The following is an 85,396-nucleotide window of genomic DNA, read 5'->3' as shown; positions in this document are numbered from 1 at the left end:
TCTTGCTGCTCTACCGATTTAACGGGTACAAAGTGAATGTCTGGGCGAGAAAACGCCTCACATATTGCCCTCGCATCGTTGGCATCATTCTTTTGCCTTCCAACGAATGGTTTAACATGTTGTGCGGGGATAAGGGCAATCTTAAACCCCATTCCTCGGAAGATCCTAGCCCAGTGATGTGATGTTGCACACGACTCCATGGCAATAGTCGTCTTTTCAGGCAATTGACGGATGGTATCAAGTAAAGAGCCTCGGTTTACTTTCCGATTGGATAAAATCGAATCAGAGGAACTCAATACGCATACTTGAAAAGAATTTTTGGCTAAATCAATCCCAACGACCTTGATAGACATGTTCATTACTCCTGTTCTGACTGTACCTAAAGTTTGGTACAGCGACGCTAGAAAGGAGGTGCGTCCATCACATCAAAGCCGACGTAATCTCATATCCATCTACACATATTCCATTTTTGTAGAGTTCCGACTGTATTAGCTTCTCGTGATCGGCTTCTAAATCGTATACCTTTACAGCGAAATTATCTCCCTCTACCTTGGTGAATGCAGACATTTGGCAGCCACCAAGCAATACAAGAACAATACTCCAGAAAATTCCCCTCAAAGCTTCGACCTCGTGAATTTATAACGCCGTCAACAGCGGCCGAGCGTAGCGAGGTCCAGCCCCGAAGGGGCGATGCTGCTTGGCTTTGTTAGCAGCTTTTCAATGCTGCATGACTTGATGAACGATTTCATGCACGCGCTCCATAGTGATGCCATTCTGCTGTTCATTTGACAGCGGATGATCTGATGGCTGAATTTGAATAAGCGGAACAACACCCACCGGTTGAATTTGAACATTAGTTTTGAGGTGAAGTGTGTCCGGATAGCTAGGTAGCTTTGTCATAAGCCACCCGAAATATGGCTCTGCCTTTTCTCTACCTTCCAATTCCCAGCATTCACACATTTGATCAAAACTCTGTTCGCTAAGCGAAACCCAAACAGACCAAATAAATACCTCGCCTGTATCAGTGACTGGTAGCTCGATATGCCCTCTCACGAAGAAATGTTTGCCATCAACAATACATTGGTCTGCGTTTTCTTCGACGCGCCTATCATATTCATTCTCAGGGACCATGAGTAAGGCTGGGGAGTTGCCACCAAAACACATTGGCACTTCTCCAAGATCACAATTACATACTTTGCATTTGCTCATATCTATAGACTGCTAACGCCCCAAAAAGGGGCGATAATACGTGGGCTAAAATACGGAACGAAGTGACGGGAGCCCACGTGTTATTGTCCCGTTTACTTGGTTTGTTAGGTATGCATTACTGCGCATTATCCAGTGCTAATTTCACTGCTTCAAAAGAGTCTTTGCCTACTTCCCGTTTTGGAATCACAAACGCTGTTGCGGGAGTGTTATAAATGAAAATATAGTCCTCATTACTTTCTATTTTCTCCAGCGCGTCCCAAGTAAACTAGCTGCTACTATTAGCCGTTGACTCACCTACACCAATATCAGAAATAACAACCTTATGTTCGCAAAAAACTTCCTTTTGAAATACCTCAGAACACTTCCTAGCGTATCGTTTGTATGCAAACAGCGGAAAACGCAAGCGAAGCGAGTGGTTTTCCGCTGCTTTAACTTGTTAAATGCCATTTTGCTCACGTTTAGCATGTTGTTTAATCTTTGGCATTTGTATTTGCAGCCAAATAAATAGTGGTACTAGTGGAACGAATGCTAACCAAGATTGCATTTGAAAAGCCCAAAAGTACACAAACCAACCTTGAGCAACAATCAAACCCAATAGCTTTAACCAACGCGAAAAAAGCATTAAATCGCCCATTGCTGCTAATGGTAACCCAAAACAAAGCGCCCCCAAGCCATACAGCCAAAGGTTGAAGTTTACAGATGATTCAATCAGGCCAACATCAATGGCAATGCCAAAAAATAAAGGGAATAAAACCAGCATCATGACAGTTGTAAGAAAGTGCTCATTACGTCTGTGCTTTGCTTGAGCTTTATTTTTCTCTGCAAGTTTCTCTAATGTATCCATGGCATTTAACAGTGTTTAGACGACAAAATGTCGGAATATATCACGACATTTTGTCGTTCTTTTATGATTAATTATTACCCACTTTATGCGCTTATCTGCATGAAAGCAATCAATAATATTGCAGTTTTCTCGGAAGAATTATTGCGTGAAAAACGACAGATTTATACGGCTTATGAGCAAAAAACGACATCCGGCAGATACTGCAAATTTAACCAGTAATTTTAGGCATAAATGACGATGGCGGACGGTAAAAACACTGGCGGTTCTGGTAGATAGTTTGCGCAAAAATCCTCTGAATAACGCTCGAAATAATAACGATTGGACTGACCTGCAGGAAACGCAGCCACCAATGAGCCTAGGCGAATTTTTCAGTGTAAGTTTAATGAGGGCCTGCGTAAGTTCCCAAGTATCGATAAACCAAGGCGAGCCGCCCCGCTGGTTTATTGAGTGAAAACCCAAGCACGCAACATAGCAAACTCGCTTGGAGCGTATAGGCCGCTAACCGCCCACATCAACCTCTGGCTAGCTCAGACCACGGTCTGCTGTGGTATTAAGCGTGACAAGGGTCTTTCCACCTCGCTGTAATGACACAGCTCCAACCGTCCATCACGATGTTCCAGCACCGCCGTACAATTCTCCACCCAGTCGCCAGTATTGATATACAGCTGCCCTTGCAGATATTGCAGTTCTGGATGATGTATATGACCACACACCACCCCGGCCACCTGTGCGTTTGTTGCCCGTTGCAATGCCGCTGTACGAAAACGCTGCATGGCTGACTCCGCTTTGCTAGAACACTGCTTTAAGGTACGCGCCACTGACTGGTAAGGTAGCCCGAATAATCGACGTCCAGCATTCCACACGCGATTCAGCAATAGCACCAAGTCGTAAGCATTATCACCTAGCCATGCATCAAAGCGGCTGGCACACAGCTGGCGATCAAATTCATCACCGTGGATCAGCAGTAATTTACCGTGGGAGGGACTGTCGTAAATGTATTCACGGTGGACTTCTATTTTGTCTACCAAGCCGCCATCAAATCGCCGCATTGTGGCATCGTGATTACCAGGCACATAAATCACGCGTGTCCCGCTGTGGGCTTTATCCACCAGCAATTGAAACACCTGTTGATGGGCAGCAGGCCAGTACCAGCGACGATTAAGTGCCTGCATATCAATGACATCACCCACAAGAAACAGAAAGTCGCTGTGATGTTGTTTGAGAAAGCTCAAGAGATAATCGGCGCGGCAGTGTTTCTCGCCAAGATGAAGATCCGATAGCCAGATCGCCCGGCAATAGCGGTTGGTTGAAGTTGTGGCTGAGGTCATGGTGGGGTCCTGTACCTGACTTAATTTCAACAGGCGCAGATTAGCCCCTAGGTTTGACGCGCTTGTTACCGAGGCTTGATGGTTTTATGACAATATCAACCTAGCCGTTGCCAACCACTCGAGCTTCAGAAAAGCCATAGCCATAGTGGGACGATAAGGCAACCGAGGGTGAAACGATAATGAGTAAACTACTGAGATAACAGCCACTTTGTGAATGACCGTGTTGGCAGGTTCCGGCTGGCAACCCTGCGACATATTGTGCCGCAAGCGTCCGGTGGACGAGCCCATATTGCGAAGTGGTTGAATGTGGATGCACCGCGCTATCAATCGTTGGCACAATCAACAACACCAAGTGTACCTCTAGCGGATTGCAAGGATAGCGTGGCGATTGGCATTAAAGGCCATCCGGTATCCAAACAGGCCGTTGTCATTATTGTCAGCCGGAATGCAGTAGTGAAAACCGCCATCAGCGCCAGAGACCGCCAAGTTGCGGCCAAAATCATCGATAAACTGCCGCAACTGCGCTTTGCTGTCGGATTCAAAATACCCAAGGCATAGGTCGTCATTGCAAGCTAATTGGTAGTGGTTAAGGTACTGACTTTGGGGGCGTTGCTGCACTAACGCATTAAGCTGTACTTCTAACGCAGTGGCGGCCATCGATTTATTCATCTCAGCAAGATGTGTTACCAACTCACTGTAACTTGACGAATGCAGCACCCGCTCCAGCAGACGGCTATCAACTCGCTGCCCTCGATGTACCAGTTTGGCAAAGTTAAAACGTCGCGGATTGATCTCCCGAGTACGATCTGCGGCCGGTATCAGCGGTAAATCATCAACGTCCGCTGTCTGAGCAACCGTTGCCGCAAGGGACGCTGGTTCACGGTGCTGTAACCATTGAGGAACGGCATTGCTGTTCTTTATCTGGATTAACATTACGACTAACAACAATGCCAAAACGATGTAGGCAAAATCGTTCATTAGTTTCATCAACAAGTCCTTTTGTCTGAAACGACTGTGACCTTTGGGCACATTTCCAAGACACTATTCTTCCGTGAAAAGCCGTAATACACAAGTTCAGGTGTCGAGAGTAACCAGACCGCGGCACCTGAGAACATCACTTAGCCACCAAAGTCATCCAGTAAGATGTTGTCACGTTCGACCCCCAGGCTTTCCAGCATGGAGATCACTGAGCTATTCATAATCGGCGGGCCGCACATGTAGTACTCACAATCTTCCGGCGCTTTGTGGTGCTTGAGGAAATGCTCGTACACGACATTGTGAATAAAGCCGGTATAGCCCTGCCAGTTATCCTCAGGCAAAGGCTCCGACAAGGCGATATGCCATTCGAAGTTTGGATGGGTGCGCGCCAGTTCATCAAAATCTGCCTGATAGAACACTTCACGCAAGGAGCGCGCGCCATACCAGAAGGTCATCTTGCGTTGAGTTTGCCGCGATTTCAGTTGGTCAAAAATATGTGAGCGCATGGGAGCCATGCCGGCACCACCACCGATAAACACCATTTCGGCATTGGTGTCTTTGACGAAAAATTCACCGAATGGCCCCGAGATTGTCACAGTATCTCCCGGCTTCAGATTAAAGATATAGGATGACATCTGCCCTGGAGGAATCTCAGGCTTAGGCGGTGTCGCAATGCGCACATTCAGCATAATGCGACCTTTTTCTGCCGGGTAATTCGCCATCGAATAGGCACGCATCACCGGTGCGGTGACTTTCGATACCAGTTCAAACAGCCCGTGCTTTAGCCATTCATCGCGAAATTTTTCATCAATATCAAAGTCACGGTAATGTACTTCGTGGGCAGGCGCTTCAATCTGGATATAACCACCGGCTTTGAAGTTCACCTCTTCGCCCTCCGGTAATTTCAGTAGCAGCTCTTTGATATAGGTGGCGGTATTGCGGTTAGACAGCACCTGACATTGCCATTTACGGACACCGAAGATCTCTTCTTCCAGCTCCAGTTCCATATCATTTTTTACGGCCACCTGACAGGCGAGCCGACAGCCGGCCTTGGCGTCTTTTTTGGTGATGTGTTCCATCTCTGTTGGCAAAATATCGCCGCCACCAGACTTGATAACCACCCGGCACTGGCCGCAAGTACCACCGCCACCACAGGCTGAGGGCACAAAAATCTCTTTGGAGGCCAGCGCCGCTAACAGCTTACCACCGGCGGCGACGGTAACACTTTTGCTGGCATCACCATTAATGGTCAACTGCACATCGCCGCTTTGTACCAAACGGCTTTTAGCAAACAGGATCAACGCCACCAGCAAACACACCACTAAGGTAAACATGCCGATGCCAATTAACATTTCCATCTGTATGCTCCTTTGCGGTTACAGGGTGATGCCAGCAAAGGCCATAAAGCCTAGCGCCATCAGGCCGGTAGTGATAAAAGTAATGCCAATGCCTTGCAGATTCTTAGGGATAGCATTGAATTTCAGCCGTTCGCGGATGCCCGCCAGCAGCACAATCGCCAGCGCCCAGCCACTGCCAGCGCCAACCCCAAACACAATGGATTCGCCAAAGTTGTAGTCGCGGTTAGCCATAAAAATCACCCCGGCAAAAATGGCGCAGTTCACCGTCAGCAATGGCAGAAAAATCCCCAAGGTCTGATACAGCACCGGCACGTAGCGATCCAGTACCATTTCGAGGATCTGCACCAACGCAGCGATAACACCGATAAAGGTGATCAGTTGCAGATAGCTCAGGTCCAGATTGGGCAATCCGGCCCAGGCCAGTGCTCCTGGCTTCAGCACATAGCTGTAGATCAGCTGGTTCAGCGGCACCGCCAATACCATCACCACAATTACCGCTATCCCTAAGCCAAAAGCGGTCGACACTTTTTTCGACACTGCCAAAAAGGTACACATGCCGAGGAAGAATGACAGCGCCATGTTGTCGATGAAGGTCGCCTGAATAAACAGATTGAGATAGTGTTCCATAACGCCTCCTTAACGCTGCCGGTTGCGGGCGATGTTGATCAGCCAAATAAGTACACCGATCAGAAAAAACGCGCTCGGCGGTAACTTGAACATCTCGTTGGGCAGATACCAGCCACCATCGGCCACGGTTTGCAGCAACTGCTTACCAAACAGCGTACCAGCGCCCAACAGCTCGCGCACAAATGCTACCGACAACAGAATAAAACCGTAACCTGCCGAGTTGCCCAGCGCATCCAGCACCGCCAGATGCGGCGGTTCTTTCATGGCAAAGGCTTCGGCGCGCCCCATCACAATGCAGTTGGTAATAATCAAACCAACAAACACCGACAGCTGTTTTGACAGTTCGGGGGCCAAATCCTGCAACACCATATCCACCACAATCACCAGCGAGGCGATAATGGTCATCTGTGCGATAATACGTACGCTATTGGGAATAAGATGGCGGATAAGCGAAATAAACAGGTTGGAGCAGACCACCACAAAAGTCACCGCCAAGGTCATCACCAAAGCGGTCTGCATCGAATTACTGACGGCCAATGCAGAGCAAACACCTAGCACCTGCATCGCCACTGGATTATTGGCAAACACTGGCTGCCACAGCAGCTCGCGCGTGGTTAATGTTGCACTCATTTCGCCGCCTCCATTGCTGGCAGTTTGGTAAGCAGTGGCGCAAAACCCTCGTCACCGAACCAGAAGCTGATCATATTCTGTACCCCGACACCCGTGCGGGTGGCCCCACTGACGCCATCAATACCATTAAGATCGCCAGGCTTAGCGCCACCTTTGACGATCTTTAGCGCCAATTTGCCGTCAGCATCAAACAGCTGCTTACCACGCCATTTCTGACGCCAGTCTTCGTGATTGATAAAATCGCCGATCCCCGGCGTTTCGCCGTGTTCATAGAACACCACGCCTTCGATAGTATTGAGATCCGGCTTCAAGCCAATAAAACCATAGATGATTGACCACAAGCCTTTGCCATAAATTGGCAGTACCCAGCTCTGTAGCTGGCCTTGCGCATCATGCACCCGAAAAATGCGGATCTGGTTAGCGCGGGTTTTGATACGGGCGGTATCTTTGGCAATCTTGCTGGAGTGTTCTGGATTGATGGCAGCCATGCGCTCGTCATAATCCAGCAGGTCCTCCTGGGGAATCGTCTGTCCATCCGCCAGTGTCACCAGCATGGGCGTGACCCGTGCGCTAAACAGGGTTTTGAAATTACTGTTGTCGCTCGGAATATCGGCGGCCAGCAGCACATTCTGCATCAGCTCATTGCGCTGCTTTGCTAACTTGCGCTCTTTCAGCACGCCCGCCGTGCCGGTGATCATAAACGAGCACACTAGACACAGTACGATGGTGAACAAGAAGGTTCCGGCGACACTGTCTTTATTGAAGGCCATTGCGCTTGATCCTCCGTCTGATGTTAAAACGCGCCACCAACGAGTCCATTAACGGCGCCCACAAGTTAGCAAACAGGATGGACAGCATAATGCCTTCCGGCATTTTGACGTTAGCAACGCGGATCACCACGGTCATAGCGCCAACCAGCACGCCAAACAACCATTTACCGGGACGGGTGTAAGCGGTAGTAACCGGGTCAGTTGCCATAAACATCATCCCTAAGGCAAAACCGCCAGTGACCAAATGCCAGGTCCAAGGCATCGCCGTCCAGGCACTGCGACTATTGCCTAAATAGTTGAACAACAGCGTGGTCGCTATCATCCCCAGCATCACCCCGGCAACAATGCGCCAATCTGCCAGTCGCGTCAGCAGCAACAAAGCACCACCTAACAAAATCGCTAGGGTGCTGGTTTCTCCCACCGCTCCGACCTCAAAGCCGAGAAATGCCTGCCACCAATTGCTATCGCTGAACGCCTGATACCAGTGGTAATCGGTAAAATGCAGTTTATTGGCCGCTACCTGTGCCAGCGTGGTGGCACCAGAATAACCATCAACCGCCACCAACTGGGCACTGCTGGTGACTTCTGAGGGATAGGCAAAGTAGATAAACGCCAGCCCTGCCAGTGCCGGATTGAGGAAGTTGTAGCCCATGCCCCCAAACAACTCTTTGGCCACCACCACGCCAAAACTGACGCCCAGCACCACCAGCCATAAGGCAATGTGCGCAGGCATACACAGGCTGAACAGCAACGCGGTGACAAAAAAGCCCTCATGCAATTCTTGGTGACGCACCTTGGCAAACACCATTTCCCACAGCAAGGTGGTGAGCAAGGCACTGAAGTAAATCGGTAGGAAAAAACTCAAACCATAGGTAAAGGTGCTAAAAAAACCAGACTCTACGCTCAGAGGGCCAAACACTGATGTAAACAGCGACGCTTGCCACCCACTGGCGGCCGTAGCTCCGGCTATTAACGCCAGTTTGGCCTGTAATCCAGTGTTATAAATACCGAACAAAATAGCGGGTAATAGACACAAGCCTACCAGTGTCATAGTACGTTTAACGTCGATGGCATCGCGCACATGCACGGCATCCTGAGTGCTGCCGCCATGACCGATAAACAAGGAGCGGAAGAAGTCGCGGATAGTTGAACCCGGTGCGTAGTAGGCGTCCTGAATTTCCGACTTGGACTTTTTCATCAGCCTTCCCTCTCAATAATGGTCAGGCAGGCCCGTAATTCCTGACCGTAATCATACTTACTGGGACACACAAAGGTGCACAGTGCCAGATCTTCTTCATCCAGTTCCAGCGCACCTAACAACTGGGCTTCGTCGGTATCGCGCACCACCAAGTCCCGCACCAGCAGTGTCGGCAAAATATCCAGCGGCATCACCCGATCCAGTTGTCCAAATGCCAACATGGCACGTTTGGCACCACCGCTATGGGTGGTCATGGCAAACAGCTTACGTGGCAAAAAACGCGACAACACCGCACCGGTCACCGAAAACAGATCTTTCCCAGGACGTACCCACGGCAATACGCTGGCACGGTGATCTTCTTTAAGCACTGAGACTTGAGGCCGAAAACGGCTGAGATAATCCAGTTCAGCCACCGCCTTGAAACCGCCCAATACGGAGCCAGAAACTACCCGGCAGAGTTCCGGCTGCTGCAGTTCTCCGGCAAGCAACTCACTGACACAAGCGCCGCTAATGGTGCGCAACAACCGCGGATTGCGCACCTGCGGCCCCGCCAGTGAGATTACTCGACTGTTATCCAACTCCCCGGTGGTGAACAACTGTCCGATAGCGATAACATCCTGATAGCCGATATGCCAAACCTGTCGCTCCAGCGTGACCGGCAGCAGATGATGGATGTGAGTGCCCACCAACCCGGCGGGATGCACCCCGGCAAAACGCCAGCTTTCCACTTTAGGTAAATCAGCCCCCGGTAAGGCCTCAGGCTTGCCGTCTTGGCATAAAAACAATTTACCGTCAGTTAGATGCGCCAATACCTGTAGGCCAGCCACAAAATCATCAGCGGCGGCGTTAATAATCGGCCGGGGATCAGCGGCTAACGGATTGGTATCGGTTGCAGTAATAAAAATGGCGGCGGGAACACTGCCGGGTTTAGGGGCGCGCGAGAAAGGTCGGGTGCGCAGCGCCACCCACAGCCCACTTTCCAGCAACTTCTGCTGCACCGCGTCACGGCTCAGTGCTGTCAAATCGGCTTCAGCACCAAAATTGATATAGTCATCGCCCTCCAGCGTAATCACCACCGACAGCAGGACGCGCCGATCTCCACGATTAATAGCGCTAACCACGCCGCTGGCCGGTGCGGTAAAACGCACCCCAGGGTTACTCTTATCTTCAAACAGTGGCTGTCCTTTGCGAACGCGCTCGCCTTCTTCCACCAGCATGGTCGGTTTCAGGCCCACATATTCGTGTCCCAACAAAGCCACCCGCGACACCGGCTTGGCCACATCCACTATTTGCTTGGGGGCACCCGCGATGGGCAAATCCAGCCCTTTGCTAATCGTGATAACACGCTCGGTTAAACTCGACATAGCGTTTGCTCTCATGATTTTTAATTCATCCAATGCTATAGAATCGCTGACTAAATTACCGCCAACTGCATCACACTAGAACGATACATGTAATATAAATACGTAAATTTTTAAATTTATGCGGCAACAACAACTTAAATTAACCTTAAAAGGTAATAAATTTACGTTTTAAATTTCCAGAAATGCTGAACAGAAAGGTACAAACAGAGATGGGCGCCTCCCTGGCATCATTGCTGTCTTTTCCATAACTCATCGGCTAAAACTCAACAGCTAGTAAGATAAGCCGGGTTTATGACGCTTTAATGCAACCATAACGGCATTAACATCCGATTGCCGCCATCACAACCCTCAATACCCGATAATTTGAAAAATTGCGAACAGGATCACTATGAAAATTATGATCTCGATCGCCTATCCCCCGGATTACCTCTTGCGGGGTATATCTCTCTAACTTTGCTAAGTTCTAGACTTTTCGCACATACCGCTTCTAGGCCAATCGCCAACCTTTGGCAAGCCACGGAACTCCGCGAAGGTAGTTGAATATGTATCAACCGTTAACTCAGGAATACCACATAACCAGTCTGGTGATCCATGCTGATCCCGGTCATATCGGTCAGGTTAGTGCTGATATTTCGCGGCTATCCGGCACCGAAATCCATGCCAGCACCCAAGAAGGCAAGTTAGTAGTCACTATCGAAGCGGATAACCAGCAATCCGTCCTTGAGCAAGTGGAAACCATCAACCGACTGCCGGGCGTGTTGTCCAGCAGCCTTGTCTATCACCAGGTTGAAACCTTCAGCCATTCATAACGATCATAAAAAACGAGGAAACACTATGAGCATAAGTCGCCGCGAGTTTCTAAAAGCCAATGCCGCTGTTGCCGCGGCCTCGGCCATTGGCGCCACGCTGCCAGTGAAAATTGTTGAAGCTGCTGAACACAGTGACAATATCAAATGGGATAAAGCCCCATGTCGCTTCTGTGGTACCGGTTGTTCGGTACTGGTAGGCACCCGTGATGGCAAAGTTGTCGCCACCAAAGGGGACCCGGAAAGTCCAGTAAACCGTGGGCTGAACTGCATCAAAGGCTACTTCCTGTCAAAAATTATGTATGGAAAAGATCGTCTGACCACGCCACTGCTGCGAATGAAGGACGGCAAGTATGACAAAGAAGGGGAATTCACCCCGGTCAGTTGGAATACTGCTTTTGATGTGATGGCAGAAAAGTGGAAACACGCCCTTAAAACTAAGGGCCCCACCAGTATTGGTATGTTCGGCTCTGGTCAGTGGACCGTATGGGAAGGTTATGCGGCGGTCAAACTGCATAAAGCCGGTTTTCTCACCAACAACATCGACCCTAACGCCCGTCATTGCATGGCCTCGGCCGTGGTTGGTTTTATGCGTACCTTCGGTATTGATGAACCGATGGGCTGTTATGATGACCTAGAAGCCGCCGACCACTTTGTGCTGTGGGGGGCCAACATGGCGGAGATGCATCCGGTACTGTGGGCGCGCTTATCTGACCGGCGTTTAAGTAATCCCAACAGCAAGGTACATGTGCTGTCCACCTTCCAGAATCGTTCCTTCGACCTGGCGGATAACCCGATTGTGTTCAAACCACAATCCGATTTGGTCATCCTCAATTTTATCGCTAACTACATTATTCAGAATGGCGCAGTTAACCAAGATTTTGTCAGCAAACACACTCACTTTGCCAAAGGCGTAACCGACATAGGTTATGGACTGCGGCCAAATCATCCGCTGGAACAAAAAGCGAAAAATCCAGGCAACGGTAAATCCAGCCCGATAACTTTTGAAGAATACGCCCAGTTTGTCAGCAGCTACACGCTGGAATATGCCGCCAAGATGAGTGGCGTTGAGCCAGAAAAACTGCTCGAGCTGGCAAAAGCCTATGCCGATCCCAACATCAAGGTGATCAGCCTGTGGACCATGGGCATCAACCAGCATGTGCGTGGTGTATGGGCAAACAATATGCTGTACAACCTGCATCTGCTGACTGGCAAAATCTCCACTCCTGGTAACAGCCCCTATTCATTAACCGGTCAACCCTCAGCCTGTGGCACTGCACGCGAAGTGGGTACCTTTGCCCATCGTCTGCCCGCCGATATGGTGGTGACCAATGACAAACACCGCGCCATTGCTGAAAAAATCTGGCAGTTACCAGAAGGCTCGATCCCGGCTAAACCGGGTTACCATGCGGTACTGCAAAGCCGCATGCTAAAAGATGGCAAGCTCAACTGTTATTGGAGCATGTGTACCAACAACATGCAGGCTGGCCCCAACATTAACGAAGAGATTTATCCCGGCTTCCGCCATCCAGAAAACTTTATCGTGGTGTCCGATCCCTATCCAACGGTGACGGCCATGACCGCCGATCTGATCCTGCCAACCGCTATGTGGGTGGAAAAAGAAGGCGCCTACGGTAATGCCGAACGCCGCACGCACATGTGGCATCAGCAGGTAAAAGCCCCACAAGGCGCCCAGTCTGACCTGTGGCAACTGATGGAATTTGCCAAACGTTTCAAAGTGGCCGAAGTGTGGCCTGCCGAACTCGTAGCGAAGAAACCGCAATACGCCGACAAAACCCTGTTCGATGTGCTGTTTGCTAACGGGGTGGTCAATAAATTCCCGGTCAGTGACTGCCAAGCCGCGCTCAATGATGAATCACAGCACTTTGGTTTTTACGTGCAAAAGGGCCTGTTTGAAGAGTATGCCAGTTTCGGTCGCGGTCATGGTCATGATCTCGCCGACTTTGATGCTTACCACGCCAGCCGCGGTTTGCGTTGGCCCGTTGTAAACGGTAAGGAAACACTACGCCGCTTTGTTGAAGGTGCAGATCCTTATGTAAAAGCTGGCAGCGGTTATCAGTTCTACGGCAAACCGGACGGCAAAGCGGTGATCTTCGCCCTGCCCTATGAACCGGCGGCAGAAGAACCGAACGCAGAATACGATCTGTGGATGAGTACTGGCCGCGTGTTGGAACACTGGCACACCGCGACCATGACCGCCCGAGTACCAGAGCTGTACCGCGCTTACCCGGATGCACAGATATTTATGCACCCGGAAGATGCCAGCGCGCGTGGGCTGAAACGCGGCGATGAAGTGGTAGTCGCCTCATCTCGCGGTCAACTGAAAACCCGTGTTGAAACGAAAGGCCGTAATAAACCGCCTCGTGGCGTGGTGTTTATGCCGTTCTTTGACGCACGGCAGTTGGTGAATAAGTTGATGCTGGATGCCACCGATCCGCTGTCAAAAGAAACCGACTTCAAGAAATGCCCAGTGAAAGTCATGAAAGCGTGAATGACAGCGCAGCAAACCGCAGGAGACAGATGATGACCACGCAGTCGCCACCGCTTAAAGGGATCAATCGCCGCCAGTTTCTGGCGACGACGGCCCGTTATGCCTGTGCCGCTGGCTTGGTCGGCAGTGGTCTGGTGGCCATCGCTCGCGCGCAGCAATTGGGGCCGCAAGCCTTGCGGCCCCCCGCGGCCTTGGCCGAAGCGGAGTTTCTATCCGCCTGTGTGCGCTGTGGCCTGTGTGTTGAAGCTTGTCCCTATGACACCTTGCAGCTGGCACGCTGGTTTGCGCCAGCGCCCATGGGCACGCCCTGGTTTAGTGCCAGAGACATTCCTTGTGAGATGTGCGACGACATTCCCTGTGTCAAAGCCTGTCCATCTGGCGCGCTAGATCCCTCGCTACATGATATTAGTGAGGCGAAAATGGGCGTTGCGGTACTCATTGATGAAAAAGCCTGCCTTAACTTCAAGGGGCTGCGCTGTGACGTGTGTTACCGTGTCTGCCCGTTGCTGGATCAGGCCATCAGCATTGAGATGAGCCGCAACCATCACAGCGACCATCACGCGCTGTTTATTCCGGTCGTTAATAGCGACAAGTGCACGGGCTGCGGTAAATGTGAACATGCCTGTGTGCTGGATGTGCCAGCCATCAAGGTATTGCCACCTGCGCTAGCACAGGGGAAAGCTGCCGCTCACGACACATATCAGGATACCGGTAGTGTTACGCTGGAGATGCTGAACGGAGGATTCAAACCATGAGCCATCCTTCCAGCCGTTTTGCCGCAGCGGCGATTGCCCGTCTGGGATTCTGGAAAGCGCACCGGTTCTTGCTGCTGCGCCGAGCCAGCCAAATCACAGTGCTGACGCTGTTTGCTATGGGGCCGTGGGCGGGTATCTGGCTGCTACAAGGTAATCTCTCTGCCAGTCTGCTGCTAGATACGGTGCCGCTGGCCGATCCACTCACCACCTTACAGGTGTTGTTGACAGGACACTTGCCACAATTCCAGCTGCTGTTAGGAGCCATGCTGATTGGGCTGTTCTACGGTTTGCTGGGCGGTCGGGTATTTTGCAGTTGGGTCTGCCCCGTCAACATGGTCACGGATTTTGCCGCCTGGTTGCGACGGCGCTTCAAGCTGCCGCGCACGCCAGAACTGCCGGGGAAATTCCGCTACTTTATGCTGGCGCTGGTGCTGCTGTTGCCAATGCTGACAGGTTTTACCGTGTGGGAATGGCTCAATCCGGTTCCCATACTCTACCGCGCACTGCTCTTTGGCAATGTCACCGGTATCAGCATTATCGTCGCCATATTTTTAGCCGATTTGCTGCTGGCAGAACGGTTATGGTGTTCCCATGTCTGCCCTACCGGTGCCCTGTATGGACTGCTAGGTAAACTGTCCCCGGTGAAAATAGCGGCGGTGAAGCGAGAAGCCTGTAATAACTGTATGGACTGCTTCAGTGTCTGCCCAGAGCGGCAACTACTTAAACCTGCACTCAAAGGCCAACAACGGCTGATCAGCGACGCCGATTGCACCCTGTGCGGACGTTGTATCGATGTCTGCGCTGCCGAAGTTTTTCAATACAAAAACCGACTTAACAAAGAATTCCAACGATTTGCCCACAAGGCGGAGAACGAGCAATGAAAAAAAACCTCACCTTAGCTGCACTGTTGATGGTTATCGCCGGTTGCAGCGGCCAACAAGCGACTACTGCAGCCAAACCCGTTAATGTCACCTCGCTCGGCGGTAAAGCGCCAGTGACCAGCAACGCTGCCGCTGACAGCGAAGCCCAATACCCCACCCGCGGCACGGCTATTAACCGTAATTTTTCTGAGCAGCCACCATTAATCCCCCACAAAGCGGATTATCCCATCACGCTGCAACGTAATAGCTGTCTGGGTTGCCATAGCTGGGATAAAGCCTCTAAAATGAAGGCCACGCCGGTGGCAAAATCCCATGTCATTGATGATAAAGGCACACTGAAGGGCCAGAATTACTTCTGTACTCAATGTCATGTGCCACAAGCAGACAATAAACAACCGCTGGTTGGCAACAGTTTCAGCCAGCAGTAAATGGGCAAGAAATCACCTTATCTGGTGTTCCTGGGGATAAAGTGATCAGGCAAGGCTCCCACGGATCGGGGGCCTAGTCTTTTTATGATGAGAGTACATTGCGGGATAGATTGCCGCATCAGCTGGCATTTTTCTGCAGTATGACTACCCGCCGCTCATCATGAAATAGCAACGTCATACCAAAGTGCTGGCATATCCAGCGAAAACTGTCGAGATGGAAAAAACTGCAGTGGGTGGGATCACGAGTGTAGTGCCAGTCGTAAAACTGTGCGGGCGTTTGCCAACGGTCAGTCATCACCCCGAGAATGCCACCAGGTGACAAATGCTCACTTAACCGTGCGATCTCAATCGCGGGTTGATGGAAATGTTCAAAACACTCACTTGCCAGAATGAAATCATACTGTGCTCGTAAAGTGATAGGAAAAAACGCCGGATCATAATTGTCACAGGCAATTCCCTGTCGCGCCAACAACTGCGACATCGTCGGTCCTGGGCCACAGCCAAAATCCAGCCCCTGCATTGACGCTGACAACCAAGGTAGAACTGGCTGCAACAGGCGCATTAAAAACGCCACATAGCCCGCATCATCGATACTGTTGTTATGGGTGGCGTAATACGCGCGCTCGTCAGCCAGCGATAGGCGATCTGCGGCGGTCAGAAAGATCAATTGGCAGTGACGACACACCAGATAACGCCGCGCCACTCGTGCGGCTACCGCTTGTTTCTGACCACTATCACCGCAAAGCGGGCAAATCTGCGCTGACAAACATCACTCCATTGTTCCTGAAAAAACGGCGACACTTTATCACCGTCAAGCCCTATTTAGCCGCAGATTATGGCTGTTAACGGTAAAAGGATTGCGGGTGATCCACAACTAAGGGTAAGCGGCTGACTGACGCAAGGCATCTTGGGCCCGTCAGCATAATATCAGTAGCCTAGCTCATTGCTGAGACGGCGAAATCCCTCCGCAACATCTTTGCTTTCAATCATGGCCTGCAGCACCTCGGCCGCTTTGGCACCATCTAACATCAGCCGCTTCGCTAAAAACAGCATGAATGCCATCTTCCCTTCTTCGGAGTCTTCATTTGTGGGCAGATCTTGCATCATCAGGATCTGGCAAAATGCCTGGGGATATCCCCACAAGGTCAGGATATAAGCACTCAGCAGTGTGGCGTCCTCAAAGTCACTGCGGCTTTCGGGCAACTCCTCGGCCGACGTCAGTTTCAGCGTCTCCAGCAGCAGTTGACCAATGGCACTAAGCAATGCCGCCGAAAATAGCATATCCCGCTGTGCCACCGGCATACCAGCATACTGCGCTAGACGGCGGCAGTAATTGGCATGGATAAATGCCTGATCATTAATATGGCTGTGCACTGACGCTGGCAAACGGTGCCGGATATCTTCACCAATCAGCAACGTGGTGATAATTGCCTCGGTCAGCTTGGCCCCCAAACGCGTAATCGCTTCTTGTAACGACGAAGTCTGGCGACTGTAGCCCAGCAGCGCCGAGTTAGCACTTTGGATCAGCTTGCCACTGACTACCGGGTCATGAACCACCAGTTCCGCACAATCACTAAGATCAGAGTCCGGATCTGCCAGCAACTGCCGTAGTTGCATGACCAACTGCGGCATTATCGGCAACTGATTAATGCGCCCAACTCGGCGCCGATCCTCCAGCGTAAACGGCAGTTTCTGCAGGCGCTCAGCACAGTTGAATAGATGTTCCAGATCCGCTTCTCGAAACGGTTTAGAGAAAACGAAGTGGCTGTATGACTCTAACTGTTGAAACACCTCAGATGAAGCATCGGCCGTCAACAACACACGAATGGCCATCGGCAATTTATGGCTGGCCTGTTGGAGGATCTGATTACCGTTAATGCCGGGCATCACATAATCACTGACCACCACATCAACGCTCAGTTCTTTGCCGTCGCCACAAAACTCCAACCAGCGGCTAGGCTGATCACACAGCACAAAATCCCACTGAGGACGCAATCTCTTGGCGACCCGCAGCAACGCATGAAGCATCAGCATATCATCATCAATAAACACGACCTTGAGTTGACTCATGTGCGGTTTCCCTCCTGCAGCGTAAGTCACCCGACTACCATAAGCGTTGTGACAAGGTTTGTCGCCTGTCATGTCATCTACTGAGGTCACATATCAGGGTCATCAGCAGCAGACTAACTTGCTAGTATTCATTTTAGATCATAAATTTAACTGGCAACGGACAAGTGTACCAGCGACCGGGAGCAAGGAACCTGCCGATGATAGAACTGGCTAATGATACCCCAGCAACCATCCTTTGTGTCGATGATGAACCTAGCATCCTGAAGGCACTGCAAAGGTTGTTTCTCGGTCATCCCTGTGTATTGCTGTTAGCGGAAAGTGGTGAAACTGCACTGACGCTAATGCAACAACACACAGTAGAAATTATCATCTGTGATATGCGGATGCCACAGATGAATGGCGCAGAATTTCTGCAGCAGGCAGCCAAGTTGCAACCCAACGCCTACCGTATTCTAATGACGGGCTACGCAGATTTGGCATCGACAATTGCGGCGGTCAATATTGGGCGTATTCAACGTTATATCCAAAAACCATGGGACAATGCCGAGCTATTGGCCGCTGTCGACGAAGGTCTGGACTACCACCGTTTACTGCAAGCCAATAGACAACTCACCGTCCAGGTAGAGCAGCAGAATGCCCAGTTGAAGCAGCTTAACCAATCGCTGGAAGAACAGGTACAACAACGCACCCGCCAGCTAAGGCAAAGTTTGCAACAGTTGAAATCTTTGGTGGCGCAAAGAGAAAGTGAAAACGATGCCATCCTGCAGCTGCTATATAACATCATCTCCATCAATCCCCGCCTCAGTGGTGATTACGCAAGGCGCGTCAGTCAGACCTGCGGGGATCTGGCGCGAGCATTAGGCTTAAGTGCCGAGCAGCAACAGCTGATCAGCAATGCCGGGCTTTACAGTGAAGTTGGCAAACTGGGGTTCACTTCCGCCTTGTTGGACAAACCGTTTCACGCGCTGGGAACCTCAGATCACCGCTTGTATCGCTTTCATCCACAGCTTGCCGAAGAGATTATGGCTCCGGCGCAGCACCTACAGCCAATGGTAGAACTGATCCTGCACCAATATGAGCACTATAATGGTACCGGAGTGCCCGATGCCTTGAGTGAGCAGAATATTCCCTTGGGATCACGCATATTGGCCGTTGCCAGGGACTTCTGGGGGCTGATGTTCAAACGCCTCAGTGAGAATGTGCATACACATGAAGAAGCCATTGCCTGGCTGAAACGGCAACAAGGATCGGTATACGATCCTAAGCTTATCGGCATTATGGAAAAACTGTTGCAACAGCATCAACTGGATAAGCCCTCGGTAGACGATGTGCAGGGCGTTACCTTAGATCTGCTACAACCGGGAATGCAGCTAAGCCACAATTTATACAATCGGAATCAGATGCTGTTATTGCCTAAAGGCCATGTGCTCACCCAACAGTCTCTGGATAAACTGCGGGAATACCAGACCAAGCATAAAACCGTACTGCGACTGCAACTGGAATCCGCGGCAAAAGCCAAATCAGCCAACGCCTGAACCAGTTAGCAACGGTAGCAAGTAGGAGTTACTATGAACAACCATTCGCTGGCGTCACTGCTGGACAAACTGCCATTAGGGATTTGCATCGTCGACCGGAAGTATCGCATTCTCTACATCAATTCGCGTTTCAGCACGGCGTTGCAACTCCCAGCAGAAGTCCGCTTGGGAAGCTCACTACTGCATGAGTGTTCGCATCAAGCGCCGTTGTTGCAACAACATCTGGATAATGTCGCCAGCAGAACCGGAGACTCCTTTCCCTCCGATATTCATCCTCCTGAAGCCTTCGAATTTATCCCAGAAACGGATACAACAACCGACAACGTCAACGCTGTATTGCATATGGAGATAGTGCCGCTAGCCATCAACGATGGGGAGGTCAAAACCTTATGTCTGCTGCTGGATGCTGGAAGCTGCTATGCGCAAGTCAAACAACAGATGGCGCAAGAGCTCGCTGCTGGGCACGAACAGCAACAGCAACTGATGGATAAATTGGAAGCCGCTCGCGGCCAACTGGTGCAAGCAGAAAAAATGGCATCAATCGGGCAACTGGCTGCGGGTATCGCCCACGAGATTAATAATCCTATCGGTTTCATCGGCTCGAACCTACAAAGTCTGCAAGACTATGTGGAGCGTCTGCTGAATATTATCCATCACACTGAAAGTCTGCTCAATGAGCAGCAGCGGCAGCAATTGCAGCAGTTGATGGTGCAACAGCAGTTCAGTTTTATCCGCGATGATATTAAACAGTTGCTGGAAGAATCACTCGATGGCATCAATCGGGTGGCGGCAATTGTTAATAGTCTTAAGTCATTCTCCCATGTGGACAACAGTGACTGGCAATATGCCGATCTGATTGACGGGATGGAAAATACGCTAAAAATCATCAATAACCAGCTGAAATACCGGATTCAGTTACATAAGGATTATCAGCAAGGCTTACCGCTAGTGTATTGCCAGCCAATGCAGTTGAACCAGGTATTTATGAACCTGCTGATGAATGCCGCCCAAGCGATTGAAGGCAATGGCGACATCTGGATCTCTATCCATACCATGCCGCAGGATCAGGGTGTTGAAATTAGCATCAGGGACAGTGGCTGTGGTATCGAACCACAAAACCTCAATAAGATATTTGAACCCTTTTACACCACCAAACCCGTTGGCAGCGGTACAGGGCTGGGATTATCTCTGTCTTACAGCATTATCCAGAAACAGCACGGCAAAATCAGCGTCAACAGCAAAGTCGGTGAAGGCACTGAATTTGTGGTGAGAATACCACTACAAGGCGAGCGTCGTCTGCGGCAATAGTGCAAGTTTTAACACAAAAAATGGCGCTGTTTAGCGCCATTTTTTATTACCGCTTATGCGACAAGCCGGTTCAGTACATAGGTCAGCACCCCACCTGCACGGTAATAAGCAATCTCCATTTCAGTATCGAGGCGGCATAGCAAACTAATGTGCTTGCTGCTGCCATCGGCATAATGGATCACCGCGCTGATATCCTGATTGGGTTTGAGTGATGACCCCAGCCCGAGGATATCAAAGTGTTCATCGCCACTGAGTTTCAAGGTCTGACGATTTTCACCATCTTTAAACTGCAGCGGCAGCACTCCCATGCCCACCAGATTGGAACGGTGGATACGCTCAAAGCTCTCCACGATCACCGCTTTTACCCCTAAGAGCAAGGTGCCTTTGGCCGCCCAGTCACGGCTGGAGCCAGTGCCATACTCTTTGCCGGCCACCACCACGGTGGGGATCTGCGCCTGCTGGTATGCCATCGCCGCATCGTAAATGAAGCGGACCTGTTGCTCGCCACTCAGGCGGGTTACGCCGCCGGTGTGTCCAGGTACCATTTCATTACGGATACGGATATTGCCAAAGGTGCCGCGCATCATCACTTGATGATTACCACGGCGTGAACCATAAGAGTTAAAGTCCTGCTCCGCCACCCCGTGGCTGCGCAAGTACTGCGCTGCCGGGCTGTCCTTAGGGATCACCCCGGCTGGCGAAATATGATCCGTCGTCACTGAATCCCCCAGCAACGCCAATATTGCAGCACCTTTAATATCGGCCTGATTACCAGCATAAGCGGGTTCGAAGAACGGTGGCTGCTGGATATAGGTGGAGTTCGTATCAAATTGATAGGTACTACCAGTACCAGTATCAATGGCACGCCAGTTATCGTCACCACGGAACACATCGGCGTATTGTTCGCGGAACTGTTGCTGAGTGATATCCGCCAGCAATGCGGCAATCTCGGCATTCGACGGCCAGATATCTTTCAGATACACCGGATTACCCGCGGGATCCTGGCCGATAGCATCTTGCGACAGATCAATACGGGTGGTTCCCGCCAGCGCAAACGCCACCACTAGCGGCGGCGAGCACAGCCAGTTAGATTCCACCAGTGGATGAATACGGCCTTCAAAGTTGCGATTGCCCGATAGCACGGAAGACACATGAATTTTCTGTTCACTGACCGCCTGCGTTACATTGTCCGGCAATGGCCCAGAGTTGCCGATACAGGTGGTACAACCATACCCCACCAGATTAAACCCTAAGGCATCCAGTGCCGGTTGCAGCCCCGCCTTTGCCAGATACTGAGTTACCACTTTGGAACCAGGTGCTAACGACGATTTCACCCAAGGTTTACGCGCCAGCCCTTTGGCAAGGGCTTTTTGCGCCAGCAGCCCGGCCGCCAGCATTACCGCCGGGTTAGAGGTATTGGTACAGGAGGTGATGGCCGCAATCACCACATCACCGTGGTGCATTGGCATATCAGTTCCCGTCAGGGTGAAGGATTGCGACAGATCATCGCGGCCAGAAAGTTTGATGGCATCTTCGGCTGCCTGCTTCATGGCGGATAACGGCACCCGATCCTGTGGCCGCTTCGGCCCCGCCAAACTAGGTTCAACGGATGACAAATCCAGACTCAGTGTTGCCGAAAATTGCGGTGTAGGCGCACCGCTTTCACGCCACAATCCCTGCGCCTTGGTATAAGCCTCAACCAAGGCGATGGTGGTTTCATCACGACCACTCAGACGCAGATATTCTAGGGTCTTGGCATCGACCGGGAAGAAACCGCAGGTAGCGCCATATTCCGGTGCCATGTTGGCAATGGTCGCGCGATCTGCCAGCGGCAATAGATCTAGGCCGTCACCATAAAATTCGACAAACTTACCTACGACACCGTGTTGTCGCAATATTTGCACCACGCGCAACACTAGGTCTGTCGCGGTAATGCCTTCATTCAGTTTGCCTTTAAGTTCAAAGCCCACCACATCCGGTAGTTGCATTGAGATTGGCTGCCCCAGCATTGCCGCTTCGGCCTCGATACCACCAACGCCCCAGCCTAAAACCCCGAGCGCATTGATCATAGTGGTGTGACTGTCGGTGCCGACCAAGGTGTCGGGATACACCACAGTGCCAGCCTCGGTCACCTGACTCCAGACGCCTTTCGCTAGGTACTCTAGGTTAACCTGATGGCAAATACCGGTGCCCGGCGGTACCACAGAGAAATTATCAAATGCGCCTTGGCCCCATTTCAGAAACTGATAACGCTCCTGATTCCGTTGCATCTCTATCGCCACGTTTTCTTGATACGCGCTGTCAGTGGCAAATTTTTCAATGCTGACGGAATGGTCAATTACCAAGTCGACCTTGGACAATGGATTGATTTTTTGTGGGTCACCACCGCGTGCCACCAAGGCCGCTCGCATCGCCGCCAGATCGACAATCGCTGGCACCCCGGTGAAATCCTGCATCAGCACCCGCGCCGGATGGTAAGCAATCTCCTGTGAGCTGCCTTTACCATGACTATTGGCCACGGCTTCCAGTGCCGACAGTTCACAATGCTCGGTATGCAGATGCCGCAGGATGTTTTCCAGCAGAATTTTACTGCTGACGGGCAGCCTCGCCACATCGTGATAATGCGTTAACGGGCCATCAGTAAGTGAATAATAAAGGTAGGTGTTTTCGCCGACTTTTAGCTGGCGTTGGGCTTGAGCCTGAAACTTGAGCTTGGACATCACTACTCTCCCTGAGTTGAGTTTGTCTAAATCCTCGTCGTGTTTCCAGCATATGGGATCTACAGAGCTATCTCAAGGCGAAATAAAATTTTAATGATTAAAAATATATAATGTAAAAGAATTTATAGATTAGAACAGTGAAAAAAACGCCCGCTTATTCGCGGGCGATTCTGGGCTTTTGTAACTGGATGGATTAAGCTGCTTTAGCTTTTTTGTGGAAATGGAAACTGCCTTTCCACGAACCCTGATTGTTAACCTTAGCTGGTTTAGCCTTAGTTTCAGGGACTGCGGCAGTCGCAGCTTCGTAAAGGGCGCTTACCCAACCACACTGTGCGGATTTCATGGCAAATTCCTCTGTTCTTTGTCTGTATACGACTTTAGTATTAGAACGGCTATAGGTAAAATGAATTAATTCCATAGGTAGGATTCCATAATAGAATGAATATCCCAATCAAGACATTGCATTGCTTTTTACGACTGGTGGAGATCGGCAACTTTACCCGGGCAGCCGAACAGTTGTATCTGACCCAGCCGACATTAAGCAAAATGATCCAGCGGCTGGAAGAAACTCTGGATCAGCAGTTGTTGATCCGTAGTAATCAAAAGGTGGAACTGACCCAAGCGGGACAGATTTTTCACGCCAGTGCCAGCCAAATCATCGGGCAGTGGCATCGTATGGAACAGGATCTGGCAAACCTTTCCGGCCTGAAGTCAGGCCATCTACGCTTGGGCGTGTGCCCGATGATGAGCACGCTGACGATAGATCTGCTGACCAAGTTCCGCCAGACTTATCCTGGCGTTGAATTGCACATGCAAGAATACGGCGGTTTTGGTTGTGAGCAGGCATTATTGGCCGACTCACTGGATATTGCCTTTACCGCCTTGCCAGTGACCAACTCCGAACAGTTATCGGCTTCGCCGCTACAGGGGTATCCACTCAAAGTATGTCTACCCAATGAACATCCACTGACCGTCAAAGACCGCATCAGTTGGCAGGACTTAGCGCAATATCCGTTCATTCTGTACAACGAAGATTTCTCGCTGGCAAAATTGTTTGCCCGCCTCACCAAAGAAGCAGGGGTGACCCTGAACATTGCTTTTCGTAGCGGTCAGTGGGATTTTCTCGGTGCCATGGTGGAAGAAGGCATGGGCGTCGCTATTTTGCCAGAACCCATCTGCAACAAACTCGATAAAAGCCGACTGGTATTCCGGCCAATGGAGAAAGATCTGTTCTGGCAGATTGGACTTATCTGGCGTAATAACCTGCCATTAACGCCTGCGGCTGAGGCGCTGCTGACACTGAGTCGTCATCGCTCTTAGGTAGCAATCAACTGGAGCTTGGAATGACCAACACATCACTGCGGCTGCGTAGCAGGATCTGTTCAGCGGTATTACCAAGCATCCAGCCCATCAACCCTTTACGTTGGCGGACGCCCATCACCAGGTAGTCGCTCTTGAGCCGACAAGCCAATTGATACAGGCACAAGTCTGGTTCGCCGCCGATGATATGGATCTGTTCTTTCGGCAGCCCTATTTCGGCCAGTGTTAACTGATGACGCCGATAAGCATCCTTCACCAACTGCTGCACATTCAGCACTTCCAGATCGCGGATCAATCTGGGAATTCGCAAAATATAGGCTAAATGCAGTTGGCCGCCGGTAGCCTCCGCCAGCGTTCTGGCGTGTTGCAGCACTTGCTGATTAAGTTGCTGTTTTTGTGGATTTTCAGTGTCCAGATCCAGCGCCATCAACACACTGTTACCACGCTGCAACGGATTTTGTGTCAACAACATCACCGGCACTTTGGTGGTACGCAAGAGTTGCCAATCGGTCGGTAACATATGTTCACTCGCGTGGATACCTTTGACGATCAGATCAAAGCCTTCATTGGCGGCATATTCGCAAGCGTGTTCATAAAGGTACTTACACCACACCACGTGTAATGGCACATCGCCTGCGTCTAGTTGCTGTAAACGCTCTAGCAGTTGCTGCTGTTTATGCTGCTGCAATTGCTGTTTGGCTTCTTCATAAATAATTGGATCACCATAAAAGTACTCATAGCAGTAGGCAAAAATCTCTGGCGACTTTTGCAACATTTTCGCCAGTTGCAAGCCCTTGGTGATGACATCGGTGTGCGCGGATTCGTGCGGTTCGATAATAAATAGTTTACCCATCTGATTTCTCCCGTATTTCTACTGGTGTTTAAGCAGAAATTGGACTCTACTCAATAGGTGGGGGATTGATGCAAACCCTCTGATTAAGTGTATCAAAGCGGGGGCAAAACGTGCCGATAGATGACCTGCTAATCGCGTTGTTTTTGATCTTGCTACTGTCTCGGTTACTGGGAGAAACCTGTCAGCGCTTTGGTTGGCCGGTAGTGGTGGGGGAAATTGCCGCTGGAGTACTGCTTGGGCCATCAGCGTTAGGCTGGCTGACCCCGAATCCGTTACTCGCCAATATTGCCGAGCTGGGGATTATCCTGCTGCTGTTCAGTATTGGCAGCGAAACCTCCATCAAACGCCTGTATCACGCCGGTTCACAGGTATTGCTGGTCGCCTTAATTGGTATTGTGCTACCGCTGCTATTCACCGGACTGGCGGCGTTTTATTGGTTATCACTGCCCCCGTTTGCCGCGCTGTTTTACGGCTGTGCCCTCACCGCCACTAGCATCGGTATTTCATTACGGGTGTTGAAAGATGCCGGGCAACAACAGCAACACAGCAGCCAGATTATTCTCGGCGCGGCGGTGGCGGATGATATCGCCGGGGTGATTCTGCTGAGTTTGCTGTTTAGCTTTGCCTCCGGTACCGGAGTCGCACCACTGCCCCTGTTCAAACTGGTGCTGACCTTGTTGGTATTTCTGGTATTTGCCCCGCCGCTGGGCCGACTGTTGATCTATCTGCTGCGGTTTGCCAGCGGTCATGCTCACAATGAAGGTTATGAAGCGGTGGTGATGCTGGCGCTGATCTGCCTGTTTGCCTGGCTGGCCCATCATGCGGGCGCGCCAGCGCTGCTTGGTGGTTTTTCTGCGGGGTTAGCATTATCGCGGCAGTTTGTCTGGCCCTGGCAGCGTTATCTGCAAAATCCTTTTGCCTTTACCAATAAGCTGGAACATGCCATGCAACCACTCACCGAGGTGTTTGCGCCAGTATTTTTTGTTTATGTTGGCATCAGTATTGATGTTAGCCACCTGCAACTCAGCGGCACCGACTTACTGTGGTTAGCTGGCATAGTATTGCTGGCGCTGGCGGGCAAACTACTGGCGGGCTTGGCGGTACAAGGCCCGTGGCGCGATAAGTGGCTGGTGGGGAGTGCCATGATCCCACGCGGCGAAGTCGGGTTAGTGTTTGCCCAATTCGGCCAGCAATTACAGATTATCTCTACCGATATTTTTACCGGACTGGTGTTGGTAATTGCCATAACCACCTTGTTGGGGCCGCTGTTACTGAAAACCCTGCTGTCCCATAACAATCATTCACAAAAAACGCCGCAGTAGCGGCGTCTCTTGATTATCAGTTAGTGGTTATGCAGCTTAAACTGCCGCTCTAGAAAATCGGTCAGCGATTTGTACAGATGCGTTTTGACCTGATTGCCACGCATGGAATGCTTGGCGCCTGGATAATTGATCATCTCAAACAATTTGCCGTCATCCTGCAACGCCTTGTAAACGCGGGTGCTGTTTTCAAACAGCACGTTGTCATCGGCCATGCCGTGATACATCAATAAACCGCTTTGATAACTGCCGATATAAGGCAGCACACTGCTTAAGCGATAGCCTTCGGCATTATCATGGGGATTGCCCAGATACCGTTCGGTGTAGTGCGTGTCGTACAGCGACCAGTCGGTGACCGGTGCGCCGCTGATCGCTACCTTGAAGTCATCCGGCGCCTTCAACTTACACATCAGCGCCATGTAGCCGCCATAGCTGTGACCATAAATGGCGATCTTGTCAGCATCCACCCACGGCAAAGTCCGCAGATATTCCACGCCTTGCTTTTGATCGGCCACTTCGGCAACCCCAAGTTGTTTATAGATCACCTGTTCAAAACGCAGCCCGCGATGACCAGAACCCCGGTTATCCAACTGGAACACCGCAAATCCTTGCTGCAACAGATATTGGGTGAAGTAATCCTGGCTGCTCCAACTGTTCACCACTAGCTGCGCATGCGGGCCACCATACACCCGCACTAACACCGGATATTGCTTGTGCGCATCAAAATTAACGGGCTTGAACAACCGATAGTGCAAGGTCTGCCCATCTTCTGCGGTTAATGTGCCAAATTCGGGTAACTGCCATAGGCCAGCATATTGATACAGCGGGTGCCCTGGTTTGACGGCATTTTCTTCCACCCACGCCAGACGCTTGCCCTCAGCGTCATGCAAACTCACCTGTGGCGGCTGTGATAACGAGTCAAAGTAATCCAAATACACCGCTTTATTATCGGCAAATACCGCTTGGTGCATCCCATGCCGGGTTGATAAACGGGTCAAATCGCTGCCATCGAAACGCACTTTATACAGTTGCTTCTCGATATCACTGTCTTTACGGCCAGTGAAATATACCCAGCCCTGTTTTTCATCCACATGGCTGATGCTATCGACCGCCCAGTCACCGTGGGTCAATTGCAGTTTTACCTTGCCATCGGCGGCAAACAGATAGATATGCTTAAAACCACTGCGTTCTGAGGTCCACAAGAAGCCGCCCTGCTTGAGGAAATGCAGATCGTCATTGAGATTAATCCAGATGTTATTGCGTTCCGCGACCAGCGTTTGCGGCGTTTTGCTTGAGTGCACATCCACAACGCGCAGGTCTAATTGCTGCTGGTTGCGGCTTTGCCATTGGAATGACAGATGACGGCTGTCCGGCAGCCATTTTACCCGCGGCAGATAAAAATCCGTGTCTTGGCCCAAATCAATCCATGTCACCTTTTGCTGCGGCAGTGCAATTACCCCGAGCTTTATCTGCACATTCGCAGTGCCCGCAGCCGGGTAACGTTGCTGGGTCAGCTTGATACCGTCGGCATAAATTTCATTACGGGTGACTTCTTCTACCGGTGATTCATCCACCCGGTTAAAGACAATCGCCGATTCATCGGGCGCCCACCAGTAGCCCGTCATACGCCCCATCTCTTCCTGCGCCACAAATTCGGCCATGGCGTTTTTAATCACGCCACCACCGTCTTTAGTCAGTTGCGTGAGTTTGTCGTTCGCCAGTGTCAGTAGCCACAGGTTCTGTCCGGCAACAAAGGTGACATAGTGCCCCTTGGGTGACAATTTGGCATCGGTGGCAAAACCATCGCCTGTCGGCAATAACCGCACTTTGCCATCGGCCAGCGTGTAATAATAGAGTTTACCGGCTGACGGGATCAGCAGCGCTTTGCCATCATCGGCCCAGGCGTACTCCATGATGCCTTCACCATAAATCCGCTGCCGTTCGCGGCGGGCTTTTTCCTCATCAGATAATTCGCCCTGCTGTAATTTAGACGCATCCAGCAACATACTGACCTTGCCGCTAGCCACATCCATTTGCCACAGATCGTAAAAATGCAGATTATCCTTGCGCCCCACCAGAAAAGTCGCCCGCGAGCCATCCGGTGACAACTTCAGTTGCCGGGGGCTACTGCCCGCCAGATCCGGCGAATCATAAAGCCGATCTACAGTGAGTGGCTCGCGGCCGCCGTTAAGGGTTTGCGCGCTGCTGGCCGCGCTGCCAAGTGAGAGTGGAATTGCCATAAGTACAGAGTAAATCCAGTGTCGGGTCATGTTATTGTTATTCCATTAGCTATGTATCAGAAAGCGCCTGATAACTTTAGCGCTCCATTCTGCCTTATTTTTTTACGGATGGACAAACCTGCCATGTAACCGCTGAAAACTGTGGATTTTTGCGCTATGATTGCCCCCCAGGATCGGCTCCCGAATTCACATAAGGAAACAGCATGCAAACCCTGGCTCAAACCTTAGCCACTCAAGCTATTCCGGCATCGCTGGCGCAACTGCTCCAGACCCTCGCCTCGACCTCTGTCGCTATCAGCAACGCCGTGCGCCGTGGGGCATTGGCTGGCGTCCTCGGCAGCACTGACCACGAAAACGTGCAGGGTGAAACCCAGAAGAAACTGGACGTGATCACCAATGAGATGCTGAAGGATGCGTTGCGTGCCGACGGTACGGTGCGGGCATTGGCGTCTGAAGAGGAAGATTTCCCAGTAGTGCTTGGCGATCACGGTGATTATCTGGTGTGTTTTGACCCGCTGGATGGTTCATCCAATATCGATATCAACTCGCTGGTCGGCACTATTTTTTCCGTGTTACCCGCGCCACAAGGTGAGGTAAGCGAGCAGAGTTTCCTGCAAAGTGGTCGCCATCAAGTGGCTGCCGGTTATGTGTTGTATGGCCCGGCCACCATGCTGGCGCTGACCACCGGCCACGGTGTGCAGCTGTTTACTCTTGACCCACAAAGTGGTGAATATCTGCTGACCAATCCGGCGGTCAGCATCCCCAAAGACACCGCCGAATTTGCCATCAATATGTCCAACCAGCAGTTCTGGGAAGCGCCGATGCAGACTTATATTGGCGACCTGCTGCTGGGTAAAATCGGCCCGCGTGAAAAGTCTTTCAATATGCGCTGGATTGCCGCCATGGTAGGCGATGTGCACCGAGTACTGAGTCGTGGCGGTATTTTTACCTACCCAACCGACCACAAGAATCCGCAGAAACCATACAAACTGCGCTTAATGTACGAAGCCAACCCCATGTCGTTACTGGTGGAACAGGCGGGCGGTAAATCCAGCACCGGTTACCAGGATATTCTGGATATTCAGCCACAAGCGATTCATCAACGGGTAGCGGTTATCCTCGGTTCAGCCAACGAAGTGGCGACCTGCCTGGAATACCACAGCCTTGACTACAGCGAAGAACCAGAACTGTAATGACTCACGACCCGGCGGCCTGCCAGCGTTGGCAAGCCGCTAAATCGCGTTATAATAGCCGCCACATGACGCTAATCGCGGCGATATCGCCAAGATTCCACTGATAGTGAAAGGACAAATAAATGAGCTTACTTGCTGTGCCTGCGGGCAAATCCCTGCCAGACGATATCTATGTCGTGATCGAAATTCCTCAGAACCACGATCCCATCAAGTATGAAGTAGACAAAGACACCGGCGCGCTGTTTGTAGACCGCATGATGACTGCGCCCATGTTTTACCCATGCAACTACGGCTACGTGAACCAGACCCTGAGCCTGGATGGTGACCCAGTTGACGTGCTGGTACCAACTCAGTACCCACTGCAACCCGGTAGCGTGATCCGTTGCCGCCCGGTTGGCGTGTTGAAGATGACCGACGAATCTGGTGAAGATGCCAAAATCGTGGCCGTACCACATGACAAAGTTTCTAAAGAATACAAACACATCCAAGATGTGAACGATCTGCCAGCACTGCTGAAAGCGCAGATCAAACAGTTCTTTGAACACTACAAAGATCTGGAAGAAGGCAAATGGGTAAAAGTTGACGGCTGGGAAGATGCCGCTGCTGCCCGTGCGGAAATTCTCACCAGTGCAGAACGTTACAATCAAGGTAAGTAATTTACCTTTGGTTGGCCGTTTGCTGGAAAAAGCCCGCCTTGCGGGCTTTTTTGTTTTTGTAGCCTGACGGCTACTGTAGGCAATAGGCTTCGCCTATGCAGCTGCGCTGCCAAAGTCGTGAGCTTTCGCGCTCACACTACGAGACAAGGGGGCTGATCAGCCTCGAATAACATCCATGTTAAACGGCCAGCTTGCCATCCATGGCTCGCGCTCATGAACACACTCATCATCGATGAGCATTCGCCCTTATAAATCCCCTTGCTGCCCCAACGTCGCGAAACGCTACGGGCTTATGGTTTGCCATTTTCGCAAATCGCGCTGATTCGTCATCCATGACTCACCATCGTTTCTCGGCATCCATGCCTCGATTGCTCAATGGCTGCCCAACGCTCCTTCGCCGCGCCGAGGGGTAATCGGAGTTGCTTGAAAGTTGGCACTTTCATCTGTTTAGCGAGCTGTTGCTTGCATAAACTTGTGTTTTAAATCGCCTGCAGCGGGCGAATGCACACGCATCCTTGTGGCACGCTGTGAATATGTCCCTATAAGCTCGACGCCAGCATCCATGCTGGCGACGACCACAAGTCCACATGTGCTGTGAATTCTCGGCATTCTTCTGTAAGCACTGCGGTGTTTTTAGCTTTCTAAAACACGTTACGTTTGCTGTTTTGGTGAATGTCTCGATTGCTTAATGGCTGTCCAACGCTTCTTCGCAGCGCCGAGGGGAATGGGTGTTGCTTGCCGTCACAGCTGCCGTCCCAGCTCAATGTCGTATTTTCTGCAGCGGTTCTATCAAACTGTCGCTTTTTCACCATTCCTAGATCGAATCTTATACATTTTTCTATTGTGTTCAGTGAGATATACGCATAAGTTGAGCAGTAAACATGCGTGAAATGCGACATGATGTCGTGATTAATTCCAACATTACAAGTTGATAATAATTCATTGCTTTGTATAAGGACTTTAATTGAAAGCCATAAGTATTTTGTCTTTAGCGCAAGCATATAATTCACTAGAAGCTGAAACCTATGCGAATTTGTTGCGCCATTACGATATCAGCATTAAGAATGACGAGGCTAATGACCTGTCGAGTTTAGTAGGGAATTTATATTCAATTTATCAAAATGCTGTTATTTTTAATGAGTTTTATGTTGGTTATAAAATTCCCCAGATTGGAAAAGAGTTTGATTTATTAAGACTTGGCGAGAACTTCATTGTTAATGTGGAATTAAAACGAATTAGTTCGATAGAGAAAATTCAGACACAGCTACTTAGGAACAAATATTACTTATCTACTTTCGGCAAGCCTCTATGTAACTTCACTTTTGTTTCAAGTACAAACGAATTGTATTTTTTAAACGACAGCAATGTTGTTCAGTTGGTTGAGATTTCTTACCTTATCCAAGTCTTGGGTGCTCAAGTGGTCGACTATGTCGACGATATAGATAAGCTATTTAACCCCTCAGTCTACCTTGTGTCACCGTTTAATTCGACAGACAAATTTATAAATGATGAATATTTTCTCACTCTTCAACAAGAAGAAATAAAAAGAAGCGCCCTTGATTCATTAACGAAAAATTGGCAATCAAACTTCATCTCAATTACCGGCAGTGCGGGCACCGGTAAAACTTTGTTGGTATATGACATAGCTAAGAGTTTAATTGGAGCAAACAATAAAGTTCTGATTATACATTGTGGCAATTTGAATGATGGCCAAGTAAGACTAAAAACAGAATATAATTGGGATGTTATTCCAATAAAGCACTATCGTAGCTTCGATTTGTCGATTTATAACATGATTATCATTGATGAAGCACAACGAATTAAGCCACAGCAGCTTGAAGAAATAGTTAATACTGTAAAATCAACGAATGGTAATTGTGTGTTTTCTTATGACAAAATTCAAACACTATCCACTACAGAAGAATATCGAAACATAGATGCTCACATCAACAATATTGACCAAATTATTTCATATAAATTAACAGAAAAAATACGAACAAATAAGGAAATTGCATCCTTCATAAAGGCGCTTTTTAATAAAAACAAGAAAACATCTAGCAATAATAGAGGGAATGTAGAATTAAACTATTTTAGCACCACCGAAGACGCTAAATACTTTCTTGACTCAATAAGTAATCAAGGTTGGGAGGTTCTAAGGTTCACTCCTTCCCAATACAACAAAGAGCACCACAAAAGTTATTTTTCCGTTTATAACAAAGCATCCCATGGCATTATTGGGCAAGAATTCGACAATGTGGCCGTTGTTATTGATCAGTTCTTTTCTTACTCAAATACTGGTGAATTAATGTATAGAGGTGGCTCATATTACCACCCTGTAAAAATGCTATTCCAAAACATTACTCGTACTAGGAATAAATTAAGTATAGTTATAATAAACAATAGTGAGCTATTGAACAGATGTATTGCTATTGTCTAATAATAAGTTATATCGTGTATTTTAATATTACACCTAACAAGGCAAATTCACGCGGACAGTCAAAAGCGTCGCTTCGCTCCGTTTTTCCTGCCGGTGATTTGCGACGTTAAGTGGAATGAAAAATTCCCCCATTTTGCCGCGTTTGAAACTCTGAATTATCAAGCAACACCAATTCCCCTTCGGCGCGGTGGAGGTGCGTTGGGCAGCCATTGAGCAATCGAGGCATGGATGCCGAAGAAGCCGCGCCGAGGAATGGATTCCGAGTTGGCGGCGATTTGCGAAAATGGCAAACCAGAAGCACCGCAGCGTTTTGCGCCGTGGGGCGGCAAGGGGATCGATAAGGGGGCGAAGCCGTCTAGCCCCCTTATCTCGCAGTGTGAGCGCGACAGCTCACGACTTTCGCAACCACAGGTTGCAATCACGCAGTGATAAATCTTAGGCGCACCAGTTGGCAGGGAGCAGCCTACACATCCAACCTTCGACTGAAATCCCAAATTTCAGGCAAAAAAAACCGGTGGGGGGAACCACCGGCGTAAACGCAACATGAAGACCTGAGAGACTCAGGATCAATTTGCCTGATTGGGGTTTCAGGCGATGATTACCAAATCCCAAAGGACGGTAATCAAACTGTGAGCCACCACCATAGGCAGTGACCGCAAAACTTTACGAAAAAATCCACGCAAACACTGGCGCGCCAATCACCATGGTGATACCAGCAAAAATCATAGTCAGGCTGGCAACCACGCCTTCCTGCTGACCGATTTCCGTGGCCTTGGCGGTGCCAGAACCGTGAGCCGAGGCGCCCAAGGCCACCCCTTTACCCAACGAGGTATGAATATGTGCCAGACGAAACAGCGGCTCACCAATCACCATACCGATAATCCCGGTCAGCATTACTAGCATCGCGGTCAATTCTGGCACCCCACCAAAAGACGTGGTTGCCTGCATGGCAAACGGGGTAGATACCGAACGGACCAACACGCTGTGACTCAACTCAGCCGGTAACGGTACCACCTGCACCAACAACCAAGTGGAGGTCAAGCCAAACATCACCCCCGCCAAAACACCGAGGCTGATGGTAATAGGATACCTACGCACCAACTGCCGTTCACGGTAGATAGGCAAGGCGAAAGCCACGGTGGCCGGGGCCAGCAAAGTCACCAGCCAATGGGTATATTCAAAATAGGTCGGCAATGGGATGGACAACATCACCACCATCACAATTACGACCACTGGTGCCATAATGCTAGGCAACAACCACCAAGTTTTATGACGACGATACAGAGCCTTGGCTGCATAGTAACTGGCAACAGTCACAATCAGACTTAACAACGCCAACAATGTTGACTGGCTCATAGACTGATATTACCTCTCGCTTTTTGCCGCGCCATCTGCCGTTTAAGGTTTAATTTGCGCTCGAAACGGAATACCCTATCCACCACGAAACCGGTGCTGAGCAATACGCTGGCAGAGCCAACGACCAGGGTGAACAGAATATTCAGACCGTAGTGTTCCAACAGATTTTCGTACTTCAGTACCGAAATCATCGGGGGAATAAAGAACAGCAACAGGTCGCCAATAAACCATGCGGCACCGAGTTGCAGCGCTTTTTCTGGAATAATTTTCAGTGCCAGTGCCAACAGCACTACAAATAAGCCGATAACACTGCCGGGGATCGGCGAGTGGATCGCGGCGGCAATGGCATGTGCCCCCCAAGCCAGTAGGCAGATAAAACCGATCTGCAACAACGCCACGCTGTAATGCTTGCTTTGGGCAAGCAACAAACGGTTACGGTGACCGTGGGACGAACGAAGAGAGCTTTGCATCACACCACCAAAAAATTCCTTATTGGCAGCTATTGTAGGGTGGCAATTTAGATAAAAAAAATGAATATTAATAATAGATAGGATTCCTATAGGTTATTGTATGGACCTCAAAGTTATTCGTTATTTTATTGAGATTGTCGATCACGGGGGCTTTGCCAAAGCCGCCGAAGCCATTCATCTGACTCAGCCTGCCCTATCGAAGGCGATTAATCAGCTGGAAGAGGAGTTGGACTTAGTGCTGCTGGAGAGGGGTAAGCGCGGCAGCCAACTGAAGCCGACGGCCTCTGGTGAAGTGGTGTACCGTTATGGCATGCAACTGCTGAAGGTCAGGCAGGAGATGCACCGTGAGTTAGAGGCACAACGTAGCCTCAATGCCGGAGAGTTGCATCTAGGGTTGGCCCCCTTAGGCAGTGCTGAGATCTTTGCGCCGGTAATCGCCCGCTATCGCAGTCTGTATCCCAAAATTGCCATGCAGTTGTTTGTCCGTGGCGGCATAGAACAAACGATTGCCCTGAAGAAACGCGAAGTAGAATTAGCCACCGGTATCATTTCATTTGACGAAGAGTTCGAGGGGTTCTGCATCCGCCGCAACCCTATGGTCGTGGTGGTCCCCAAACAACATGCGCTCGCCAACCAACCGCAGTTAACACTCAAACAGCTGGAAGAAACCCCGCAAATTCTGTTTGATGAGGAATATGCCTTACATGAACTGGTGTTCAAGGGCTGCGTTAACGCTGGGTTTATTCCCAAAGTAGCGACAAAGGTCAGCCACCCAGATTTTGGGATTACGCTGGTGGCGGCCGGTACTGGCGTGATGATTATGCCGGAGTTTATTGCAGCACGACATGCCGTTGCCGGAGTGAACCGGGTGCCACTCTCCACGGATGACCTGATATGGGAGCTGTCGCTGTTCTGGCGTAAAGGACATCCGTTATCCTTTGCAGCACAAGCGATGGTCACGTTGATCCATGAACAGTTAGCCGCAGAGCCTGTATGACAACCAGCACGGCGTTGCGTATCGGCATGGCGATGTGGTCTCACCACCACTGGCAAGACAGTGTTTATGGCGGTAATGCGGCCACCACTGAGCGCCTAGCGCGTTATGCCCAAGTGTTTAACAGTGTTGAAGGCAACACCAGCTTTTATGCGACGCCGTTGCAGACCGTGGCCGCAGATTGGGCGGCGGCAGTGCCAGCATCATTTCGCTTCACCTTCAAGTTGCCACAGACCATTACCCATCAATTGCAGCTACGCCATTGCCGTGATGAATTGCGCGCCTTTTTCGGCGCCATGGCGCCATTAATGCCGCTTACCGGCATGTGGCAAATCCAGTTACCTGCCGCATTTGGCCCAGCAGCATTGCCACAACTGCAAGCCTTCCTGCCTTGGCTACCGCAAGGCTTAACACTGGGCGTGGAAGTACGCCACCCAGCATTTTTTGCCAAAAGGCAGGCGGAAACCCAGTTAAACCGTTGGTTAGTCAACGAAGGCGTCAACCGCATTATCATGGACAGCCGTCCGGTATTTGCCGCCGACGCCGATAATCCGGTGATACGGGAAGCACAGCGCAAGAAGCCGCGAGTGCCAGTACATGCCATTGCCACCGCCCAGCAACCTGTGGTGCGCTTTATTGGACAACTGGATCTGGATAACAGTGAACAACTATTCACGCCCTGGCTGGCAAAACTCAGTCAGTGGCTGGATGAAGGCCGCACGCCCTATCTGTTTGTGCATACCCCGGACAATATTGCAGCGCCGCAACTCGCCGCACGCCTATGGCAATCCCTGAGCGATTATCGCTTGAACCACGGACTATCGCCGCTCAGAGCGCTGACGCTCCCTCGCACTGAGCGGCCACAACTGCATCTGTTCAGCTGATACCCGAGGCTGGGGAGTTAAAGGTATCAACCCATCGAGCAGCCTTCTTTCACTATGACCATTGTGGCATCTGTTGCTCAAGCTAGCAGTGTTAGTTACCTGTTAAGGCGCACATTTTCTGTAGCAACTATACGCCGGTGAATTACACTGGTAATGACGGACAACTGTAGGGAGATGCAATGTTTTCGTTGAAGCAAACGCAAGCAATTTTGACAGCACTGCCCGATCCCGTATTCATTCTCACCCGCAGCGGTAAATATGCGCATATTCTGGGAGGCACCGATACCCGCTACTACCACAATGGTTCCGCGTTAATTGGTCGTTTTTTCTCAGAAGTATTAGTTGCTGAAAAGGCCAACTGGTTTATGCAACAGATAGCGCTGGCGCTGCAATCCGGACAAATGCTGGTTGTCGAATACCAACTGGCGGGATCGGATGTGCTGGGCTTGGAAGACGGTCCCGACGAACCCATCTGGTTTGAAGGCCGCATACAACCGTTAGCATTTCAGATAGACGGTGAAGACGCGGTGCTATGGGTCGCCAGCAATATTACCGCCCGCCACCAGTTACAGCAGCGACTGCTGCATCTTAGTGAAGTTGATGAGCTGTCCCACTTATATAACCGCCGTAAGCTGCGCAGCCAACTAGACAGTCAGTTCAGCCTGTTCCACCGCCACCAAACGCCTTGCAGTCTGCTGGTTTTTGACCTGGATTTTTTCAAACAACTCAACGATGCCTGCGGTCACCCCACTGGGGACTGTGTGATTGAAGCGGTAGGTCGCGTTTGTTTGCAAACGGTGCGCGAAGAAGATCTGGCAGCTCGTTACGGCGGTGACGAATTTGCGGTACTGATGCCACACACCAACACTCAGCAAGCGTGGAGTCTGGCAGATCGCTTGCGACGCAAAATCCAGCATGTGTTGTTGCAGATGGACCTGCCGCAAATCTGCACCAGCATCAGTGGCGGCATCAGTGAATTTTTACCATCGGACGAAAAGGTGGAAGCCATTATCCAGCGGGCAGATCGTGGGCTATATATGGCAAAGAATCTGGGGCGCAACCGTATCTGTTGCGAGCATCCAGACTAATTCAGACACAAAAAAGCCGGCGTATTGCCGGCTTCTGCTGCCCTTAAAATCAGGCTTCTGGGCGCATGGCCGGGAACAGGATCACATCGCGGATGGTGTGGCTGTTGGTGAACAGCATCACCAGACGGTCGATACCAATCCCCTGACCCGCAGTTGGTGGCAAGCCGTGTTCCAGTGCCCGAATATAGTCACCATCATAGAACATGGCTTCATCGTCACCGGCATCTTTGGCTTCTACCTGCGCTTTAAAACGACTGTCCTGATCTTCAGCATCGTTCAGCTCGCTAAAGCCGTTGGCCACTTCACGACCACCGATGAAAAACTCAAAACGGTCTGTGATGAAATCATTGTCATCACTGCGGCGCGCCAGCGGTGAAATATCGGCTGGATAACCAGTAATAAAGGTTGGCTGCATCAGTTTAGGTTCAGCGGTTTCACCGAAGATCTCTTCCAGCAGTTGCCCACAGCTCCAGAAAGATTCGATTTCCACCCCTACATCTTTTGCCAACTGCCGCATAAAGGCCAAGTCTTTGACGTTTTCATACGTCATCGCTTGAATGGTGGCATTATCTGGATTGTAGTGCTGAATCGCTTCCAGCATACTCATGCGCGCATAGGGGCCACCAAAATCAATGGTATGTTCGCCATAAGCCACTTTGGTGTCACCCAGTAGCTTGCTGGCAATGGATGACAGCATTTCTTCAGTGAAATCCATCAGATCGCGGTAGTCAGCGTACGCCATATAGAATTCCATCATGGTAAATTCTGGGTTATGGCGTGGTGACAAGCCTTCGTTGCGGAAGTTACGGTTGATCTCGAACACGCGCTCAAAACCGCCCACCACCAGACGTTTCAGGTACAGTTCTGGGGCAATACGCAGATACATATCGATATCCAGCGCATTGTGATGGGTGATAAACGGCCGGGCAGATGCACCACCGGGGATCACGTGCATCATTGGCGTTTCCACTTCCATGAACTCTTTGCTTTCCATAAAGCTGCGGATAGCACCCACCACTTTAGAGCGCATTTTGAAGGTGTTACGGGATTCTTCGTTGACGATCAGATCCACATAACGCTGGCGATAGCGGGTTTCCTGATCGGTCAGGCCGTGGAACTTCTCTGGCAGCGGCCGCAGGGCTTTAGTCAGTAACTGGTACTCTTCCATATTGACGAACAAGTCGCCTTTATTGGAACGGTGCAGTTCACCTTTAACGCCGATGATATCGCCGAGATCCAATCCCTGATATTTGTCTTTCAGATCTGCCTGAACCGCTTTATCGGCGTAAACCTGGATGCGACCAGAAACGTCTTGCAGCACCATGAACGGACCACGTTTGGCCATCACCCGACCAGCAATAGCGGTATGAAAACCAAGGGCCGCGATCTCTTCCTTACTCTTATCGCCGAACTGCGCTTCCAGTTCGCCAGCCTTGTGAGTACGGCGGAAAGTGTTGGGGTGACCATTGGCCGGGCCGGTTTCACGATAGTGTTCCAGCTTGGCACGACGCTCTGCAATCAGCTTGTTTTCATCCAGTTGTTCAGTCATTTCAGTTTCTTCTCTACTTACAGCCCGGATTTAAGGCTGGCTTCAATAAATCTGTCTAAATCACCGTCAAGCACCGCTTGGGTGTTACGGGTTTCTACGCCGGTACGCAAATCCTTGATGCGGGAATCATCCAGCACATAGGAACGGATCTGGCTGCCCCAGCCGATATCGGATTTCAGCTCTTCGGCAGCCTGTTTTTCGGCATTTTTCTTTTTCAACTCCAACTCATACAGCTTGGCTTTCAGCTGTTTCATGGCCGTTTCCTTGTTCTTATGCTGGGAACGGTCATTCTGACACTGAGTCACGGTATTAGTGGGAATGTGGGTGATACGCACCGCGGATTCAGTACGGTTTACATGCTGACCACCAGCGCCAGAGGCACGGTACACGTCAATACGCAGATCGGCCGGATTAATATCAATATCAATCGAGTCGTCAATTTCTGGGTAGACAAACACCGAACAGAACGAGGTATGACGGCGGCCACCTGAGTCGAATGGTGACTTACGCACCAACCGATGCACCCCGGTCTCGGTACGCAACCAACCGTATGCATATTCACCGCTGAACTTGATAGTCGCACTCTTAATACCGGCGACTTCACCGTCCGAGACTTCAATCAGTTCTGGACTGAATTGGTGTTCTTCCCCCCAACGCAAGTACATACGCAACACCATTTCGGCCCAGTCCTGTGCTTCGGTACCACCGGAGCCAGACTGAATATCCAGGTAACAATCGGAAGCATCACTATCACCAGAAAACATCCGGCGAAACTCCAGCTCTGCCAGTTCCTTTTCCAGTTTTTCCAGCTCATGACCAGTCTCGTTGAAGGTGTCTTCATCATCTTCTTCAACCGCCAGTGCCAGCAGTTCTCCCACATCGTCAAGGCCCTGATCCAGATCATCGATAGTTTCGACCACCTTTTCGAGGGACACACGCTCTTTACCCAAGGTCTGTGCCCGTTCCGGGTCATTCCAGACATCGGCGCTTTCCAACTCGCGGACGACTTCTTCTAGACGCTCTTTCTTGGCGTCATAGTCAAAGATACCCCCTAAGGAGATCGGTGCGTTCCGCTAGTTCCTTGATTTTGTTTTTTACCGGATTGACTTCAAACATGTAGACTCTACTTTACTTAATTTGAACGTTAACACTGTATGCAAGCCGCGCATTTTAACCCAAGCGTCCGCTGAAACCTATCACGACAATCCAGATTGCCAAAAAAAATCCCACTATTTAGCTGGGACATGCTCATTAAGGTAACAAAACAGCGCCCGCAGGCGCTGTAATTTACTAAAGTATCACTCAGACACGGAACTGCCCCACTAATTTACCTAAGCGCTCACCGCTGCCAGAAACCCGTTCACTCATGAGCGCGGCTTCCTCGCTGGACTGTGTCAGCTCTGAGACGATCTCCTGGATCTTATAAATATTGTGGTTGATCTCTTCGGTCACCGAACTTTGCTCAGTGGCGGCGGTAGCAATCTGCGTGGTCATATCATTAATGGCGGTGACAGAGGACGTAACCGCCCCCAGACTTTCAGAAATTAACCGTGAAGACTCAACGCTACGTTTACAGTTCTGCTGGCTTTGCTCCATGGCTGTTACCGCCTGCCCGACCAGCGTATGCAATTCACTGAGCATTTCGTTGATTTCCAACGTGCTCGCTTGGGTACGACTGGCCAAGTTGCGCACTTCATCAGCAACCACCGCAAAGCCCCGGCCTTGTTCGCCTGCGCGCGCGGCTTCAATCGCGGCATTAAGTGCCAGCAGGTTAGTTTGCTCGGCAATACCGCCGATAACCGTCAACACGCTGTTGATTTTCTGCGATTGCTCATTCAGCGCCTGAATATGTGCCGCTGCACTATTGATCTCATTCATCAATGTTGAGACTTCGGTCAGCGAGGTATCAACACAATCCTGAGCTTTGGCGACCTCCGCAGTTGCGTCATGCGTAGCCTCGGCAACCTGATTGGTATTACTGGCGACCTCCTGTGCGGTGGAGGACATTTCGGTAATCGCTGTCACCACCTGATCAGTTTCCTGATTGTGATTAAACAACTGCTTGGCAATCGCTTTACTCTGTCCATGGATATGATGCGCCGCATCATTCAGTTCACGGGTACTGCTAGCAACGTCCTGCATAATGCTTTGCAGCTTACCAACAAACTGATTGAAAGCTTTACCCAAATGGGCAATTTCATCATTGCCAGTCACTTGGAGCCGTTTGGTAAGATCGCCCTCACCTTTGGCAATATCATCTAGATTGCGCAGCATATTAACGATAGGGTTCACCATTCGCCCCGACAGCCAGTAAACCACGATGCCGCTGACCATCACAATCACGGCAATGGCGATAAGCACGATCCAAATCCTGTTGATGATCATGGCTCGCGCGTCATCACGATAAGTGGCTACAGTCGCGTCAATGTCATCAATATACGCCCCGGTGCCAAGGATCCAGTCAGTACCAGGAACGGTGGCGGCGTAGCCAATCTTTTCGACTAAGTCACTGGTACCTGGTTTCTGATAGTAATAGGTCAGAAAACCGTCGCTACTTCTGGCCGCCTTTAACAGACCTTGCACTATTTTGATCCCTTTAGGATCCGTCATATTAATCTGTTCAGTCCCTTCCAGCTTGGGCAGCAACGCATGGAAAATATTTTTCCCCTGACCATTATAAATATAAAAATAGCCAGCCTTACCAAAGCGTACATCCCGCAGCGCAGCGTTCACATCGCCATTGTGTTGCCGCTGGTAATTCACTATTTCATTAGCCACTTCAGTTACATGCACTAATTCTTGGCGGCGCTCATGAATAAGCTTGTCGCGGAATTCCTGCACATTTTCATCCAAGGAAGCAGATTCCATCACATAAGAAAATATGGCGACTGCAATACCACCAAACAATATGGGTAACAGCGCCAACAATAAAACCTTATTGCGTACACCTAAATTCATCACTGCAACATCCACGGTAACAATTGGAGTTTTGAAAGTATAACGTATTAGAAAAACATGCCGTTACTACTTTGGTAAAAAGTTGCTGATTTTACTTAATTAATGTGATCATTATTAGCGCAGCAATGAAACCCAAAATCAGATAGATAATATGTAATTTCCATAACCGCAACAGCAGCATACCAATTAGCACCAAGGCCATTTGCCACGGCTGTTGCACCGCAGAAATAAATACCGGTTGATACAAGGCACTGAGCAGCAATCCAACAACTGCGGCGTTAACACCAGCAACAGCAGCGGCAACCGCTGGACGTTGTTGCAAGGCCTGCCAACCTCTATTAAACGTTAGTACCAGCAAAAAACCGGGGAGGAAGATAGCGATGGTTGCAACTAGCGCCCCCACCAGCGGTTGAGGCTGCCACAACTCTGCTCCGAGAAATGCCGACAAACTGAACATTGGGCCTGGAACCGCCTGCGCCATGGCATAGCCGCTGAGAAAAACATCTGGCTCCATGACACCTGCTACCCGGCTCTGCAACAGCGGCAACACCACATGACCGCCGCCGAAGACCATAGCCCCGGTCTGATAAAAGTCACTGCAGAGTCGCCACAATCCGCTGCCATTAAACGACAGCAACAAGAGTACGCCAAACAGCCATAATGACCACCAACGGATCTTGGCAGGCGAGGGAGTAGTGCTCGCCGTGTCAGCACGCAAAGCGAAGCACCCCAGTAATGCCGCCATAACCAGCACGGCCAACTGCATCAGTGCATAAGGCAACAACAACACAATAGCGGCGGTTGCCAGCGCAATTGCAGCCGTAAGCCGTTGCTGACAATATTGGCGAGCCATGCCGATAACGGCGTCAGCCACCACCACAACCGCCAGTAATTTCAGGCCAGAGATGACCGCAGTCACCAATGGTTGGGTGCTGAATAACTGACCGAAGTGCGCCAGCAGATACATGAGTATGAATGAGGGCAAAGTAAAACCGATAAATGCGGCCAACGCCCCCGACAGCCCACCACGCAGATAACCAAGCGCAAAGCCTACCTGACTAGAACCCGGCCCTGGCAAAAACTGACACAATGCCACCGTTGCAGCATACTGCTGTTCATCCAGCCAATGCAGTTCCTCAACAAAGACCCGTCTAAAATAACCAATGTGTGCCGCCGGGCCGCCAAAACTCACAAGCCCCAGCAATAAAAAACGGATGAAGATCTGCGCCATAACATAACCCCAGAGAATACTTTCCTTATCATAGCGTTGATTACGACAAATGCTGTGGCAGAAAGATGACAGTGGGGTTAGTCAATACGGTTAAGCAACGCCAGTACTTCAAAATGATCGGTATGAGGAAACATGTCAAACAGTTGCACCCGTTGCAAATGGTATCCGTCAATGGCGGCCAAATCCCGCGCTAAGCTCTGGGGATTACAACTGGAATACAAAATATGCGCGGGGGCAAAGGCGCTGAGCTGATGGCATAGCGTTGCGCCGATACCGCGCCGCGGAGGATTAACGATGACCACATCCGGCACATCCAACGCTGCATTGCCTAAGGCAAAGTCGGTAGAATCCAGCGCTTGAAAGCTGACGTTTTCCAGCCCCAAGTGCGCTGCCGATAACTGCGCGCAAGCAATCGCCTCGGCCTCAATCTCAATACCAGTGAGACGAGTACTGCTGGTAGCACAGTGCAATCCAAAACCACCCACACCACAAAACAGATCCCAGATTGCCTTGGGTGCTAATGGTTGTAGCCAATCTCTGGCACTTTGATAAAGCGCCGCAGCAACTTGCGGATTGGTCTGAAAAAAGCTCTTGGGACGCATGTACAGCGGAACATCATTAAACACTTCTCGCAGTCGCGGCTCACCAGCGAGCCAGAACTCCTGCTCGCCTTCCAACCTTGCCATATGCACAGGTTGCAGATTTACCGTCACCACTTTGACAGCCTGGAACTCCTGTAACAATGCGGGCAACTGCTGTTCGATGCGGGGAATCGCTTCCGTCGAACGCAGCACAAACCGCAGCATAAACTCACCACTAACTTGCGCTCGCGTTAGCAGAATATATTTCAGTTCACCTTTGGCCTTATCGACCCGGTAAGGTGGAACTCCGGCTTGCCTGACAAATAATTGCAAGCGCTGCAGCAGTTGCTGCATATCCGCCGGGTACAGCGGACAATCACACAGATTGACCGGTTCCCCATCAGGCCCAGGAATACCCAGCACAGGCTGCTGTGCTGTGCCTAACACCACCATTTTGGCCTTATTACGAAAACCACTATCAGCGCCACTGACAGGTGGCAGCCATTCGGTGACGGTAAAAGACGCCAACAACTGCTGCAATGACGCCTGCTTGCATGCCAGTTGCGTTGATATGGGCTGCTGTATATGGCGACAGGACTGGCAACGTCCTGCTGAAAAATGATGGCAAATCACAATAGATCCCGAAGCGTGAATAATTTTTCGCAGCCCTTGGTTGGGCTGGCAACGCGGCACACTTTAGCGGCTTTAGCGCTAAAAATCATCCCAACAGTAGATTATCCACATCGGCAATCACCCGCCTACCCCCCAGTTGTTGCTCAACCATGGCCAGTGCTTGCTTGGCAGTACTGCGGAAGGTGGTAAGCTTGCCACCGTACAGTGACAGAATATGCGGATGTGAAGGCTGACTCAGCAACTGCACTTCGCGGGTTCTGGCGAAAGCGCTGCCGCTACCGGATGGCAACACCCGCATGCCACTAAAGCTTCCTAGAATGCTGTTTTCAAGTGCACTTATCCCCCCAGCCAGCGGGAAATAATGGCAATAAATGCCGAGCAGATAGTAGGTTTCTTCTTTAGTGAGTTGTGGCTCCGGCGTATCACGGTGGGTTTCGGTGGTGCCCAGCAAGGTTTTACCTTGCCATGGCATGACAAACACCACACGTTCATCAAAACAGGACTCTAGATACAACACGCCTGGCGGTGCAGGCAAATCCAGCAGCAGATGACTCCCTTGTACCCATTCAATGGCCGGTGCAGCCACTGCCGGCTGAACCCGAGATAACAACTCATTGACCCAAGCACCGCTGGTATTGATCAGCATATGGCAATAGACTTCCTGCATAACGCCATGTTGCTGGTATTGCACCAAACACCCCTTGGCGTCATGGTTGATGGCAACGCAATCGCAATCCTGCAAAACCTCTGCCCCCAGCGCCTCAGCACTTGCCACCACCGCTTCTGTCAGGCGTTTATCATCGGTCTGCGCATCCCAATACTGAAACAGATGGGTCATTCCCGCTAATCTCAACCCTGGGAATTGTGTCCATGCTGGCGCGGGTAAGGACTGAAACCGTCCAAGCGGATCTGGCTGGCTTAACATGCCATACAGGCTTAATCCGGCGCGAATCGTCAGCGCACTGCGACGGCTATCGCGGTATACGGGAATATAAAATTTCACTGGATGTACCAGCTTGGGGGCGAGTTGCAGTAACTCTCGGCGCGCCTTGAGCGCTTCGTAAACCAACGGAATTTGTCCGGTTTCCAGATAGCGCAAGCCACCGTGGATCAATTTGCTGGACTGCGAGGAAGTGCCAGCAGCAATACTGCTCTTCTCTAGCAGCATGACAGAATATCCTGCTGCCGCTGCGCGTTGTGCTATACCGGCGCCATTGATCCCGGCACCGATAATCAGCAAGTCCAGCGCTTTCATAGATGACTATTCCGCCAGTTGCGACCAAAGCTGGTCGCATAACTGTTTTAGTTCGGTCAGCTGCGCAGGCGTTAACCCGGTGCGACAAAACATCTGCAGCGGGACACTCATCGCCTGTTCCCGTAACGCCTGCCCCGCTTCAGTCAACGCCAGCTCTCGCATCCGCTCATCCTGTTGGCTGCGCCCACGACAAACCAGACCTTTAAGCTCCAAGCGCTTTAACAATGGGGTCAAGGTACCGGAATCGAGATGTAGCTGCTCACCGAGCAGTTTGACACTGATGCCGTTGCGCTCCCACAGCACCATCATGACCAGATACTGGGGATAAGTGAGCTGCAACTGTTCCAAATAGGGTCGATAAGCGCGCACCATAGCGTTGGCAGCGCTATACAGCGAGAAACATACCTGATCGTCCAAACACAACGGATTTTCTGGCAATGGGCTACTCATATGAATACTCATGAATCCACATCAAATTGCACACAATATACTGGTTTCTAGCGGAAATATCGATCCCCCGCTTGTTAACCAAGGTAATGCTGACGTTTGACAAACTGCAGTGACAACGGATTATTCAAACGGCCTCGGCTGCGGTGCGCAGAGATAACATTGGCGGTCAAAAAACTGACCACTCAGCGGATAGCGACGAGAATCCGACAACCGTCCACAAGTGCCAAAATATTGGCTAATATATTGTTTTTAATAAATATTTACTTATCCCGTTCTGATAGCCAATTGCCTTTAAGCCGTCGATAGAGTAGTTTGCCTATATCCGACAATAATGTTGGTATATCCACAGGGAGGGGATGATGCGTTGTTTGGCACTTGGCACAGTTGTTTGTTGTTTGCTGTCAGGGCCGTTGATGGCCGCATGCTTGGACGCACAGAAACTCGGTCAAATCACTTACGCTAACAACAGCTCGTATTTTTCATCTGCTAGCACCCACGTTCTGGAAAAAATCAAGCAGCAAGCCAGCGATAAACATCAGGGCTATTTGTTGCTGGAGTTCAATCTATTTCCCGGTGATGGCGATAAAAAGCTACAGCAATATAATTTGTGGTTGGCAAACCGCCGTATTGCACGGGTAAAAAACTACCTCTCAGCCGCCAATCTGCCACTGCCAATCATCACCCGTATTCGCACCGCCGCCCCAGAAGAGAAGCGCGATGTGGATGTTCTGTGGTGTCCTAAGCAAACACTGGCCAACGAATACACCACAGACAAGCACTGAGTTGCTTACAATCGGAAACGGCCAACTTCCTGCTGCAGCGACAGCGCTAAATCTGCCAGCATCTGCGCTTTATCGGCGGCAGTTACGGCAGAAGATGACAGATTTTCCGATACTTCCCGGATAGCCTCAGTATTGCGGTTGATTTCACTGGTCACCGATGTTTGTTCTTCCGCAGCGGTCGCTATCTGACTCGCCATTTCAGAAATGCGATTGATGGCATTGGCAATCTGTTCCAGACTGGCACTGGCAGTTTCTGCATCCATAACGCTGGTTTCCGCCATCTGATGACTACCTTGCATCGAGTCTACCGCTTTTGATGCAGTGCGCTGTAAGGCTTCGATCATGGTCTGAATTTCTTGAGTCGAATCGTGGGTACGTTGTGATAATACCCTGACTTCATCGGCCACCACCGCAAATCCACGGCCTTGATCACCCGCGCGCGCCGCTTCGATGGCGGCGTTCAATGCCAACAGGTTGGTTTGTTCGGCGATACCGCTGATCGTCAACAATATGCCGCTAATCTTTTGCGAATGTTCATTCAATTCACCAATAATTTGCCCGGCAGTTGCCACTTCTGTTGCCAGATTACGGATGGACGACTGACTTTTAATGACTTGTTGTTGTCCACTGTTAGTAAGGGTTACGGAATCCTGGGCGGTGTGCGCTGTCAGTTCCGCGTTGCTGGCAATCTCCGCCGTGGCGCTGGACATCTCAGTAACGGCAGTCGCCACCTGGGTTATCTCGTCCTGCTGCACCGAAATGATTTGGCTATTACTATCCGCAGCACCACGTAACTCTTCCGACTGCGCACTCAGGTTTTTGGCGATATCACTCATACGGGTGATCATTTGGTGCAGTCGTAACACAAACTGGTTGAAACCTGTTGCCAGTTGACCAATTTCATCATGCTGATTCTTGGTGGTAATGCGAACGGTAAGATCGCCTTCCCCTTCTGCAATATCCTGCAGGGCTGTTGCCACTTTTTCCAGATCACGGAACTGGATGCGGAACACCACAAAAAGCACTGCAGCGAACACTAGCAGAAATACCAGGCCAGTCCCTATCATGGACCAAGCCAATCTTGTTGCTTCGCTCATGATCGTTTTTTTATCAATAACAAACAGCAGCATCCAGTCGGTATGTGGCAACTCGGCCACATATAACAACTTTTCCGCCCCGTCGTATTTCATCTGCTCCAGCTCATCAGAGTCAGCCCTTTTTTTCAGCCAACTGGTGCTAAAACGGTTATCAACTTGCGCAATATTTTTACCGTTTAGCGCTGCATCAGGGTGACTGATGATCACACCACTGTTTTCCAACAAAATGCCGTAGCCATCACCGGGCAGCTTCAGCTTGCGCACCGAACTGGTGAGCTTGTCTATCGCTAAATTTGCTGCGGCTACACCACGCAGTTGCCCACCCACTTTTACCGGCTCTGCAATCGTCACCACCAGCGTTTTCATGGTGGCACTTTCATAGGGGGCGGTGACAAAAAGCCCGTCGGTTTCCTTAGCGCCCTTGTACCAGGGGCGAATACGCGGGTCATATCCCGCCACAAACAGCGATGGGTCTTGGCGCAACATATCGCCCTGCTCACTGCCGTAATAGGTCAAACCAAAACTCAGAGCTTCGTGGATTTCCAGCAGATAGCGAGTGGGATCTTCGTCAATATGACGAGACAAGGTTGCAGCTAGGCTCTTCACCGCATTCTGGCGGTCATACATCCATTGCCCTTTCTCAGCGGCAAAGGTATTTGACAGTTCTCGAACCTCTCGCTGCGTGCTAGACAATGCACTATTGCGAATGACGTAGGATGACAGGCTGACCATTAACACCAGTATTAACAGAACAGACAACATACTTGCCGCAAGCAAACGGGTTTTCAGGGTGGTTTTCATAACTAGTTATTGTCCGTGATGACCATACAGCTATAAGTCTAGTTAAAACAGTAAGGTATGCGTAACGATATACAGGGTTGATGAAAAAAAAGATCCACAGCTCTTCCGGCATCTCACTTTGACAACTTTTACGATGCCGCTAACAGATTTACCGCTCCAACATTAAGCGGGTGCGATGGCTGTTGTACATTGAATATCGGTAAGTTTTAACCTCATCGGCTAAAACAGATTCTTTTAATTCTTCATACGAGCAGGTTTTATATGTTCAGGACGTTGATGCTCTGCCTACTGCTGAGTTGCGGTCTGGTGCTGAATAACGCAGCTGCTGCTGAAAATACGGTTGAATGGCACAAAGTAGATGCCCAGGGACAGTTGAAAATTCCATTATATTTTGTTTGGTCTAAGACCTGTCCACACTGTAAAGAAGCACACCCTTTTATTGATTCATTGCCCCAGAAATATCCGTGGATTGAACTGCATACCTACATGGTGGGTGACAGTGGCACACAAGAGATGTGGCAACAGCTAGCGGACGCGACCAACACCCAAGCCCGTTCAGTGCCGTTTATGGCAGTTTGCGGCAAAACGGTTATTGGTTATTCCAGTAGAGAAGTGACAGGTGAATTTTTACTGAATCGCCTTAAGAGCTGCTATCTGGAACAGGGTGGCACTTTGACAGCGGAAGAGATGCCTGACACCACTGCAGCTAATGCGCCAGCGGTTACTTCTGAAGCGGAATCCCCCTTTGGCACCTGCGCCAGCGATAGTGGCGATGGCACCTGTGATGCCACAGCGGTTGCGGCATCCGATATACAACCAGTTGAGCTACCGCTATTAGGTGTGGTGACGCCTGACACCATGTCAATGCCGATCCTGACACTGGTGTTGGCAGGCGTTGATGCGTTCAATCCCTGTGCTTTCTTCGTATTGCTCTTTTTATTGTCCATCATGGTCAACGCTAAGAGCCGCCGTCGTATGTTACTGGTAGGCGGCATCTTTGTGTTCTTTTCCGGTTTTATCTATCTGTTGTTTATGAGTGCCTGGCTTAATGTATTTGAACTGCTAGGTGCCAGTGATGGCAGCATGATTATTCTGGTGGCCGGGCTATTGGCGCTGGTGGCTGGCTCCATCAATATTAAGGACTATTTCTTTACTAAGGGTGAAGTTAGCCTGTCCATGTCGGCGGAAAACCGCACCAGCCTGATCAAGCGCATGGGCAAACTGTCCAGCGCTTCCAGTCTAACCACCATGATTATTGGTACAACTGTACTGGCAATTCTTGCCAATGCCTATGAATTGCTGTGTACCGCGGGATTCCCGATGATTTATACCAGTGTGCTGTCGATGCATAACTTCCCCACCATGGAACGCTATATGTATCTAGTGTTCTATAACGTGGTGTATGTCATTCCGTTGATTGCCATTGTGATTGCCTTCAGCATGACGCTTGGCAAACGCAAACTGACCGAGAAAGAAGGCCAGACGCTGAAACTGATGTCTGGGGTGATGATGTTGGGCTTGGGTGGCACACTGGCGGTTGACCCGACCGCTTTACAGAGTGTTACCGTTGCCATCAGTTTGATCCTCGGGGCAGTTGTTGTCACCATCGTCATTGCCACGACCCGCAAAATCCTTGAACGCAGACAAAAGAAGACCCGTGCGCTATAGGTTTGGTGTACAATAGTCACAAACTCGGCAATGCCGGGTTTGTTTAATGAGCTAATCGCCGCTAAAGTAACAACATCGGGTTATCACTCAGGGGGATGTTAATGGCAGGTTCCATTAGTTCGCAGCCCATCGCTGGCGATGTGCAGTTAACAATTGCAGTAAAAGTTGCGCAGTTAGCTAAGCAACAGCAGCAAGCGCAAGGACAAGTGGCACTGCAGTTAATTGAAGCGGCGACACCGCCACAAGCCAATGCTGCCGCAACAACTGACGGGCCGATAGGCAGCATCATCAACACTACAGCCTAATGTTTTACATCCCCATTAATAAAAAACCGGCGTTAGCCGGTTTTTTCGCTGTAGAGAGTCGCTTAGGCAGCTTTTTCGTCACTTGAGTAGCGGATCAGATAATCAAAAGCACTCAAGGCGGCGGTAGCCCCTGTTCCCATTGAGATAATAATCTGCTTGTAAGGTACAGTCGTCGCATCTCCGGCAGCAAAAACACCGGGCATGGAGGTCGCACCTTTGGTGTCAACAATCACTTCACCAAAGCGGGTCAGCTCAATCTCGCTTTCTTTTAGGAAACCAGTGTTAGGTACCAAGCCTATCTGGACAAAAATCCCAGACAATGCCAACTGTTTTTGCTCGCCACTGTGGCGATCCTTGTAAGCCAGCGCGGTGACTTTACTACCATCACCGATAACTTCGGTGGTCTGGGCACTGGTGATAATATCGACATTGCTCAGTGATTTAGCTTTTTTCACCAACACATCATCAGCCCGCAATGTATCGGCAAACTCCAGCACTGTCACGTGTTCCACAATACCGGCCAGATCGATAGCAGCTTCAATGCCTGAGTTACCGCCACCAATCACCGCTACTTTCTTACCTTTGAAAAAAGGGCCATCACAGTGCGGACAATAAGCCACACCCTTGGTGCGATATTCGGCTTCACCAGGTACACCTAATTCACGCCAGCGGGCACCAGTCGCTAAAATCACACTTTTACTGTTCAGTGTCGCGCCACTTTCTAATGCCACGGCAATGTCGTTATCACGGCGGATCTGCGCTGCACGTTGACCCGTAATGATATCCACGCCGTACTCTTTCACGTGCTGCTCCAGTGCAGCAGACAGTTTGGGCCCTTCGGTATAGGGGACGGAGATAAAATTCTCGATACCAACGGTATCCATCACCTGACCACCAAAATGTTCGGCCACCAAACCGGTACGAATGCCTTTACGCGCGGCATAAATTGCCGCAGCGGCACCTGCGGGACCACCGCCCACCACCAGCACATCATAAACCGGTTTGTCATCCAGTGCTGCCGCGTTTTGTGCAGCGGCACCGCTGTCAACTTTGCTGATAATCTCTTCCAGTGTCATCCGGCCCTGACCGAAATGTTCACCATTAAGGAACACGGCGGGAACAGCCATTACCCCGCGTTGATTGACCTCTTCTTGGAACAACGCGCCATCGATCATCACGTGCGTGATATTCGGGTTAAGGCTTGCCATCAGGTTCAACGCCTGTACCACATCGGGACAGTTATGGCACGACAGCGAAATATAGGTTTCGAAATGATATTCACCGGGCAAGTTGCGGATCTGCGTTAACAGTTCTGGCGCGGCCTTGGACGGATGACCTCCTGCCTGTAACAGCGCTAATACCAGCGAGGTAAATTCGTGCCCCATTGGCACCCCGGCAAAATTGACGCGAGGCGATTGTCCTTTAGGTGCCACCGCCATACTTGGCGTACGCGCATTGTTCACCTGCGTCAGCGAGATCTTGTCGGACATTGCCGCCAGTTCCTGTGCCAACGCCAATACTTCGCGAGATTTATCAGTATCATTACTGGACACGCTCAGCTCAATCGGCTGCTTGATATACTGCAGATAGCTGTCCAGTTGTTTTTTCAAATTAGCGTCTAACATGAACGTGTCCTGTGATAAGAAAAAAAAGGAGTTAACAGAGTCCGGCCCGCCGCCGTAACGGACGAGCCGGAAGGGATGCAGTTTTAGATTTTACCTACTAGGTCCAGAGATGGCGCCAGAGTGGCTTCACCTTCACGCCATTTGGCTGGGCACACTTCACCTGGGTGCGCAGCCACATACTGTGCGGCTTTGATCTTCCGTAACAGGTCTTCCGCATCACGACCGATACCTTCAGCGGTGACTTCGATGGCCTGAATAACACCTTCTGGGTCAATGACGAAAGTGGCGCGGTCAGCTAGGCCTTGGCCTTCACGCATCACACCGAAGTTATTGCTGATAGTGCCGGTCTGGTCGCCTACCATGTAGTATTTGATCTTGCCGATAGTTTCGGAACTGTCGTGCCAAGCTTTGTGAGTGAAATGAGTGTCGGTAGACACTGAGTAAACTTCTACACCCAGTTTCTGTAACTGGTCGTAGTGATCGGCCAGATCACCCAGTTCAGTTGGACATACGAAGGTGAAGTCTGCAGGATAGAAGAACACAACAGACCATTTGCCCAGCAAATTCTGTTCGGTAACTTCGACAAATTCACCATTGTGGAATGCGGTGGCGGTAAAAGGCTTAACAGCGGTATTCAGTGACTGAACCATGTGAAAACTCCCATATTTTTGGTTGGATACAGAGGACAACGTTCGTCGCTGTCCTGTTGTTGGGAGTGATAATAGTCAGTGGAGGTGAAATAATAAAACAGATAAAAACTATCGTTATAATCGATTTTACAGAATCAGGTATTTTGCCAACGACCAAATCGGTTCAATGACAGTTGCAGTTCAAATCCCAGTCGTTGCGATAATTCTGCCGCCTGACGTTTCAGTTCGGCCTGCCCGGCCAGCAAGGGTTTGGCAGAAGCAAATACCACCCAATTACCACTGCCAGTAAGACAGGCATATATTTCAGGAAACAACGCCTGCAGTTTGGCTAACAGTGCCGCATCCTTGCTGTGTTCTTTCCAACAGTTAAGCACCAAGATCCCATCAGCTTTCAGTTGCCGCTGGCATTGCTGCAAAAAAACGGTTGATAACGCGCCGGCTGCAATCCCTTGCCCATCAAACAGATCACAAAACAGCATATCCACGCGTTTATGCGATGACTGGGCTAGGTACACCAACGCATCCGCTTCTATTAATGTCAGCTTTTTTGACAACGGCAAGCGGAAATAGCGCTTACAAAAATCAATCACTAAGGGTCTTAGCTCAACTACCGTGATGCGGATAGCCGCGTCAAATTGCCGTAAAGCATGGATGAGAACACCGCCACCAAGTCCCAATACCATGACACTGCGAGGCTCCGTAAATAGCAATGCCAACAGCATCGCTCGCAGATAAGTGTGCCGGGGAATATGGGGAGTGGCTTTCAGCAGTTTACTTTGTTCATCGTGCTCACCAAACGCCAAGATGCGTAGCTCTGCATCTTCCAACACTGTGACCGGCCCCCATTCGTCTTCGGCGTTGACTAACATCCGGTATTCGCTCATTAGTACATCTCCGCCAAGTAGCCTTTAAATATGGGGCACAATGCCGTTAACATGGGAGCCACAGCATACAGGTTAACCTCGCGGGAGTCGAAACGCATGATGACCAATATTTTAATCGTGATTTTATATTTGACTGGCTTTGCGTTTATCCAACGCCGGTTGACAAAAGGTGTACGCGAATATGGCCAACTCAAGCATATCAATACTGCCAGGGTCAGTTTGGTGAGCAAGTTCATCACTATTCTGCTGTTTTTTCTTACATTGTCCTTGATGGCTATCTCGCTGGGTCTGGGGTATCAAGATGTGTCACTGTTTGTATCCTCCGCCTTTGCCGTGTTAGGCGTGGCACTGTTTGCCCAGTGGTCAATTCTCAGCAATCTGACAGCGGGGATCCTGATTTTCTTTGTTTTTCCATACAAGGTTGGCGAACGTATTCGCATTGTTGATGCTGATGAAGACATCAGTGGCATATTGCAGGAAGTCGCGCTGTTCCACCTGCTGATCAAGCGAGACAATGGTGACACCATTACCTATCCCAACAGCTTAGTGCTGCAGCGAGCGGTCTTAAAGCTCAAACCACAGCAAACTCAGGCCGCTGAGTTGATAAAAACACAACAAGTGGAAGAGGAACACCGCCAGGCATAAGGCCTGGCGCGCACGGGCAACATGGGCTCAAAACAGTTCATTGTGGCATTGCTGACCGGCTAACACCTGCTGCACATTCGTAAGTGTAGTCTCGGCAATGTTCTCCAACGCCTCACGAGTCAGAAACGCCTGATGCCCGGTAAAAATCACGTTATGGCACGCGGATAACCGCCGAAACACATCATCTAGGATGACTTCATTGGATTTGTCTTCGAAAAACAGCTCTTTTTCATTTTCATAAACATCCATGCCCAAAGCACCAACTTGCCCAAGTTTCAGTGCTTCCATCGCATCCACGGCGTTAAGCAAACCACCGCGGCTAGTGTTAATCACCATCATGCCGGGTTTCATCTTGGCAAAACTAGCGGCATTCAGTAGATGGTGGTTATCCTTGGTGAGCGGGCAATGTAAGCTGATGATATCGCTTTGGCTAAACATACTGTCCAGATCGGTATAGACAGCGCCTAATTCGACAACAAGGGGGTTTGGATAAGGATCAAATGCGAGCACTTTACAGCCAAAACCAAGCAGAATTCTAATGGTGGCTAAACCAATTTTCCCGGTACCAACAACCCCTACCGTTTTGCCATTCATATTAAAACCTACCAGCCCCTCCAATGAAAAATTGGCATCGCGGGTACGCTGGTAGGCTTTATGAATTTTTCGATTCAGAGTGAGCATAAGTGCCACCGTATGTTCGGCGACAGATTCTGGTGAGTAAGCCGGCACATTGACCACCTTCAGCCCCAAGCGTTTGGCAACCTCAAGATCCACGTTATTAAACCCGGCACAACGCATGGCGATCACCCGTGTGCCACTGGCATACAATTCCGTCAACGTATGTTCACACAAATCATCGTTAACAAAGGCACATATCACTTCAAAACCCAATGCCAGCTTGACTGTCTGCTGGCACAGTCGATAATCAAAAAACTCTATCTTGGCATCCAAGTTCAAGCGTTGATTCATCTCTGAAAAGTGTTGAATGTCGTAACGTTTGGCGCTGAAAAAACCGATCCTCATCTGCCGCTCCCAATCATGGCTGCTCACTGCAGTGTATTGGAAAAATGACGAGCTGTCTTGAGCAAGCGCCCAAGCCTAGAAAAGAAAAGCGGACGCCTGACCGTCCGCTTTTAGGGGTGGCGATGAAATTAACACCGCCGTGTCGTACTCATTACTCGGAGCTTATTTTAGTTCGCTTTGACAAATTTTGCCGCTGAGGCACCCGCAATTCGGCCAAAGGTCACAATGTCAGAGATCGCGTTGCCACCCAAACGGTTAGCTCCGTGAACACCGCCAGTCGCTTCACCTGCGGCAAACAGTCCCTTAATGGTTTTGCCATCTTTATTAAGCACTTCGGCTTGAGTATCAATCTTCACCCCACCCATGCTGTGATGCACTGCTGGCTTAACCTCTATGGCATAGTAGGGAGCAGTGGCCAATTCACGCGGCAGATTAGGACGTTCAAATTGGCTATCTTTACCAGACTTAACAAAGCCGTTGTATGCCACGATCGTTTTTTCCAGTTCCGCAGCAGGCATATTAAGTTGTGTCGCCAGATCCTGAATGGTTTTACCCTCGTTAACGATCCCCAGATGGATATAGTTATCGATTTTCTTCAAACTCTTACGTACTGAATCATCAAAAACTAGAAAAGCACTGGCACCGGTCTGTTGCAAAATAGCTGCAGAAGCCTTATCACGAGTCGTGATTTCGTTAACAAAACGATCGCCTTCACGGTTCACCAGAATCGCACCGTTACCACGAACCGCTTCTGTCACCATCACCCCACCCACGGGTGACCAAGTTGGGTGCGCCTGAATATATTTCAAATCGCGGGTGTCGGCTCCCGCCGCCAATGCAACATCCAATCCGTCACCAGTTGCACCAGGATGGTTAGTCGCAGCAAAACCTTTCAACGCAGGATCGTATTTAGCAACCCGTTCGTTATTTTTGGCAAATCCACCGGTAGCCATAATTACGGCCTTGGCTTTAATCACGTAGTAGCCTGTGTATTTACCTTCAACCAACACGCCGGTGACATTACCGCTAGCATCTTCCAGTACCCGCACTACCCGGCTATTAAACCGCATATCCGCGCCACTTTTTACGGCTGCGGTATACAAAACTTGTGCAACGTGAGCCCCCACACCAGCACCACCGGTAGGACGATGTGAGCGGTTAACACTGGCTCCGCCCATACGGCCAACATCACTCATGTCGGCACCTAAAGAAGTCAGCCAGTCGATAGAATCTGAAGAATCCTCTGCCAGCACTTTAACCAGCGCAGGATCATTGATATTGCGGCCCCCTTTCATGGTGTCATCAATCATGATGGACACTTTGTCTTTAATGCCCAGCTTCGCCTGAAACTTGGTTTCGGCAGCATTCATACCACCAGCGGCCAGCTTAGTATTGCCGCCCGCTAAAGGTTCTTTTTCCAGCAGGATAACTTTAGCGCCATTTTCATGGGCAGATACAGCCGCCGCCAGACCAGCGCCACCTGAACCAACAATCACAACATCAGTCGTGTCACGAGGACCTGCTGCGATAGCCTTATCTTGTGCCTCTTTATTAACGTCGATAGGCACAAATTTACGTTCCCATTTCCCGCCAAATGGCATATCGAAACCAAAGCTGTGGCAGGCATCACAATAGGCGACTGACTTCTCATGGCCTTTGTGGCAACTGGTGCAGGCAATGTCGCCGATCAGGTGAGATTTATGTGGAGAAACTTTCAGTTTCTTTGTGGCATCTTGGGCTGCCATATCATCCAGAGAGCCATGACAGCTAACACATTGTTGATTTTCATGAGTCAAGTTGTCATCAGTTGGACCGCTCTTAGAAACGTGGCAAGTCGCACAGTCGCCCATCTGCTGATGGAAATCTGCCAAAACTTCCGGGGCGGCATATGCCGATCCGACGAGAAAACCAGACAACGCCAGCGCCAGGCTGGTTCGTTTCAAAGTTGCCGAGAACATAAAATGTTCCTCCAAATAATCGCTAACGCAATAATAATAGTCACGCCAAACAGGATTTGTAATTAATTGAACGATATATCGCCATTTGGCATATCTCCCGAAAAAACGATAGCATTTCGGAATAATATGATTATTTAGCTCAATCACAAAAAGGTCAGCAAAATACTTTTGTAAGTAATGTTAACGAGTGTAAATTATGTTTTAAGATTCAATTAATACTGAATCATTTGTAATAATCACCAATCCAGAAAAACATTTATTAATTAAAACTTAAAAGACTCCGATATTTGCTATATGATTAAATTAGTAATTATCAAAATTAATAAAGCAGGATAGCGAATGAGCACCTATGACCCACATTCAGAGCGCTTCTTCCAGATAAAACGTATCACTAAAACTACACTACGAGGGCTGCATGTACTGGGCATTGCTGGCGCTGGAGGCGGTATTTTACTGCAGATACCAGATGCACAATGGCTCAATTATTGGATCATGACAATGATCACTGGTTGCTTATTGATGCTATGGGAAGTCGTACGAGACTGGCGTTGGCTTATTCAGCTGAAAGGCGTACTGACATTACTTAAAATAGCAATATTGATGTGTTTCACAATAGTACCAGAATATAAAGTCGAACTTGTCACGATTATTATTTTGTTATCTGTATTGGTGACCCACGGCCCCTCATCATTAAGACATTACTCAATTATTCATCGCCGTCAAATACATAGTAAGGAAGAAATTAAAGGATGAATACCGCCAATTTAATTACGACATTTTCGTGGGGTAATTATTCACCACTGAACACATTAAAAGTGTTAGATCTTGCCTGCGGCTCTGGACATAACGGCGCATGGTTTGCAGAAAGAGGCGCTGACGTCACCTTTGTTGACCGCAACGCTGAGGCTTTTCCTGCATTACAGGAAGCGTTTCCACACTGCGACCTCTTACAGGCAGATTTGGAATCTGGCGCGCTACCAGCGTTAGGACAATTTGATGTGGTGTTGGTATTTAATTATCTACACCGCCCTTTGATGCCGTGGATTACACAACGACTGGCAGCCGGAGGATTATTATTTTATGAAACCTTCAACCGGGCTCAGGCAGCTTTAGGCAAACCAAGTAATCCTGAGTTTCTGCTACAAGAGGCCGAGTTGCTACACACATTTGCTAAACTGGAAACATTGCATTACTTTGAGGGAAAGCTAATAAATAACAATGCTCAGCCACAGGAAAAAGCACAGCTGATTGCTCGTAATTCTGCTGGGTTCAGTGACTGAGGATATGAAGGATGCCACATGTTTTTTCCTTACCCGGAGCAATACCGGCTAGCACTTCCGCCAATACTTACTGCGTTTATGGTGTGTTGGGCGTTAGTTGGACACGCTATTTTCGGCGATGCCAATCAATTTGCCATCGCCATATTGTTGCTACTGTTCCCATTGATACTCGGGTTGCACGTGTATCTTATCTGGGATGCCGGCGGGCTGAAGCGGCTGGATCAGGCATTCTACGGTTTCGTCCACGGCACACTAGCGTTTGTCGTATGGACTTTTTGTATTATGCATCTCGCAGGTAACGGCTTCGCCTGAGCACAGGTTTAGGTCATAACTCGCGCCTATCCTTGCATCGGTTAAGCCGGGCAGGTACATTTGCTGTCCGTTTTACACAAGACCCACCAGATGAACGATTTTATCTACCAGCCACCACGTCTACCTTGGCTCGATATTCTGTATCAAGATAAGGATATTATGGTGATCAACAAGCCATCAGGGTTGTTATCTGTCCCTGGACGTGAAGCCAAGCACTATGACAGTGCTTTCAGCCGTGTGCTGCAACTGCAACCATTGGCGCAAGTGGTGCACCGATTGGATATGGCGACATCGGGAATTCTGCTACTGGCATTAAGACGCAATGCCGAGCGCGAATTAAAGCGCCAGTTTCAGGAACGCGAAACCCATAAAGTCTACTTTGCGCGGGTTTATGGTCATCTTGAGGGAGAAGGTACTATTGATTTACCACTCATCTGCGACTGGCCGAACCGCCCCCGACAAAAGGTAGACTTTGAGATGGGCAAACCGTCAGTTACCCATTACCAAGTGATCTCTCACGGACAGCAGTCGACACTGGTCAAACTAATGCCAGTGACGGGCCGCTCACATCAACTGCGAGTCCACATGATGGCATTGGGTCATGCTATCCTCGGAGACGGCTTTTACGCAGACTCGCAAGCCAAAGCCCTCGCGCCAAGATTATTGCTACACGCGGCAGAGCTCAGCTTCAAACATCCCTACTCTGGCGAACCCATGCTATTTAAAACGCGAGTCCCGTTTGCAGAAGCCACAGCTGGCCAATAACTCTATCACTATTTCTTTACGGGGTATTTGCCAAAAAACTGCACTGTTGACTGGTAATATGGCAATAAAAAACGTAAATTTGTGCCTGATAAAAAAAACAAAAGGCAAGTGATTGTGGATACATCATTTCAAAGAGACCAACTGGACAACCAGATCCTTGAAGCGCTAATGCAGGATGCTCGAACACCTTTCGCTGAATTGGCCAAACGTTTTAATGTCAGTGCTGGTACCATCCATGTACGGGTAGAGAAAATGAAACAGGCCGGCATTATCACGGGAGCACAGATCACCGTGAATCCCAAAGCTCTGGGATACGATGTGTGTTGCTTTATCGGCATCAATCTTAAGAGTGCGGGTGATTACCCGGCAGCGATATCGAAGCTGAATGCGCTTGAGGAAGTCGTGGAAGCTTATTACACCACTGGCAACTACAGCATTTTTGTCAAAGTGATGTGCCAGTCGATAGAAGCGCTGCAACATGTGCTGATAAATCGCATCCAGTCGATTGACGAGATCCAGTCTACCGAGACACTGATCAGTCTACAAAATCCCATCGTACGTGCGGTAAAACCCTAATGTGAAATCAACCAACAGTAGGCTGCTAGGCAACCTACTGTTGCAACTCATGAAATTTCAGTTAGTTGGGTCATGATCTTATAAAGCTCTGTACCCTGCTGCACCGCTGCCGAGGCAAAGTGCAGAATGGCAGCACCCGCTTCTGGCGCTGTTAGTAGTTGCTCCTGCTCACTTTCGGGCAGATCCAAGCGCAACAAGCGCACCAGAGGGTCGCCTTGCTCTACCAGACTTCCTGGCGCGACCAGATACTGCACCAGTCCGGCTTGTGGCGCATGGAACTTGCGATAATTCTTCAAGTGAGTGCCATATCGTGGCATCTCTAGCGGGAGCAGGGGTTCAGCAATAACACCACGAACCGATAAAAACGCCAAAATACCTTGGGCATCCTGTTGCGCTTGCGCCATATCGATCAATTCCTGCTCTCCTAATTCCAGCGTAAAGGCTACCACTGGAATCTCGAATTGTCGGCCACAAGACGCCAGATAATCGCTCAGTCGCCACCAAGGACAGAAAATTGCCTCATCCATCGCCCCACCAAACAGGTTGGGAATGAACAAGGTAAACGGGATCGAAAACTGCATTGCTGCATGTCTTTGGTATTCGGGACAATACAGGTGGCGACAGGACTTAGGCCCGGTATGCAGATCCAAGGCAATATCCGCTTCAGTTGCCAGTAATTGCAGCGTATACGCTAGCCGTTGCCCGGTGGTGACTCCCCATGGACTTTGCAGTCGTGTTTGCAAATTGGCTATCAACGCCTGCCGATAGGCAGCAACCAACTCACGATCAGAATACCCTTGATGTTCCGACAACCAATGCGATAACGGCAACTGGTTATCAAGATACTGACGATTCCAGTTTTCACCGGTTATGGGGTCAAAACGGCCCAAGGTGAACTCACCGCTTTTCTGATTAATACCGAGCGGGTTTGCCAATGGCACTAAGGTTACATTGCCTTTGGGAGGATACTGCCGCAAATACCGCAGCAGTTGCAGTATCACGGTATTTCCCTGAACCTCTGCGCCATGCACATTGGCCTGGATATAGACTGAAGGTGCCGCGGGGTCACTACCGATAAATCGATACACTGGCACCGTCAGTGTCTGTCCGGCGGCAAGCTCGCCGACAGCCAGCAATTGTGGTTGCATCAGGCAGCCTCAGAAGTACATTCAAAAAGTGCTTGATGTAATGCAGCTACCACAGCAGCGGCTTCGGCTTCATGTACCAGTACACACAGATTGTGAGGACTGGCTCCCTGACAGATCAGCCTAACGTTGTGTGGCGCAAGCACCCCAAACACCTGCTGACAGATCCCAGGCGTTGATGCAATCCGGTTACCAATAATCGCTATCAGTGCCAGTTTATCTTCAACCCGTACCCGACAATGCTGCGATAACTCCTGCAGCAGAGCTTCCGTCAGCAATCCTTGGCCACTGGACTCTGAACCAGTTTTGTCCAGCGTCAGAGAGACGTTCACTTCAGAAGTCGTAATCAGATCTACAGAAATTTTATGACGAGCCAACGTAGCGAAGGTTTCCGCCAAAAAGCCTTGAGCATGTAGCATCTGCAAACTATGCAGATTCAGTAGTGTTTGATCGCGTCTTAAAGCAACCGCACGATATACTGGCGGATTTTCCACCTGATGCCGAATCCAAGTGCCCCCTTTTTCCGGCTCTTTGCTAGAGCCAACAAACACTTGGATCTGCTGTCTCACAGCCGGCAAAATGGTGGCCGGATGGAGCACTTTAGCTCCAAATGTCGCCATTTCAGCGGCTTCATTGAAGCTAATTTCGGGGATTGGTCTAGCATTAGGTGCCAAGCGGGGGTCTGTCGTATAGATCCCGGCAACATCAGTCCAAATCTCCACAGCGTCAGCATCTAAGGCTTCTGCCAGTAGCGCGGCCGAATAATCGCTGCCGCCACGCCCAAGTGTCGTCGTTTGTCCCTGCGCATCGGCACCAATAAAACCCTGAGTCACCAGCAATTGCTGCTTAAGCAGAGGCTGCAATTGCGCTTGAGATAAATGACGGATTTCCGCTATCTGCGGCTCTGCCTTGCCAAAATTACTGTCGGTACGTAATACCTGCCGCACATCAAAAGCACGGGCAATCGCGCCTTTTTCCCGTAAAACCGCCGCGAACAATACAGAAGAACATCGTTCACCTAATGAGAGTAACTCATCTATTAGCGCTTTATCGGTTTGTTGCAGTAATTGCTGACTCAAAACGTCGACACGCGTCAGCAAGGTATCAATCGTGGCAGCCACGTCATCGCTACGAGGCAACTGGTCAACAATGGCATATTGAATAGCGGCGATTTTTTTAAGTACCGCCAAACGCTGTGATTCGGTGACACCCGGTTGTGCCAGTTCCACTAACAGATTGGTCACGCCGCTGGAGGCGCTGACCACCACTAAACGAGTAGCAGAATTGGCAAGCACGATATCGGCACAACGTCCCATCGCAACATAATCAGCGACAGATGTACCACCAAATTTGGCAACCACTAAAGACATTAACACACCTCCGCTATCGCTGGAGGTAACAAGGAAAATTGCGTTGAATTCATGATCTGCTCCGAACAAATTTCGTTCGAAGAGCCTGGCGCTGATACAAAGGCACCCTGAGAAGGGAAAAGTGATCCTCACCAGAAGCTCTCCACCAAAAAAAGGTGACAGTCATCAGGATTCAGCCTGAACGACCGACCACAGGATCTGCCAATGATCCTGTAGCCTCGGCGTTAATCTCCCTCATGAACTGTCGCTGGAGAATGGCCTCCTCGAGTTCACTACCTAGTTAACGCTCCTCTTCTGTTTCCCCACTGATAACAGCGGGGAAGCTGACCTTAGCAACAATCGCCGACGGAAGTCAATGAGATTTTCAACGGTTGAAAATTTATCAACGGCAAACTGAAATTCAATCACAAATTTCAGGTAACTCAGAGACAATTCTGACATGTTGGCTGAAGTCACCTATCACTTGTTGCCGATCACCTGCCAAACAGGGGATCAGAGACAACACACCAGCATCCACATAGTAAAAAGCATTCTGCTGGTACTTTTTGGCAAGCGCAGTGGCTTGCGTCTTGCTGATAAATAAAGCCCAGCTCTTTTCCATATGGCTGAGATCGGTAGCGGCGCCAATAATCATCCTGTAGGGCACCCGCAATTGTTCAATATCGCATTGAAGTGCGCGATCTCGTAACCGATTCTGGCAAGGTTCCAGTACCTGCCCCAAGGGGTTATAAGCGGTGATTATTGCAAAAGGAGATGAAGCGGAAAGGGGCTGGCTCAATAAAAAGCAGCTATCGAGATAATGTTGCCACAGCTGTTCAAATACGTCGTCCATCAATCAGCAGCCTCTGAAGTAACCTGCGCTAGTTTAGCAAAAGCTTGGCGACTCACCTAGTCTCCGAAACATTGCGTTGTAAATTTGCTACTACTCTATGGTTTTTTGCTGACTTTCTGCTGAATGGCAGTTCCATTTGTTAACATTTCATTTGTTAACAAATGCACAATAAGAGTACAATGTCACCATCAATCACATTTCGGTCATGTTTATGTGGGCCGCCGGATACGGCAGTCACAGTGTCTGACCAAAACGCTCCGAGCCATCTAAAAGTCTCGGAGACAAATAAACTGGATATCCATGGAAATCAGGAACTAAATCTATCTTGGAGTATCTCAGTTAATACAATTCGCGTACCGGTAACAACCGTATGCCAAAATTCAACTAATCATGAAGTGCCGACGATGTAACTTGGTTTTCACCAATATGCAGGTATGAAGCCGTCAGGATTCATAGAACAACAACTGGACATGAGCTCCGCTCGTGGTTAGGACCATCTGATTTATTAGGTAAATGATATGCAGAACCCGCACATTCTTATCGTAGAAGACGAAGCCGTTACCCGTAACACGCTGAGAAGTATTTTCGAAGCCGAAGGATATGTTGTTACTGAAGCCAATGATGGCGCAGAAATGCATAAAGCCCTCCAAGATAACAAGATCAATCTGGTAGTTATGGATATCAATCTCCCCGGTAAGAACGGTCTATTACTTGCCAGGGAATTAAGGGAAATCAATAACATTGGTCTGATCTTCTTGACTGGTCGTGATAATGAAGTCGATAAGATCCTCGGTCTGGAAATCGGTGCCGATGATTACATCACTAAACCTTTTAACCCGCGTGAGCTGACTATCCGTGCTCGTAATCTGCTGACTCGCGTCACTACAGGTAGTTCAGAGCCGGAAGAGAAATCTACGGTTGAAAGCTATAAATTCGATGGCTGGAGTCTGGATATCAACAGTCGCTCGCTGGTAAGCCCTGAAGGCGAATCCTACAAGCTGCCACGGAGCGAATTCCGCGCTATGCTGCACTTCGTAGAGAATCCCGGCAAGATCCTCACCCGCGCAGAGCTACTGCTGAAAATGACCGGCCGCGAGCTGAAACCGCACGACCGTACCGTTGATGTGACTATCCGCCGCATTCGCAAACATTTTGAAAGCCACCAAGACACACCTGAAATTATCGCGACCATTCACGGTGAAGGTTATCGCTTCTGCGGTCACCTAGAAGCCTAACCATTTACTACTGCTGCATTGCCTATTAAGCCAGCCACCATGCTGGCTTTTTTATATTAGTTGTTTTGTTTAAAATAAAAAAACCGCCATACTGGCGGTTTTTTTATTAGCAGAAAACCTTATTTAGCGGCTTTCTTGGCTTTAGTTTCAGCGATTACTTTCTCTGAAACGTTAGCTGGACATGGAGAATAATGAGAGAACTCCATGGAGAACTGACCACGACCGGAAGTCATAGTACGCAGGTTACCGATGTAACCGAACATTTCAGCCAATGGCACATCAGCTTTAACGCGTACACCAGTCAGACCAGCTTCCTGATCCTTGATCATGCCGCGACGACGGTTCAAGTCACCGATCACGTCACCAACGTTAGCATCAGGTGTGAACACGTCAACCTTCATGATAGGTTCCAGCAGCTGTGGACCTGCTTTTGGCATTGTCTGGCGGAAAGCTGCTTTAGCGGCGATTTCAAACGCGATGGCAGAAGAGTCAACTGCGTGGTAAGCACCATCAATCAGCTCGACTTCTACGTCCAGCACAGGGAAGCCTGCCAGCGGACCTTCTTTCATCATGGATTCAAAACCAGATTCAACGGCTGGCCAGAATTCACGAGGTACGTTACCGCCCACAACTGAAGACACGAACTTGAAGCCAGTGTTGGCTTCACCTGGTTTGATGCGGTAATCAATCTTACCGTACTGACCAGAACCACCAGACTGTTTCTTGTGGGTGTAGCTATCTTCAACGGCTTTAGTGATCGTTTCACGATAAGCCACCTGTGGTGCACCTACGCTCAGTTCAACACCGTGAGTACGTTTCAGGATGTCGACTTTGATGTCCAGATGCAGTTCACCCATCCCTTTCAGAATGGTGTCGCCAGTTTCCTGGTCGGTTTCTACCTGGAATGATGGATCTTCAGCCACCATTTTACCCAGTGCGATACCCAGTTTTTCAGAAGCGCCTTTGTCCTTCGGAGTCACAGCGATAGAGATCACTGGATCTGGGAAGATCATAGGTTCCAAAGTACATTCGTGTTTAGGATCACACAGAGTGTGACCGGTCTGAACGTTTTTCATACCCACTACAGCGATAATATCACCGGCTTGTGCGTAATCGATTTCGCTACGGTCGTTTGCATGCATCATCACCATACGGCCGATACGTTCAGTCTTGCCAGTGGCACTGTTCAGTACTGTGTCACCTTTCTTCATCACACCTGAATAGATACGAACGAAGGTCAAGGCACCGAAACGGTCATCCATGATCTTGAATGCCAAAGCGCGCAGTGGTTCATCCACAGAAACAGTGGCAACTTCGCCAGTTTCTTCACCAGTTTCTGGATCAGTCAGAGGCTGAGGCACAACTTCAGTTGGTGATGGCAGGTAATCTACTACCGCATCCAGCAGCAACTGCATCCCTTTATTCTTGAATGCAGAACCACAGAATGTGGGGAAGAATGCCAGATTGATGGTGCCCTTACGGATACAACGTTTCAGGTCTTCAACAGAAGGTTCTTCACCTTCCATATAGGCTTCCATCAGATCATCATCTTGCTCAACGGCAGTTTCGATCATCTGTTCACGGTATTCTTCAACCAAATCCACCATGTCAGCAGGTACGTCTGTCACAGTGTAGTTTTCTGGCAAACCGGAGTCATCCCACACATAAGCTTTGCGAGTCAAGACATCGACTACGCCTGTGAATTCGTCTTCACGACCGATAGGCAGTGTCATCACCAGTGGAGTTGCTGCTAGAACACGTTTAATCTGACCAACAACACGCAGGAAGTCTGCGCCCATACGGTCCAGTTTGTTTACGAAGATCAGACGCGCTACTTCAGATTCGTTCGCATAACGCCAGTTGGTTTCGGACTGAGGTTCTACACCGCCGCTACCACAGAATACGCCAATACCGCCGTCCAATACTTTCAGTGAACGATAAACTTCAACGGTGAAGTCAACGTGCCCGGGGGTGTCGATAACGTTAAAACGGTGCTCTTTCCAAAAGCAAGTAGTCGCAGCTGACTGAATGGTAATACCACGTTCAGCTTCCTGCTCCATGAAGTCCATGGTTGAAGCGCCATCATGTACTTCACCTATTTTATGGATCTTACCAGTGAGTTTCAGGATACGCTCGGTGGTGGTAGTTTTACCCGCATCTACGTGAGCAAAAATACCAATATTTCTGTATTTCGATAAGTCAGTCATGATTCAACTTCATTATGAGTTAGTGAATAGGAGACGGAGTATGCCACTTCGTTGCTGCGACAGACGGAACCCCATAATTTAAGGCGCGTATTATAACACCGAAATCCCTGTATCCTGCAATGAGGAGTTTCAAATTTCACCAGTGCCTTAAAGACTAGCCCTGACTTTACCCAAATAACTATAAAAAATAGTTTATTTTTATGTAGTTAGCTTTATTTTGAAAACACAGAAATACGGATGTACTTACAGCCAGATCCCATATTCCCGCAAATAATGGAAACTTTTATGACATTTTTTGCCAGAACTGCCGTAATCCTGACAAACAAAAGGGTGAGGTTAACGCTCATTGACGAAACAGATGATAGTCAACAAAGATAGCCAAGCTAGTCATCAGACAAAGAAGCCCGCAGTTGCGGGCTTCTTTAACAACACTTTTTTTTTACTCGTCAACCGGTGATACGACGAACAACAAATCCCCTTGGGAAACCTGCTGCCCATTGCCATTAAGAATACGCTCAATACGGTATTTCTTGTCTTCCGGATACAAGACAGCGCCTTTGCGGTTGAAACCGGCCAGCGTCATTTGCGAGAACATCTTCATCGCTTCAGTCAGCGCCAGTGTCTGCTCAACAGTGACGATATCACCTTCTTTGACAAAATCGGCTTCACCGGGGGCGGGCGAGGTATAGAAAATACCAGCACCCTGCGCTAGCACTTTCAACTCATTAGATTCACCAACACGCAAAGATGCAGTATCCACCTTCTGAGTTTCAGCCGCCGCTTCCATTTCCGCAATCAGTGCCGGAATATCCAATTCAGCCATCAGGCGTGGCAGATAGTTAGTATCATAGACACCATCACGGAAAGTACGGTCACTGAGGATGCGTTTTAGTAATGGAATGTTAGTCGCAATACCCTTGATCACGACCCGATCCAGATAATCCAACATCTTGTTGATGGTGTCTTCACGGTCTTCACCATGAACAATGATTTGAGCAATCAGGCTGTCATAGTAAGGCGAAACTTCTTTACCTTCAGCAGCGATGGAGATCACTTCCACATTATCTTGTGGCGGCAAGACACACTCACTGATTAGGCCTGGATTTGGCACTAACTGTAATACCCCGTGGCTGTCCAACGCCGCTTTTTCTGCGGTCACGCGCACTTCAATGGCGTAGCCCAGCTCTTTTGGCTGCAGTTTCTCAATAGACCGACCTGCAGCAATATCGAACTGTGCGCTGACAATGTCGATACCAGAAGTGACTTCGGTGACTGGATGTTCCACCTGCAAACGAGTATTCATCTCCATGAAATAGACTTCGTTAGCATCTAAGTTGTAGATGTACTCTACGGTACCAGCACCGGTGTAATCAGTTGCGTTACCCAAAGCTTCGGTGTATTTCATTACCTTTTGCTTCAGCTCTTCCGGCAACATGGTAGAACCTGATTCTTCAATCACCTTCTGGTTATTGCGCTGTACTGAACAGTCGCGGATCCCCAACACTTTGGTATTACCAAAACGGTCACGCAGTAACTGTACTTCGATGTGACGCAGTGAGGTGACGTATTTTTCCAGGTACAGGTCACCGTTACCAAAAGCCGCGGCGGCTTCGGTGGATGTCTTCTGGAACAGACCTATCATCTCTTCCGGACGACGTACCACCTGAATACCCTTACCGCCCCCACCTTGTACGGCTTTCAGCAGTACCGGATAACCAATTTCACTGGCAACATTTACCGCCTGCTCGGCATTGGTCAGAATACCGTGTGAACCCGGCACCACCGGCACATTCTGGGACTGTGAGGTTTTAATTGCATTGGATTTGTTACCCATAGTCGTCATGGAGTTGACGCTAGGGCCCACAAAATTCACGCCATTATTAACACACAATGCAGCAAATTGCGGACTTTCAGAAAGGAAGCCAATCCCTGGGTGCAATGCATCTACTTTCTCATAGTCCGCTACACGCAATACGGAATAAGCATTGAGGTAAGATTCATCTGAAGTGTTACCACCAAGACATACCAGCTTATCGTTTTCATTCAGCATCTCTGCCGGAACAGCGGTCATATCAGGATCGGATGCCACCAGCACCACATTGATATTGTTATCATGCGCCTTGCGGATCAGTTTAACGGCAGTACAACCACGGGCGTGGATCAATACTTTATTGATCGGCTTCATCAGTGCGCGCGGGTCATCTTGGACGATCTCATCTGCGCTCGTTTCGTGGGTGGTTGCGACCAAGGAGGACAAAGCACCAGAAATGACATCTTCGACGCTCTCTGTTGGCATAGGCATTAACGGATCAATGCTTTGCAACTGTTCATCCAAGCTATCGCTGAACGGATTGCTCACCAGGCCGTTCATCGCCCCAGGGACTTTCGACAGATAGTTTGACAAGGTAGCGGTTGATGGCAGATAAGCGGGAACCACCATCTGACCAGCAAATGGCATATTAGTACCCGACATATAATATGTCTGCACCAACGGGTGAGTCACAAAAGAAGCCTGCGCACCACCGGTACAGTCGCCGAAACCAAACATTAGGACTGGCAGTTCATTATCACGGATGAAGCGGGTCAGACGATCATTCACTACCGCCATAGAAAACAGTGCGGCAGCCCCTTCTTTGGTCTGCATGCCACCGGAACTGATAAAACAGATCACCGGCATTTGGCGTTTAGCACACTCAATCAGCAGCGCCGAGAATTTTTCGGCACTGGCCATATCGAATGCGCCAGCCTGAAATGCGGTATTGGACACGGCGACACCGACACGAATCTTCTTACCGTTATGGTGGAAATTTGCTAAGCCGGTGATTAACCCACAGGGACGAATGCCTTTATCCAAGGCATCTTCAATAGATAAACGGAAACCTGGGAAATTCAGCGAATTGGCGGTCATCTTATCACCGTTCAGTTCATCAAACTTACTGAAGAACTTATCGATGATATTATTCCACGTCATATTGCCGGCTTTCTTCTCTTCACGCAGCACCTTCTGGATCAGCAGATCCTGATAGCCCATAGTGAGGCGGTTCCAGAAATCTTTGCGGCGGCCAATACGTACCGGGTTAATAGCGCCAGTGTATTGAGTGTTGTCGTCCTCGCTGTCGAAATATTCAGGCAACAAACGCTCAAAGAAGTAGGTCAAGACCACAAACAAACTGTTGTTCAGCTGTGGGAAGCCAACACTTTTCCACTGTTCGGTCTTAGTGAGCAATTCGGCACGGTTAGACTGAGACATAAAATATTTCAGCCACTTATAGAACTTACTCTTATCATTAGCGGTATCTTGGGTCGAAATCGCACGGTCGATAGACTTATGCAGCAAACCGTCCACCGATGCACGAGACAAGCTCTTGTTCATCATGGCTTCTTTTGCAATAGACGCCAAGTTACCCACCACATTGTCGTACAATGCGTTGAAGATCAGGATGTTGTAACATTGCCAGATAAAGTCTTCACGCAACTCTTCATTAACAACCACATCCAGCAACGTCAGTTGGTTTAATTCCGGCCACGGGGTCTGAGTCACTTCTGCTGGCAACGTTTCCAGGTAATGGATCAAGCCTTTAAAGTTATTGGCAGCGTTACTCTTCCAGCGGTGATACAAGCTCCAACCAATGTTGAACAACAGCGCCTTACGGGCTTTTTTATAGTTCTCTTTCGGTTCACCCAAAATCAAGCGTGTCAGCATGTTACGTTCTGTGGAAATATCATCACGCTTGGCGATGAAATTATTCCACAACTTAGCAAGCTCTTCGTCGTATACCAGTTTGTCTGGATTCGATAACCAAGATTGGAATACCTTTTCCTGTTCTTTCTGGATACGTGCCCGTAGATCGCCTTCGGGAACACTGACCTTCGACAGACGACCATACTGTTCCATCGAAATAGAATGAATACGGCTGCGCGCAGTCAGATAGCGCAAATAACGGTAAGCACTGCCGAACAGGTTAAGATGCATTGTCGGGCTGCTGGCCAGTGACATATGTACGGCGTTTTCCAGCGCCTGCAAGTTTTTTGAAGGGTATAAGAAACGGTTAAGGCTACGTTTGTAGTGCTCACGCAGATCTTCTGACTCTTTCACAAAAGCAACTGCAGCGCGTTCTACCGCTTCGATACCACTGATGATAGCGCGGCGCAAATTATGCTGACGCTCATCGCGATCTGATGGCGAGAAATCGATAATGCCGTCAATACAACCGGTGGTGTATAGCTCTTCCGGCGACACCCCAACGGATTTAGCACATTCCTGCCAAGAAAGGTTGTATTTACGAGCAATACTCTGCAGCCCTTGAGGCTGGATAGTGTTGAAAATACCGTCTCGGACCGACAACAAGATGTTAGCAGCGGCCAAGGGAATTGCCCCACCGGAATAACCGGCACCAATGACAATACCAATGGTTGGCACGTCCACGTTGGCGCTTTCTGCTATCGCACGGGAGATTGAATGAGCCTGATTATGGCTGTTAGCCAGTTCACCAGCATCAGCCCCCGGAGTGTCGATGAAGTATACAATTGGCATCGACAGTTCAGCGAAATGGCGAATAGCCTCACAACACATTAGATGATGTTCAGGCATCCAAGCGCCATTTGCAGTAGTGCGTTCTTGGGCAATAAAGCCGACGCGGCGGCTGCGGCCACCAAAATTCAATTCAACTTCTGCGGAATAGAAAGGTCCATTGTGTTTTTCAACAATCATCTTACCTTTCAGATCGGCAATAATACGTTTGGCACCGGGACGATTTTTGTCGAGAGTCGGCTGGATTACCTTGGCAACGTAGCCATCCACGTCCAACTGCGCCAGTGTCTTGAGATTACTTTGGATGTCATCGTCATCCAACAGTCCGTTGATTTCGTCAGACAGACTTTGCTTACTATGCTCGGGAAATAGAGAGAAGTCCTTGGCCAGATGTTCTGCATGTAAAAACAATGGATCCGGCGCTTGGGCTTGAGTCGAGTTTTCGGGCTGCTTATTGGTGCTCATCAAAAAGATCCTCTGCTAAGCCTCTAAATTATATATGTACAGCCGCTAAATATAACTTTGTTATCAGCTGAATTACCATTAAACTGCCTTGGACGCTTTGTTCCATTTTTGAGACAGTCAGAAAAATATGCCAGATTTGAATGGGATGCTGCTATTTGCTGCAGTGGTCAGAGCAGAAGGTTTCTCCCAAGCAGCACGTGATACCGGGCTACCCAAATCCACCATCAGCCGCAAAATCGCTCAGCTCGAACAGGAGCTTGGCGTGCGCCTGCTGCAACGTAATACCCGCTCAATCAGTCTGACGCAGGTTGGCGCTTTATTCTACCAGCATTGCCAGACAATCTGTAATGAAGTTGAAGCAGCGCAGGCGACCATTGAAAACACCCACAATGACGTATCTGGACTGTTACGCATTGCGATTCCGGTATCTTTCAGCCAAGAAGTCATCGCCAACCTCTGCAGTGGCTTTATGCGCTTATATCCGGCAGTGGAACTAGACGTACAGTTCACGGATGGTGAGGTGGGATTAGTAGGTGAAGGTTATGATATCGCCATCAAATATGGCCCATTACAGTCTTCTGACATGGTCGCCCGTCTTTTATTTGAACGTCAGCCCATACTGGTTGCCAGCCCCGGTTATCTCAAAGCTCATGGCACGCCAGCCACCCCCAAGGATTTGGCACAGCACGATGGAATTCTGATGGGCACGCTGCGTTCAGCGCCCATCTGGCCGCTGGGAAAAGGCAACCGCAAGACGATGGCGAGTTTTCGGCGTAAAGCCAGAGTCAACAGCGCCGCCATGGTGAAGCAACTGGCGTTGGATGACTTTGGTATCGCCATGGTCTCTCACGCTGTGTGTAAAAATGAACTGGCACGCGGCGCGTTAGTGCCACTGTTACAGGAATGGCCAATCGAGCCTTTCAAAGTTTATGGGGTATATTCCAGCCGTCGCCAACTGGCAACCAATATCAGCGTATTTTTGGATTTCTTTACCAAACGTTTTAATAGCCAAGAGTCACTACAGTCACTGATGGTATAAGCCATTAGTCAGTCTTGGAAAATCCTGATGTTTTGTTGGCGCTCGTCTGTGACTGGTGCATACTTAATTTCAATGATTAGATCACTGACTTATAACAATATATTCAAAGGAACTGTCATGTTAAAGCTCTGCCCCACCCTTGGCCTGCTGACTACGTTATTGTTGCCATTGTCGGTGACTGCTGGTGTTGAAGAAGATCGACTGCCAAAAGCCGAACAAGCCATGCCTGATGTCATCAGCCGCTATAGCGCCATTGTTAATGATTTAAGTGATAAATATCAGCGGCAGAAAAACGAGTTAAAAGTCACACAGATGGTCGCCCACGAGGGACAACGTTTATGGCAGCAAGCGGTTCGAGATGTCAGCTCTGGTCATTATGATGATCGCTCGTTGTACTGGAGTCGACTACAGATGCGCACGTTGCTGCAACGACAACAACCAGCATTCGGTATCGCTGACTGGCAGCGCGAGATCCTAACTAAAGCGGTTGAAAAAGCCTCTCGCGGTTTCAGCGACATCAATTACGCCGATGATGCCCAGATTAAAATTCTGCTGACTGGCTTTGATCCTTTCTTCCTAGACCGTCATATTGAGCAAAGCAATCCTTCCGGAATGGCAGCATTGGCATTGGACGGCTACCGTTTTCAAGTCAATGGTAAGCAGGTACAGATAGAAACGGTGATGATCCCGGTGCGTTTTGCTGATTTTGATGCCGGCATTATCGAATCACTGTTGACGCCAATCTATCGAGACAATCGCGTCAATATGGTTGTCACCGTCAGTATGGGGCGCAACGATTTTGATATTGAACGTTTTCCGGGCCGAAACCGTTCAGCCAAAGCACCAGATAACCGCAATGTCATGACTGGAGCTGATAAAGAACATCCGCAGCCACCGAAACTGGACGGCAAGACGCTGAATGGGCCTGAATTTGTTGAATTTTCACTCCCCGTTGCCGCCATTCAAACGGTGAAGGGGCAATGGAAAATCAATGATAACCACACAGTCACAACCTTGCAGCGAGGCACGTTTGTCGCCAATAGCCTAAGTGAATTGCAAAACAGCACCGCGGTTGAAGGTTCCGGTGGTGGGTATCTGTCCAATGAAATATCGTACCGAGCCATATTACTGCAACAGCAACTGGGTAGCCGTATCGCTACAGGGCATATTCATACACCACGGCTGGCGGGTTACGATGCCCAAACAGAACAACAGATGATCGTTCAGCTCAAAGCCATGTTGACGGCAGCGGCGGCCACATTGTAGTTTTACCCCTAAGATGCGGGCACCGCCCGCATAATATTTCTAAGTGCGGTACCTGTAGTTTATGTGGCATATCTTTTCCAACCGTTCCTCCCAGGTGGAGGTTGCAGCAACCACCGCTGTGTTATCCACGCTTGAGCAGCAGTTGCTGCAAGCCGTCGAGCAGTGTTATCAATTAGCAGAAAAGCGCTTACAGCGCAGCTTCCCGCGACCGCAAGTAAACTTCAAGCTTAGAGGCAAGGCCGCGGGTACCGCACATCTGCAATTGAACAAGCTGAGATTCCATCCGGTATTGCTCAGAGAAAATCCTGAAACATTTATTCGGGAAGTAGTACCGCATGAAATCTGCCATCTGTTGTGTTACCAACTTTATGGCAAAGTCAAACCCCATGGCGCTGAATGGAAACAACTGATGCAGCAGATTTTTCACTTGCCAGGCAAGACTACACATCAGTTTGACACGACCTCGGTGACCCCCAAGGGTAAGCGTTATCACTGCGCATGTGGTGACATTGAGCTAACGTTGCGCCGCCACAATAAAATCGTTCGTGGACAAGCACGTTACCGCTGCCGCAGTTGTGGACAATGGTTGCAACCGGCGGCATAGTGCAGCCAATTGCCAATAACCACAGCTTCTTTTACTATCTGCGCCACTATTACAAGCCCGAGTTAGTTACATCACGCTCTGGCATTAAGCGGTACTTTTAGGGGAACAGATTGATCTTTATACGCCTCAGGCAACTGTTGGTGCCAATCCTGCTGTTATTTATTTGTCAACAGGCACGGGCCGAACGCGCAGATAACTTTCACGAGGCAAAACGTCAAGCTAAGCAGCTATATGCCAAGCTGACAGTCAATAATACCTTTTACTGTGGCTGCCGCATCGACACACAACAGAAGAAATGGCAACCTGACTGGCATTCCTGCGGTTTTCAGCCACGAAAGCAACCCGCTCGGGCGGCTAGGATTGAATGGGAACATATTGTACCCGCTTGGGAATTTGGACATCAACTGCAATGCTGGCAGCAAGGCGGTCGCAAGAACTGCGAACGCAGCAGCAAGCAGTTCAATCTGATGGAAGCCGATTTGCATAATCTGGTGCCCGCCATTGGTGAAGTGAACGGTGATCGTTCTAATTACCGCTTTAGCCAGTGGAATGCTAGCGCCGGGCAGTATGGCAAGTGCGAAATGGTGGTAGATTTTAAAAATCATAAAGTTCAGCCACCGGGGCGAGCCAGAGGGGCAATTGCCCGAACTTACCTGTATATGCATGATACTTATCAGTTGCAACTAGCTGCGGCCCAACAAAAATTATTCACTGCCTGGAATCATCAATATCCGGTCAGCGAAGACGAATGTCGCCGCGATGATGCCGTTGCCAAAGTGCAGGGAAATCACAACATCTATGTACAATCACGCTGTTTACGTGGTGCTATTTCCGGCAAAATAGCGCAGTAATTTACCCAGGAACACACTATGAGAGTCCCGAGAGTTTATCATAGAGGCAATGTTGTCATCGGCCAGCAGCTTCAGTTGGATGAGGAAGCGGCGGCTCATATCGGCCGAGTATTACGGATGAGCACAGACGAAGAGATCTGCTTGTTCAACGGCGACGGCAAAGATTACTTGGCGCAGATCCAACAGGCTAATAAGAAATCAGTAACGGTAACGGTCCTTTCTGCGCAAGCCAATACCACGGAATCCCCCTTGCAAATTCATCTCGGACAAGTTATCTCCCGAGGCGACAGAATGGACTTCACGTTACAGAAATCGGTAGAACTGGGCGTCAACATCATCACACCGTTATTTTCAGAACGTTGCGGCGTCAAACTTACTGGCGAACGCCTAGAGAAAAAAATCCAACAGTGGCAAAAAATAGTCATCAGTGCCTGTGAGCAGTGTGGCCGCAGTGAGATACCCTTAGTTCGTCCGGCGGTGGAACTAACAGATTGGTGCGCTGAAAACGATGACGCATTAAAACTGAACCTGCATCCACGCGCCAGTCATGGTATTAATGGGTTAACGTTGCCCAATCATAAAATCAGATTGTTGATTGGTCCTGAAGGCGGCTTATCTGACCAGGAAATTGCAATGACCGAACAACAAAACTTCACCGAAGTGCTACTGGGGCCTAGAGTGCTGCGTACCGAAACCGCCGCGATGACAGCCATTACCGCCTTACAATTACGTTTTGGTGATTTGGGGTAATCCCAATAAAGGAAAGCAAAATGATTAAACTCGGCATCCTGATGGATCCCATCAAAGACATCAATATCAAAAAAGACACCAGTTTCGCCATGCTGTTGGCGGCGCAAAAGCGCGGTTATCAGCTGTACTACATGGAGATGCAGGATTTGGCGTTGATTTCCGGTACGCCGGTAGCCAGTATGCGTAGCGTCAGCGTGCGTCAGGATCCCCACGACTGGTTCACTTTAGGCGAGCGCCAAGAACTGCCACTCAGTGACCTTGATGTTATTCTGATGCGCAAAGACCCGCCGTTTGACACCGAATACATTTACGCCACTTATATGCTGGAACGCGCTGAAGAAGCAGGAGTGTTGATTGTCAACAAGCCTCAGAGCCTGCGCGATGCCAACGAAAAATTGTTTACTGCTTGGTTCAGCGAATTCACTCCTATCACCTTGGTAACGCGCGATGCCATGCGTATCCGTGAGTTTCATCGTCAGCATGGCGATATTATCCTGAAACCCCTCGATGGCATGGGCGGCACTTCGATTTTCCGAGTGAAACAGGATGATCCCAACGTCGGGGTAATCATCGAAACACTGACTCATTATGGTCACAACTACGCAATGGCGCAGGTATATATCCCGCAAATCACCCAAGGCGACAAACGTATTTTAGTGATTGATGGCGAGCCGGTGCCCTATTGTCTAGCGCGCATTCCCAAGCAGGGTGAAACCCGCGGCAACTTGGCCGCAGGCGGTTCTGGCGTCGCCCAGCCCTTGTCAGAAAGTGACTGGAAAATCGCCAGAGCCCTAGGACCTGAGCTAAAGAAACGAGGATTAATTTTTGTGGGGCTAGATGTCATTGGCGACAAACTCACAGAAATCAATGTTACCAGTCCCACCTGTGTTCGCGAAATTGAAGCCGCTTTTGACGTGGATATCACTGGCATGCTGATGGACGCGATTGAGCGTCGTATCAGCCAGCAATAACAAGGATTTACAATGAAGTTCAAACAACTGTCGGCACTAGCGCTAGCGTTGTTATTGCCGTTTACGGCGCTTGCCGAGGATATGTTGGCCCCCGCTCTGGCTCCGTCACGCCCTAAAAATGTGATTATCATGATCGGTGATGGCATGGGCCCGGCATATACCACGGCTTATCGCTATTTCAAGGACAATCCGGATACAGAAGAAGTGGAACAGACAGTGTTTGACCGCTTGTTGGTTGGCATGGCCAGCACTTATCCGGCCAGAGTCAGTGGCTATGTCACTGACTCTGCCGCAGCGGCAACGGCGCTGGCAACTGGCAGCAAAAGCTATAATGGGGCAATTTCAGTAGACCTGCAAAAACAACCACTGGAAACCATTATGGAACGGGCCAAAAAACGCGGGCTCAGCACTGGTGTGGCAGTAACCTGTCAGGTGAACCATGCCACACCAGCCGCTTTTTTAAGCCACAATGAAAGCCGCAAAAATTATGATGAGATTGCCGCAACCTATATCAATACCGATGCGGACGTGTTGCTCGGTGGCGGTCAGAAATATTTCACCACGCCAATGTTAGAGGCTTTCCGCAACAAAGGTTATCAGGTAATTAACGATTTCAACCTGTTACAGAATGTCACCCAACCTAAAGTGTTAGGACTGTTTGCAGACGTGCAACTGCCTTGGGCGGTGGATGAACCCGATGCCCATCGGCTCAGTACCATGACCAACAAAGCCCTAGCGTTATTGTCACAGAACCCCCAAGGCTTTGTGTTGATGGTAGAAGGCAGCCAGATTGACTGGGCAGGCCACGACAATGACATCGTCGCAGCGATGGGTGAGATGGATGAATTTGCCCACGCGGTAGAAGCCGTCGAACAGTATGTACGCAGCCATCCTGATACTCTGATGGTTGTTACGGCCGATCACAATACCGGGGGTATGTCGATTGGCCGCGATGATAAATATGCTTGGTATCCGGAAGTGATTAAAGCGGTTAAAGCCAGTCCAGAAACGCTGGCGGCCAAAGCGTTGGCAGATGATAACTGGCCGCAGCTCCTCGCTGATGGGTTGGGATTTGCTATCGATGATGAACTCAAAGCGCGTTTTGATCATGCCAGAATGCAGGGCAAAGATGTGCTGGCGCAAGCCATCAAGCACGAAATTGACCTGCGCTCCAACACCGGCTGGACTACCGGGGGTCACACGGGGGTCGACGTACAGGTATTTGCAACTGGTCCCGGCGCAGAGTTATTTATCGGTAATCAGGACAATACTGATATTGCCAACAAACTGGTCAGCCTGTTGCCTAAGCCCAAAAAGGCTACGGCGGCAAGCGTGCCCGTGCCTGCAGCGGCACCAGCCGACGCCCCTGTTTCTGCTAACTGAGATTAACCGCATTGCCGCTGACAAGAGCAGCCACTGGCTGCTCTTTTGCTATCACATTCCCTTCAGGATGCCGCTTTGGCTATAATGGCCGCCTTTCAATCAAAACGGGATTCTGCCAGTGCTGACCGCTCCCTCTCAGCTAATATTACGTAACAGTGAACATGTCCGCGGCAAAGTACTTTTGCTTAATCACGAAAGTGACTTGTGCGCTGTTGAATTGCAGAAAGACTGCGATTCCGTCACCGCGCTGGCGCTGGACTTCAATCATTATTTAGCTCTGCAAGCCGCTGGGGCAAAAGTTACCTGTTATTTTGGCCATCAGTTACCACAGGCAGACACCTTCGACACCGTCGTTATCTACTACCCAAAAGCCAAAGCCCTGATGGGATATTTGCTGCAACTGGCCGCAGTCTATCTTAGCAACGGCGGTCAGTTATTAGTCGTTGGGGAAAATAAGGGCGGTATTCGCGCTTTTGATAAGCAGCAGAGCGATCATTTCTCATCCGCCAGAAAGCGCGACAACGCCCGCCATTGCTTACTTTACACCGCTGAGCGTAACCACACCCTAGCACAACTGAATATCGAACCGTTTCTCAGTCGCTACCAACTGTCCACCGCAAATGGGACATTGACTATTTGTAATATGGTAGGTGTATTCAGCGAAAAACAGCTGGATCAAGGCACTGAGTTATTACTGCAACACTTGCCATCACTAAACGGCCGAGTACTGGACTTTGGCTGTGGTGCCGGAGTGATCAGCGCAGCACTATTGCTGCAGAACCCGCAATTGCAGCTGGAATGTGTCGACATCAACGCATTGGCATTGCTTGCTTGTGAACATACGCTAGCGGCCAATGGCTTCAGCGCCCGAGTTTATCCATCTGATGGATTGGCACAGGTCACGGGAGCGTTTGACGGCATTATTTCCAATCCGCCATTCCATGACGGCCTCAACAGCACCACCGATATCGCCACCAGCTTTGTCGCCGATAGCCGCCGTCGCCTCAAATCAGGAGGCATCTGGCAGATCGTTGCCAACCGGCATTTGCCTTATGCCGACACCATTGTCCGCCATTTTGGTGAAGTGAATATCATCGCTGAGACCAGTAAGTACAAGGTCTATCGTAATCGCACTTGAGCAAAAAAAGCACAGTTTGCGACATTGACAACAGATTTCAGGTAACGTTAGATGTTTGTTATTAAAAGGGTTCGTTGACCGGAAAAGTATTGATATACTCGGACAGGATCACATAAAACTATAATGAAATTACCTTGGATAACATCATGCTGGCGCCAGAACTGCTCCACCTAAGCAGCGATAGTCAGTTCGCTGAATTAAGGATTGTCCCCCAAAAACACGGACCTATTACCGAGGAATCGTTACGGCAACTATTAACGCTGCCGGAATTTGCATCACTCTTCCCGCTTGAACAAGCGATCAAAACAGCGGTGAAAGATGTCAACAACCTGTCGGTAAAGGATGAAGGCTGTCATGAACTTTTCTTCCGCATTGCTGAGCGGTGTGACGGCAAAATTACCTTAGAGACCACCAAAGATAAAATGCAAGCCAGCATGACCCTCGTTGCACCTTGGGGAGGGAAAGCCGTTAGTTTGCCAGAGGTTTTACAACAGCTCAAACAACAGAATATCTGTATGGGGCTGTCAAAACAAAAAATTGAAGCACTGTTAAATGCAGCAGGCAAACTGCGCCCGGGAGAGAGTGTTAGCGGCGTGATTGCGGTAGGCCGACCCGTCGTCAATGGTACCCACGCCAAACTTGAACGTAAAGTACCGCTGGCCAGAGAGCGCTTGTTACAGCCTCAAGAACGTGAAGATGGCACGGTGGATATGCGCAATCTTGGCTCAGTGGTAATGGTGCGTCCCAAAGATCTACTGATGGTAAAGATACCGGCTACTGACGGCGTGAACGGTTACAACGTCAATGGCGAAATTATCCCGGCCAAAGCAGGGAAAGACCTTGAACTGAAAGCGGGTGTCGGCACCGAAATATCCCCCACCAATCCCACCATGCTGCTGGCAACGGCAGCAGGCCAGCCGGTGGAATTTCGTGACGGTATGCAAGTCGACGATGTACTGCAAATTAAAGATGTAGATGTTGGCTATGGCAATGTAGATTTCAAAGGCAGCGTACTTATCAGTGGCGATGTTTGTGAAGGCATGCGGGTACGCAGTTCCGGTGATATCACGGTAATGGGCTTTGTGGAATCCGCCACTCTTGAGGCGGATGGTGACATTACTGTCAGTAAAGGGGTTCTCGGAAGGCAGTTGGGTGGCAATGAACTATCAACCCACTTACACGCCAAAGGACAGATTTCAGCCCAGTTTGTGCAATATTCACACTTACAGTGTTTAGGCAACGTGTTGGTGACCAAGCAGTTGCTGCATAGTCATACCGAAACTGACGCCAAGCTCATCGTCAGCGACAGCAGTGGTCGTCGCGGTGATTTGGTCGGTGGTTGGGTAAAAGCGGAACAAGGGATCCAGGCCGTCACCATCGGCGCGACCGCCGACACCAAAACCGAACTCTATTGTGCGATGCGGTTGGACGAGCAGAAACTTAAGCTTAAAGAGCTGGACGAAAGTATCCGACAGCTAGTAGTGACCAAACTAGACATGGAAGCGCGCCTAAGGAAACTTCCGCCCAAAGCTGAATGGCAACAGGATGCTGTGATGATAGAGCAGGTCAAGATGATGCTGGAGCAAAAGCATACCATTGACGCCGAACTGACACGGGAAGAAGCAGAAGCTGACACAGTGCGTAACGACAGCGACAATTACTACCATCGCAACCATATCGAAGTAAAACGCCATATGTATGCCAATGTGGAAATACACATTGGCGGGGCCCAACATAAAACCCAGCGAGAACACGGTCCTTGCATTATTGAAAATCAAGGCGCAGAAATTACCTTTGACTACAGTAACCGAAACTGACGCAGCAGCAATGCCCCACTGGCCAGCACTGTTGCACCAGCAAAATGTTGATGAATTGCTGTACTTGGAGAATAACCAAGACTGGGAACAGCTCTTGGCTGCGTCGTATTTGCTCAACTTAGGCGACCGGTTAGTGGACAGCGCAGGAACCATCTGGGGGTTAACCTTTCGCAATAGACAGGTGCAACTGCTCATGTCAGGAATGATACCGCTGAGTGAATTACAACAGCTGATACAAGCTCACGCGCTGTTGGATGGCGGCTGTTGCGTCAGCAAACTGCAGATAAATTCCGTTACTGAAGCCATACAATTCGTTAAATCTCTGTCCTAAACACTTCTGTTATGGCATAGCAATGTGCATAATCGCCCTCAAGTTACTGAATGACGGAACGTCATGGAATTATTAAATATTGAATGTCTCGGGAAACCGCTGCGACTTGAAGCGTCGCTAGCGGGCTGGCAACAACTATTCTGGGATGGGCAACTGGTTTCACAAAAGACGGCTGGCAGCGACAATGAAGGACTAAAAGTCCATGTATTTCAACTGCATCAACAAGACAAAGCGCAACCTATAGAGGTACGTCTGGAAACGGATATCCGCTGGCAACCTTTTGTGCTGGATTATCGGCTACAGGTCGATGATGACATCTACGCACAAGGCCGCCGTACAGAAAAGGATATGGAGCGCCAAAGCCCACCACCACAGGCTAAGGCCACAAAACCCGGGACTTTGGGCTTGTTATCTTTGGCGTTTAAGTTATTTAAGAGTGCCAAAGTCATTAAAGTGGTGCTGGCCGGTGCCAGCATTGCCGCCTACTCTTGGTTATTCTCATTCCAGTTTGCCTTAGCGTTGTTGGTATGTCTGATGTTTCACGAGTACGGACATATCCGAGCCATGAAGTATTTTGGGATGAAAACCAAAGGTATCTACCTTATTCCATTCATGGGTGGACTGGCGTTGTCGGATGATAAAATCAATACGCGCTGGCAAGATGTGGTCATTTCGATGATGGGGCCATTTTTTGGCTTGCTGCTATCACTGGTTGCGCTACTGATATATCACCTGACGGCCAATCCGTTTTTTGCAGCCTTAGCGGGCTTCAATGCACTATTAAACCTGTTTAACCTGTTACCTGTGTTGCCTCTGGATGGCGGTCATGCCATCAAAAGTATCAGTTTTTCACAAAACCGCATTATGGGTTTGGTTATCTGCTGTGCCGGTTTAGTATTGGGCGTTTATCTTAGTTACCGTCTGGGGCTAACACTGCTGGGGTTCCTGCTGGCCATCGGTGGACTGGAGATTATTGCGGAGTGGAAACAACGGCTCAACAGCCATTTGATCCCTCTGGATCGCTACGGGCAGGTTGTTTCTGCCACCTGGTATTTGATCACCGTGATCGCGCTGGTAGGCGTTATCTGGCATTTAGCCGGCAGTGGTGATGGCATGTTGGGATTGCCGTTACAGATATTGCAAAGCTAGCGGTAATAGGAGTAACAAGACCGGAAACGCCGGTCTTGTTACTTTGGTAATCACACTATTTCACCAAACTGACCACTTTGATAATCACTGATGGCCTGCATAATTTCCGCCTGAGTATTCATCACAAAAGGCCCCATTTGTACGACTTTTTCACCGATAGCATTGCCTGCAAGCAATAACATCCCGGCAGTTTCATCAGCGGCATGCAATTGCAATGGAGCCTTTGGATCCAAAAGCAACATATTGCCAGCATCGACCTCGCCGCCCCCAGAAAGCTGTAACCTGCCCTGATAAAGATATAGCGCCACAGTACTGTACTGTGACAAATCAAGTTGAGATATTGCTCCGGCGGGTAATGTCAGATCGGCAATCGCACCATTAGCCGCCAACCCCATTAATGGCGCATCAGCGGACTCACTGCCATATTGCCAATGCCCAGCCAGTAAATATAACTGCCCATTTCCATCCGATAGTGTTGCATGTTCACTATTCCCAGAGTCCTGATATTGCGGATGGCGCATCTTGTCCTTGGCGGGCATATTGAGCCATATCTGAAAACCATGCAGTCCGCTGTCAGCATCCGCCAACGGCATTTCAGAATGAACCACGCCACGGCCCGTGCTCATCCATTGCACTTTGCCGGCGCGGATTGCCCGTACGTTACCCAACTGGTCACGATGCTCGAAACCGCCCTGACGAATATAGGTAAAAGTTTCCATACCTCGGTGGGGGTGAGCCGGAAATCCACCGATATAATCCTTGGCATCATCCGAGCGGATCTCATCTAACATCAGATACGGATCCAGTGCCAACCGCTGGAAATCAGCAACTCGCATAATATTGACCCCGTCTCCGTCGCGGCTGGGCACCGCCCGCAACTGTTGAATGACTTTCATAGTACGACTCCTGATAATTGCAACTGGTTACCAGCTTAGTCGTATACCGATAGCACGAAAAGCAACATTTCCGGTTGGAAATTTTCTATTTAATTGAACTATCTTGCCTGCAGTTTGATAGGGCCCCCAATTCAGGAGATAGCAAATCATCTATATCGCCCAACATTTTCGGACTAAATATAAATTTTTATAGCTGTCCCATATTTACATTTAATAATGATATAAATCACACATTAACAACTGCGAATATATAAGAA

75 protein-coding genes and 1 riboswitch are annotated in these 85,396 nt (G+C 49.6%); of the genes, 36 read left to right on the top strand and 39 right to left on the bottom strand.

Annotated elements, in window-relative coordinates:
* The 12 genes from J3L11_RS06350 to J3L11_RS06290 form a co-directional block, all read right to left on the bottom strand.
* Nucleotides 1-353 (bottom strand): transposase (locus J3L11_RS06350; protein WP_207570509.1); only part of this gene is annotated, 353 nt, incomplete at its 3' end.
* A 364-nt stretch (nt 354-717) separates the two neighbouring features.
* Nucleotides 718-1,209, bottom strand: coding sequence for a DUF2199 domain-containing protein (locus J3L11_RS06345; protein WP_207570508.1), 492 nt, complete (start codon nt 1,207-1,209; stop codon nt 718-720).
* Between the two features lie 436 nt (nt 1,210-1,645).
* A complete protein-coding gene (locus J3L11_RS06335) occupies nt 1,646-2,053 on the bottom strand; it encodes a hypothetical protein (protein WP_207570507.1) in 408 nt (135 codons plus the stop codon).
* 527 nt (nt 2,054-2,580) lie between these two features.
* Nucleotides 2,581-3,381, bottom strand: coding sequence for a UDP-2,3-diacylglucosamine diphosphatase (locus tag J3L11_RS06330; RefSeq protein ID WP_207570506.1), 801 nt, complete (start codon nt 3,379-3,381; stop codon nt 2,581-2,583).
* Between the two features lie 100 nt (nt 3,382-3,481).
* Nucleotides 3,482-3,730, bottom strand: a complete 249-nt coding sequence (locus tag J3L11_RS06325; RefSeq protein WP_207570505.1) for a hypothetical protein — start codon at nt 3,728-3,730, stop codon at nt 3,482-3,484.
* Nucleotides 3,731-3,741: 11 nt separating this feature from the next.
* A complete protein-coding gene (locus tag J3L11_RS06320) occupies nt 3,742-4,368 on the bottom strand; it encodes a hypothetical protein (protein WP_207570504.1) in 627 nt (208 codons plus the stop codon).
* A gap of 131 nt (nt 4,369-4,499) precedes the next feature.
* Nucleotides 4,500-5,717, bottom strand: a complete 1,218-nt coding sequence (gene nqrF / locus J3L11_RS06315; protein WP_207570503.1) for an NADH:ubiquinone reductase (Na(+)-transporting) subunit F — start codon at nt 5,715-5,717, stop codon at nt 4,500-4,502.
* 18 nt (nt 5,718-5,735) lie between these two features.
* Nucleotides 5,736-6,344, bottom strand: coding sequence for an NADH:ubiquinone reductase (Na(+)-transporting) subunit E (gene nqrE / locus J3L11_RS06310; protein WP_133040381.1), 609 nt, complete (start codon nt 6,342-6,344; stop codon nt 5,736-5,738).
* A 9-nt stretch (nt 6,345-6,353) separates the two neighbouring features.
* Nucleotides 6,354-6,974, bottom strand: a complete 621-nt coding sequence (locus J3L11_RS06305; RefSeq protein ID WP_207570502.1) for an NADH:ubiquinone reductase (Na(+)-transporting) subunit D — start codon at nt 6,972-6,974, stop codon at nt 6,354-6,356.
* Nucleotides 6,971-7,744 carry a Na(+)-translocating NADH-quinone reductase subunit C gene (locus tag J3L11_RS06300; RefSeq protein ID WP_207570501.1) on the bottom strand — a complete coding sequence of 258 codons (774 nt, stop codon included), beginning with the start codon at nt 7,742-7,744 and terminating at the stop codon, nt 6,971-6,973. The genes J3L11_RS06305 and J3L11_RS06300 overlap by 4 nt, the downstream gene beginning before the upstream one ends.
* Entirely contained in the window at nt 7,731-8,942 is a 1,212-nt protein-coding gene (locus tag J3L11_RS06295) for an NADH:ubiquinone reductase (Na(+)-transporting) subunit B (RefSeq protein WP_207570500.1), read from the bottom strand. The genes J3L11_RS06300 and J3L11_RS06295 overlap by 14 nt, the downstream gene beginning before the upstream one ends.
* Nucleotides 8,942-10,306 (bottom strand): Na(+)-translocating NADH-quinone reductase subunit A, encoded by a 1,365-nt coding sequence (locus J3L11_RS06290; protein WP_207570499.1) that lies wholly within the window; start codon nt 10,304-10,306, stop codon nt 8,942-8,944. The genes J3L11_RS06295 and J3L11_RS06290 overlap by 1 nt, the downstream gene beginning before the upstream one ends.
* Nucleotides 10,307-10,848: 542 nt before the next feature.
* On the opposite strand from J3L11_RS06290, the gene J3L11_RS06285 reads away from it, so the two are divergent.
* The 5 genes from J3L11_RS06285 to J3L11_RS06265 are packed head-to-tail and all read left to right on the top strand — an operon-like array spanning nt 10,849 to nt 15,688.
* Nucleotides 10,849-11,115: a chaperone NapD gene (locus J3L11_RS06285; RefSeq protein WP_189618626.1), complete on the top strand. Its 267-nt coding sequence runs from the start codon at nt 10,849-10,851 to the stop codon at nt 11,113-11,115.
* Between the two features lie 25 nt (nt 11,116-11,140).
* Nucleotides 11,141-13,624 carry a nitrate reductase catalytic subunit NapA gene (gene napA, locus J3L11_RS06280; RefSeq protein ID WP_207570498.1) on the top strand — a complete coding sequence of 828 codons (2,484 nt, stop codon included), beginning with the start codon at nt 11,141-11,143 and terminating at the stop codon, nt 13,622-13,624.
* 29 nt (nt 13,625-13,653) lie between these two features.
* Nucleotides 13,654-14,379 carry a ferredoxin-type protein NapG gene (napG, locus tag J3L11_RS06275; RefSeq protein ID WP_133040374.1) on the top strand — a complete coding sequence of 242 codons (726 nt, stop codon included), beginning with the start codon at nt 13,654-13,656 and terminating at the stop codon, nt 14,377-14,379.
* The gene (gene napH, locus J3L11_RS06270) at nt 14,376-15,260 is read left to right on the top strand and encodes a quinol dehydrogenase ferredoxin subunit NapH (RefSeq protein ID WP_133040373.1); all 885 of its coding nucleotides are present in this window, start codon (nt 14,376-14,378) and stop codon (nt 15,258-15,260) included. The genes napG and napH overlap by 4 nt, the downstream gene beginning before the upstream one ends.
* On the top strand, nt 15,257-15,688 hold the full coding sequence (locus tag J3L11_RS06265) for a nitrate reductase cytochrome c-type subunit (RefSeq protein ID WP_133040372.1): 432 nt from the start codon (nt 15,257-15,259) through the stop codon (nt 15,686-15,688). The genes napH and J3L11_RS06265 overlap by 4 nt, the downstream gene beginning before the upstream one ends.
* Nucleotides 15,689-15,806: 118 nt before the next feature.
* On the opposite strand, the gene J3L11_RS06260 is transcribed toward J3L11_RS06265, so the two are convergent.
* Nucleotides 15,807-16,454 carry a class I SAM-dependent methyltransferase gene (locus tag J3L11_RS06260; RefSeq protein ID WP_207570497.1) on the bottom strand — a complete coding sequence of 216 codons (648 nt, stop codon included), beginning with the start codon at nt 16,452-16,454 and terminating at the stop codon, nt 15,807-15,809.
* A 161-nt stretch (nt 16,455-16,615) separates the two neighbouring features.
* The gene (locus J3L11_RS06255; RefSeq protein ID WP_207570496.1) at nt 16,616-17,758 is read right to left on the bottom strand and encodes an HDOD domain-containing protein; all 1,143 of its coding nucleotides are present in this window, start codon (nt 17,756-17,758) and stop codon (nt 16,616-16,618) included.
* A gap of 197 nt (nt 17,759-17,955) precedes the next feature.
* Between J3L11_RS06255 and J3L11_RS06250 the strand changes: the two genes are divergently transcribed.
* Both J3L11_RS06250 and J3L11_RS06245 read left to right on the top strand, forming a co-directional pair.
* A complete protein-coding gene (locus J3L11_RS06250; protein WP_133040369.1) occupies nt 17,956-19,293 on the top strand; it encodes an HD domain-containing phosphohydrolase in 1,338 nt (445 codons plus the stop codon).
* A 33-nt stretch (nt 19,294-19,326) separates the two neighbouring features.
* Nucleotides 19,327-20,601, top strand: coding sequence for an ATP-binding protein (locus J3L11_RS06245; RefSeq protein ID WP_207570495.1), 1,275 nt, complete (start codon nt 19,327-19,329; stop codon nt 20,599-20,601).
* Nucleotides 20,602-20,654: 53 nt separating this feature from the next.
* Here the strand turns inward: J3L11_RS06245 and acnA are convergent, their stop codons facing one another.
* Both acnA and J3L11_RS06235 read right to left on the bottom strand, forming a co-directional pair.
* Complete coding sequence (gene acnA, locus J3L11_RS06240; RefSeq protein WP_207570494.1) at nt 20,655-23,321, bottom strand: aconitate hydratase AcnA; 2,667 nt, start codon at nt 23,319-23,321, stop codon at nt 20,655-20,657.
* Between the two features lie 193 nt (nt 23,322-23,514).
* A complete protein-coding gene (locus tag J3L11_RS06235; RefSeq protein WP_133040366.1) occupies nt 23,515-23,739 on the bottom strand; it encodes a hypothetical protein in 225 nt (74 codons plus the stop codon).
* A gap of 20 nt (nt 23,740-23,759) precedes the next feature.
* Between J3L11_RS06235 and J3L11_RS06230 the strand changes: the two genes are divergently transcribed.
* Entirely contained in the window at nt 23,760-24,641 is an 882-nt protein-coding gene (locus J3L11_RS06230; RefSeq protein WP_133040365.1) for a LysR family transcriptional regulator, read from the top strand.
* A 7-nt stretch (nt 24,642-24,648) separates the two neighbouring features.
* Here the strand turns inward: J3L11_RS06230 and J3L11_RS06225 are convergent, their stop codons facing one another.
* Nucleotides 24,649-25,494, bottom strand: coding sequence for a universal stress protein (locus J3L11_RS06225; protein WP_207570493.1), 846 nt, complete (start codon nt 25,492-25,494; stop codon nt 24,649-24,651).
* Between the two features lie 110 nt (nt 25,495-25,604).
* Between J3L11_RS06225 and J3L11_RS06220 the strand changes: the two genes are divergently transcribed.
* A complete protein-coding gene (locus J3L11_RS06220; RefSeq protein ID WP_207570492.1) occupies nt 25,605-26,816 on the top strand; it encodes a cation:proton antiporter in 1,212 nt (403 codons plus the stop codon).
* A gap of 20 nt (nt 26,817-26,836) precedes the next feature.
* On the opposite strand, the gene J3L11_RS06215 is transcribed toward J3L11_RS06220, so the two are convergent.
* Nucleotides 26,837-29,053, bottom strand: a complete 2,217-nt coding sequence (locus J3L11_RS06215; protein ID WP_347566501.1) for a S9 family peptidase — start codon at nt 29,051-29,053, stop codon at nt 26,837-26,839.
* A gap of 203 nt (nt 29,054-29,256) precedes the next feature.
* On the opposite strand from J3L11_RS06215, the gene J3L11_RS06210 reads away from it, so the two are divergent.
* The 3 genes from J3L11_RS06210 (at nt 29,257) to J3L11_RS06200 (ending at nt 33,339) form a co-directional block, all read left to right on the top strand.
* Nucleotides 29,257-30,246 (top strand): class 1 fructose-bisphosphatase, encoded by a 990-nt coding sequence (locus J3L11_RS06210; protein ID WP_207570490.1) that lies wholly within the window; start codon nt 29,257-29,259, stop codon nt 30,244-30,246.
* A 122-nt stretch (nt 30,247-30,368) separates the two neighbouring features.
* Nucleotides 30,369-30,902 (top strand): inorganic diphosphatase, encoded by a 534-nt coding sequence (gene ppa / locus J3L11_RS06205; RefSeq protein ID WP_133037778.1) that lies wholly within the window; start codon nt 30,369-30,371, stop codon nt 30,900-30,902.
* Nucleotides 30,903-31,866: 964 nt separating this feature from the next.
* The gene (locus J3L11_RS06200) at nt 31,867-33,339 is read left to right on the top strand and encodes an ATP-binding protein (RefSeq protein ID WP_207570489.1); all 1,473 of its coding nucleotides are present in this window, start codon (nt 31,867-31,869) and stop codon (nt 33,337-33,339) included.
* Nucleotides 33,340-34,002: 663 nt separating this feature from the next.
* Here the strand turns inward: J3L11_RS06200 and J3L11_RS06195 are convergent.
* Complete coding sequence (locus J3L11_RS06195) at nt 34,003-34,695, bottom strand: LrgB family protein (protein WP_133037782.1); 693 nt, start codon at nt 34,693-34,695, stop codon at nt 34,003-34,005.
* Nucleotides 34,692-35,165: a CidA/LrgA family protein gene (locus J3L11_RS06190; RefSeq protein WP_189618645.1), complete on the bottom strand. Its 474-nt coding sequence runs from the start codon at nt 35,163-35,165 to the stop codon at nt 34,692-34,694. The genes J3L11_RS06195 and J3L11_RS06190 overlap by 4 nt, the downstream gene beginning before the upstream one ends.
* A 100-nt stretch (nt 35,166-35,265) precedes the next feature.
* On the opposite strand from J3L11_RS06190, the gene J3L11_RS06185 reads away from it, so the two are divergent.
* The 3 genes from J3L11_RS06185 (at nt 35,266) to J3L11_RS06175 (ending at nt 38,131) form a co-directional block, all read left to right on the top strand.
* Entirely contained in the window at nt 35,266-36,162 is an 897-nt protein-coding gene (locus tag J3L11_RS06185) for a LysR substrate-binding domain-containing protein (protein ID WP_207570488.1), read from the top strand.
* Entirely contained in the window at nt 36,159-37,043 is an 885-nt protein-coding gene (locus J3L11_RS06180) for a DUF72 domain-containing protein (RefSeq protein WP_242695117.1), read from the top strand. Before J3L11_RS06185 ends, J3L11_RS06180 begins: the two co-directional genes overlap by 4 nt.
* Nucleotides 37,044-37,222: 179 nt before the next feature.
* Complete coding sequence (locus J3L11_RS06175) at nt 37,223-38,131, top strand: sensor domain-containing diguanylate cyclase (RefSeq protein WP_207570487.1); 909 nt, start codon at nt 37,223-37,225, stop codon at nt 38,129-38,131.
* Between the two features lie 49 nt (nt 38,132-38,180).
* Here the strand turns inward: J3L11_RS06175 and lysS are convergent, their stop codons facing one another.
* The 7 genes from lysS to J3L11_RS06140 form a co-directional block, all read right to left on the bottom strand.
* Entirely contained in the window at nt 38,181-39,680 is a 1,500-nt protein-coding gene (gene lysS, locus J3L11_RS06170; RefSeq protein WP_207570486.1) for a lysine--tRNA ligase, read from the bottom strand.
* Between the two features lie 17 nt (nt 39,681-39,697).
* A protein-coding gene (gene prfB, locus J3L11_RS06165) for a peptide chain release factor 2 (protein WP_189618648.1) occupies nt 39,698-40,796 on the bottom strand; the annotation gives its coding sequence in 2 pieces (ribosomal slippage) (nt 39,698-40,720 and nt 40,722-40,796; 1,098 coding nt in all).
* Between the two features lie 186 nt (nt 40,797-40,982).
* Complete coding sequence (locus J3L11_RS06160; protein ID WP_207570485.1) at nt 40,983-42,641, bottom strand: methyl-accepting chemotaxis protein; 1,659 nt, start codon at nt 42,639-42,641, stop codon at nt 40,983-40,985.
* 88 nt (nt 42,642-42,729) lie between these two features.
* Nucleotides 42,730-43,869 (bottom strand): chromate efflux transporter, encoded by a 1,140-nt coding sequence (chrA, locus tag J3L11_RS06155; protein WP_207570484.1) that lies wholly within the window; start codon nt 43,867-43,869, stop codon nt 42,730-42,732.
* A 77-nt stretch (nt 43,870-43,946) separates the two neighbouring features.
* Nucleotides 43,947-45,083 carry a 23S rRNA (uracil(747)-C(5))-methyltransferase RlmC gene (rlmC, locus tag J3L11_RS06150; protein WP_207570483.1) on the bottom strand — a complete coding sequence of 379 codons (1,137 nt, stop codon included), beginning with the start codon at nt 45,081-45,083 and terminating at the stop codon, nt 43,947-43,949.
* Nucleotides 45,084-45,168: 85 nt separating this feature from the next.
* Nucleotides 45,169-46,338: an FAD-dependent oxidoreductase gene (locus J3L11_RS06145; RefSeq protein ID WP_207570482.1), complete on the bottom strand. Its 1,170-nt coding sequence runs from the start codon at nt 46,336-46,338 to the stop codon at nt 45,169-45,171.
* A gap of 6 nt (nt 46,339-46,344) precedes the next feature.
* Nucleotides 46,345-46,788 (bottom strand): MarR family transcriptional regulator, encoded by a 444-nt coding sequence (locus J3L11_RS06140; RefSeq protein WP_242695115.1) that lies wholly within the window; start codon nt 46,786-46,788, stop codon nt 46,345-46,347.
* Between the two features lie 356 nt (nt 46,789-47,144).
* Here J3L11_RS06140 and J3L11_RS06135 point away from each other — a divergent pair, with 356 nt between their 5' ends.
* Nucleotides 47,145-47,570 carry a hypothetical protein gene (locus tag J3L11_RS06135; RefSeq protein WP_207570480.1) on the top strand — a complete coding sequence of 142 codons (426 nt, stop codon included), beginning with the start codon at nt 47,145-47,147 and terminating at the stop codon, nt 47,568-47,570.
* A gap of 5 nt (nt 47,571-47,575) precedes the next feature.
* On the opposite strand, the gene J3L11_RS06130 is transcribed toward J3L11_RS06135, so the two are convergent.
* Entirely contained in the window at nt 47,576-49,468 is a 1,893-nt protein-coding gene (locus tag J3L11_RS06130; protein WP_207570479.1) for a methyl-accepting chemotaxis protein, read from the bottom strand.
* A 261-nt stretch (nt 49,469-49,729) separates the two neighbouring features.
* Between J3L11_RS06130 and J3L11_RS06125 the strand changes: the two genes are divergently transcribed.
* Together J3L11_RS06125 and J3L11_RS06120 are read left to right on the top strand one after the other, a co-directional pair.
* Nucleotides 49,730-51,136: a cytochrome C biosynthesis protein gene (locus tag J3L11_RS06125; RefSeq protein ID WP_207570478.1), complete on the top strand. Its 1,407-nt coding sequence runs from the start codon at nt 49,730-49,732 to the stop codon at nt 51,134-51,136.
* A gap of 101 nt (nt 51,137-51,237) precedes the next feature.
* Nucleotides 51,238-51,441 carry a cytoplasmic protein gene (locus J3L11_RS06120; protein WP_133037794.1) on the top strand — a complete coding sequence of 68 codons (204 nt, stop codon included), beginning with the start codon at nt 51,238-51,240 and terminating at the stop codon, nt 51,439-51,441.
* Between the two features lie 62 nt (nt 51,442-51,503).
* Here the strand turns inward: J3L11_RS06120 and ahpF are convergent, their stop codons facing one another.
* The 3 genes from ahpF to J3L11_RS06105 all read right to left on the bottom strand — a co-directional run bounded on the left by ahpF (nt 51,504) and on the right by J3L11_RS06105 (nt 54,600).
* Complete coding sequence (gene ahpF, locus J3L11_RS06115) at nt 51,504-53,066, bottom strand: alkyl hydroperoxide reductase subunit F (RefSeq protein ID WP_207570477.1); 1,563 nt, start codon at nt 53,064-53,066, stop codon at nt 51,504-51,506.
* Nucleotides 53,067-53,149: 83 nt separating this feature from the next.
* A complete protein-coding gene (gene ahpC / locus J3L11_RS06110; RefSeq protein WP_133037796.1) occupies nt 53,150-53,716 on the bottom strand; it encodes an alkyl hydroperoxide reductase subunit C in 567 nt (188 codons plus the stop codon).
* Nucleotides 53,717-53,850: 134 nt separating this feature from the next.
* The gene (locus J3L11_RS06105; protein ID WP_133037797.1) at nt 53,851-54,600 is read right to left on the bottom strand and encodes a fused MFS/spermidine synthase; all 750 of its coding nucleotides are present in this window, start codon (nt 54,598-54,600) and stop codon (nt 53,851-53,853) included.
* A gap of 99 nt (nt 54,601-54,699) precedes the next feature.
* On the opposite strand from J3L11_RS06105, the gene J3L11_RS06100 reads away from it, so the two are divergent.
* The gene (locus J3L11_RS06100; protein WP_133037977.1) at nt 54,700-55,245 is read left to right on the top strand and encodes a mechanosensitive ion channel family protein; all 546 of its coding nucleotides are present in this window, start codon (nt 54,700-54,702) and stop codon (nt 55,243-55,245) included.
* 27 nt (nt 55,246-55,272) lie between these two features.
* Here J3L11_RS06100 and J3L11_RS06095 read toward each other — a convergent pair whose 3' ends face one another.
* A complete protein-coding gene (locus tag J3L11_RS06095; RefSeq protein ID WP_207570476.1) occupies nt 55,273-56,268 on the bottom strand; it encodes a 2-hydroxyacid dehydrogenase in 996 nt (331 codons plus the stop codon).
* Nucleotides 56,269-56,435: 167 nt separating this feature from the next.
* Nucleotides 56,436-58,226 (bottom strand): flavocytochrome c, encoded by a 1,791-nt coding sequence (locus tag J3L11_RS06090; protein ID WP_207570475.1) that lies wholly within the window; start codon nt 58,224-58,226, stop codon nt 56,436-56,438.
* A gap of 339 nt (nt 58,227-58,565) precedes the next feature.
* On the opposite strand from J3L11_RS06090, the gene J3L11_RS06085 reads away from it, so the two are divergent.
* From J3L11_RS06085 to asnC, 5 genes are all read left to right on the top strand, one after another.
* On the top strand, nt 58,566-58,979 hold the full coding sequence (locus tag J3L11_RS06085; RefSeq protein ID WP_207570474.1) for a hypothetical protein: 414 nt from the start codon (nt 58,566-58,568) through the stop codon (nt 58,977-58,979).
* Nucleotides 58,976-59,506: a class I SAM-dependent methyltransferase gene (locus J3L11_RS06080; RefSeq protein WP_133037801.1), complete on the top strand. Its 531-nt coding sequence runs from the start codon at nt 58,976-58,978 to the stop codon at nt 59,504-59,506. The genes J3L11_RS06085 and J3L11_RS06080 overlap by 4 nt, the downstream gene beginning before the upstream one ends.
* 18 nt (nt 59,507-59,524) lie before the next feature.
* Nucleotides 59,525-59,818, top strand: a complete 294-nt coding sequence (locus J3L11_RS06075) for a hypothetical protein (protein ID WP_133037802.1) — start codon at nt 59,525-59,527, stop codon at nt 59,816-59,818.
* A 63-nt stretch (nt 59,819-59,881) separates the two neighbouring features.
* A complete protein-coding gene (rluA, locus tag J3L11_RS06070) occupies nt 59,882-60,583 on the top strand; it encodes a bifunctional tRNA pseudouridine(32) synthase/23S rRNA pseudouridine(746) synthase RluA (protein ID WP_278250716.1) in 702 nt (233 codons plus the stop codon).
* Between the two features lie 114 nt (nt 60,584-60,697).
* Complete coding sequence (gene asnC, locus J3L11_RS06065) at nt 60,698-61,159, top strand: transcriptional regulator AsnC (RefSeq protein ID WP_133037804.1); 462 nt, start codon at nt 60,698-60,700, stop codon at nt 61,157-61,159.
* A 47-nt stretch (nt 61,160-61,206) separates the two neighbouring features.
* Here asnC and J3L11_RS06060 read toward each other — a convergent pair whose 3' ends face one another.
* The 3 genes from J3L11_RS06060 to J3L11_RS06050 form a co-directional block, all read right to left on the bottom strand.
* Nucleotides 61,207-62,307 (bottom strand): succinylglutamate desuccinylase/aspartoacylase family protein, encoded by a 1,101-nt coding sequence (locus J3L11_RS06060; RefSeq protein ID WP_207570472.1) that lies wholly within the window; start codon nt 62,305-62,307, stop codon nt 61,207-61,209.
* Nucleotides 62,307-63,674: a lysine-sensitive aspartokinase 3 gene (lysC, locus tag J3L11_RS06055; RefSeq protein WP_207570471.1), complete on the bottom strand. Its 1,368-nt coding sequence runs from the start codon at nt 63,672-63,674 to the stop codon at nt 62,307-62,309. Before lysC ends, J3L11_RS06060 begins: the two co-directional genes overlap by 1 nt.
* Before the next feature lie 127 nt (nt 63,675-63,801).
* Nucleotides 63,802-63,976, bottom strand: a riboswitch (Lysine riboswitch).
* A gap of 98 nt (nt 63,977-64,074) precedes the next feature.
* On the bottom strand, nt 64,075-64,506 hold the full coding sequence (locus J3L11_RS06050) for a DUF3293 domain-containing protein (protein ID WP_133037807.1): 432 nt from the start codon (nt 64,504-64,506) through the stop codon (nt 64,075-64,077).
* 518 nt (nt 64,507-65,024) lie between these two features.
* Between J3L11_RS06050 and arcA the strand changes: the two genes are divergently transcribed.
* Nucleotides 65,025-65,741, top strand: a complete 717-nt coding sequence (gene arcA / locus J3L11_RS06045; RefSeq protein WP_207570470.1) for a two-component system response regulator ArcA — start codon at nt 65,025-65,027, stop codon at nt 65,739-65,741.
* Between the two features lie 119 nt (nt 65,742-65,860).
* On the opposite strand, the gene fusA is transcribed toward arcA, so the two are convergent.
* Complete coding sequence (gene fusA / locus J3L11_RS06040) at nt 65,861-67,948, bottom strand: elongation factor G (protein WP_133037809.1); 2,088 nt, start codon at nt 67,946-67,948, stop codon at nt 65,861-65,863.
* A gap of 439 nt (nt 67,949-68,387) precedes the next feature.
* Nucleotides 68,388-72,944 (bottom strand): biotin carboxylase N-terminal domain-containing protein, encoded by a 4,557-nt coding sequence (locus J3L11_RS06035; RefSeq protein ID WP_207570469.1) that lies wholly within the window; start codon nt 72,942-72,944, stop codon nt 68,388-68,390.
* A gap of 127 nt (nt 72,945-73,071) precedes the next feature.
* On the opposite strand from J3L11_RS06035, the gene J3L11_RS06030 reads away from it, so the two are divergent.
* The 11 genes from J3L11_RS06030 to J3L11_RS05980 all read left to right on the top strand — a co-directional run bounded on the left by J3L11_RS06030 (nt 73,072) and on the right by J3L11_RS05980 (nt 84,243).
* Complete coding sequence (locus J3L11_RS06030; RefSeq protein ID WP_133037811.1) at nt 73,072-73,983, top strand: LysR family transcriptional regulator; 912 nt, start codon at nt 73,072-73,074, stop codon at nt 73,981-73,983.
* 117 nt (nt 73,984-74,100) lie between these two features.
* Nucleotides 74,101-75,249, top strand: a complete 1,149-nt coding sequence (locus J3L11_RS06025) for a hypothetical protein (protein WP_207570468.1) — start codon at nt 74,101-74,103, stop codon at nt 75,247-75,249.
* A gap of 61 nt (nt 75,250-75,310) precedes the next feature.
* Entirely contained in the window at nt 75,311-75,853 is a 543-nt protein-coding gene (locus J3L11_RS06020) for a SprT family zinc-dependent metalloprotease (RefSeq protein ID WP_207570467.1), read from the top strand.
* Between the two features lie 134 nt (nt 75,854-75,987).
* Nucleotides 75,988-76,704 carry an endonuclease gene (locus J3L11_RS06015; protein WP_207570511.1) on the top strand — a complete coding sequence of 239 codons (717 nt, stop codon included), beginning with the start codon at nt 75,988-75,990 and terminating at the stop codon, nt 76,702-76,704.
* An 18-nt stretch (nt 76,705-76,722) separates the two neighbouring features.
* Nucleotides 76,723-77,454, top strand: a complete 732-nt coding sequence (gene rsmE / locus J3L11_RS06010; protein ID WP_207570466.1) for a 16S rRNA (uracil(1498)-N(3))-methyltransferase — start codon at nt 76,723-76,725, stop codon at nt 77,452-77,454.
* Between the two features lie 20 nt (nt 77,455-77,474).
* A complete protein-coding gene (gshB, locus tag J3L11_RS06005) occupies nt 77,475-78,425 on the top strand; it encodes a glutathione synthase (protein ID WP_207570465.1) in 951 nt (316 codons plus the stop codon).
* 81 nt (nt 78,426-78,506) lie between these two features.
* Nucleotides 78,507-79,808: an alkaline phosphatase gene (locus tag J3L11_RS06000; RefSeq protein WP_242695119.1), complete on the top strand. Its 1,302-nt coding sequence runs from the start codon at nt 78,507-78,509 to the stop codon at nt 79,806-79,808.
* 118 nt (nt 79,809-79,926) lie between these two features.
* Entirely contained in the window at nt 79,927-80,946 is a 1,020-nt protein-coding gene (locus J3L11_RS05995; RefSeq protein WP_207570463.1) for a class I SAM-dependent methyltransferase, read from the top strand.
* Between the two features lie 146 nt (nt 80,947-81,092).
* Nucleotides 81,093-82,763, top strand: coding sequence for a FapA family protein (locus J3L11_RS05990; protein ID WP_207570510.1), 1,671 nt, complete (start codon nt 81,093-81,095; stop codon nt 82,761-82,763).
* A complete protein-coding gene (locus J3L11_RS05985; RefSeq protein ID WP_207570462.1) occupies nt 82,741-83,094 on the top strand; it encodes a DUF4144 family protein in 354 nt (117 codons plus the stop codon). The genes J3L11_RS05990 and J3L11_RS05985 overlap by 23 nt, the downstream gene beginning before the upstream one ends.
* 63 nt (nt 83,095-83,157) lie before the next feature.
* A complete protein-coding gene (locus tag J3L11_RS05980; RefSeq protein ID WP_207570461.1) occupies nt 83,158-84,243 on the top strand; it encodes a site-2 protease family protein in 1,086 nt (361 codons plus the stop codon).
* A 50-nt stretch (nt 84,244-84,293) separates the two neighbouring features.
* On the opposite strand, the gene J3L11_RS05975 is transcribed toward J3L11_RS05980, so the two are convergent.
* Entirely contained in the window at nt 84,294-85,139 is an 846-nt protein-coding gene (locus tag J3L11_RS05975; protein ID WP_207570460.1) for a pirin family protein, read from the bottom strand.
* Nucleotides 85,140-85,396: the final 257 nt, after the last annotated feature.

Source organism: Shewanella sp. 4t3-1-2LB (genome assembly GCF_017368415.1).
Lineage (GTDB): Bacteria > Pseudomonadota > Gammaproteobacteria > Enterobacterales > Shewanellaceae > Shewanella > Shewanella fodinae.
Note: the sequence above shows the minus strand (reverse complement) of the source record. Positions and strands in the feature narration are given on the sequence as shown.

Bases quoted from the DNA above. Each gene is read 5' to 3' on its own strand.
- chrA (WP_207570484.1), bottom strand. From the start codon at position 43,869: ATGGCGCAGATCTTCATCCGTTTTTTATTGCTGGGGCTTGTGAGTTTT.
- J3L11_RS06245 (WP_207570495.1), top strand. From the start codon at position 19,327: ATGAACAACCATTCGCTGGCGTCACTGCTGGACAAACTGCCATTAGGG.
- J3L11_RS06100 (WP_133037977.1), top strand. From the start codon at position 54,700: ATGACCAATATTTTAATCGTGATTTTATATTTGACTGGCTTTGCGTTT.
- J3L11_RS06330 (WP_207570506.1), bottom strand. From the start codon at position 3,381: ATGACCTCAGCCACAACTTCAACCAACCGCTATTGCCGGGCGATCTGG.
- arcA (WP_207570470.1), top strand. From the start codon at position 65,025: ATGCAGAACCCGCACATTCTTATCGTAGAAGACGAAGCCGTTACCCGT.
- J3L11_RS06235 (WP_133040366.1), bottom strand. From the start codon at position 23,739: ATGGAATTAATTCATTTTACCTATAGCCGTTCTAATACTAAAGTCGTA.
- J3L11_RS06230 (WP_133040365.1), top strand. From the start codon at position 23,760: ATGAATATCCCAATCAAGACATTGCATTGCTTTTTACGACTGGTGGAG.
- J3L11_RS06215 (WP_347566501.1), bottom strand. From the start codon at position 29,053: ATGGCAATTCCACTCTCACTTGGCAGCGCGGCCAGCAGCGCGCAAACC.
- J3L11_RS06135 (WP_207570480.1), top strand. From the start codon at position 47,145: ATGATGCGTTGTTTGGCACTTGGCACAGTTGTTTGTTGTTTGCTGTCA.
- J3L11_RS06345 (WP_207570508.1), bottom strand. From the start codon at position 1,209: ATGAGCAAATGCAAAGTATGTAATTGTGATCTTGGAGAAGTGCCAATG.
- J3L11_RS06180 (WP_242695117.1), top strand. From the start codon at position 36,159: ATGACAACCAGCACGGCGTTGCGTATCGGCATGGCGATGTGGTCTCAC.
- napH (WP_133040373.1), top strand. From the start codon at position 14,376: ATGAGCCATCCTTCCAGCCGTTTTGCCGCAGCGGCGATTGCCCGTCTG.
- J3L11_RS06210 (WP_207570490.1), top strand. From the start codon at position 29,257: ATGCAAACCCTGGCTCAAACCTTAGCCACTCAAGCTATTCCGGCATCG.
- acnA (WP_207570494.1), bottom strand. From the start codon at position 23,321: ATGTCCAAGCTCAAGTTTCAGGCTCAAGCCCAACGCCAGCTAAAAGTC.
- J3L11_RS06130 (WP_207570479.1), bottom strand. From the start codon at position 49,468: ATGAAAACCACCCTGAAAACCCGTTTGCTTGCGGCAAGTATGTTGTCT.
- J3L11_RS06095 (WP_207570476.1), bottom strand. From the start codon at position 56,268: ATGAGGATCGGTTTTTTCAGCGCCAAACGTTACGACATTCAACACTTT.
- lysC (WP_207570471.1), bottom strand. From the start codon at position 63,674: ATGTCTTTAGTGGTTGCCAAATTTGGTGGTACATCTGTCGCTGATTAT.
- J3L11_RS06075 (WP_133037802.1), top strand. From the start codon at position 59,525: ATGTTTTTTCCTTACCCGGAGCAATACCGGCTAGCACTTCCGCCAATA.
- J3L11_RS06025 (WP_207570468.1), top strand. From the start codon at position 74,101: ATGTTAAAGCTCTGCCCCACCCTTGGCCTGCTGACTACGTTATTGTTG.
- J3L11_RS06035 (WP_207570469.1), bottom strand. From the start codon at position 72,944: ATGAGCACCAATAAGCAGCCCGAAAACTCGACTCAAGCCCAAGCGCCG.
- J3L11_RS06140 (WP_242695115.1), bottom strand. From the start codon at position 46,788: ATGAGTAGCCCATTGCCAGAAAATCCGTTGTGTTTGGACGATCAGGTA.
- J3L11_RS06090 (WP_207570475.1), bottom strand. From the start codon at position 58,226: ATGTTCTCGGCAACTTTGAAACGAACCAGCCTGGCGCTGGCGTTGTCT.
- J3L11_RS05980 (WP_207570461.1), top strand. From the start codon at position 83,158: ATGGAATTATTAAATATTGAATGTCTCGGGAAACCGCTGCGACTTGAA.
- J3L11_RS06295 (WP_207570500.1), bottom strand. From the start codon at position 8,942: ATGAAAAAGTCCAAGTCGGAAATTCAGGACGCCTACTACGCACCGGGT.
- J3L11_RS06285 (WP_189618626.1), top strand. From the start codon at position 10,849: ATGTATCAACCGTTAACTCAGGAATACCACATAACCAGTCTGGTGATC.
- nqrE (WP_133040381.1), bottom strand. From the start codon at position 6,344: ATGGAACACTATCTCAATCTGTTTATTCAGGCGACCTTCATCGACAAC.
- lysS (WP_207570486.1), bottom strand. From the start codon at position 39,680: ATGACTGAACAACTGGATGAAAACAAGCTGATTGCAGAGCGTCGTGCC.
- rsmE (WP_207570466.1), top strand. From the start codon at position 76,723: ATGAGAGTCCCGAGAGTTTATCATAGAGGCAATGTTGTCATCGGCCAG.
- J3L11_RS06060 (WP_207570472.1), bottom strand. From the start codon at position 62,307: ATGCAACCACAATTGCTGGCTGTCGGCGAGCTTGCCGCCGGACAGACA.
- J3L11_RS06030 (WP_133037811.1), top strand. From the start codon at position 73,072: ATGCCAGATTTGAATGGGATGCTGCTATTTGCTGCAGTGGTCAGAGCA.
- J3L11_RS06085 (WP_207570474.1), top strand. From the start codon at position 58,566: ATGAGCACCTATGACCCACATTCAGAGCGCTTCTTCCAGATAAAACGT.
- nqrF (WP_207570503.1), bottom strand. From the start codon at position 5,717: ATGGAAATGTTAATTGGCATCGGCATGTTTACCTTAGTGGTGTGTTTG.
- J3L11_RS06255 (WP_207570496.1), bottom strand. From the start codon at position 17,758: ATGAGTCAACTCAAGGTCGTGTTTATTGATGATGATATGCTGATGCTT.
- J3L11_RS06125 (WP_207570478.1), top strand. From the start codon at position 49,730: ATGTTCAGGACGTTGATGCTCTGCCTACTGCTGAGTTGCGGTCTGGTG.
- J3L11_RS06105 (WP_133037797.1), bottom strand. From the start codon at position 54,600: ATGAGCGAATACCGGATGTTAGTCAACGCCGAAGACGAATGGGGGCCG.
- gshB (WP_207570465.1), top strand. From the start codon at position 77,475: ATGATTAAACTCGGCATCCTGATGGATCCCATCAAAGACATCAATATC.
- J3L11_RS06000 (WP_242695119.1), top strand. From the start codon at position 78,507: ATGTTGGCCCCCGCTCTGGCTCCGTCACGCCCTAAAAATGTGATTATC.
- napG (WP_133040374.1), top strand. From the start codon at position 13,654: ATGATGACCACGCAGTCGCCACCGCTTAAAGGGATCAATCGCCGCCAG.
- ahpC (WP_133037796.1), bottom strand. From the start codon at position 53,716: ATGGTTCAGTCACTGAATACCGCTGTTAAGCCTTTTACCGCCACCGCA.
- J3L11_RS06145 (WP_207570482.1), bottom strand. From the start codon at position 46,338: ATGAAAGCGCTGGACTTGCTGATTATCGGTGCCGGGATCAATGGCGCC.
- ahpF (WP_207570477.1), bottom strand. From the start codon at position 53,066: ATGTTAGACGCTAATTTGAAAAAACAACTGGACAGCTATCTGCAGTAT.
- napA (WP_207570498.1), top strand. From the start codon at position 11,141: ATGAGCATAAGTCGCCGCGAGTTTCTAAAAGCCAATGCCGCTGTTGCC.
- J3L11_RS05975 (WP_207570460.1), bottom strand. From the start codon at position 85,139: ATGAAAGTCATTCAACAGTTGCGGGCGGTGCCCAGCCGCGACGGAGAC.
- J3L11_RS06190 (WP_189618645.1), bottom strand. From the start codon at position 35,165: ATGCAAAGCTCTCTTCGTTCGTCCCACGGTCACCGTAACCGTTTGTTG.
- J3L11_RS06080 (WP_133037801.1), top strand. From the start codon at position 58,976: ATGAATACCGCCAATTTAATTACGACATTTTCGTGGGGTAATTATTCA.
- J3L11_RS05990 (WP_207570510.1), top strand. From the start codon at position 81,093: ATGCTGGCGCCAGAACTGCTCCACCTAAGCAGCGATAGTCAGTTCGCT.
- J3L11_RS06335 (WP_207570507.1), bottom strand. From the start codon at position 2,053: ATGGATACATTAGAGAAACTTGCAGAGAAAAATAAAGCTCAAGCAAAG.
- J3L11_RS06265 (WP_133040372.1), top strand. From the start codon at position 15,257: ATGAAAAAAAACCTCACCTTAGCTGCACTGTTGATGGTTATCGCCGGT.
- fusA (WP_133037809.1), bottom strand. From the start codon at position 67,948: ATGACTGACTTATCGAAATACAGAAATATTGGTATTTTTGCTCACGTA.
- ppa (WP_133037778.1), top strand. From the start codon at position 30,369: ATGAGCTTACTTGCTGTGCCTGCGGGCAAATCCCTGCCAGACGATATC.
- J3L11_RS06250 (WP_133040369.1), top strand. From the start codon at position 17,956: ATGATAGAACTGGCTAATGATACCCCAGCAACCATCCTTTGTGTCGAT.
- J3L11_RS06290 (WP_207570499.1), bottom strand. From the start codon at position 10,306: ATGTCGAGTTTAACCGAGCGTGTTATCACGATTAGCAAAGGGCTGGAT.
- J3L11_RS06185 (WP_207570488.1), top strand. From the start codon at position 35,266: ATGGACCTCAAAGTTATTCGTTATTTTATTGAGATTGTCGATCACGGG.
- J3L11_RS06320 (WP_207570504.1), bottom strand. From the start codon at position 4,368: ATGAAACTAATGAACGATTTTGCCTACATCGTTTTGGCATTGTTGTTA.
- J3L11_RS06195 (WP_133037782.1), bottom strand. From the start codon at position 34,695: ATGAGCCAGTCAACATTGTTGGCGTTGTTAAGTCTGATTGTGACTGTT.
- J3L11_RS06175 (WP_207570487.1), top strand. From the start codon at position 37,223: ATGTTTTCGTTGAAGCAAACGCAAGCAATTTTGACAGCACTGCCCGAT.
- J3L11_RS06305 (WP_207570502.1), bottom strand. From the start codon at position 6,974: ATGAGTGCAACATTAACCACGCGCGAGCTGCTGTGGCAGCCAGTGTTT.
- J3L11_RS06020 (WP_207570467.1), top strand. From the start codon at position 75,311: ATGTGGCATATCTTTTCCAACCGTTCCTCCCAGGTGGAGGTTGCAGCA.
- J3L11_RS06225 (WP_207570493.1), bottom strand. From the start codon at position 25,494: ATGGGTAAACTATTTATTATCGAACCGCACGAATCCGCGCACACCGAT.
- J3L11_RS06300 (WP_207570501.1), bottom strand. From the start codon at position 7,744: ATGGCCTTCAATAAAGACAGTGTCGCCGGAACCTTCTTGTTCACCATC.
- J3L11_RS06050 (WP_133037807.1), bottom strand. From the start codon at position 64,506: ATGGACGACGTATTTGAACAGCTGTGGCAACATTATCTCGATAGCTGC.
- J3L11_RS06120 (WP_133037794.1), top strand. From the start codon at position 51,238: ATGGCAGGTTCCATTAGTTCGCAGCCCATCGCTGGCGATGTGCAGTTA.